The organism is Streptomyces sp. T028 (assembly GCF_048159505.1).
In the GTDB taxonomy this organism is placed as follows: domain Bacteria; phylum Actinomycetota; class Actinomycetes; order Streptomycetales; family Streptomycetaceae; genus Streptomyces.
On sequence record NZ_JBLRVZ010000006.1, the window covers coordinates 55860 to 171202 of the forward strand.

Sequence of the window (115343 nt, forward strand, 5' to 3'; positions counted from 1 at the left end):
GAGCCACTCCCTCGTGAGTGTGCCTCCGGCGTGACGCCGGGCCCCGCGTTGTGCGATCGGCGCCCAGTTGCCTGGGACTGGGCGCCGTCACGGCCCGGGACTCCTGTGTCAGACCTTGCAGAAGCCGCCGTCCTTCAGGGCTTGGTTGATCTGCTTGCCCTGGGCCTCGGTGGTCGTGACGTCCTTGTACGTGAAGCGGGTCGAGGCGAGCTGGTCGAGCTTCTGGGTGCCCTTGTTGATCGCCGAGCACTGGTTGCGGGCGGCGTCGATGGCCTTGCCCTCGTAGTGCGCGATGTCCGGGTTCACTCTGGCGAGGGCGCTGAGGAGGGCGGTGCGTTCGGCGCCGGTGGGCTCGGGCGGGATGCCGGCGGCCTTCATGGCCTCGCTGTAGCCAGGGTCGGACGTATGGCTCGCGGCGGTGGTGGTGCTGTCCGCGGTGTCGCTGCTGTCGCTGCCGTCGCTGCTGCTGCATGCGACGAGGGTGATGGTGAGCGTGGCGGTGATGGCGGCCGTTGCGGTGCGGATGCGCATGGTCCCCCCTGCGTCGGTGTGGGTGGGGGGCATCATGCGTCGTGCTGGGGGGTGCTTGGTGACGCTGTGGCCGTGTTGTGACGTCTGATGAGCGATCGTCTGCGCAGGGCGGCGACCACGTACGCGGGGATGGCGACGTGACGAGGAGCGGCCTCGTCGAGTTCGCGGCGGGGGTACGTTCTCCATGGGTCTGGCTCCTTGACCGGCAGGTTCTGGACCCCTGACCTTGGTTTTACGGACGTTGCGCTCAACAGGCGGATGCCATGGACGGCTCATAGGGTCGGAGCATGGATCTGCCGGTGATGCCGCCCGTGAAGCCGATGCTCGCCAAGTCGGTGGCGGCGATTCCGCCGGGAATGCAGTACGAGGCGAAGTGGGACGGGTTCCGGGCGATCGTGTTCCGCGACGGGGCCGAGGTCGAGCTGGGCAGCCGCACCGGGAAGCCGCTGACCAGGTACTTTCCCGAGCTGGTGGAGGCGCTGAAGGAGCGGGTGCCCGAGCGGTGCGTGCTGGACGGGGAGATCGTGATCGCGCGGGAGGGGCGGCTGGACTTCGACGCGCTCACCGAACGCATCCACCCGGCGAATTCCAGGGTGCGCACGCTGGCCGAGCGGACACCGGCGTCGTTCGTGGCGTTCGACCTGCTCGCGCTGGCGGACACCTCGCTGCTCGACGTGGAGCTGACCGACCGGCGGGAGCTGCTGACCAGGGCGCTGGCGGGGGTGACCCCGCCCGTGCATCTGGCGCCGGCGACGACGGACGTCGAGGTGGCCCGGCGGTGGTTCGAGCAGTACGAGGGCGCCGGCCTGGACGGGGTGATCGCCAAACCGCTCGGCCTGCACTACCGGCAGGACGAGCGGGCCATGTTCAAGGTGAAGCACGAGCGCACCGCGGACGTCGTGGTCGCCGGCTACCGCTTCCACAAGAGCGGGCCCGTGGTGGGCTCGCTGCTGCTGGGCCTGTACGACGACCGGGGCACCCTCCAGCACGTGGGCGTGTCGGCCGCGTTCGCCATGAAGCGGCGGGCCGAACTGGTCGAGGAGCTGGAGCCGTTGCGGATGGCGGACGCCACCGGGCATCCGTGGGCGGCCTGGACCGAGGAGGCGGCGCACGAGAGCGCCCGGCTGCCCGGGGCGCCGAGCCGCTGGTCGGGCAAGAAGGACCTGTCCTGGGTGCCGCTGCGGCCGGAGCGGGTCGCCGAGGTGGCGTACGACCACATGGAGAACGGGGCGCGGTTCCGGCACACCGCCCGCTTCCGCCGCTGGCGCCCGGACCGTACGCCGGAGAGCTGCACGTACACGCAACTGGAGGAGCCGGTGCGCTACGACCTCGCGGAGATCCTGGGGACGCCCCCGCCGGCACCGTGACCCACCCCAGCGACACCGTGACTCACCCAGCGACACGGTGACTCACGGCGTCATCAGGATCTTCACCGCGCCGTCCTGCTTGCGCTGGAACATCTCGTACGCGTGCGGCGCCTGAGACAGCGGCAGCCGGTGGGTGGCGAAGTCGTCGACGCCGAGGGGGTCCTCGTCGGTGAGGTACGGCAGGATCTCGTCGCTCCAGCGGCGCACGTTGGCCTGGCCGAGGCGGATCTGGAGCTGCTTGTCGAACAGGGTCAGCATGGGCAGCGGGTCGGCCGTGCCGCCGTAGACGCCGACCAGGGAGAGGGTGCCGCCGCGCCGCACCAGTTCGATCGCGGTGTGCAGGGCGGCGAGCCGGTCCACGCTGAAGCGTTCCGCGAGGGGGCCGCCGAGTGCGCGCGGCAGCAGCGCGGACGCGTTCTGGACCAGGCGGGCGGCCGCGCTGCCGTGTGCCTCGGTGCCGACCGCGTCGATCACGGCGTCCGGGCCGCGCCCGTCGGTCTCGTCGCGGAGGGCGACGACCAGTTCCTTCTCGCTGTCGAAGCCGCGCAGGTCGTACGCCTCGACGCCGTGCGCCCGGGCCCGGCGCAGCCTCTCGCCGACCAGGTCGACGCCGAACACCCGGCCGGCGCCGCGCACCTGGGCGACCCGGCAGGCCATGTCGCCGATGGGGCCGAGCCCGAGCACCGCGACGCTGCCGCCCTGGGGGACGTCGGCGTAGGCGACGGCCTGCCAGGCGGTGGGCAGGACGTCGGAGAGGTACACGAACCGGTCGTCGGGCGGACCCTCGGGCACCTTGATCGGGCCGTACTGGGCCTGCGGGACGCGCAGATACTCGGCCTGGGCGCCGGGCACCGCGCCGTACAGCCGGGAGTAGCCGAAGATGGCGGCGCCCATGCCCTCGCCGGTGACCTGGGTGGTCTCGCACTGTGTGGGCAGGGAGTTCAGGCACATCCAGCAGTTGCCGCAGGCGATCTGGAACGGCACCACGACCCGGTCGCCGGCCATGAGGTCGGGCACCCCGGCGCCGACCTCCTCGACGACGCCCATCGGCTCGTGGCCCAGGATGTCGCCCGGGGTCATGAACGGGGTCAGCACCTCGTACAGATGCAGGTCGGAGCCGCACAGTCCGGTGGACGTGACGCGGATGACGACGTCCGTGGGTTCCTCGATCCGCGGGTCGGGCACGGTCTCCACCCGGACGTCCCGCTTCCCCTGCCAGGTCACTGCCTTCATGGTGCCGCGCTCCTTCCGCCGGTCCGGTCCGTCCCGGCGAATCCGGGGACCGCGGTCCCGGCTCCGCCCCGGGTACCCGGACCGGCGGCTCTGTCACACCGGATCTCTGTCACACCGGATCCGTTCACGCGGAGGCGCAACCGAACAGACGAGCGCACAATCAAGACACGGAACGGGGTGGCCATGGTGGGTGCACAACGCGCGAGACGCTGCACGACGGCGGTCAGGGCAACGCGGGCCGCGGCACTGCTCGCCGCCGCACTGGCCCTCTCCCTCGCGGCAGGCTGTACGACGACCCGCTCCCCCGACGACGGACGCAGCACGTCAGGAAGACCGAGCGGCGTCAGCCCGCCCGCCACAGCGCTCGGCTCCGTACTCGCCGTGAAGATCGACAACGCGGGAGCGGCCCGCCCGCAGACCGGGGTGGACGCCGCGGACCTCGTGTACGTCGAGCAGGTCGAGGGCGGACTGAGCAGGCTGATGGCGGTGTACGCGAGCAGGCTGCCGCAGGCCGTGGGGCCGGTGCGCAGTGCCCGTGAGTCCGATCTGGAGCTGCTGGGCCAGTTCCGGCGGCCGGTGCTGGCCTTCTCCGGGGCGCAGAGCAAGCTGCTGCCGCTGATCGACCGGGCGCCGCTGGACGCCGTGACGCCGGGCGACGCGTCCGGCGCCTACTTCCGCGGGCCGGGCCGGGCCGCCCCGCACAACCTCTACCTCCGCCCGGACCGGCTGCTGCCCTCGGCGCCGGGCCCGACCGCGCTGACGACCGGCTTCCGCTACGGTCCCGCGCCCTCCGGCGGCAGGGCGCAGGCCTCGCACACCGTGCGCTACCCGGCGGCCCGCTTCACCTTCACCTGGTCGGCGGACCGGGCGCGCTGGCTGGTCTCCATGGACGGCACGCCGACGGTGACGGCCGACGGGCAGCGGGTGGCCCCGGCGACCGTGGTCGTGCAGCACGTGAAGGTGCGCCGGTCGGCGTTCGGCGACTTCCTCGGCAACAACACGCCGTACACCGAGACGGTGGGCTCGGGGACGGCGGAGGTGCTGCGCGACGGGCGGGTCTACGACGTGCGCTGGAAGCGGGCGACGGTGCGGGACGGCACGGACTTCACCACCGGCGACGGCAACCCGGTCGACTTCGCCCGGGGCCAGGTGTGGGTGGTCTTCGCGAAGGCGCCGTGATCGGCCAGGTCACGGTACGTGCCGTCTCATCCCTGCCCCACCAGCGGCTCCGCCGGATTGCGCAGCCCCTCCGCCGCGTCCGAGACCCGCCGGATCAGGTCGAAGAACTGGGCCTGCTCCTCGGCGGAGAGCGGCGCGAGGAACACCTGGTTCATCCGGGCCGTGCGCACGGTGAGCCTGCGGTGGGTGCGTTCCCCCTCCTCGGTGAGCCGCAGCAGGGAACGGCGGCCGTCCGCCGGGTCGCGGACCTTGTCCAGCAGCCCGCGCCGGCCCAGCCGGCTGATCACCTCGGCGATGGTGGAGCGGTCGAGCCCCACCCGCTCCCCCACGGTGCGCTGGTCGAGGCCCGGCTCGGCGACGAGCGCGTTGAGGACCGCGAACTGGGGGGAGGTGATCTCCTCGGAGACCATCGTGTTCCACAGCAGGTAGTGCGCCTGCTGCAGCCGCCGGGCGAGGTGCCCGGGGTGGCTCGAGAGGTCCACCGCGCCCATGTGCGCTCCTCTGCTTCAGATTCGATCGGTGCACTGAACAATACCGCCCGGCCGCCGCCCCCGTCTCGCCTCCAGAGGTCGCCCACACCTCCTCCTGCCTGGAGTCTTGACGGACCCGCCCCGCGATGGCAGCGTGTGGGCAACCTCGGAGAAATGCTCAGTGTCCTGATTAATTCAGGGAGCTGGTGACACTCGGAAGAGATGGGGCTCAACGGATGGACAAGGTGGTCGCCACGGCCCTGGAGGCGGTGGCCGACGTGCCGGACGGCGCGTCGCTGGCAGTGGGTGGCTTCGGACTGAGCGGCGTGCCGAACGTCCTCATCCAGGCCCTGTACGAGCGGGGCGTGACCGGTCTGTCGGTCGTCTCCAACAACTGCGGGGCGATGGAGTCGGGCCTCGCGGTCCTGCTCGCCGCCGGGCGGATCTCCCGGGTGACCGGTTCGTACATCGGCGCGAACAAGGAGTTCGCCCGCCAGTACCTGGCCGGGGAGCTCGAGGTCGAGATGATCCCGCAGGGCACCCTCGCCGAGCGGCTGCGGGCCGGCGGCGCCGGCATCCCCGCGTTCTACACCCCCGCCGGGGTGGGCACCCAGGTCGCCGAGGGCGGACTGCCGTGGCGCTACGACGGTGAGGGCGGCGTCGCGCTGGCGTCCCCGCCGAAGGAGGTGCGGGAGTTCGACGGCACCCAGTACGTGCTGGAGCGCGGGATCCGCACCGACTACGCGCTGGTCAGGGCCGCCAAGGGCGACCGCCACGGCAACCTCGTCTTCAACAAGTCCTCCCGCAACTTCAACCCGCTCTCCGCCATGGCCGGGAAGATCACGATCGCCGAGGTCGAGGAACTGGTCGAGCCCGGGGAGATCGACCCGGACGCGGTCCATCTGCCGGGCATCTTCGTGCAGCGCGTGATCGCGCTGACCCCGGAGCAGGCGGCCGACAAGAAGATCGAGCAGCGGACGGTGAGCAGCTGATGGCCTGGACACGTGAGGAGATGGCCGCCCGGGCCGCGCGCGAGCTTCAGGACGGCCAGTACGTCAACCTGGGCATCGGGCTGCCGACGCTGATCCCGAACTACCTGCCGGAGGGTGTGGAGGTGATCCTGGAGTCGGAGAACGGCATCCTGGGCACCGGCCCGTATCCGGCCGAGGACGCCGTGGACCCGGATCTGATCAACGCCGGGAAGGAGACGGTGACGGTCCTGCCGGGCGCCTCCTTCTTCGACTCGGCGCTGTCGTTCTCGATGATCCGCGGTGGACACATCGACGTCGCCGTACTGGGCGCCATGCAGGTGTCCGCGAAGGGCGACCTGGCCAACTGGGCGATCCCCGGAAAGCTGATCACCGGGATCGGCGGGGCGATGGACCTCGTCCACGGGGCCCGTACGGTCGTCGTGGTGATGACCCACACCGCCAAGGACGGCTCGGCGAAGATCCTCGACGAGTGCGCCCTGCCGCTCACCGGCAAGGCATGCGTGAACCGGGTCATCACCGATCTCGGCGTGCTCAACGTGACTCCGGACGGGCTCGTGCTGACCGAGGTCGCGCCCGGGGTGAGCGTCGAGGACGTCATCGCCAAGACCGACGCCAAGCTGACCGTCGCGGAGGACCTGCTGTGAACACGGTGTACATCGTCGACGCCGTCCGTACCCCGATCGGCCGCTACAACGGCGGGCTCGCGGGCGTGCGCCCGGACGACCTGGCCGCCCATGCCGTCCGTGAGCTCCTCGCCCGTACGCCCGCGCTGGACCCGGCGCGGATCGAGGACGTGTACCTCGGCAACGCCAACGGCGCCGGCGAGGAGAACCGCAACGTCGCCCGGATGGCCGCCCTTCTCGCCGGGCTGCCCACCAGCGTCCCCGGTGTCACCGTCAACCGGCTGTGCGCCTCCGGCCTGGAGGCGGTGATCCAGGCGGCCCGGGCCATCGCGGTCGGCGACGCCTCCATCGCCGTGGCGGGCGGTGTCGAGTCGATGACCCGGGCGCCGTACGTGCTGCCGAAGTCGGACCGGGCCTTCCCCGCCGGGCACGCCGAGCTGTACTCGACCACGCTCGGCTGGCGGATGGTCAACCCGAGGATGGACCCGCAGTGGACCGTCCCGCTGGGTGAGTCGGCGGAGCTGATCGCCGACAAGCACAAGATCAGCCGCGAGCAGCAGGACGAGTTCGCCCTCGCCTCCCACCAGAAGGCGGCGAAGGCGCAGGCCGAGGGCCTGTTCGACACCGAGCTCGCGCCGGTGGCGATCCCGCGGCGCAAGGGCGACCCGGTCGTCTTCGGTGCCGACGAATGCGTACGGCCCGATGCGTCCCTGGCGGCGATGGCGAAGCTGAGGCCGTCCTTCCGCCCCGACGGGGGGACCGTCACCGCGGGCAACGCCTCGCCGCTGAACGACGGTGCCGCGGCCCTGCTGCTGGTCGACGAGGAGGGGCTGAAGGCCACCGGCCGTGAGCCGCTCGCCCGGGTCTCGGCCACCGGCGTCCACGCCGTCGACCCGCACTACTTCGGACTCGCCCCCGTCGAAGCCGTCAACCGGGCGCTCGCCAAGGCGGGCAGGACCTTCGCCGACCTGTCCGTGCTCGAACTGAACGAGGCCTTCGCCGCCCAGGTGCTGGGCTGTGTCGCCGAGTGGCCCGAGTTCGACCCGGCGGTCCTCAACCCGCAGGGCGGCGCCATCGCCCTCGGCCACCCCCTCGGCGCCTCCGGCGCCCGGCTCGCCGGCACCGTCGCCCACCAGCTCGCCCGCAAGGGCAGCGGCACCGGTGTCGCCACCCTCTGCATCGGCGTGGGCCAGGGCCTCGCCCTCGTCCTCGAACGTTAGGCCTCCAGGAATCGCCATGACTCTCACGCAAGCCGACATCGACCAGGAGATCGCGGCCGAGCGCGCCGCGTACGAGAAGCGGGTCGCCGACGGCGCGCCCGTCGAGCACCAGCCGCGCCGCGACTACGCGCCGTACCGCTCCTCGGTCCTGCGCCATCCGAAGCAGCCGCCGATCACCATCGACGTCACGAAGGACCCGGAGCTGGTGGAGCTGCACTCCCCCGCCTTCGGCGAGCGTGACATCACCGAGATCGACAACGATCTGACCCGGCAGCACAACGGCGAGCCGATCGGCGAGCGCATCACCGTCTCCGGACGGCTGCTCGACCGCGACGGGCGTCCGGTCAGGGGCCAGCTGATCGAGATCTGGCAGGCCAACTCGGCGGGCCGGTACGCCCATCAGCGCGAGCAGCACGACGCCCCGCTGGACCCGAACTTCACCGGCGTCGGACGCACCCTGACCGACTCCGACGGCCAGTACCACTTCACCACCATCCAGCCGGGCCCCTACCCGTGGCGCCAGCACCTCAACGCCTGGCGGCCCGCCCACATCCACTTCTCGCTCTTCGGCACGGCGTTCACCCAGCGGCTCGTGACGCAGATGTACTTCCCGAGCGACCCGCTGTTCCCCTACGACCCGATCCTCCAGTCGGTGACGGACGACTCGGCGCGTCAGCGCCTCGTCGCGACGTACGACCACGACCTGTCGGTGCCGGAGTTCTCGATGGGCTACCACTGGGACATCGTGCTGGACGGGCCGCACGCCACCTGGATCGAAGAAGGACGCTGACCTGCCATGACGAAGATCGACACGAGCCGTCCGGAGACCGTGCTCCCGACCCCGTCGCACACGGTCGGACCCTTCTACGGCCATGCCCTGCCGTTCCCCGGCGGCGGCGACATCGCCCCCCTCGGCCACCCGGACACCATCGCCGTGCAGGGGTACGTGTACGACGGCGAGGGCAACCCGCTGCCGGACGCGTTCGTGGAGCTGTGGGGCGCCGACCCGGACGGCCGGGTGCCGCAGACCGACGGCTCGATGCGGCGCGACCCGTCCACCGGCGGCTTCCTGGGCCGCAACGGCGTGGAGTTCACCGGCTGGGGCCGCATCCAGACCGACACCAACGGGCACTGGTCGGCGCGCACGCTGCGGCCCGGCGCGCGCGGGAACAGCGCCCCCTACCTCAGCGTCTGTGTGTTCGCACGCGGCCTGCTGGTGCACCTGTTCACCAGGATCTACCTGCCGGGCGACGAGGCGGCCCTCGCCGCCGACCCGCTGCTGCAGCAGCTCGATCCGGCGCGCCGCGCCACGCTGATCGCCGCGGACGGCCCGCTGGGCACCTACCGTTTCGACATCCGCCTTCAGGGCGAAGGCGAGACGGTGTTCCTGGAGTTCCGGTGACCGATGCCCGGCCCGAGTCCGGTCTGCTCTCCCCCGGGTGGACCGGCTCCCCCGCCGCCTCCGCGACGAGTGACGCCTCCTACCTGCGGGCGCTGCTGGACGCGGAGGCCGCGCTGGCCCGTGCCCAGGAGAGGCTGGGCCTGGCCCCAGAGGGGGCCGGGGCGGCGGTCACCGCGGCCGCGGCCGGCGCGTTCGACGCGCACTCCCTCTCCGAACGCGCCCGCGCCGGCGGCAACCCGGTGATCCCGCTGGTCGGCGACCTCACCCGGGTGGTCGGCGGCACGTACGGTCCGTACGTCCACCGGGGCACGACCAGCCAGGACATCATGGACACGGCGACGATGCTGGTCGCGGTACGCACCCTCGACCCGGTGCTGGCCGATCTCGGCCGCGCTCAGGAGGCGCTGGCCGCGCTGGCCGCCGAGCACCGGGACACGGTGATGCCCGGACGGACGCTCACCCAGCACGCCGTACCGACGACGTTCGGGCTGAAGGCCGCCGGCTGGCGTTCCCTCGTGCTGGACGCGCGGGACCGGATCACCGCCGTACGGGAGTCGCTGCCCGCCCAACTCGGCGGCGCCGCCGGGACACTGGCGGCCTTCACGGCGTACGGCGCCCAGGACGCGACGGCGCTGCCGGGTGCGTACGCCCGTGAACTCGGGCTGGCGGAACCGCTGTTGCCGTGGCACACCCTGCGCACCCCGGTCGCCGACCTCGCCGCCTGTCTGGCCTTCGCGGCGGGCGCGTTGGGCAAGGTCGCGACGGACGTCCTCACCCTCGCCCGCACCGAGATCGCCGAGGTGGCGGAGGGCAGCGGGGGCGGCTCCTCGGCCATGCCGCACAAGGCGAACCCGGTGCGCTCGACGCTGATCGCGGCCGCCGCCCTGCGCGCACCCCAGCTCGCGGCCACTCTGTTCGGGTCGCTGACGGCTCCGGACGAGCGGCCGGCCGGGGCCTGGCACGCCGAGTGGGAGCCGCTCAGGGATCTGCTGCGGCTGGTCGGCGGGGCCGCCCGGGACGCGGCCGAGCTGACCGAGGGCCTGCGGGTCCACCCGGAGGCGATGCGCGCCGATCTCGAGCTCACCCACGGTCTCATCGTCTCCGAGCGGCTGTCCGCCGAACTGTCGGCGGTGCTGGGCCGGGCCCGCGCCAAGGAACTGCTCACCGCGCTCGCCCCGCGCACCTACGCCGAGGGCCGCCCTCTCGCCGAACTCCTCGCCGAGGAACCCGACTTGAAGGACATCGACCTCGGCGACCTCACCGACCCCGCCCGCTACACCGGCTCCGCCGGTGCCCTCACCGACCGTGCGCTGGAGCGACGTTGACCGAGAAGCTGCTCAACCACCGTGCCGAGGGCCCCGCTTCCGCGTCCGCGCTGCTGCTCGGGCCCTCGCTGGGCACCTCGTACGCCCTGTGGGACAAGGTCGCGCCCGAGCTGTCCGTCACCCACCGCGTGGTCCGCTACGACCTGCCGGGGCACGGCGGCTCGCCCGCCGACCTGATCGGGCCGGGCGCCACGGTCGGCGACCTGGCCGCGCTGGTGCTGGCGCTCGCCGACTCGCTCGGCCTGGAGCGGTTCGGCTACGCGGGGGTGTCGCTGGGCGGCGCGGTGGGCCTGCACCTGGCGCTGCACCACCCCGAGCGGATCACGAAGCTCGCGGTGATCTGCTCCTCGGCCCACTTCAACGGCAGCAGGCCGTGGGAGGAGCGGGCCGCGCAGGTGCGGAGCGAGGGGCTGGAGAAGCTCGCCGAGAGCGCCGACGCGCGCTGGTTCACCCCCGGCTTCACCGTGCCGGAGCTGGTCGCCGACCATCGGGCCGCCGACCCCGAGGGCTATGCCGCCTGCTGTGACGCGCTGGGCGCGTTCGATCTGCGGGAGCGGCTGGCGGAGATCTCCGTGCCGACCCTGCTGATCGCGGGGCGGCAGGATCCGGCCACCCCTCCCGCGCATCTGCGGGAGATCGCGGACGTGGTGCCGGACGCGGCGCTCGTGGAGATCCCGGGTGCCTCGCACCTGGCGCCCGCCGAACAGCCGGAGGCGGTGCTGACCGCGCTGCGCACCCACTTCGACGGCGGGGCCAAGCGGGGCATGGAGGTGCGGCGCCAGGTGCTGGGCGACGCCCACGTGGACCGGGCGCAGGCCCGCCAGTCCCCCTTCACCGCCCGCTACCAGGACTTCATCTCCCGCTACGCCTGGGGCGAGATCTGGACCGACCCCACACTCAGCCGCCGCGAGCGCAGCATGATCACGCTGACCGCGCTCATCGCGCACGGCCACTACGACGAGCTGGCCATGCACGTCCGCGCGGCCCGCCGCAACGGCCTCACCCCGGACGAAATCGGCGCGGTCCTCCTCCAGACGGCCGTCTACTGCGGGGTCCCGGCAGCGAACTCGGCGTTCGCGACGGCCCAGCGGGTGCTGGAGGAAGACCTGGCAGACTGACCTACGGTTGGGGAGCGCCCCGATAGGGGCGCGGGGCTGTGTCGATATGCGGCTCCGCCGCGTGGGCGCGACCAGCCACGATGCACCCGCACCCGAAAACTCACCCCGCCCCCAACGCCACCTCCGCCTGCTCCACCAACCCGTCCGCCCCACAGGTCCGCGCCAACGCCAACCCCCGGTTCAACTCAGCCGCCGACCGCGACAAAACGCCGTACTCAACCCGAGCGGCAGCGTGCTCGTACTGACTCGGCGAGGACTCCAGCAGGCTGACCGCCTGATGCGCGAGCCGCACCGCACGCTGCCCGGTCTCCAGCGCGGCAGCGCACCGCAGCGCCTCACCGATCGCCGTGTCGGTGCCGAACCGCTCGGCCCGGCTGCGGGCGTCGGCGGCGAGCTGTGCCGCACGGGCCGGGTCCGTGGTCGCGAGGGCCCGGGCGAGGTCGACCGCCCAGGGGACCATCACGGGGTTGAGGTGGCCGCGGACGGCCGCCGCCTTCTCCGCCTCCTCCAGCTCGTTGATCCCCTCGGCGGTGCGGCCCACGGCGAGCAACAGCCGACCGCGCACCGAGCGCGGGTCGGGCAGCACGATCGTGGACGGGTACGGCTGGGCGAAACCGCATTCCTCGGCGATCTCCCAGGCCTCGTCGGCATGGCCGCGGCACAGCAGCACGTCGACCAGGTTGCAGGTGGCCGACCAGTACAGGGGCAGTCCGCGGCCGACGCGCTCGGCGAGCTGGAGGGACTTCCTCAGGGATGCCTCCGCCTCGATCAGCCTGCCCCGGCGGCGCAGACCGAGCCCGAGGTAGGCGTGCGCGAGGGCGAGATGGCCGCCGCTCCAGCCGGCCGACTCGTAGGTGCGCAGGGCCTCGTTGAAGAAGGTGTCGGCGCGGTCGAGCCGGTCGGTGTAGGCGTAGGAGCTGGACAGCATCATCAGCAGTTCGATGCCCCAGACCTGGTCGGTCCAGCCGAGGCCCGGGGCGAGGCCGCCGTTGACCAGGGAGCGGTCGCAGAACTCGACGACGACCTCGGCGTTCTCCCCGCGGGTCACGGCGTCGAAGCCGCGCAGGATGAGCAGGGCGCGCTCGGCGCTGTCGCGGCCGGTGCAGGTCTCGGCGAGCGCGGCGAGCTGCTCGGAGCGGTTCGGTGAGATCGCCTCGCCCGCGTGCACGCACTCCCACATGAACTGCACGGCCCGCAGCCGCATCTTGGCCGGACCCGGGGCGAGCCGGTCGGCCTCCGCCTCGACCGTGCGGACGGCCTCCTCCATCTGGTCGTTGTGCAGGAGGGCCTGGGACAGGCGGTAGACGGCGTCGACCCGGTCGTCGCCCTCCAGACCGGGCATGGCGAGCGCGGTGCGCAGATGCTCGACGGTTCTGGCGGGCGCGGTGAGGAGGGTGGCGCAGCCGAGGTCGTAGAGCACACGCGCGTGGACGTCCGGGTCGGGCGGTTCCGCCAGGGCGCGCTCCAGACAGCGGCGGGCCGCGTCCGGGGCGCCGACCGCGAGGTGTTCGCCGGCCGCGCCACGCAGCTGTTCGACGAGTTCCTGGTCGCCCTCGGGGTGGACCTGGACGAGATGCCGGGAGGCGGCCGCGAGGCCCTTGCCCGCCTCGGTGACGATCTTGGCGGCGATGCCGTGCATCGCGGTGCGCAGGCTGGAGGGGATGCTGTCGTAGACGGCGCTGGCGATGAGCGGGTGGACGAACTCCAGGTCGCCCTCGGCGGCGGGGACGGCCGCCGGGTCGGGTTCGGTGAGGATGCGGGCGGTGCGCAGCAGTTCGGCGCAGCGCAGCGCGGTGTCGCGGCCCATGACGGCGAGCCGGGACGCCTCGTCGATGGAGATGCCGACGCCGCCGAGGATGGCGGCCGCCATGGCGAACCGGGTGGCCTCCACGCCCAGTTCCTCCAGGCGGTCGACGAGCCCGCCGCCGCGCGCCGCACGGTTCAGGGGCCGCAGTTCCGTGGCCGAGGACTCGGTCGGGTCGAGGCCCTTGTCCTTGACCTTGGCGAGGAGTTCGACGGTGTCGTAGGGGTTGCCGTCGGTGACGGCCCACACCTCGCGGCAGAACGCGGCGTCCGCGTGCTCTCCGAGGGTCGCGCGGGTCAGGCCGGCGACCGCGGTCGGGGTGAGGGTGTTGACGCTGGTGACGCGTGGGCCCGCGGCCTCGCCGATCGCGTCGAGGTAGCGGCCCCGGTCGCCGCCGACCGCCTCGGGCCTGCGTGCCACGACGACCAGGACGGAGAAGCGGTCGAGGCGTTCCGTGAAGGCCGCGAGCCAGCGCAGGGTCTCCTGGTCGGCCCAGTGCGCGTCGTCGACGAGCAGGACGAGCGGGTAGCAGCGCGAGGCCAGCCGGCTCACGGCGGCGACGAGGCCGTCGCACACGTGCTGCGGGTCGGCCGGGCCCTCGCCGGGGTCCGCGATGCCGAGCGCGGGGCCCGCGATGTCGTACCAGTCGCCGAGGTACTCGCGGGCCTCCTCCGGCAGCAGGGACAGCAGCGCGGGCTGCAGCAGCTGCCGTACGACGTTGAAGGGGACGGACCTGAGCGTCTCGCCGCCGCGGGCCGACCAGACCGTGCAGCCCCGGTCCTCTGCCATACGGCGGGTCTCGGCCAGCAACGCGGTCTTCCCGACGCCGGCCTCGCCCCGCAGCACCAGCAGGTGACCCGAGGAGGAGCGGTCGGCGCAGAGCGCGTCCACCGCCCGTGCGATGCCGGCGATCTCCCTTTCGCGCTCCCACAGGGGAGCCGGGGTGGCCCCCGCCGGCCGTGCCTCCGTCATCCCGCTACCTCCCCAAGTGCCGCCCGGACGACGTACAGAACTCGAGCGTAGCCGTCCGGGCGGCCAAGTGGAGGCAGTCCGCGCAGGTCCTGCCTCCACGGGTGACACGGTGTGCCCCGGCGCGGTCGGACGGACCGGCGTCTCGCTCCCCGGAACGTCAACTGCGGGCGACGCGCGCCGAATTGACGTTGAATTCGCGCCAGCCGGGCGGCTCCCCACGCGGCTGCCCACACAGTCCTGCGCGTGGCCCTCCGCGCGGTTCTCCGCAACGGAATGCCCTCCCTCTCATCCGCCTTTCACCGATGCCTCATACGGTTAGGGCATGACGCAGGTGACTCCTCCCGGGTGGTACCCCGACCCGGGGCAGACAAGTGACGGTCCCGCCACCGAGCGCTGGTGGGACGGCAAGGCATGGACGGACCAGACCCGCCCCGCGGGCTCGGCCGCCGCATGGGGTCCGCCGGCGCAGGCGCCGACCGACGGCGCGTATGCGGCGTACCCGACCTATCCGGCGTACCCGGCACCGCCGGAGGGGACGGGCCCGCGGCGCGGACTGCGCACGGGCATAGCCGTCGCGGCGGCGGTCGCGGTCCTCGCCAGTATCGGGGTGGGCGTGTACGCGCTGTCCAAGGACGACGGCGGCAGCGGTGGCGGCGGTACGGCGCAGGGGCCGGGCGGCCAGGGCGGACCGGGCGGCAACGGCGGTACGGGCGGCCAGGGCGGACCCGGTGGCTCTGGTGGCGGGCCCGGCGGCTCCGGCGGTTCCGGGGACTCGGGCGGTTCGGGCGGGGCCTCGCCGTCGCCCCAGGAGTCCGAGGCGCCGAGGATCGAGAGCGGGTCGGTGACCGACGTACTCAACGGGATCAGCATCCCGATCCCGGACGGCTGGTACGGGCAGGAGGGCAGCTCCGGCGCGGCGGTGACCTCCGAGTCCACCTACAAGTGCCCCGGCGACACCTCCAAGTCCTGCACCAAGGGCGGCGTGTACTCCTCGCCGGTCGAGCTGCTGGGCACCAAGGGGGACACCGCCGAGGAGGTCGCCAAGGCGGACATCGCCGAGAACGCGGAGCAGTCGTACGGCGGCGACACCTACGGCGCGATCACCTCGCACCAGGTGCTCGCGTCCAAGGCGGTGACCGTCGCCGGGCAGAAGGGCTATCTGGTGCGCTGGAAGGCGGTCACCAGCAAGGGCGCCGACGGGTACGTGGAGTCGCTGGCGTTCCCGGCGCCGGCGGACAGCAAGCGGCTGGTGGTGCTGCGGTTCGGCGTGGACGCCGACCAGAGCGTGACGGTCATCGACACGATCACGAAGGGCATCAAGGTCGCGTCCGGCGGGGGCAGCGGTACGAACGTGTGAGGCCCGTCGATCGGCCGGGTGGGGCGCCCCTCCGCTCAAGGGGAACCCCACCCGGCCGGGGGGTGCGCGCCGCCCCCGTCCCCACGGTGCGGCGCGTGCAGGTCACCGTCCGGTCATCCCGTGGACGGCGGCCTGAGTCCGTCCTGTTCTGCTGTTGAGTCCGGCTCTGCTGTCGAGTCCGGCTCTGCTGTCGAGTCCGGGCGGCACGGCGGCGCGGTGAGCCCGAGCGCCGGCAGTACGGCCGCCTGTACGAAGCGGACCAGGTAGTCCGGGCAGGCGAACTCGCCGTCGACGATGGGACGGGCCCGGACGACGCCGAACATCTGGGCGGGGATGTACTCCAGCGCCGGGTGGTCGGCGGGGATCTCCCCGCGCTCGACGCCCCGCCGCAGGATCTCCCGCAGGGCCTCGATCTCGGGGTCGATCAGCGCCTCGCGGAGGGCCCGCGCGAGCTCCTCGTCCCCGTGCACGGCGTGGCCGAGGGCCTGCAGCAGCTGGGTGTCGGCCGTCGACCAGCGGCCCGCCGCCCGGCCGGCCTCGCACAGGTCGTCGGCGAGGGATCCGGTGTCGATACCGGCGAGCCGTGCCGTGCGCCGTGAGCGCAGGGCGGCGACGACGAACTGGGGTTTGGTCTTCCACTGCCGGTAGAGCGTGGACTTGCTGCAGCGGGTGCTGGCGGCGACACCCTCCATGGTGACCGCTTCGTATCCGCAGGCGCGGATCTGTTCGAGGACGGCGTCGAAGAACTCCTGCTCGCGCTCGGGCGTGAGCTTGGAGCGGCGCGTGGCGGTGACCTGCTCCGGTCCGTCCGCGGCCTGCGACGTCATCTCTCTTCTCCCCGCTTCCGTCCGTCTGGCTGCCCGGCCCTGCGGCCTGCCTCCAGTGTGTCGTATCTCAATCGATACGCAAGTGTACCGGTACTCGCTCGTATCGGTACAGTAGCGTATCGGTACGATGTCGTATCGATCGATCAAACGCACCGATCGATGAAACGCACCGCAGTGCACCACCGTCCAGTGAAGGGGCCGGGGGATGAATGCCCGCACCGAGCCTGAAGAAGCGGAGCCGGTCTCGCCGGCACGGCCGCCCATAGTCAGGGAGCTCCTGCTCGTCGCAGGGCTCTTCCTCGTCTACAAGTTGGGGCGGCAACTGGCCACGGGCCACACCGCCGAGGCCTTCCGCAACGCCGGTGACGTGTGGCACGCCGAACGATGGCTGCGCCTTCCCGGCGAGGGCGCGGTGCAGTCCCTGCTGTTGCACGGGGACGTCCTGGTCCGGGGCGCGAACACCTACTACGCGACCGTGCACTTCCCGGCCACGCTGGCCTTCCTGGTCTGGCTGTATCTGCGGCGCCCCGCGCACTACGTGTGGGCCCGGCGGGTGCTCGCCGCCGTCACCGCGGCGGCCCTGGTGCTGCATCTGGCGTTCCCGCTCGCCCCGCCCCGGATGCTCGCGGCGGCGGGCCTGATGGACACCGCGCGGGTCTACGGGCCCTCGGTGTACGGGCCGCCGCAGACGGACCAGCTGTCGAACCAGTTCGCGGCGATGCCCTCGCTGCACTTCGGCTGGGCCCTGATGGTCGCGGTCGGGCTGATCGTGGCGACCCGCTCGCGGTGGCGCTGGCTGTGGCTGCTGCATCCGCTGGTGACGCTGCTGGTGATCGTGGGGACCGCGAACCACTACTGGCTCGACGCGGTCGTGGCGGGCGGCCTGCTGGGCCTGGTGCTCGCGGCGATCCAGGCGCCGGCGCGGACGACGACCACGGCCGGCCGCGGCGGTCTGCGGCCGGTCCGGGCGGGGGCCCGGGAGCACGTCCTGGTGGGGGCGGGCCGATGAACGCCACCCTCGTCGCCGTCGTCCTCTCCCTGTTCTCGGCCGTCGCCTACGCGGCCGCGGCCGTCGCCCAGGAGCGGCTGGCCTCCCGCTCCCCCGGCGCGGGCCTGGTGCGCATGCTGGGCCGGGGTGCCTGGTGGGCCTCGGTGGGGCTGAACGCGTCGGCCGCGCTGCTGCACGTGGTGGCGCTGAAGTACGGTCCGCTGACCGTGGTGCAGCCGCTGGGCGCGCTGACGCTGGTGGCCGCGGTGCCGATGGGCGCCCGGGTCGCGGGGCGGCAGGTCACCTCGGCGGAGTGGCGGGGCACGGCCTTCACCCTGGCGGGGCTGGCCGCGATCCTGGTCACGGCCTCGGGCCCGGCCCCCGAGACCGTGCTGAGCGGCTCGGAGGCGGTCGCGGTGGCAGGGGCCACGGCGGCGGTGATCGGGCTGCTGGCCCGGCCCGGCACCCGGCCGGGGCTGCGGCACGCGAGTGCCTCGGGCATCGCCTCCGGGGTGGCCTCGGCACTCACCCAGACGGTGACGGTGGCGGCCACGGACCGCTCGGGCTCGCTGCTGAGCGTGCAGGTGATCGGAGTGGCGCTGCTGGTCGCGGCGTTCGCGACGGGCGGGCTGCTGCTGTCGCAGACCGCCTACCGGGGCGGGCTCGGCGCCCCGCTGGCGATGGTGACGCTGGCCAACCCGGTGGCCGCCGCGACGATCGGGCTCGTTCTGCTCGGCGAACGGCTCCAGGGCGGACCGGCCGGTGTGCTGCTCGCGCTGGCGGGCGCGGGGCTCGCCGGGTGGGGTGTGGTGCTGCTGTCGCGGGCCACGCCGGAGCCCCTGCCGCTCCACGACGAGGAGCACCCCGTGGCCGCCGTACTCGCGCTGAGGCCGGAGACCGCCTCGGCCGAGCCGGCGCTGCTGCCCCGGCCCGCGACGGGACCGGAGCACCTCACGCCGCTGTGACCGGGCGTCAGCCGAGCCCGCGGGCGTCCTGCTTCAGCGCGGTGTCGACCGTCAGGGCGGTGGCGACGACCAGGCTCAGCAGCGGTTCGGGCAGCTGGTAGTGGATCTGCAGGACGTAGTTGTCGGCGGTGGTGAACATCGTCTTGGCGAGGCCCTCCCAGGTCTTGGTGATCCGGGCGACCTCGTTCTGCGCGTGGTCGACGATGGCGAAGTTCCACGCCCGCCAGTTCTCCGCCTTGATGGCGCCGACCTGCTGGCCGCCCGCGTTGATCGCAAAGTTGATCTTCCCGAAGACGTTCTGCTGGACGATCTCGCCGACCTGCTGCCCGTCCGGGCGGGTCACGATCACCCGGGACTTGAATATCTTCGCCGGACGGGTGAGCAGCAGCACCGGCTGCCCGTAGGCGTCGCGGATCTCCAGCTTCTGGGTGAGGTACTGGTCGATGCTGGCGACGAACCGCAGGATCTTGCGCAGGGCGCTCTGGCCGACCTGGACGACCGAGCCCAGCTGGTTGCCCTGCTGGTCCATGACCTTGTACTCGTTGGTCAGCTCGATGAGCTTCGCCTTCTGGTTCACCACCAGCACCGGCTCGCTGAACAGCGTGCCTCCGCCGGGGCCGCTCGGGGCGACCCCGGCCTGCTGCTGCACCTGGCGCTGGACGCGCGGGTCGGGTCCGGCCGCTTGCGCCGGGATGCCCGGCGTCGCCTGGCCCTGCTGGTCGGCGTGCGTGTGCTCGGTCCACTGGGTGCCGTCCCAGTAGCGCAGGGTCTGGGCCGCACCGTGCGGATCCGGGTACCAGCCTGCAGGTGTGTTCGAATGCGTGGTCACCGGGGCACACTACCCCGAGCCCACAGGGACCTGACCAGACCCTACGATGCGGTGTTCACCGCGCATTTACCCGCACGCCCGGACCGTTGCCCCCGGACCGTTGTCTCCCGGACCCCCGCAACGGACCCTTGCTACTCCGGGGGCCCTTGCTACTCCGTGGCGATCGCCGGGTCGCTGACGCCGGGGCGCCCGTTCTCGACGTGTCCGGCGAACCGCCGTACGAAGTCCGCGTCGCCGTCGGCCGTGACGGTGAGGTCGTACCAGCGCCGGCTCCTCGTCAGGTCGACCGAGTGGCGGACGACGGCGCCGCGGCGCACCCGTACGGTCGTGGTCCGGCCGCCGTAGCCGTCGGCGAGCTTGAACACGGCCGTGCCGGAGGTCCTGTTGGTGAAGGTGAGTTCGAGGCCGTCGCCGACGTGCCGCGCGATCGCCTCCAGCCCCGCCTCCTTGCCCTTGAAGGTGCGCAGGAACCCGTTGGGGCCGTGCACGGTCAGGTCGTACGAGCCACCGGAGCGGGCCGGGTTCCAGGTGTCGGAGACGGTCTTGCCCGAACCGGTGGTGTAACTCCACGGTCCGTCCGCGCGGTTGCCGGAGGTGACGAGGAAGGCGGCACCGGCCTTGGCGCCGGAGGCGAAGGTGAGCGTGATCTCCCCGGCCGCGCCGTTCGCCGAACCGTCCACGAACGGGGCGTACTTGAGCGGGCGGGTGGGGCGGTGGCCGCGCTCCTGCCTGGGCAGGACCGGGTGGGCGGGCGGGGTGGGGACGTAGTCGGGGTGGCGGTCCTTGTCCGGCGGCCGGTAACCGTCGGTGTCGGGCAGGGAGACCGGGCGGGTGTCCTTGCGGCCGAAGTCGAACGCGGCGGTCAGATCGCCGCAGACCGTGCGCCGCCAGGGCGAGATGTTGGGCTCGTGGACGCCGAAGCGGCGCTCCATGAACCGGATGACGGAGGTGTGGTCGAAGGTCTCGGAGCAGACGTAACCGCCCTTGCTCCAGGGGGAGACGACCAGCATCGGCACGCGCTGCCCGAGGCCGTAGGGGCCGGCGACATGGCCGCTGTCGCCCTGGAACACGTCCGGGCCGGTGTCGACCGTCGACCTGCCCTGCGCGGCGGAGGCGGGCGGGAACGCCGGGACCATGTGGTCGAAGAAGCCGTCGTTCTCGTCGTAGGTGATGAACAGCGCCGTCCTCGCCCACACCTGCGGGTCCGAGGTGAGCGCGTCGAGGACCTGCGCGATGTACCAGGCGCCGTAGTTGGCGGGCCAGTTGGGGTGCTCGGTGAAGGCCTCGGGGGCGACGATCCAGGAGATCTGCGGCAGCTTCCCGCCCTTGACGTCCGCCTTCAGCCGGTCGAAGAAGCCCTCGCCCTTGCGGGCGTCGGTGCCGGTGCGGGCCTTGTCGTAGAGCGGGTCGCCGGGCTGGGCGTTCTGGTACTGGGTGAAGTAGAGCAGGGAGTTGTCGCCGTAGTTGCCGCGGTAGGCGTCCTGGATCCAGCCCCAGCTGCCGGCCTTGTCGAGGCCGTCGCCGACGTCCTGGTAGATCTTCCAGGAGACGCCCGCCTTCTCCAGCCGCTCCGGGTACGTCGTCCAGTTGTAGCCGACCTCGTCGTTGCCTAGGACCGGGCCGCCGCCCTTGCCGTCGTTGCCGGTGTAGCCGGTCCACAGGTAGTAGCGGTTGGGGTCGGTCGAGCCGATGAAGGAGCAGTGGTAGGCGTCGCAGACGGTGAAGGCGTCGGCGAGCGCGTAGTGGAACGGGATGTCCGCGCGGTTGAGGTACGCCATCGTCGTCGCGGACTTGGCGGCGATCCAGCCGTCGTACTTGCCGCCGTCGAACGCGGCGTGGCCGTCGTTCCATCCGTGCGGGAGGTCCTGGAGGAACGCCATGCCCAGGTCGTCGGCGTCGGGGTGGAAGGGCAGGACGTCCTTGGTGCCGTCGGACTGGTGCCACACCGATTTTCCGTTGGCGAGCGACACCGGGCGCGGGTCGCCGAAGCCGCGGACGCCTCTCAGCGTGCCGAAGTAGTGGTCGAAGGAGCGGTTCTCCTGCATCAGGACGACGATGTGCTCGACGTCCTCGATCGACCCCGTGCGGTGGTGGGCGGGCAGCGCGGCGGCGCGCTCGATGCTGCCGGAGAGCGCGGTGAACGCGGTGGTGGCGCCCGCCAGTTGGAGGAAGCGGCGCCGGTTGACCTCGGACATGGGTGAGGGACCTCTCGTGCGGAAGGTGTGTCTCACGTGACGGGATGCGAGTGTTCCAAGGGCATCGAACGTCGGGGAAGGGTGCGATGGCGCCCGCGTGAAGGTCGCCGGTACGCGGGATGTGGAGTGGACCAAAGGTCGCCCAAAGGCACCCAAAGCCGCGGCTTACTCCTTGCGAGTGACCTATTTCCGGCCTGATCCGGACCAACCTCGCGGTATGGACCACTGGCAGTTCGGCCGGCGGTCTCCAGGGGTCCGCCCGTACGTCACCCGGGGCCACGACCAGCACATGAAGCGCTTGCGCCCGACCAGCCCCGCAGGCACCCCGGACCGAAATACACATGATTCGGTTGTCTGCTGAATCAATGGATCATGCGCGCTTTTCCGTCACGTTTCACGTCAAGATCACACAACCACCACAGAAACCTCACTATGTTGACGCGGCAGATGCGGAGACGACCGGCCTCGGAGGGGGAGCCGGCGTCTCGCAAAGGGGGTTGTGCCGGCTCCGGGGGAGCCGTGCTCGCCCCTGCCCGGGGGAGGGGACTTCACCGCATGAAGCGGACCACACGCACCACCGCGCTCACGGTGGGCGCGCTCATCACCGCCTTCGGCCTGCCGGCCGGAGCGGCCCACGCCGACGGCACCACGCCCAGAATCGACCTACGGGTCCTGGTCATCGGCGACGGCGGTCCGGCCACCGACGCCATCGCGGCGGAGCTGGACGCGGCCGGAACGCCGTACACGAAAATCGACCTCACCCAGTCCGGTCGGCAGGTGATCGACGCCGCGTTCCTGGCGGACACCGTCGACGGCCGGCCGCGCGCGAAGTTCCAGGCCGTGGTGCTGCCCAGCGACAACCCGTTCGCGGCGGGGTCGGCGGAGATGGCGGCGCTCTCGGAGTACGAGCAGACCTACGCGATTCCGCAGGTCGACGCCTACACCTACGCGCGTCCGGAAGCGGGCCTGCGGTATCCGGTCCACGGCGGCTACTCCGGCAGCCTGGACGGCGTACAGGCCTCGGTGACCACCGCCGGGAAGGCCGGGCCGTTCGGCTACCTCGACGGGGCGGTGCCCTTCGACGACAACGACCCCGCCATCGGCGAGAGTTACGCCTACCTGTCGACGCCCGCGCCGGGCGCGGACTTCACGTCCTACGTCGACGCGCCCATCCCCGGCCAGTCGACCCGGGGCTCGCTGGTGGGTGAGTACCGGCACGACGGGCGGCGCGAACTCGTCGTCACGTTCGTCTACAACCAGTACCAACAGCAGTTCCGGCTGCTGGTCCGCGGCATCGTGGAGTGGATGACCGCCGGGATCCACCTGGGCGCCTCCCGCAACTACTTCGCCGTGCACGTCGACGACGTCTTCGCCGCCGACGACCGCTGGAACTCCACTCTCAACTGCACCCCCGGCGATGTGGACTGCACCGACCCGAACGCCACTCCCGACCCGATCCGGATGACGGCCGCTGACGTCGACGTCGCCACCGCCTGGCAGACGGCCAAGAACTTCACCCTGGACCTCGCCTACAACGCGGCCGGCACCGTCGACACCCGCACCGCGAACAACGGCGCCGACCCGCTCGGCGACAAACTCCTCGCCGACAGGAACCAGTTCCGCTGGATCAACCACACCTACGCGCACCCCTTCCTCGGCTGTGTGCAGGACACCACGGTCGTGCCGTGGAAGTGCGCCACCGACGCCGACGGCTCAACCCAGTGGGTCGGCCGCACGGAGATCTCCGACCAAATCGCGAACAACCGCGTCTGGGGCCAGACCAACGGACTCCCCCTGGAGGCCGACGAGTTGGTGACCGGCGAGCACTCCGGCATGAAGGTGCTGCCGCAGCAGCCCGTGGACAACCCCAACCTGGCGCCCGCCCTCACCGACAACAGCATCGGCTCGCTCGGCTCGGACAACTCCCGTGAGGGGGGCCAGCGTCGGATCGGCTCGGCCACCACCGTCCCGCGCCACCCCATGAACGTCTTCTACAACGCGGGACGCGCGGCCGAGGAGGTCGACCAGTACAACTGGATCTACACCAGCCGCGCCCAGGGCGGCAGCGGCATCTGCGAGGACAACGCGGCCACCACCACCTGCCTCGCCGCACCGCTGGACCCGGCCACCGGCTACACCGACCACATCGTGCCGCTGGAGACCCGCAACGCCCTCGGGCACGTCCTCGCCAATGACCCGAAGCCGCACTACGTCCACCAGTCGAACCTGGCCGAGGACCGCCTCGTCTATCCCGTCCTCGACGGTGTCCTCGACGGCTACGACGCCCTGTTCGCGGACGACACCCCGGTGGTGAACCTGCGGATGAGGGACATCGGCACCGAGCTGCAGCGCCGGGCCGCCTGGAAGACCGCCGTGCACGACGACCAGGTGACCGCCTACCGCATCGGTGACACCGTCACCGTCGACGCACCGGACGGCATGGCCGTCACGGCGTCCCTGCCCACCGGCACCACCCTGAACGGCTCCGCCTTCGGAAGCGCGTACGCCGGCGGGGTGTCCGGCTGGACGCCCTCCGCCGGCACGCCCCTCGTCTTCGCCCTGCCGGCCTCCGCCGCGGCGCCCGCCGCCGACACCTCCGAGCCCCCCGCGGCCACGGAACCCGCACCGGACACCGCAGTCCCCGCGGGCGTCAGCGAGCAGGTGCCGTACACCCCGGACAACTGAACGGCGCACCGACCGACCCGACGCCCGACCGGTGAGCCCCGCTCAAGGGGGCTCACCGGGCACGAACCACCCCACACCTCGGCCGTGGAGCCCACCGATGCACGTTCCCCACGGCGCGCGCCGCTCCGGCGCGGCGCGCGTCACCCTGCTCACCGAAGGCACCTACCCGCACAGTCACGGCGGCGTCAGCGTCTGGTGCGACCAACTCGTCCAGGGCATGCCCGACATCGACTTCGACGTCATCGCCGTCACCGGCACCGGACACGAGACACCCGTCTGGGACCTGCCCGCCCATGTCGCGCACGTACGGTCCGTCCCGATGTGGGGCGACCCGCCCGCGGGCCGCGCACCCCGCGGCCGGGCCCGCGGCCACCTGGCCGCCGCCCACGAGGAGTTTCTCACCGCGCTGCTCGACCCGCGCGCCGAGGGCGGCTTCGCGCCCGCCCTGTACACGATGGCGCGGGCCGCGGCGGACGGGGCGCTCAGCCCGTTTTTGCGCGGCGACCGGGCGATCGCGATCCTCACCTCGGTGTGGAACCGGCCGGGCCTCGCCGTCCGTGAGGCCGGCCCCACCCTGCACGACGCGCTCACCGCGACCGCCCTCTTGGAGCACGCCCTGCGCCCGCTCGCCGCGCCCGCCCCCGAGACCGGCGTGGCGCACGCCGTCAGCGGAGGCGTCGCCGTCCTGCCGGGCCTCGCCGCACGCGAACAGCACGGCGTGCCCCTGCTGTTGACCGAGCACGGCGTGTATCTGCGCGAGCGCTACCTCGGTTACCGCACCGCGCCCTACCGCTGGCCGGTGAAGGCGGTCGTCCTCGGCTTCTTCCGGCTGCTGGCGCAGGAGAGCTACCGGCGGGCCGCGCTGATCACCCCGGGCAACCGCTACAACCGGCTGTGGGAGGAACAGGGCGGCGCCGCACCGCAGTCGATCCGCACCGTCTACAACGGCGTGGACCCGACCGCCTTCCCGCCCGCCGGCCCCGAGCCCGAGGCGCTCACGCTCAGCTGGGCCGGCCGGGTCGACCCGATCAAGGACCTGGAGACCCTGATCCGGGCGTTCGCCCTCGTACGGGCCGAACTCCCGGACATACGGCTGAGGTTGTTCGGCGGCACCCCGCGCGGCGGGGAGGCCTACCGGGAGCGGTGCGCGGCGCTCGCCGCCGAGCTGGGGCAGACGGACGCCGTCACCTTCGAGGGCCGGGTCGACGACATCAAGGACGCCTACGCGGCCGGCAACGTCGTGATGCTGTCCAGCATCAGCGAGGGCTTCCCCTTCACCCTGATCGAGGCCATGTCGTGCGGGCGGGCGACCGTCTCCACCGATGTGGGCGGGGTGCGGGAGGCGGTCGGCGACTCCGGGCTCGTGGTGCCGCCCCGCGACCCGGAGGCGATGGCCGCGGCGGCGCTGGCTCTGCTGGGCGACCCGGCGCGCCGGCGGAGCATGGGCGAGGCGGCACGGCTGCGGGTGATCGAGCAGTTCACCCTGCGCCAGACCATCGACACCTTCCGCTCCCTCTACCGCGAACTGCCCACACTGCAACGGGAGGAGCCGACGGCGATACCCGTCCTGCGGCGGCCGCTCGCCCCGGCCGGCACGGTCGCCGGATGAGCGGGCCGATCTCCCTGGAACCCGGCGGGTCCGAACCGGACACGCTGGCGCTGCGGCTCGCCGAGACCCGTCCGCCGCGCCGCCGGCCGCGCTGGGCCTCGGACGAGGCCACCCTCACCATCCGGCTGCCCCGGCAGGGCCCCGACGAGGAGGAGGTGAGCCGACTGGCCGCCGAGCTCGCCGACCGCGTCGGGCCCGCCGTCCATCCCTACGAGGTGGCCGCGCTGCTGGAGGCGGAGGGCCTGTCGGCCGCTCTGATCAGGGAGCGGTACGGCCATCCCAGTCTGTTCTCGCTGGCCGCAGCGCTGTACGAGCGGGTGCCCCGGACCTTCCCGGAGCCCGCCCCGGCGGCCGACGTCTGGCGCCCGGACACCGTGCGCTGTCTGCTGCGGGGTGTGCTGTTCGCCCTGCCAGGGCTCGCCTATCTGCTCACCCACCCGCTGTGGAACGCCGGCAGGCACGCCCCCGCGCTGATCGTCGCGGGCCTGATCTCCTGGGCCTGGGGGCAGGCGCTCGGCCACCGGGCCCATCTGCGGAGGGCGGCCGGGCCGCGTGAGGCGGGCCGTACGCTGCTCGGCGGCGCGCCCGTCGGGGCCGCCCTGGCCACGGCGGTCGCCGCGCCGCTCGCCGGGAGCGGACCGGTGGTCGTGGTCGCCACGGCGCAGTCGCTGTATCTGGCGGCGGCGGGCGCCCTGCTGGTGCTGGCGCGGGAGCGGCTGCTGCTGGCCGCGCTCTCCCCGCTGATCGCGGGTTCCGTCGTCCTGCCGTGGTGGGAGCCGGGCGCGCTGCTGCGGGCCGGGCTGCCGGCGCTGGCCCTGCTGGGCACGCTCGCCGTGACCGCCCTGGCGCTGCGCACGGCCCTCGCCGCGCCGGCCGCGGCCGGGGGGTCCCGGCCACGGTTCACCTGGTCCGTGCCGTATGGCCTGTTCGGGCTGGCGGCCGGGGTGCTGGTGCTGCTGGAGGGACGCGAGGAGCCGTACGCAGTGATCGCGCTGACCCTCAGCATGGGGCCCGCGGAGTGGCTGCTGTACCGCTACCGTGGGCTGTCGGTGGCGGCCCTGCGCGCCACCGCGACGCCCGCCGGGTTCCTGCTGCGCTCGGCCGGCATCCTCGCCGTCTGTCTGCTCGGCTATCTGCTGCCGCTGGTACCGGCGGCGCTGCTCACCGGTGCCGCGCCGGAGGGGCTGCTGCCCCTCGCGGCCGCGCTGTGGACCGCGCTGCTGCTGCAGGCGTTCGGCGCCGCCTGGCCGTCGGCCGTCATCTGTCTGACCGCCGCCGCCTGCGCCGGGACCGTCGCCCTCCTCGGCCTGCCGCCGGGCCCCGCCCCGGCGCTCTCCCTGGCCTGCGGCGCCGCCGCGCTCTGTCTGACGGCGTACGCGCTGTGGCAGCTGGGCCGCCCCGCGCCGCACGCCTGAGCGTCCCGGCCGTCCCGGTCACAGGACTTTCCCCACCCCCACGTTTCTCTCTCCCTCACGCTTCTCTCTCGCACACACCGAACCGATCGGAAGGAACACCGGAGTTGACCTCCACACCGCTCGCCGCCGTCACCGGAGCCGAGGGCTTCATCGGCTCGCATCTCACCGAGGCGCTGGTCGCCTCGGGGCACCGGGTGCGGGCCATGGCCCAGTACAACTCGTTCTCCTCGTACGGCTGGCTGGAGACCCTGCACCCGGACGTCCTCGACCAGGTGGAGATCGTCCTGGGCGACGTCCGGGACCCGGGCTCGGTGCGCGGCCTGCTCGAAGGGGCCGACACGGCCTACCATCTGGCCGCGCTGATCGCGATCCCGTACTCGTACCGGGCGCCGCACAGTTACGTGGACACCAATGTCACCGGCACGCTGAACGTGCTGGAGGCGGTGCGCGCGCTCGGCACGCCCCGGCTGGTGCACACCTCCACCAGTGAGACGTACGGCACCGCGCAGACCGTGCCGATCACCGAGGACCATCCGATCAACACCCAGTCCCCGTACGCCGCCTCGAAGGCGGGCGGGGACCGGCTCGCCGACAGCTACCACGCCAGCTTTGGCACGCCCGTGGTGACGCTGCGGCCGTTCAACACCTTCGGGCCGCGCCAGTCGATGCGCGCGGTCATCCCCACCGTGATCGGCCAGGTGGCCGCCGGGGAACGCGCCATCACCCTCGGCGACCTCAGGCCCACCCGGGACTTCACCTTCGTCAAGGACACCGCGCAGGCGTTCCTCGCCGTCGGCACCGCGGCCGCCGGGCAGGTCGTGGGCCGCACCTTCAACGCCGGCACCGGCGGGGAGATCTCCGTCGGCGACCTGGTCCAGCTGATCGGGAAGGTGATGGACACCGCGCTCGACGTCCGTGAGGACACCGCGCGCATCCGGCCCGCGAACTCCGAGGTGATGCGGCTGGTCGCGGACGCGAGCCGGCTCACCGCCGCCACCGGCTGGCAGCCCGCGCACACCCTGGAGGAAGGACTGGCGCACACCGTGGAGTTCTTCCGCGACCCGGCCAACCTGGCCCGCTACAAGACCGGCATCTACAACATCTGACCGTCCGTCACATCCATCACATCCGTCACATCCTCGTACCGAGAACACGAAAGAGAAATTCCATGCACGCAGTGATCCTGGCGGGAGGCAAGGGCGTCCGGCTGCGGCCCTACACCACCGCGCTGCCCAAGCCCCTGGTCCCCATCGGCGACCAGCACGCCATCCTGGAGATCGTGCTGCGCCAGCTGGCCATGTCCGGCTTCACCAGCTGCACCATCGCCATCGGCCATCTCGGCGAGATCATCCGCGCCTACGTCGGCGACGGCGCCGCCTGGGGCCTGAGGATCGACTACGCGACCGAGGAGAACCCGCTGGGCACCCTGGGCCCGCTGCTCACCCTGCGCGAGCAGCTGCCCGAGTCGTTCCTGGTGATGAACGGCGACGTCCTGACCGACCTCGACTACGCGGACGTCCTCCGTACGCACCGCGCCTCGGGGGCGCCGCTGACGATCGCGACGTACGCCCGCAAGGTGCACATCGACTTCGGGGTGCTGACCACCGACTCCTCGAAGGTGGTCGCCTTCACCGAGAAGCCCAGCATGGACTACCGCGTCTCGATGGGCGTCTACGGACTGTCCCGCTCGACACTGGAGGGCTACACGGCCGGACTCCCGCTCGGCTTCGACGAGTTGGTCCTCGATCTGATAAGCGCTCAGAACCAGCCGTACGCCTACGAGTTCGACGGCTACTGGCTGGACATCGGGCGCCCCGACGACTACGACCGCGCCAACGCGGAGTTCACCACCCGCAAGCCCCATCTCCTCAAGGGAGCCTGAGCCCCCCATGCGCATTCTCGTCCTGGGCTTCACCGGCTATCTCGGAGCCCATGTCGCCGAACGGCTGCGGGCCCTGCCCGGCGCGCTGGTCCTCGGCGCCGGCCGCTCCCCGGGCGCGGACCACGAGGTCGACCTCGCCTCGGTCCGTCCGGCGGAGCTGGCCAAGACCCTGGCCCTCGCAGCGCCCGACGCGGTGGTCAACTGCGCCGGCGCGACCGGCGGGGACACGGTGACCCTCGCCGAGGTCAACGCCCGCGGCCCGGCCGTGCTGTGCGCGGCGCTACGGGAGGCGGCCCCGGGGGCCCGGCTGGTGCATCTGGGCTCGGCCGCCGAGTACGGTCCGGGTGTCGCGGGCCGTCCGATGACCGAGTCCGACGCGACCTGCCCGGCCGGCCCGTACGGGGCGACCAAGCTGGCGGGCACCTCGGTGGTGTCCGCGTCCGGCCTGGACGCGGTGGTGCTGCGGGTGGGCAATCCGGTGGGGCCGGGGGCACCGCCCGCGGGGCTGCCGGGCCGGCTGGCCGCCCTCCTGCGGGAGGCGGGCCGGGACCCCGATGCGGTGCTGCGGCTCGGCGACCTGTCCGCGTACCGCGACTTCGTGGACGTACGCGACGTGGCACGGGCGGCCGAGCTCGCGGTCACCGCCCCGGGCCCGCTGCCGCGGATCCTGAACATCGGCGCGGGCCTCGCCGTGCCGGTGCGCGAGCTGGTGCTCGGGCTGGCCGCGCAGGCCGGCTTCCGGGGCCGGATCGAGGAGACCACGGGCGGCGGGCGCTCGCTCCGCTCGGGCGAGGTGTCCTGGCAGTGCTCCGACGTCACGGCCGCCGAGCAGGCCCTCGGCTGGCGGCCGGCGCACACCCTCGACGAGGCGCTGGCCGCGCTGTGGGAAGGCGACGGCACGCCGTGAACCTGCTGATTCCGCTGTACGTGCACCCCGCCGAGGATCCGGGCGCCTGGCACCGTCTGATCCAGGGCGCGGGGCGCACGTACGGCGTGATCCTCAACCCCGCCAACGGGCCGGGTGAGGGCCCCGACCCCGCGTTCGCCGCGGCGGCCGGGGCCCTGAGGGAGGCGGGCGCGCGGGTCCTCGGGTACGTCGACACCGACTACGGGGTGCGCGAGCCCGCCGACGTGGTGGCCGACGTGCGCCGGCACCGGGAGTGGTACGCGGCCGACGGCTGCTTCCTCGACCAGGTGACGGCGACCCCCGAGGCGCTGCCCGCCTGCCGTGAGCTGGTGCGGAGCGTGCGCAGATCGGGCGCCGGGACGGTGGTCCTCAACCCAGGGGTGCACCCGGCGCCCGGCTATGTCCGCCTCGCCGATCTGACGGTCACCTTCGAGGGCCACTGGTCCACGTACGTCTCGGCGTTCACCCGGCCGGCGTGGACCGCGCGGCACGGGCCCGAACGGCTCTGCCATCTGGTGTACGGCGTCCCGGAGGCGCTCGTGCCACTCGCGGTGCGTACCGCGGGCGAGCGGGGCGCGGCCGTGTACGGACCCGTCACCGGTGAACTTCCCAATCCCTGGGGTGAGTTGACCCCCGCACTGAGCGGAACGGAGCGATGAGGTACACGGTACGAGCGATCCTGCTGGCGGGCACGCTGGCACTTGCGGGCTGCTCCGGCACGGGTGACCGCGACGACGGGGGGCCGGCGTCCTCCGGTTCGTCCTCGGGCACGTCCTCGGGTGAGGCCGACGCCTCGACGCGGGCGTTGTGGAAGCCCCGCCCGGGGCTGGCCTGGCAGTGGCAGCTCAACAGCAGGGTCGACCCTTCGGTGGACGTGCCCGTCTACGACATCGACGGCTTCGAGAACACGGCCGCGGACGTGGCCCGGCTGCACCGGGACGGACGCAAGGTCATCTGTTACATCAACGTCGGAGCGTGGGAGAACTTCCGGCCCGACAAGGACGACTTCCCCTCGTCGGTGCTGGGCCGACAGAACGGCTGGGCCGGCGAACGCTGGCTGGACATCCGGAAGATCTCCGTGCTGCGGCCCCTCATGGAGCGGCGCTTCGACATGTGCCGCGACAAGGGCTTCGACGCGGTGGAGCCCGACCTGGTGGAGGGGTACGGCAACAGGACCGGTTTCCCGCTCACCGCACACGACCAGCTCCGCTACAACCGCATGATCGCGAAGCTGGCGCACGACCGGGGCATGTCGGTGGGCCTCAAGAACGACCTCCCCCAAATCCCGCAGCTCCTCGCCGACTTCGACTTCGCGGTCAACGAGGAGTGCGCCCAGTACGGCGAGTGCGCACGGCTCACCCCGTTCATCGAGGCCGGCAAGGCGGTCTTCCACGTGGAGTACGCCGAGCCCACGAGCGGCTTCTGCGCCGAGTCGCGGCGGCTGAGGCTGTCGTCGATGCGGAAGAAGCCGGAGCTGGGGGTGTGGCGCGAGCCCTGTACGTAGGCTGACCGGGCCCCGGGCCGCCTCGTACAGTGGTTCCCGCCGAGGCGGCCGGAAGGCGGGCTTGTTGAGCGGCCGTGTCCCGGGGATACTTCTACAGAACTGTAGACGGCCTGGGAGAGAGCAGACCCGTATGTTCGGCATGAGCGAGCTGGCCCTGATCCTGGTCGTCGTCATCGCGGTCCTCGCGATCAGGAAGCTGCCCGAGCTGACCCGCTCGGCGGGCAAGGCGACCCGCATCCTCAAGAGCGAGGCGAGGGCCCTCAAGGACGAGGACACCCCGGGCTCGACGCCCACCGCGCCCCGGGTCGTCCCCGGCACGGTCGTCGACCGGGACGACTCCCCCCACCGGTCCTGACCGCTCCAGGGGTCGTTCAGTCGTCCGAGTCGGGCTTGTCACCCGCCGCCGCGTAGGCCTGGGTGGGGGTCATGGGGACGCCGTTGAGGGCGACCGTCCTGTAGGGGCTGACCTCGGCACACTTCTCGGCCGCGTCGGCGGTCTGGGCGTGGGCGCCCGAGACGGCGGCCTTGGTGTCGGCGGGGGCGGGTGAGGAGGTGCCGCCGGGGTAGGTGGTGCCGCTCGGCCAGTCGCTGCCGATGACCAGGGTCAGGCCCGTTCCGCTGCCCTGTTTCAGGTGGGAGGACGGCAGGCCCAGGGTCTTGGCGGTCGTCTGGGCCTCGCCCTTGCGACCGGTGCCGTAGGTCAGGGTCGTGGTGGCCGCCGGGCTCGGCGCGTTGGCCGTGCTCGTACCGGAGCCGAAGCCCGCGTCGGTGAGGGCGCCGGCGACTTCGGAGGCGCGGCCGGTGATGCCGGTGCCGTTCTCGACGGTGACCGCGATCCGCGACGCGGGGACGGCCGAGGCGGTGGCCGTCGCCTTCGCCGTCGCGGAGGCCGCCGCCGACTTCTTGCCGGAACCCGTGGTGAGCGACTGGTCGCCCGCGATGGTGGCGAAGAGGGTCTTCGCACCGGCGCCCACCACGACGCGGTTCTCGTCCGCCGGGTCGGGGGCCGTCTGCATGGTGGTGAAGGTCATCCGCTTGGTGGGGACCTTGTTCAGATCGGCCGCCAGCCCGATCAGCTTCTTCACACTGCCGAGGCCGTCGTCCACGGTGAGCGCCTTGGTGGCGGCGTCGGCGAGGCCGTAGACCGCGGTGGGGTCGGTGAGCGTGCCCGCGCTCTTGAACTTGCGGATCACCGCGCTGAGGAAGATGTGCTGGGAGACGGTACGGCCGAGATCGCCGCCGTCGCCGAAGCCGTGCCGGGAGCGGACGAACTCCAGGGCCGCGACACCTTTGAGGGTGTGGGTGCCCTTGGACAGCTTCAGATGCGAGTAGGTGTCGTAGACGTTGGCGTTCACGCACACGGAGACACCGCCGACCGCGTCGGACATCTTGACCACGCCGGAGAAGTCGAGCTTGACGAAGTGATCGATGGGGATGCCGGTCAGCTGGTGGATGGTGGCCACCTGGCAGGCCGGGCCGTACCGGAGCGCGCTGTTGATCTGGCCGTAGTAGCCGGACGTGGACTCTCCGGTCCCACTGTCCTCGCAGGCCGGGACGTTCGTCATGGTGTCGCGCGGGATGCTCATGACGGTGGCGTTGGAGCGGTCGGCCGATATGTGGACCACCATCTGCACGTCCGCGTTGCCGTGCCCGGACTGCACCCCCGTCTGCGAGCAGCCGCCGCCCAGTTTGCAGTCCGCCTTGCTGGTGCGGCCGTCCGAACCCATGACCAGGATGTTGATCGGGGTGCGGCCGAATGCGTCGGCCTTCTCCTTGCCGCCCTTGCCGTCGATCGAGACGCTGTTGATGTTGCTGTTCAGGTGCTCGTAGAACCACCAGCCCGCACCGGCCGTGGCCAGCACCAGGACCGCCAGGCACAGCCCGGCGATCCGCAGCACCCGCCTGCCGCGCCGCACCGGCCGGCCGCGGCGTGCCCCACGGCCGCCGCGCCGGCGGGAGGTCGCCCGTGCCACGGCCCGCCCGCCCGTCGGAAGCGGTTCGTCGGGCCCGGCCATGCGCTGCCCGGGCACCCTGCCGGTGCCGCTGCGCGTGACCTGGCCGGCCGGACCGTCCCACGGGTCACTCATTCACCACTCCCACGAACGGTCGGACCCGACAGGCCGGGCCACCGGGGACGGCGACCGGGCTTGCGTGGCGGCGTACAGATGCACACCTGTAGAGGGGGGAATCACGATCGAGGTTGCTTGCGTGGTGGCGCAATCCGACAAAGCGCCGGCCAAGGTCACTCGCTCCCGGAGCGCCCCAGCAGCTCCCGCAGCAGCCGCTCGTCGTCCGGGCCGAGGCCGGTGACGAAGCTGGCCAGCACCGCCTCACGGTCGGTCTCCGCGTCCAGCACCCTGCGCATCCGATGCGCCGCGAGCCCCGCCTGGTCCGAGGCCGGCGTCCAGGCGAAGGACCGGCCCGCCCGCTCCCGGGTCACCACGCCTTTGGCCAGCAGCCGGGTCAGGATCGTGATCACCGTCGTATAGGCGAGGTCGCCGCCGAGCCGCTCCTGCACCCACCCCGCGCCCACCGGCTCCTCCGCCTCACCCAGCACCGACAGCACCAGCGCCTCGAGCTCGCCCTGTCGGCGTCGCCGCGGACTCTGCAGGTCGTCCACCACGCCCTTGCCTCCCTCCGCCGCCCGACGCGTTCCCGACCTGTCATCGTATCGACGCCCCCGCCCGGACGGGACCCACGCGGAGCGCTGGGCCGACTCCCCCGTCGCCCCCTCCGCCTCAGGAGCCCGCGCGTGATAACGCCCTTGAAAAACAAGGGTGTTGTTCGACCCTTCGCACACACAGACTCTTCACACAAGCAGCGACGGGAAAATATCTGAAAGTTAAAGCAGCAGGCGTAGGGTGACCGATCATGCAAGGCCCGAACGACTTCTCGCGTTCCCCCCGTCTCGCCGATCTGGCGACCCTCGTCCGCCTGCCCGCGGCGCTGAGCGTGCCCGGTGACGTGCTCGCCGGCGCGGTCGCGAGCACCGGGCGCGTCCGGCCCCGTACCGTCGCCACGATGGCCTCGTCCGTCGCCCTCTACTGGGCCGGAATGGCGCTCAACGACTACGCCGACGCGACCGTGGACGCGGTGGAACGCCCCGAACGCCCCATACCCTCCGGCCGAGTTGCCCGCCGTACCGCACTGACCACCGCGTGCGGGCTGACCGCCGCGGGCCTCGGACTCGCCGCGCTGGCCGGCGGACGCGCCGCGCTCGGTGTGGCCGTGCCCCTGACCGGACTGGTCTGGGCGTACGACCTGCGTCTGAAGTCCACCGCCGCCGGGCCCGCCGCGATGGCGGGGGCACGGACGCTGAACGTGCTGGCCGGGGCCGAACCCGGCCGCAGGACCGCGGCGCTTCCGGCCGCCCTGCTGGTCGGCGCGCACACCTACACCATCACAGCGCTGAGCCGCCACGAGGTGACGGGCGCTCCCCGCTCCGTACCGGCCGCGACGCTGGCCGGCAGCGCGGCCACCGCCGTCGCCGCCGGGGCGCTTCCCGCAACAGGGCTGATAAGGCTGATACGGCGCACAGGACGCGCGAGACCCGACGGGCGGGCGGCGCGGATCGGTGCCGCCGCCGGCGCACTCGCCTATCTGGCCACGTACGGCGGCGCGCAGGCGCGGGCGGCCAAGGACCCGTCCGCGGCGAACGTCCGGCAGGCAGTCGGCGCCGGGATCATGTCGCTGATGCCCCTGCAGGCGGCGCTCACCGCGAGCGGCGGCGCCCCGGGCCTGGCCGCGCTGCTGGCCGCGGCGCATCCGACGGCCCGCAGGCTGGCGCGGAAGGTGTCGCCCACATGAGCACCTCCCCTTCTCCTTCGCCTTCCTCGACGCCGCGACTGCGCTACGGCTTCGGGACCAACGGCTTCGCCCACCACCGTCTCGACGACGTCCTGACCGTCCTCGCCGACCTGGGCTACGACTCGGTCGGGCTCACCCTGGACCACGGCCATCTCGACCCCTTCGCCGCAGACCTGCCCCGTCGGGTCGCCCAACTGGCCAGCAGACTGGAGCAGTTGGGGCTCGCCGTGATGGTGGAGACCGGGGCTCCGTATCTGCTCGATCCCTGGCGGGGACACACCCCCACCCTCATGTGCGCGCCCGGCGCCGAGCGCCGTGTGGACCTTCTGGCACGCGCGGTGCGCGTCGCGGCCGACCTGGGCGCGCCCGCCGTCCAGTTGGCCAGCGGACCGGCACCGGAGGGCGTGCCGGAGGAGGAGGCCTGGAAGCGGCTGACCGCGGGCTGCGAGGAGGTCCTGGAGCTCGCCCGCGAGCACGGGGTGGCCCTGGGGTTCGAGCCCGAGCCGTACATGTTCGTCGACACCGTGCAGCGGGTGCTGGAACTGCGCCGCCGGCTCGGCGACCCCGACCTGTTCGGCGTCACGCTCGACATCGGCCACGCCCACTGCGTCGAGGACCCGCCCCTGCTCGACTGCGTCGAACGGGCGGCACCGCACCTGGTCAACGTGCAGGTCGAGGACATGGTGCGCGGGGTGCACCGGCACCTCGAACTCGGCACGGGCGAGATCGACTTCCCGCCCGTCCTGGCCGCCCTGAAGGTCTCCGGCTACCGCGGTCCGGTCTCGGTGGAGATCCAGGGGGCGTCCCTGAACGCCCCCGAAGTCGCCCGCCGTTCCCTGGAGTTCCTGAAGGCCGCCGAGAACGACGCCGAGAAGGCCGCCGAGCCGTTCTGAGGCCCGGCCCGCTCTCTGACCCACCATCACCCCCCACTCTCGGTGCGGCTGTCGCCGTACGCACATCCGACACAGGAGGCATGTGCCGTGGACCCACGCATCCCAGTCGCCCTCGACCGCCGGCTCACCGCGGACGCGCGGAGCTGGCTGGCCGACGCCGTCGCCCGGGTGGGCGAGGAGCCGACGGCGGTACGCGCCGTCTTCCCGGCCGTCGGCCGGCACTGCGGTCGCGGCCCGCTGATCGACGGCTGGACGGTGGCGGACGCCGCCCGCGCCCGGCTGCTCGCCGCGCTGCCGCTCGGCGGAGCGGCGCTCGCCGAGGAGATCACCACCCTCCACCGGTACGGCGACGCCGCCGAGCAGCGGGCGGTGCTGCGCTCGCTGGCCCTGCTGGAGGACACCGACGCGTCCTTCGCCGATCTGGGGCTGCCTCTGGTGCGCGCGGCGCTGCGGAGCAACGACACCGATCTGATCGAGTCGGCCCTCGGACCGTACGCCGCACGCCACCTGGACGCCGACAGCTACCGGCACGCCGTACTGAAGAGCGTGTTCTGCGGCATCCCGCTCGACAGGGTCGCCGGTCTCGAGGAGCGCGCGGACCGCGAACTCGCCCGCATGCTGGCCGACTTCGCCCATGAACGGGTCGCCGCGGGCCGTGAGGTGCCGGCTGACGTCTGGCCCGTCGTGCGCGCCCACCCCGGCACGCTGGAGGCCTCCGGGCTGCCCGCCGAGACCGAGTCGTCCTCGCCCGACCGCCGCGACGCGGCCGTACGGGCCCTGGCCGCCTTCTCCGCCACCGCACCCGCACCCGCACCCGCAGGAGCCGCATGATGCGCATCTTCGACCCCCACATCCACATGACCTCCCGCACCACCGACGACTACGAGGCCATGTACGCGGCCGGGGTGCGGGCGGTGGTGGAGCCGTCGTTCTGGCTCGGGCAGCCGCGCACCTCGGTGGACAGCTTCACCGACTACTTCGACGCGCTGCTCGGCTGGGAGCCGTACCGTGCCGCGCAGTTCGGCATCCACCACCACTGCACCATCGCCCTCAACCCGAAGGAGGCCAACGACCCCCGCTGCGCAGGGGTGTTGGACGTGCTGCCGCGCTACCTGGCCAAGGACCGGGTCGTGGCCGTCGGGGAGATCGGCTACGACTCCATGACCCCCGAGGAGGACGAGGCACTCGCCCGCCAGCTCGCCCTCGCCGTCGAGCACGGACTGCCCGTGCTGGTCCACACCCCGCACCGCGACAAGGCCGTCGGCACCCGCCGCACCCTCGACGTGGTCCGCGAGTCCGGCATCCCGCCCGAGCACGTCCTCGTGGACCACCTGAACGAACTCACCGTCGCCATGGTCGCCGACAGCGGCTGCTGGATGGGCTTCTCCATCTACCCGGACACCAAGATGAGCGAGGACCGCATGGTGCGGATCCTCCAGGAGCACGGCACCGCGCGGATGCTGGTCAACTCGGCCGCCGACTGGGGCCGCAGCGATCCCCTCAAGACCCGGAAGACCGCCGACGCGATGCTCGCCGCCGGCTTCGACGACGACACCGTCGACCAGGTGATGTGGCGCAACCCGGTGGCCTTCTACGGGCAGAGCGGCCGGCTCGACCTCGAGGACGTCAAGCCCGACGACACCGCCCTCTTCGAGGGCAACTCGATCAAGCGCGGCGGGGAGTGAGCCCGCGGTGCGCTTCCGGCACGGCGACGGCACGACCGTCCATCTCGCCTACTGCAGCAACGTCCACCAGGCCGAGGACCTGGACGGAGTGGTACGCCAGCTCGCCTCCCACGCCGAGCCGGTCCGGGAGGCCCTCGGCGCCGATCTGCTCGGCATCGGGCTGTGGCTGGCCCGGGACGTGGTCCGCGAACTGACCGCCCGGCCCGACGCCGTACGCCGGCTGCGCGCCGAACTGACCGCCCGCGGCCTGGAGACCGTCACCCTCAACGCCTTCCCCTACGAGGGCTTCCACCGCGAGGTGGTCAAGAAGGACGTCTACCTGCCGAACTGGACCGACCCGGCCCGGCTGGACTACACCGTCGACTGCGCCCGGGTCCTCGCCGGGCTGCTCCCCGACGACGCGCGGCGCGGCAGCGTCTCGACCCTGCCCCTGGCCTGGCGCACCCCCTGGCCGGCCGCGTCCCGCGACACCGCCCGCCGCGTCCTGGACCAACTTACCCTTCACCTCGCCGAGTTGGAGGGCGAGACGGGCCGGACGATCCGGGTCGGCTTCGAACCGGAGCCGGGCTGCGTGGTGGAGAACACCGTCCAGGCAGCCCGGGAACTCGGCGGACTGGACCCCGAACGGCTCGGCGTCTGCCTGGACACCTGCCATCTCGCCGTGCAGTTCGAGGACCCGGCGCAGGCGCTGCGGCGCCTCGCCGACGCCGGTCTCCCCATCGTCAAGGTGCAGGCGTCCAGCGCACTGCAGGCCGACGACCCCGCCTCCCCCGAGGCCCGCCGGGCCCTCGCCCGCTTCGCCGAACCCCGCTTCCTGCACCAGACGCGCACCGCGCCCGACGGCGCCGTCACCGGAGTGGACGACCTCCCGGACGCCCTGGCCGGCGCCCTGGACCCCGGCGCGCCCTGGCGGGTGCACTTCCACGCCCCGCTGCACGCCGCGCCCGAACCGCCCCTGAGCACCACGTCGGCCGAACTCACCAGTGCTCTGTGGGAGTTGCTCGGCGGCCCGCAGGCGCTGTGCGACCACGTCGAGGTCGAGACCTACACCTGGTCGGTCCTGCCCGAGCGGCTGCGGCCGCACGACCGCGAGGGCCTCGTCACGGGGATCGCCGCCGAACTCGGCTGGGCCCGCGACCGGTTCGAGGAACTCGGCCTCGTCGCGGCGACCGGCACCACCCGCCCCCGAAAGGAGCCCGTCCCGTGACAAGACTCGTCGTCCTCGACATCGTCGGCCTCACCCCCCGCCTGCTGCGCCACATGCCGGCCGTCTCGGCCGTCGCCCGAGAGGGCTTCCAGGCCCGGCTGGACACCGTCCTGCCCGCCGTGACCTGCTCCGTGCAGTCCACCCTCCTCACCGGCGCGCCGCCCTCCGAGCACGGGGTCGTCGGCAACGGCTGGTACTTCCGGGACCTGGGCGAGGTCCTGCTGTGGCGCCAGCACAACGCCCTGGTCGGCGGCGAGAAGCTGTGGCACACCGCCCGCCGCGCCCGGCCCGGCTACACGGTCGCCAACGTCTGCTGGTGGTACGCCATGGGCGCCGACGTGGACTTCACCGTCACCCCGCGCCCCGTCTACTACTCCGACGGCCGCAAGGAACCCGACTGCTACACCCGGCCGCCCGCCCTGCACGACGAACTCACCAGCAGGCTGGGCCCGTTCCCGCTGTTCACCTACTGGGGTCCCAACGCGGGCATGCCGTCCAGCCAGTGGATCCTCGCCGCCGCCCGCCAGATCTTCGACGAGCACCGCCCCGACCTGACGCTGGTCTACGTACCGCACCTCGACTACGAGCCCCAGCGCACCGGCCCCGGCTCGCCGCAGTCGGCGCGCGAGGCCCGCCGCCTCGACGACGCGCTGCGCCCCCTCCTCGAACACTTCCGCCGCGAGGACGCCACGGTCGTGATCCTGAGCGAGTACGGCATCGCGCCCGCGTCCCGGCCGGTCGACATCAACCGCGCGCTGCGCCGGGCGGGGCTGCTGGAGGTCCACACCCAGGACGGCATGGAGTACCTCGACCCGATGACGTCCCGCGCCTTCGCGGTCGCCGACCACCAGATCGCCCATGTCTACGTCCGTGACCCGGCCGACGTCGCCAAGACCGCCGAGATCGTCGCGGGCCTCGACGGGGTGGACGAGGTCCTCGACGAGCGGGGCAAGGCACGGCACGGGCTCGCGCACGAGCGCTCGGGCGAGCTGGTCGCCGTGGCGGACTCCGACGCCTGGTTCACGTACTACTACTGGCTGGACGACGACCGCGCCCCGGACTTCGCCCGCCAGGTCGAGATCCACCGCAAGCCCGGCTACGACCCCGCCGAGCTCCTGTACGACCCCACCGTGCCCGGCGTGAAGGCACGCGCCGTCGCCCAGGTCGCCCGCAAGAAGGCCGGTCTGCGGTACCGCATCCGGACCGTCCCGCTGGACCCCTCCGGCGTCCGCGGCAGCCACGGCCGGCTGCCGGAGGACCCCCAGGACAGCCCCGTCCTGCTGTGCTCGCGGCCCGGCCCCGCCCGCGACCGGATCGCCGCGGCCGAGGTCAAGGACCTGCTCCTCGGCCTGGCCGGCATCACCTCCTGAACACCCGACCAGCCGTCCGCCTTGCCGTCCACTTCGCCGTCCGCTTTGTCGTCCGCTTTGTCGTCCGATCCTCCGTCCGACCACCGGAAGAGCCCCCCACCATGCACTCGACGGACACCGCGCCGCCTCTGCCGCCCCTGCCCCACCGCCGCCCCCTCCTCGACCCCGCCGCCGAGTACGGGCGGTGGATCACCGAGCGGCCCCTGGCCAGGATCACCCTGTGGGGCGACACCCACCCCTGGCTCGTCACCCGGCACGAGGACGCCCGCGCCGTCCTCGGCGACCCGCGCTTCAGCGCGGAGAACGTCCGCCCGGGCTTCCCCGGACTCCAGCCGACGCCCCCGCCGCCCACCCCGGGCCAGCTCTTCGCCATGGACCCGCCGGACCACACCCGGCTGCGCCGCATGCTGATCCCCGAGTTCACCTTCCGCCGGGTCGAGCAACTGCGGCCGGCCGTCCGGCGGATCACCGGCGAACTCCTCGACGGCCTCGTCGAGAAGGGCCGACCCGCCGACCTCGTCGAGCACTTCACCCTCCCCCTCCCTCTCCTCGTCATCTGCGAACTGCTCGGAGTGCCGTACGCCGACCGGGACTTCATCCACCGGCACGCCGCCGCCTTCGCCACCGTCTCGGCCGGACCGGAGGCGATGCGGGCCGGCTGGGCGGCGCTCTTCGGCTATCTGCGGGAGCTGCTGGCGGCCAAGTCGCGCGAACCCGGCGACGACCTGATGAGCAAGCTGGCCGTCGAACGGGTCGCCACCGGAGAGGCCACGGAGGCGGAGGCGGCCGGACTGCTGGTCCAGCTCCTGATCGCCGGGCACGAGACGACCGCGAGCATGCTCTCGCTCGGCGTCGTCGCCCTGCTGCGCCATCCCGACCAGCTGGCCGCCCTGCGCGCCGACGACGACCTCGTCCCCGGCGCCGTCGAGGAACTCCTGCGCTACCTCACCGTCGTCCACATCGGGCTGCGCCGTATCGCCCTCGAGGACGTCGAGCTCGGCGGAGTGACCATCCGCGCCGGCGAGGGCGTGGTCGTCGCCCTGCAGTCGGCCAACCGTGACCCCGCGGTCTTCCCCGGCCCCGACACCCTCGACCTCACCCGGGACGCCGGCCGCCACCTGGCTTTCGGCCACGGCGCCCACCACTGCCTCGGCCAGTCACTCGCCCGCACCGAACTCCAGACCGCCCTCCCGATGCTCTTCGACCGCCTGCCCACCCTCCACCTCACGGGCCCGCCCGCGGAACGGCACGCGTTCGAGGGCCGGGCCGTCCACGGGGTGTCGGAGCTGCCCGTGGCCTGGTGACCCGACCCCGCGTCCGGGTGAGTGGCCGGCCCTGCTTCAGGAGCCGGTCGGTCCAGGTCGTACCAAGCCGCTCTGATAGGCGATGACCACGAGTTGCGCGCGGTCGCGGGCGCCGAGTTTGGTCAGGGACCGCTGGATGTGAGTCTTCACGGTGAGGACGCTCAGGACGAGTTCCTCCGCGATCTCGTGATTGGACATGCCTTGTGCGGCCAGGATGGTGACTTCCCGTTCGCGCGGAGTGAGGTCGCTCAGGCCCGCCACGTGCGCGGGCGAGGTTTCCGGCGGGGGGCCGGTGAGGAAGCGGGTGATCAGTGCCCGGGTGGCGCCGGGCGACAGCAGGGCCTCACCGGCGGCGATGGTGCGGATGCCCGCCAGCAGGGCGTCGGTGGTGACGTACTTGCCCAGGAAGCCGCTGGCGCCGACACGGAGGGCCTGGGCGACGTATTCCTCGGTCTCGAACGTGGTCAGGACGAGAATGCGGGTCCCGGCCAGTCCGGGGTCCTTGCAGATGGCCGCGGTCGCGGTCAGACCGTCCATACCGGGCATGCGGATGTCCATCACGACGACATCGGGATGACGGGTCCGGGTGAGATCCACCGCCTCCCGCCCGTCGGAGGCCTCGCCGACCACCTCCATGTCCTCGCAGGAGTCGATCAGCATCCGGAAGGTTCCGCGCAGCAGGGCCTGGTCGTCGGCGAGCAGGACTCGGATGGTCAACGGTTTTCCTCTTGTCGTTCGGCCAGGGCTTCGGTCCGGGTCAGCGGCTGGAGGGGCAGGGCGGCGGCGACTTCGAAGCCGCCGCCGGGGCGGGGTCCGGCGCGCAGGTCGCCTCCGACGGAGTGGGCGCGTTCGCGCATGCCCATCAGGCCGTATCCGCCGCCGGGAACCGCCGGAGTGGCGGCGGTGCCCTCGTTGGTCACGGTCATGAACAGACGAGAGTCCGCATAGACGAGCCGGACACGGGCCGCATGGTCGGACGCGTGCTTCGTGGCGTTGGTCAGGGCCTCCTGGATGATCCGGTACGCCGTCAGGTCCACCCCCGGGGACAGGGGCCGGACTCTGCCCTCGGTGGTGACGGTGACCGCGAGTCCGGCGGACCGGCAGGCGGCGACCAGCTCCGGCAGGCGCTCCAGACGCGGAGTCGGTTCCAGCGGGTCGGCCTCCGTGTCGCCGGTGTCACGCAGCACGCTCACCGTGGCCCTCAGTTCCAGCAGCGCGGAGGAGGTGGTGGTGACCAGTTGGGTGAGGATGTGCCGGGCTTGTTCCGGCTGGGTGGGCGCGAGGTGGGCGGCGGTGCCGGCCTGGGCGTTGGCGACGGCCATGTGGTGGGCGATGGCGTCATGGAGCTCGCGGGCGATGCGCATGCGTTCCTCGGCGACGCGGAGCCGCGCCTCCTCCTCGCGGGTGCGTTCGGCGTGTGCGGCGCGGGCCTGGGCGGACTCCAGGTAGGCGCGCCTGAAGCGGCTCATACCGCCCAGGGACAGGGCCAGCAGCAGCCACAGGACCGTGCCCGCGGACCGGAGCATGATGTTGTCCCCGAGGGGGGCGGCGGACAGCGAGGTGGCCACCAGCACGGCTATGGTCGGGTAGCCGTAGACGGCGGTGGTCCGGGAGTCGGTGAGGGCGGCGAGCCAGTAGAGGGCCACGATGACGGGTGCCAGCAGGAGCGGGCTGGGCAGGTAGTTCAGGCTGGTCATGACCGCGGTGGCCGTCGCGGTGACGACCAGTGCGGCGCGCGGGTTGCTGCGGCACTTCAGGACGGCGGCGCCGCAGACGAGGGCGAGGATCCGGGCCGGCCACGCGTTCTGCGGGGCTGCGGACTCGGGTGTGCTGACTTGTGCCCCGAAGACCGTGCAGGCGGCCAGCGCCACCGCCATCGCCACATCCGCGGCCCGGGCGTGGCGCTGCGCGTAGCGTTCGAGGTTGCTCGTCATCGTGTCTCTCCGGGTGGGCGTGCTGCACAGTCCATGGTCGTCCATGAACCAGGAGAACGGCCGTGTGGGCCGCCCGGGACGTGGTCTCGGGCGGCCCGGGTGACCGGCGGTGCGGGGTCAGACACCCGCTCCGACCGGGGCCGGGTCGGGATCCTGGTTCCCGGTCGGCCGGCGGCTGAGTGCCTCTCCTTCCACGTCGACCTTCGGCAGGATCCGGTTCAGCCACTTCGGCAGCCACCAGGCCCTGTCGCCGAGCAGGGCCAGGACGGCGGGCACGAGCGCCATGCGGACGACGAAGGCGTCGAAGAGGACGGCGATGGCCAGGCCGAACCCGATCATCTTGATCATGGAGCCGTCCTCGGCGATGAACCCGGAGAACACCGCCATCATGATGAGCGCGGCGGCCACCACCACGCGGGCGCTGTGGCGGAACCCGGACACGATGGCCGACTTGGCCGACTCGCCGTGGGTGTAGGACTCCCGCATCCGCGAGACCAGGAAGACCTCGTAGTCCATGGCCAGTCCGAAGACGATACCCACCAGGAAGATCGGCATCAGGCTCATGATCGGCCCGGTCTGCTCCACTCCGAACAGGCCGGCCATGTGGCCCTGCTGGAAGACCAGCACCACCACGCCGAGGGCCGCGAGGACGGAGAGCAGGAAGCCGAGCGCCGCCTTGAGGGGCACGAAGACGGAGCGGAAGACCAGCATCAGCAGGACGACGGCCAGACCGACGATCGTGAGCAGGTACGGGACCAGCGCCGACTGGGTCTTGGCCGCGACGTCGATGTTCAGCGCGGTGGTGCCGGTGACCTCGAAGGTCGCCTTCGTGTCCGACTCCAGGGCCGGACGTTCCGCGCGGATGGTCTTGACCAGGGTCTTGGTCCGGGCGTCGGTGGGGGCGGTGGACGGGGTGGCCTGGAAGATCGCCGTGTCACCGGCCTCGTTGAAGTTGGCCGACGAGACCGAGACGACGCCCTCCGTGTCGCCGATCTTCTCGCTGATCGTCTTCACGGCGGCCTTGGGGTCGCTCACTCCCTTGGCGTCCACGACGACGGTGAGGGGGCCGTTGAAGCCGGGGCCGAAGCCCTTGGCGAGGTCGTCGTAGGCGCGGCGCTCGGTGGTCGCGGTGGACTTGGCCTCGTCACCCGGCATGCCCAGCTGCAGGCTCGCCGCCGGCAGGGCGAGGGCACCGAGGCCCAGGACGCCGAGGATCAGGACGGGGACAGGACGGCGCAGGACGAAGCGGGCCCAGCGGGTACCGAGGTTCTCCTTGCCGCCCTTCTCGGCCTTCTCCGGCGCGAGCTCGGGCTCGACGCGCTCGCGGACCAGGACCTTCCGTCCGGACAGAAGCTTCCGGCCGGACGTGATGCGCTTGCGCGACCCGGCCTTCTCTCCGTTCTTGGATCCCTTGCGGCCCCGGCGCGCCAGCACCGCGTCCGGCCAGAACCCGAGGAACGCCGGGACGAACGTCAGCGCGACCAGTACGGCGATCGCCACCGCGCCCGCGGCAGCCAGGCCCATCTTCGTCAGCATCGGGATACCGACCACCGACAGACCGGCCAGCGCGATGATGACGGTGAGACCGGCGAAGACGACCGCCGAACCGGCGGTACCCACGGCCAGACCGGCCGACTCCTGCGCGCCGTACCCCTTGGCGCGCTCCTCGCGGTAGCGGGAGACGACGAACAGCGCGTAGTCGATACCGACCGCCAGGCCCAGCATCATCCCCAGGGTGCCGGTGTCCGAGGACAGACCGAGCGGGTGGGCCACCATCATGATCCCGAACAGGCTCACGGCGACACCGACGATCGCGGTCAGCAGCGGCAGCCCGGCCGCGGCCAGTGAACCGAAGGTGACCAGCAGCACGACGGCCGCCACCGAGAGGCCGACGATCTCGGCGACCCCGCTGACCCCGCCACCGGCCTCCATCGCGGAGCCGCCGGTCTCGACGGTCAGACCCGCCTCACGCGCCTGGTCGGCCGCCTTGTCCACCGCCGTACGGGCGGCGTCGGTGACCTTGTCCTTGACCACCTTGTAGGTGACCGTCGCGTACGCGACCGTGCCGTCCTCGCTGACCGCCCGCGACTCGAACGGGTCCGCGACACCGGCCACCTGCGGGCCGTCGGACAGCGCGTCCACCGTCGCCTCGATGGCCTTCTTGTTCTCGCTCGCGGTCACCTTCTGCCCGTCCGGGGCGACGAAGACGACCGTGGCTCCGGCGCCGTCGGCGGCGCTCATCTCGGGGAAGCGCTCCTGCATCAGGTCGTAGGCCTTCTGGGACTCGATCCCCGGCATCGAGGAGTCATCGCTGGTAGCTCCCGACGCCTGCATGCCCCCCAGACCCACGGCGGCCAGGACGGCCACCCACATCAGGGCGACACGACTTCGCCGCCGGAAGGCCGCACGGCCCAGTCGATAGAGAAAAGCTGCCATTTCAGGGCACTCCCGATCAGTTCTCGATTTCGCCCGCTCAGACTCGCCGGGGAGGGCCTGCCGTGTCGTCGTGCAGCTACTGGCATTGCGGTTACCGAAGCCACAGGACCGTGTACTCAAATCTCTGTAGGAACGGACGGCGCCGTCGGCCGCCAATGCTCTGACCAGCCACTTCCTGGAAGCCCTTCCGCCTGGCAGAAGCAGCCTTGCGCGGCGGTCGCACCCGTCACGAATCTGGGTCCAACCACGGCACGCGGGGCGCGGACGCCCCGCTCTCAGGGACGGGAACGCCATGCCTCACACCACCGCCTTCGCCAGAAACCAGTGGTACGTCGCCGCCTACAGCCACGAGGTCGGGCGCGAGGAACTGCTCGGCCGGACGATTCTCGGTGAACCGCTCGTCTTCTACCGGACGGAGGAGGAGGGGACCCCGGTCGCGCTGGCCGACCGCTGTGTGCACCGCCGGTTCCCGCTGCACGAGAAGCCGAGCCGGCTCGACGGCGACCGTGTGGTGTGCGGCTACCACGGCTTCACGTACGACACGAGCGGCACCTGTGTGTACGTGCCGGGTCAGAAGCGCATCCCGCGCACCGCCCGCGTGGCCGCCTACCCGGTCGTCGAGCAGGACTCCCTGGTGTGGGTGTGGATCGGCGACCCGGCGCTCGCCGACCCGCTGACGATCCCGCGCGCCCGCCACCTCGACACCCCCGGCTGGGTCACCGTCCGCGGCATGGAGCCCATCGACGCCGACTACGGCCTGCTCGTCGACAACCTCCTCGACCTCTCGCACGAGACGTATCTGCACGGCGGCTACATCGGCACCCCCGAGGTCGCGGAGACGCCGATCACCACCGAGGTCGACGAGGGCGCGGGCATCGTCCGGGTCAGCCGGCACATGGCCGACGCCGAGTGCCCGCCGTTCTACGCCCGTTCGACCGGCATCGAGGGCCGGATCACCCGCTGGCAGGACATCGAGTACCACGCCCCCTGCCTGTACCTGCTGCACAGCCGGATCGCGCCGGTGGGCGTGCTGCCGGAGGCCGACGGCAGCGACCCGAACGGCTTCCACACCGAGATCACGTACGCCATCACCCCGTCCGCCGACGGCAAGGTGTACGACTTCTGGATGGTCTCGCGGGACTGGGCGACGGACGACGACGAGGTCACCGAGTTCCTGCGCGGCAACAACCACACCGTGGTCATGCAGGACGTGGACGCGCTCAACCTCCTGCAGCGGACGCTGGGTTCGGAGCGGGCCGGCTACCAGGAGCTGAGCATCAACATCGACACGGGCGGCCTGGCCGCCCGCCGTATCCTCGCCCGGCTGGTCGAGGAGGGCGACAAGCCGGTGGAGCAGGTCCTGTGAGCAACAGCCCCACCGGTGAGATCTACCGCATCGACTGGCTGCCGGGCACCGACGTGCTGCACGGCACCTGTCACTGCGGCGCCGAGCACTCCGCCCAGGACCCAGTCCAGATGTGGGAGTGGATGCTCGGCCACCCCGAAGGACACGAGCCAAAAGGACACGAACCAAGAGGAAGCGCCTCATGACCGCCGCCTACGAAGCCGAACTCGTCGTCGAACGCCGCGAGTCGGCCGCCGACGGCGTGCTCGCCCTCACCCTGCGCCACCCGCTCGGCGAGCGGCTCCCCGCCTGGGAACCGGGCGCCCACGTCGATCTCGTCCTCGGTCCGGGGCTGGAGCGCCAGTACTCGCTGTGCGGCGATCCGGCGGACCTCACGTCCTGGCGGGTCGCGGTGCTGCGGGAGCCGGCCGGGCGGGGCGGTTCCGCCCATGTGCACGAGCAGGTGGGGCAGGGCGACAAGGTGCGGGTGCGCGGCCCGCGCAACCACTTCGCCCTGCGCCCGGCCCCCCGGTACCGCTTCGTCGCGGGCGGCATCGGCATCACGCCGGTCCTGCCGATGCTGGCGGCGGCCGAGGCGGCGGGCGCCGAGTGGACCCTGCTGTACGGCGGGCGCAGCCGTGCGTCGATGGCGTTCACCGGGGAGTTGGCGCGCTACGGCGACCGGGTGACCGTGGCCCCGCAGGACGAGACCGGGCTGCTCGACCTCGGCTCGGTGCTGGACGAACTGCCCGAGGGGACGTTGGTCTACTGCTGCGGTCCCGGGGCGCTGCTGGACGCGGTGGAGGAGCGCTGCCCGGCCGGGGCGCTGCACCTTGAGCGGTTCCAGCCCAAGGAGCAACAGGCGGGCGAGGACGGCGAGTTCGCGGTGGAGCTGGCGCAGAGCGGCCGTACGCTGACCGTCGCACCCGGCGTCTCCGTCCTGGACACCGTGCGCGCCGCCGGAGTCGAGGTGCTGTACTCCTGCGCCGAGGGCACCTGCGGCACCTGTGAGACGGACGTGCTCGACGGCACCCCGGACCACCGGGACTCCGTCCTCACGGCGGAGGAGCGGGAGGCCGGCGAGACGATGATGATCTGCGTGTCGCGGTGCAGGGGGAAGAAGCTCGTCCTGGATCTCTGAGAACCCTTCCCGGGGGCCACCCAAAACTGTCAACAATTTCGTCAGCCAAAAGCATTGACCCCGCCGGACAGCACGATCTACGTTCCCTGCACGCCAGTTGAGCACTACTGTGCGGTGCACGCACAGCCTGTCGGAACACCGTTGTCTCTGCACAGGGGGAGCCATGCGTCGTCTGTTCGCCGGTCTCGCGGCCGGTACCTTCCTGCTCGCCACGGCGGCCTGCGGCTCGTCCGACTCCGGGGCGTCCGGCGGGAGTTCGTCGTCCGGCGGGGTCACGACCGTCAAACTGGGCCTCATCCCGATCGTGGACGTGGCACCCGTCTACCTCGGTGTGAAGAAGGGTTTCTACGAGAAGCACGGGCTGAAGCTGTCGATCACCACCGCGCAGGGCGGCGCGGCGATCGTGCCCGGGGTCGTCAGCGGCCAGTTCCAGTTCGGCTTCAGCAACATGACGTCCCTGATGGTCGCCCAGTCCAACAACGTTCCCGTGAAGGCCGTTTCGAACGGCATCGCCTCAACAGGGGTCCAGGGCAAGGACTTCGGGGCGATCACCGTGAAGAAGGGCAGCCCGATCAAGTCCGCCAAGGACCTTCAGGGCAAGAAGGTCGCCATCAACACCCTGAAGAACATCAACGAGACCGCGGTGCGCGAGTCGGTGCGCAAGGCGGGTGGCGACCCGGACCAGGTGAACTTCGTCGAGCTCGCCTTCGACCAGATGCCGGCGGCCCTGGACGGCGGGCAGATCGACGCGGCCATGGTGGTCGAGCCGGCGCTCGCGACCGTCAAGAGCCAGGGCGGGGTGGAGATCGCCTCCCCGCTGGTGGACGTGGCGCCGAACCTCACCGTCGCCATGTACTTCACCTCCTCGCAGTACGAGCAGAAGAACCCCGAGGTGGTGAAGAAGTTCCAGGAGGCCACGGCGGAGTCCCTCGCTTACGCCGACGCGCACCCCGACGAGGTGCGGGAGATCGTCACCGCGTACACCAAGATCCCGGCGTCGGTGCTGGCGCAGGTCACGCTGCCGAAGTGGCCCGCCGAGGCCGACCGTGCCTCCATCGAGGCGCTGGAGAAGCTGGGCGAGCAGGACAAGCTGTTCAAGACGGCCCCGGACCTGGACAAGCTGCTGCCGTGAGGGGCCTGAACCTCGCACTCGGTGCGGCCGGGCTCGCGGCCTTCCTCGCCCTGGGCGAGGCGGTGCCGCGGCTCGGCCTGGTCAAGGAGGCCTACTTCCCGCCCACCAGCCGGATCGCCGGCGCCCTCGGCGGCGAACTCGCCGACTCCGCCTTCTGGACCGCGCTCGGCGACACCCTCACCGGCTGGGCGCTGGGCCTCGCGATCGCGGTCGGCGCGGGCATCGCGGCCGGCGTGCTGATCTCGGTCGTGCCGTATCTGCGGGAGGCGACGGCCTCCACGATCGAGTTCCTGCGGCCGATCCCGTCCGTCGCCCTGATCCCGCTGGCCGTCCTGCTGTACGGCACCGAACTGCGCTCGGTCCTCCTGCTCGTCGTCTACGCCGCGTTCTGGCAGGTCCTCATCCAGGTCCTGTACGGCATCCAGGACGTGGACCCGGTCGCCGAGGAGACAGCGCGGTCGTACGGCCTCGGCGCCTGGGCGCGGGTCCGGCATGTGCTGTGGCCCACCGCGCTGCCGTACGTCATGACCGGCGTCCGCCTCGCCGCGGCCGTCGCGCTGATCCTCGCCGTCACCGCCGAACTCGTCATCGGCGCACCGGGGTTGGGCGCCCGGATCGCGGTCGCGCAGACCTCGCAGGCGGTGCCCGAGATGTACGCGCTGATCGTCGTCACCGGTGTTCTCGGGCTGCTGATCAACGTGGGTGCCCGCACGGTGGAGCGGCGGGCGCTGGCCTGGCACCAGTCGGTGCGCGGGGAGGTGGCGGTGTGAGACGTGTGCTGCTGCGGCTGCTGTTCGCCCTCGCGCTGCCGGCCGTGCTGGTCACGGTGTGGTGGCTGGCGTCGTCCGGCAGCACGAACGTGTACTGGCCGCCGCTGCGCACGATCCTGGAGGCCTTCCCGGACGTGTGGACCGGCGAGCGGCTGCGCACGGACGTCCGGCCGAGCGTGCTGCGGCTGGCCGGCGGCTACGCGACGGCGGGCGTCGTCGGGGTCGCGCTGGGCACGGTCATCGGCTCGTACCGGCGGGTGCGGGCGGTGTGCGAACCGGTACTGGAGTTCCTGCGGGCCGTGCCGCCGCCGGTGCTGGTCCCGGTGATCATGCTGTTCGCGGGGATCGGCGACACGATGAAGGTGGTCGTCATCGCGAGCGGCTGTGTGTGGCCCGTCCTGCTCAACACCGTCGAGGGCGTACGGGCGGTGGACCCGGTGATGGCGGAGACGGCCCGGTCGTACGGCATCACGGGTGTCGCGCGCCTTCGCTCGGTGGTCCTGCGCTCGGCGAGTCCGCAGATCTTCGCGGGCCTGCGGCAGGCGCTGTCCATCGGGATCATCCTGATGGTGATCAGCGAGATGTTCGCCGCGAGCAACGGGCTCGGCTTCACCATCGTGCAGTTCCAACGGGGCTTCGCCATCCCCGACATGTGGACCGGCATCCTGCTGCTCGGCCTGCTCGGCTTCGTCCTGTCGGTCATCTTCCGGATCGTCGAGCGGCGGGTGCTCGGCTGGTACCACGGTCTGCGCGCGTCCACCCGGAGGTCCCCGTGACCCACGTGCCCCTCACGAAAGGGCGGTCCATGCACGGAACGCTTGTCGTATCCGGCCTGCGCAAGGTCTACGAGGGGGCCGGGCGCCGGGTCGAGGCGGTGCGCGACCTGACCTTCACGGTCGGGGCGGGTGAACTCGTCTGTCTCGTGGGCCCGTCGGGCTGCGGCAAGACGACCCTGCTGAAGTGCATGGGCGGACTGCTCGCCCCGACCTCCGGCGAAGTCCTGCTGGAGGGACGGAAGGTGACCGGTCCGCCGCCGGGGATGGCGTTCGTGTTCCAGGAGTACGGGCGCAGTCTCTTCCCGTGGATGCGGGTGGGAGCGAACGTCGAACTCCCCCTGAAACAGAAGGGGTTGCCCAAGCCGCGGCGGCGGGAGCTGGTGATCGACGCGCTGGCCTCGGTCGGCCTCGCGGACGCCGCGGGGGCGTACCCGTGGCAGCTGTCCGGTGGTATGCAGCAGCGGGTCGCGATCGCGCGGGCGCTCGCCTACGAGCCCCAGGTCCTGCTGATGGACGAGCCGTTCGCCGCCGTGGACGCCCAGACCCGCGCCGACCTGGAGGACCTCGTCAGGGGTCTGTGGCGGGAGCGGGGCATCACCATCCTGTTCGTCACCCACGACATCGACGAGGCGGTCTACCTGGGCGAGCGGGTGATAGTCCTGTCCGCCTCCCCCACCGTCGTCCAGGAGCAGCTCAAGGTCGATCTCCCCGCGGAACGCGACCAGTTGCACACCCGCGTCGCCCCGCGTTTCGCCGAACTGCGCACCCATGTGTACGAGCAGATCCAGGCGGCGAAACGCGGGACACCTCAGGACGCGGTCGGCAAGGAAGCCCGGGGGCGGCCATGGACATAGGTGAGGCGGGCGGGCCGCCGACCAGGCGCCGTCGGCGACCTGAACGCCGACGGTGCCCGGTCAGGCCCGGGGGGCGGGGACCACGCTGAGGTGGCTCGCGGTGCGCCGGGCGATGGTACGGCGGGCTCTGCGGGGCGCGGGTGCCGGGCGGGGCTCCTGGAGCACCATGGTCAGCCGCGTGTACCCCATGTCCCGCAGGGTCCGCGGTGTCTCGCCGACGATACGGCACCTGGTCTCGCCCCGGCGCGGGTCGGGGTGCCGCAGCAGGCGGACCGCGCCGTCGTGTTCGAGGGCGACCTCGCCGACCGCGCGGATCCAGTGCGGCAGCCCCTGCCGGTAGGCGGCCTCCATGATCGGGTCCTGGGCGATCTCCCGCCGGATCGCCTGCAGACCCGCGTCGTGGCCGTGCCGCTCCACGGCCGCGGCGAAGCAGGCCAGCATCGGCAGGCACCAGCCGGCCTCGTGGTCGCCGAGGACCGAGGCCGCGTCCGGGTGGAAGAGGACGAACCGGAGGAAGTTGTCGCCCGGCTGGGCCGTCGTGTGCGGGCCGACCTCACGGAAAAGTGTCTCGAAAGCGGCGTTGGCCAGGACCACGTCCCACCGGTGGTCGAGGACGACGGACGGGAAGGGGACTGCCTCCAGGTAGACGGCGTAGTCCTGCAGATACGCCTGGGCCTCGGGACTCTCGGGGACGGGCCGCGGTGCGGACCGCTGCCCTCCTGCCTGAAACGCCATCGGGAGGTCACCCCTCTTGCCGGTGCCGCCTTCACGCGGCGCCCCGATCCTGCTGCCCGGGTACGCGAGGTGTCAACTATCGTGGCATTCCCTACTCATTGACGGCTGAAATTGGCCACAGTTGTGGCGAGACCTGGATGTGAGTTCGAAAGACCGGCTAGTCTCCACGCAGTTCACGGCGATCGCCTCGTGCGGCGGGCCTGTGCCGGTGAGAGGGACGTGAGAGACGTAGGAGACCTGTCGGTGTCGGATGGCTTCGAGGTTCCGGGCGCCACGGGGACGATGCTGCTGTCGGCCGTCGTCGCCCGTGTCGCCGCACTCGCCGACCGGCTCGCCGTGCCGCACGCGGAGGTCTTCGACACCGGACGGCTGTCCGTCGCCTCCGGTGTCCCCGAGCCCGTGGTCAAGGCCCTGCTGGGCGGCCGCCCGGCGGGCGAGCCGGACGTCCAGGCCCGCTTTCTTCAGCGCCTGGACCTGCTGCGCCGCACCCGTCTCAAGCCGAACGGGCGCAGGCACACCCAGCAGGAGATCGCCGACGGCGCCGGCATGTCGCGGCAGCAGGCGGGCGCCCTCATCAACGGCGACCGGCGACCCACGATGGAGCACTGCGACGCGATCCAGCGGTTCTTCCGGGTGCACGCCGGTTTTCTGACGGCGGAGGACCCCGAGGCCCTCGCGGGCGCCCTGCAGCACACCGAGCAGGAGCTGCTGCAGAAGCTCGCCGCGCGGGAGGCGGCCGCGGACGCCGATGACGCGCTGGAGCGGCTGCTGCAGGACCACGGCGTGCGCGGGATCGCCTGGCGGGCGGCACAGCTGCCCACCGACCAGCACCGGGACAAGGTCGCGGAGTGGCTGGACATGCTCCTGGAGAGCGTGAGGCGGCCCGAGTCGTGATCCGGGGGAGAACAGTGGGCATCGCCAGGGAAATGCGCCGCCTGTGCGGCGGACTCGTCTCCGAACTGACCCTGCCGACGCCCGCCGCGCCGGCCGACCTGTACAGCGCGCTGTGCGACGGGATGAGCAGACGCCGGGGCCGGCCCGTCCACTTCCGCACCGCGGCCTTCCCCACCGACACGGCGAGCGGACTGTGGCTCGACATGGCCGACCAGGACCTCGTCGTCATCGAGGAACGCACCGCGCCCGACCACCAGTTGGTGATCCTCGGGCACGAGCTGTGGCACATGAACGCGGGCCACTGCGGCCATCACGTGGAGGGCGCCTCGGTGGCGGCCCGTTTACTCACCGACGGGGCCGACCTCCAGGCGACGGTCCGCAGGGTCGCCGCGCGCACCCGCTTCGACCAGTCCGACGAGAAGGACGCCGAGAGCTTCGGCCTGCTGCTCGCCAGCAAGTGCCGCACCTGGCTGGCCGGTTCGTCCCCGCGCGGCCGTGGCCGCGACGACCTGGCGGGCCGCATCGAGACCTCGCTTGGCTATCTGGGACCGAAGAACTGACCTCGCGGTGAAGAACTGACCTCTCGGTACGGCGATCAGGTCGCGCTGCGGCGGCTCGCCTCCCGCAGGTCCCGTACGGCCTCCTCGGACAGGCCCGGCCGGCCCTCCGGCCCGCCCTCGCACAGGAGGCGGCGCCAGTGGTCGCGGCTCCAGTCGGCCGGGGCCGTGGTGCGGGTGAACTCCTCGACCAGGGCGAGGAACCGGGCCGGGTCGGTGTGGAACGGGAAGTGGCCGGCGCCCTCGAAGATCTCCAGCCGGCTGCCCGGCATCGCCTCGTGCGCGCCGTGGGCGTGCCGGACCGGCACCACGCTGTCCCGGTCGCCCCACAGCAGCAGGGTGGGCATCCCGGCGGTCAGATAGCAGCGGTCGAGCATGGTCACCACCTGCCCGCGCCAGTCGACGACCGCGCGCAGGGTGCGGATGAACGCGTTGCGGGCGGTGTCGTCGGGCAGGGCGTCCACAAGGTGCAGCAAGTCGGGTGCGTCCTGGCCGAGATCGGTGTCGAGCAGCTTCATCAACCGTATGGCCATGCCGACTTGGAGACGCATTCCGGGCAACCGGAGGGCGGACAACGCGAGATGGGCGCCGGGCAGGGAGACGAGACGCAGGGCCGGGGTGACCTCGCGGCCGACTCCGCCGGCGCTGACGAGGACGAGACGTTCGGTGCGCTCGGGGAACTGGTAGGCGAACTGCATCGCCACTCCCCCGCCCAGCGAGTGCCCCACGAGGGTCGCCGACTCGATGCCGAGCGTGGTCAGCAGGTCGCGCAGCCCGTTGGCGTAGGCGGCGACCGAGTAGTCGGCGCGGGGCTTGTCGGAGGCGCCGTGGCCGAGGAGGTCGGGGGCGACGACGGTGTGGGTGCGGGCGAGGCCGGGGATCAGCTCGGCCCAGGTGGCCGAGGAGTCCCCGATGCCGTGGATGAGCACCAGGGCGGGGCCCTGCCCGGCCATGCGGAAGGCACGCCGGTAGCCGTGCACGACCCGGTACTGGAGGGCCGGCTCCGGACCCACCGGGCGCAGTCGCGCGGCGCGCGCAGGGCGCAGTACGGGGACGTCGAACACCCGTCCTCCTCCCTGACGTGTCCTTGAGTCCTGCGCGGTCGGCCGTGGCCGAAAGCGCTGCATTCCAGCGTAGGGAGCGTTTCCCCCAGGGGATTTCGGGGAGGTTTCGCCTCCGCTAAGCGGGCGAACCGGCGGGCGGAGCGACCGGATTGTCAGTGGTGGGCGGCAAGCTGGGGGGTGCGCCGTCGCAGAGCGGCGTACGCGCCGCACCCGGCGCGTGGAGACGACGCCGACACGGGGAGAGCCGACCGATGCCCACTGCCCTACTGACCGACCGCGAGCGCACCGCCGTCCAGGCCTATCTGCGGCTGCTGCACACCGTACGGGCCGCCTTCGGCGAGGACTTCGGCGACCGTCCGGGCGACGGGCGCGGTGGCGCCTCCCGTCCGGTGCCGGGCCGGCTGCCACCGGTGGTCCCGCCCGCCGTGCTGGCGGAGGCGGACCGGGCACTGGCGGAGGCGGGACTCGCGGGCAACGAGGAGGAGTTCTTCGGACTGCTGCAGGGCTGGTGCCCGGGGCCGTGACCGGGGCCGCCGAGACCGGGGCGCCGTGACCCGCCTCAGCGGTGGTGGACGGTGACCGCCGTGGCCACCAGGCCCCGGCGGACGGTCCAGGCCCCGTCGAAGTGTCCGAGGCGGTGGCCGCCGACCACCGGTCCGGGCACGAGGAGCCGGGCGCGGAAGGTGCCGCGCCCCTCCCCGTCCGGCCCGGCCGAGACGTCGATGTCGGCCTCGCTGAAGTCCAGCCACTTACGGGTGAGGGGGAACCACGCCTTGTAGACGGATTCCTTGGCGCTGAACAGCAGCCGGTCCCAGTGCACCTCTGGCCGCAGCGCGCTCAGCCGTTCGAGCCGCTCCTGCTCGCCGGGCAGGGCGACCGCCTCCAGGACACCCTGCGGGAGCGGTTCGTGGGGCTCGGCGTCCATGCCGAGGGAGGCCAGATCGGCGGCGCGGACCAGGGCGGCGGCACAGTAGCCCTCGCAGTGGGTCATGCTGCCCGTCAGGCCGTCCGGCCACTGCGGCGCGCCGCGCTCCCCGGGCAGCACCGGCTGCGCCGGCACGCCGAGCTTCTCCATCGCGCGCCGGGCGCAGGAGCGTACGACGGTGAACTCACGGCGCCGCTTGGCGACCGCACGCGCCACCAGCGCCTCCTCCTCGGGGTACAGCGGCGCGTCCCCGAACTCCCGGACGCCCTCTTCCCCGAAGGCCTCGACGGCCACCACGGATTCGGGCAGCAGTTCCTCGATCACCGGTCCTCGCCCTCCGCCCGCGACTCCCGCCGGGTCAGGATCGTGTCCTCGGAAGGCGCGGGCAGGATGCGGCGCAGCCGGCCCGGCGCCTGCGCGCGCTGTCGCCACTCGCGCGGGTAGCCCACCGACACCTCTTCGAAGCGGACGCCCTCGTGCCAGGTGGTGCGCGGGATGTGCAGATGTCCGAAGACCATGGTCGCGACCCGGAAACGGCGGTGCCAGTCGGCGGTCAGCTCCGTACCGCACCACATGGCGAACTCGGGATGCCACAGCACGTCCATCGGGTGACGGTGCAGCGGATAGTGGTTGACGGGGACGACCGGGAGATCGTCCGGGAGTTCGGCGAGTCTGCGTTCGGTCTCGGCGACCCGCGCCCGGCACCAGGCCTCGCGGGTCGGGTAGGGGTCGGGGTGCAGCAGGTACTCGTCGTTACACACGATGCCCGTCTCCTCGGCGTACGCGAGCCCCTCCGCCTTGGTCGTACAGCCGGCCGGCAGGAACGAGTAGTCGTACAAGAGGAACAGCGGCGCCACGACCACCGGGCCTCCCGGCCCCTCCCACACCGGGTAGGGGTCCTCGGGCGTGAGCACGCCCACGTCACGGCAGAGTTCGACCAGATGCTCGTAACGGGCGACGCCGCGCAGGGTGACGGGGTCGGAGGGGTGGGTCCACAGCTCGTGGTTGCCGGGTACCCAGACCACCTTGCGGAAGCGGCCGGCGAGGGTCTTCAGCGCCCAGCCGATGTCGGCCACGTTCTCCGAGACGTCCCCGGCCACCAGCAGCCAGTCGTCGTCCGTCTCCGGCGCCATCCGCTCGACCAGGGCACGGTTCTCGGGATAGCCGATGTGCAGATCGCTGATGGCCAGCAACCGCCCGGCGCCACCGGCGCTCGACGTCACCTCGCGTCCTTCCGTCCACCCACCCCACGAAGGTCACCACGACAGCACATTCGCGGGCGTGGAACAAGGCCACCCCCTTCGTGTCACGCGAGTGCACGCCACGGCTACCGAGCGGTCACTTCCTTACCGGACGGGACGGCATCGGTGAACAAGATCAGAAAATCCGTAACACGCGCGTTGCACGCGGCACGGCTGGGAAGCCGTATGATCGCCCCAACACCACCGCCATGGACGCCCCTTCAGCAGGGCGGTTTGGTGACCCTCCATTCCCCCTGCCCGGGCACGGGCTTGCTCTGCCGTGCCCGCGACCCCTGAAAGGCGGCCTCGCATGGTCTCTCGCGTACGCGTCTGGCTCAACCGCACGTACGCGGAGAACGTGTTCTTCATGGATCAGCTGCGGAGAAATCCGAGCGATCGCGCGGTCGAGATCCATGCGACGCACGGCGACGCGGACTCGCCCGTGCTGGCCGCCGCCGACACCGCCGACCTGGAGCCGGAGGGCCTGTCCCCCGCCGCCTACGTGGAGTACGCGCTGGACCAGTGCCAGCGCCGTGGCATCGATGTCTTCGTGCCCCGGCTGGAGCAGGCGGCGATCGTGGCGCACCGCGCCGACTTCGAGGCGATCGGCACGGCCCTGTTGGCGCCCACGCCCGAGGCCGTCGCCGTGTTCGAGGACAAGGTCGTCGCGTACGAGGCCGTGCAGGCGATCGGGGTGCCCGTGCCGCCGTGGTACCGGGCGCGTACCGCCGACGAACTCGTCGCCGCCGTGGAGGAGTTGGAGGAGGCGGGCCACCGGGCGTGCTTCAAGCCGGCGTCCGGCGCGGGCGGGGTGGGCTTCCGTGTGATCACGCGCGCCCCCTTCTCGCTCATGCACCTCAGCGGCTTCCCGACCCCGTACGTCCAGCTCGACATGGTCGTCGAGGCGCTGCGGCAGGCCGACGAGACCGTGGACTGGCTGGTGATGCCCCGCCTGGAGCAGCCGGAGGTGTCGGTGGACTGCCTCACCGGCCCCGACAACCGCCTGCGGATGGCCATCGGCCGCAGCAAGAACGGCCGCCGCCGCGGCTTCACCCTGCACGAGCAGTGGCTGGAGCCGGCCCGGCGCATCGCCGAGGGCTTCGGGCTGCACTACCTGTCCAACATCCAGTTCCGTATGTTCGGCGACCGGCCGGTCCTGATGGACGTCAACACGCGTCCGGCCGGCGGACTGCACCAGCTGTCGCTGTGCGGGGTCAACGCCCCCTGGGCCGCTGTGCAGTTGGCGCTCGGCGAGGACCCGGGTGACGTCGTGCCCCCGTTCCTCGGACAGGACTACACGGTGGTGTCGGGGCCGCGGCCACTCCGCTCGGTGTCGCTGCCCCACCAGCGGATCGAGGACACGAGCGAGCCGCTGCTGCCGGCCATGCCCGCGCCGGTCGAGTCCGTCGAGGTGACACCCGCCGGCGCGGCGGAGGTGCTGCCGCTCTAGGGTGATTCCCTCACCGGTATGGACCAATTCCGCCCGCTCATCTTGACAGGCGGATTGGTCCATACCAACTTTGTTGCGCACCCCCCTTTGCACCTCTGCACTCCCGAACACCCCCATACCTTCAGGGAGATCGCGTGCGCACGACACCCGACAGACGCCCCTGGCGTCGAGTTCTCGCCCTGATGGGCTCCGCGGCACTCGCGCTCGCCGGGGCCATCGCCCTTCCCGGCACCGCCCAGGCGGCGAACATCCTCACGAACCCCGGCCTCGAATCCGGCTCACTCTCCCCCTGGTCCTGCACCGGCGGCCTCGGCTCGGTCGTCTCCTCGCCCGTGCACGGCGGCTCCAAGGCCCTCGCGGGCGCGGTGAGTTCGAGTGACATCGCCAGGTGCAGCCAGACCGTCTCCGTCCAGCCGAACACGACGTACACGCTGAGCGGCTGGGTGCGGGGCAGTTACGTCTACCTCGGCGTCGACGGCGGTGCCTCGACCTGGACGACGTCGCCGTCGGCGTACAGCCAACTGTCGGTGTCCTTCACCACCGGCGCCTCGCAGACCAGCGCGACCGTCTATGTGCACGGCTGGTACGCCCAGGGCACCTACTACGCCGACGACATCGGTCTGGACGGGCCGGGCGGCGGGGGCGGCGGCTCGGACACCCAGGCGCCGAGTGCGCCGACCGGGCTGACCCCCACCGGCAAGACTTCCTCCAGCGTGTCCCTGTCCTGGGGCGCCTCCTCGGACAACGTCGGCGTCACGGCGTACGACGTCTACAGCGGCTCCTCGCAGGTGCTCAGTGTCTCCGGCACGTCCGCCACCGTGAGCGGGCTGTCGCCGAGTACCGCCTACACCTTCAGTGTGAAGGCGCGCGACGCGGCCGGGAACGTCTCCGGGTCCTCGGGCTCGGTGTCCGTCACGACGGACGCGGGCAGCGGCGGGACCTCCTTCAAGCAGGCGGCGCCCTATCTCTACGAGGGCTGGGGCGATCCGCCGAGCGTGTCCGCGGTGATGAGCGCGACCGGCATCAAGTGGTTCACGATGGCGTTCATGCTGGACGGGGGCGGCTGCAACCCGATGTGGGACAGCACCCGTCCGCTGACGGGCGGGGTCGACCAGAGTGTCATCAACCAGGTCCGTTCGGCGGGCGGTGACATCGTGCCGTCGTTCGGCGGCTGGCAGGGCAGCAAGCTCGGCGCCAACTGCTCCTCGGCGAGCGCGCTCGCGGCCGCCCTGCAGAAGGTGATCGACGCCTACTCGCTCAAAACGATCGACATGGACATCGAGAACACGGACGAGTTCGAGAACGAGGCCGTGCAGGCGCGGATCCTGACCGCGTTGAAGACCGTCAAGGCCAACAACCCCGGCCTGAAGACCATCGTCACCTTCGGGACCTCGACCACCGGGCCGACGTACTACGGCAACCGGCTCATCGAGCAGGCGAAGTCGATCGGCGCCGACATCGACGTCTTCACCATCATGCCGTTCGACTTCGGCGGCGGCTCGGACATGTACGGCAACACGGTGAACGCCACGGAGGGGCTGAAGGCCAAGCTCAAGTCCACCTTCGGCTGGGACGACGCCACCGCCTACGCCCACATCGGCATCTCCGGTATGAACGGCCTGTCCGACCAGCAGGAGAACACCACCCCGGCGATCTGGACGCAGATCCGCGACTGGGCCAACGCGCACCACATCGCCCGCCTCGCCTACTGGTCCGTCAACCGTGACCGGCCCTGCCCGGGCGGGGGCGTGGTGAGCAACTGCTCCGGCATCAGCCAGAGCACGTGGCAGTTCACGTCCATCACGGCGGGCTTCACCGGCTGAGCCGACGCCCCCTGCCGCCCGGCCCGTTCCCCGGATCCCCCTCCTGGAGGATCCGGGGAACTTTTTTCGCGCGGGGTGTATCACCGCGCGTGGTGCGGGTTCTAAAGGGTGTAACCGTGAAGGCCCACCGGGGACGACGGGGGAACGTGAGGGTCCCGGTGGGCCGGCGCGGGGGCACCGCCTTTCAGGGTTCACAGTTCGGGGTCGGTGCACGGGGAGTACGGGGAAGCACCAGCCCCCGGGAGTCATGGGGGATGCCCGGGGGCACGGGGGATCGGGGCGGGCGGCCGCTGTCACGGGGAGCGGCCGCCCGCTCCCGCCCTGTCCTCACCCGGTCGGGTAACCCCAGGCCCGGGCGATCTCGTGCAGGCGCGGCGGCAGGGCGAGGGCCGGGTCGGCGGCGCGGGCGGGCTGGATGCGGCCCGACTTGATGGTGCTGGACCAGTCGCCCAGCTGCGGCCGGAACGCGCCGTGGTCACCGCGGCCGTACTCCAGCATGGCGGGCTCCCACGGCACCCCGAGGTAGGCGCACAGGTCACGGGTGACGCGCTCCGGTTCGGCGGTGAGGTCCTCGTACCTGACCACGTGCGCGCCGGCGAGGCCCAGGCGGGCCTCCTCCAGCTTCTCGGCGTAGCCGAGCACCTCGGCACGGATGGCCTCGTGGTCCGGGTCCTTGCGGCGGTCGGTGAGGGAGGCGACGACCGCGCCGGGGTGGCGCAGCAGCAGGATGTGCCGGGCGTCCGGCCAACATCGGTGCAGCCGCTCCCAGATGAGGGTGTTGGCGGGCGTCTTGTCGACGACGAGGTCCTTGCCGCTGCGGGTGAGCTCCCGGTGCAGGACCCGGTCCCAGAGCATGTGCTCCAGTTCCGTGCGGTCGAGTTCGAGCGCCTTCATGGCCTCGGCGGTGAAGTCACGGCTGAGCTGCACGTGCAGGGTGCGCAGATGCATCTCGTGCGGGGCGCGGATCCGGCTGTGGCTGTTCAGGATCACCCGCAGCAGGGTGGACCCGGAACGCACCGAGGACAGCACGAAGACCGGGGACTCCACCAGACGGGGGCTCGGCGGCGCGGTGTACGAGGCCGTGGCGGGCGCGGGCTCCCTGCGCGGGGAGGGGACGGCGTCCAGCGTGCGCCGCGGCGGACTCACCGCCTCCCGCATGAGTCTCCCGCGGCGCTTCAGCCCCTTGCCTATCGCCGATATGCGCGGATCCCTCACGTCGACACCTCTCTCCTTGCACCTTGCGCCCGCATCCCAGGGGTACAAGACGACGTCCAGGTGTCGCGCAGATGAAGCGCAGTAGCCGCGGAACGCACCATTCCGCCCCTGACCTGGCCTCTTACCGCTTTCTTAATTCTTCATATGGCTTGCCTGGGTGTGTGCTGGGTGTGAGGGCGCACCGGGCCCTCAGAAGCGGCCCGAGCCCCGGTAGAGCTCCAGCTCACCGTCCAGCTCCACGGCCAGCACCGTGGCGTACGGGTCGAGGTCGGCCTCGGCCGGCGGGTCGATCCACAGCACGCCGACCGCCTCGTGCAGGCCGCCCACGACCCGGTGCCCGAGTTCGGTCCCGGTGCCGAGCACGGTGACCCTGCGGACCGGTGTCGCCAGCCCCCGTACGCCGATCTCCGCGCGCGGGACGTCGAACAGGGTGAGGTAGAGGGTGCGGCCGTCGGCGGAGAGGGTACTGGGACCGTAGTGGTGCCCGGCCGGGAGTCCGCGGACCGTCCCGTACACGGCGTCGGCGTGCCTGCGGATCCACTCCCCCAGCCCTTCCAGCCGCTCGACCTGCGGCTGCGGGACGGTGCCGTCCTCCATCGGGCCGACGTCGAGCAGCAGATTGCCGCCCCCACCGATGGTCTCCGTGAAGTAACGGACCAGCTGGGCAAGGGACTTGTGGTTGTGGTCGTGGTGCTGGTAGCCCCACGAGTCGTTGATCGTCAGGCACAGCTCCCAGGGGCCGTCCGGCGGCACGATGGGGGCGCCCTGCTCCGGGGTCGCGTAGTCGCCCTCGCTGAGCATCCGGGCGTTGAAGACGACGTCCGGGCTGTACGACCGGATGAGCGCCGCGAGTTCGGGGATGCGCCACTGCTCCTCGCTGCGGTCCCACTCCCCGTCGAACCACATCAGGTCGGGACGGTAGCGGGAGGCCAACTCCCGGATCTGGCCGTCCCGGTAGGCGATGAACCGCTCCCAGGCGTCCAGGTCCTCGTCCTGTGCCGAGCACTCGGAGTAGCGGTTGTCCTCCATCTCCGGCGGACGGCCCGGCTTGCGGGTGCTGGCGTAGTCGGGGTGGTTCCAGTCGGAGTGGGAGTAGTACAGGCCGACCTTGAGACCTCTCTCGCGCAGGGCGTCGGCGTAGCCGGTGAGGTAGTCGCGGCCGAGGTTGAGATCGCCGTACGCCGTGTCCCACAGCGCCACACCGTCATGGTGACGGCTCGTCAGCACCGCGTACCGGGCGCCCGCGCGGGCGAACAGGTCGGCCCAGGCCTTCGGGTCGTAGCGGGCGCCGGTGAAACGGCCGAGCTGGGACATGTACTGCTCGTGCGGCACGATGTCGTCGTAGAACGACCAGGACTCCTGCACGCCGTCGACGGCGTAGATGCCCCAGTGGACGAAGATCCCCAACTTGGCGTCGGTGAACCAGGGTTGCATGGGCACGGCTGAACTCCTCAGTGAAGAGGGGGACTTCGGGGAAGGGCGGGCACGGTGGTGCAGTACCGTGCCCGCCCGGCAGAGGTCCGGGCGTGCCCGCCCGGAAGGGAGCCGGCCCTACTCGCCGCGCCGCAGGCGGAGCGTCAGGACCTGGAAGGGACGCAGGGTCACCTCGACCGCGCCGTCGGCGGCCACGGCCGCCGCCGCGTCCTCCTCCCGCGGCCGCTCCAGCAGGTCGGTGACCTGGAAGCCGGCCAGCGGGAACCCGGTGCGCACGAGGCCCCGGGCGCGGCCGCCGCGCGACTCGTACAGGCGCACCACCACATCGCCCGAGCGGTCGTCGGCGAGCTTGACCGCCTCGACGGTCACGCCGTCACCCGCCACGCTCACGACCGGCTCCGCGGCGCCCGCCGACTCCGCGACGCGCAGCGGCAGGTTGAGCGCGTAGCCCTCGGCGACCGCGTCGCCGATCGTGGCGCCCGGCAGCAGGGAGTACGTGAAGCGGTGCCGGCCCTGGTCCGCCTCGGGGTCCGGGATACGCGGGGCGCGCACCAGGCTGAGGGCGACCGTGGTCGTCGTACCGCCGTCCTCGCGGACCGTGCGGGAGACGTCGTGGCCGTACGTCGAGTCGTTGAGGACCGCGACGCCGTAGCCGGGTTCGCCGATGTGCACCCAGCGGTGGCCGGAGACCTCGAAACGGGCCGACTCCCAGCTGGTGTTGGTGTGCGTGGGCCGCTGGACGTGACCGAACTGGATCTCGGCGGAGGAGTGCGCGGCCCGCACGTCGACCGGGAAGGCCGCCTTGATGATCTTCTCGGCCTCGTGCCAGTCGATGTCGGTCTCGATGTCGATGCGCGGGCTGCCGGCCCGGACGGTGATCGTCTGGGTGAGGGTCGAGCCCTTGCCGAAGGAGCGGGTGACGCGGATCGCTCCGAGCAGCGGGTCGTCCTCGACGACGGTGACCGAGTCGGGGTCCAGCAGGTCCGTGAACCGGTTCTTGTAGTGCTTGTCGATGTCCCAGGCGTCCCAGTAGTTGGGCAGGTCGGTGTGCAGCCGGAGCAGATTGCCCCGGCCGGCGAGGACCTCGCGGCCCGCCCGGATGTCGTATACGGAAGACAGTGTGCCGTCTTCCGCCACCTCCACCCGCACCAGCCCGTTGTCGAGGACCCGGCCGGAGACCGTCACCGGCTGCGGCGAACCGGTTGCGGCACCGTCGGCGGCGGCGAGCGGCGCGCTGCCGCTCCCGGGCACCTCGACGTACGCCGGCGCGCCCGCCGAGGTGCGGATCACCTCGGCGCGGTCGTACGGGCCGGCGTTGAAGACGCGGGTGCCGCCCGCGCCGAGCGCCGCGACCGCCTCCGCCGTCAGCGCCTCAAGCTCCCCGGCGACGCGCGCGTACTCGGCCTCGGCCTCGCGGTGCACCCAGGCGATCGACGAGCCCGGCAGGATGTCGTGGAACTGGTGCAGCAGCACCGTCTTCCACAGCCGGTCCAGCTTCTCGTACGGGTAGGTGTAGCCCGGCGCGTGCAGCGCGGCCGTCGTCGCCCACAACTCGGCCTCGCGCAGCCGGTGTTCGCTGCGCCGGTTGCCCTGCTTGGTGCGGGCCTGGGAGGTGTAGGTGGCGCGGTGCAGTTCCAGGTAGAGCTCGCCGACCCAGACGGGGGCGTCCGGGTACTCCTCGCGGGCCTTGGCGAAGAACTGGTCGGGGTGCTCGATGACGACCTTGGGCGAGCCCTCGAGGTCGGCGAGGCGGCGGGCGCGTTCCATGATCTCGCGAGTGGGACCGCCACCGCCGTCGCCCCAGCCGAACGGGGCGAGCGAGCGCGTACCGGCGCCCTTCTCGGAGTAGTTGCGGACCGCGCGGTCCATCTCCTCGCCGCTGAAGCGGGCGTTGTAGGTGTCGACCGGCGGGAAGTGGGTGAAGATCCGGGTGCCGTCGATGCCCTCCCACCAGAAAGTGTGGTGGGGGAACTTGTTGGTCTGGTTCCAGGAGATCTTCTGGGTGAGGAACCAGTCGTTGCCGGCGAGCTTGGCGAGCTGGGGGTAGGCGGCGGTGTAGCCGAAGGAGTCCGGCAGCCAGACGCCCTTGGTCTCGACGCCGAAGTGCTCGATGAAGAACCGCTTGCCGTGGACGAGCTGGCGGGCGATGGCCTCGCCGCCGGGCAGATTGCCGTCGGCCTCCACCCACATGCCGCCGACCGGCGCCCACTGGCCCTTCTTCACCGACTCCTGGATGCGGGCCCACACGTGCGGGTAGTTGTCGCGCACCCACTCGTACTGCTGGGCCTGCGAGCAGGCGAAGATGAAGTCCTCGTACTCGTCGGCCAGGGACGTGACGTTGGAGAAGGTGCGGGACGTCTTGCGCTTGGTCTCGCGGATCGGCCACAGCCAGGCCGAGTCGATGTGCGCGTGGCCGACGCCGGAGATGGTGTGGGCGCTGGCGTGCGCGGGGCGGGCCAGGACGGGTGCGAGGACCTCGCGGACGGCGGCGGCGCTGCCGGAGATGTCGTCCAGGTCGAGCGCGTCCATGGCGCGGTCGAGGGCGTGCATGATCTCGTGGCGGCGGGGCTCGTGCTCGCCGAGGTGGACCATCAGCTCGCGCAGCACCTGGAGGTCCAGGTCGAGGTGCCAGACCTGCTCGTCGAGGACGGCGAGGTCGGCGCGGCGGAATGTATACAGTGGACGGTCGCCCGCCGTCAGTACATCGCCGAGTGGTGTCGGCTCGGCGAAGTCGTTCGCCAGGATGTCGGGGTTGGAGGCCGCCTCGACCAGGTAGTCGATCCGCTCACCGCCGGCCGCCGGGTTGCCGACCGGGACGTACTGGTTGAGCGGGTTGACCGCCTTCAGCGGTGTCCCGTCGACGCGGTGGACCAGGGCCTCGGCCTGGTTGCCGGGCCAGTCGCCGACGAAGCCGAGGTCGATGACGGCCTCGACCCGCCGCCCCGCCCACTCCGCGGGCACCTGCCCGCTCATCCGGAACCAGGTCGTCCCCCACGGCGGGCCCCACGGGGTACCCATCGCGAACGGCTCGTAGGCGGCGCCCGCGGCCTCCTCGAACGGGACGGGCTCCCCCGGCGCCTGCCAGGCCTCGACCTCGAAGGGAACAGTGGCCGCGTAGATCGCGGGCTTGACGCGCTGGTTGTGGACGCGCTCGACGCGCTCCTCGATGCGGCGGCGTTCGTCGTGCATGGGATGTCTCCAGGAAACCGGGAAGTCGGGAAGCCGGGATGGGGGAACCGGATGGGGAGAGCCGTCGGGCTCGGAAAGCGCTTTCTCTCTAGGTCAGCGCCTAAGGTACGCGAGCCCCGGATGGACCTCGGTGTACCCCTCGACGAGCCGGCGGGCGACGTTCACGGAGTCGACCAGCGGATGCAGCGCGAACGCCTTCACGGCCGTCGCCCGCGACCCGGACTCGGCCGCCGCCAGCACCTCCCGCTCGACCGCCTTCACCGCGCACACCAGGCCGGTGGCGTGGCCGGGCAGCGGGTCGACGGCCACCGGGTGGGCGCCGTTGGCGTCGACGAGGCAGGGAACCTCGATGACGGCGTCGGCGTCGAGCACCGACAGGGTGCCCTGGTTGCGCACGTTGAGGATGAGCGTGGTGCGCTCGTCACGGGCGATGGCCCGCATCAGGGCGAGGGCCACCTTCTCGTAGCCGCCGGAGAGGTCGTCGGCGTCGCGCTCGCCGGCGCCCGCCGTCTCCCGGTTCTCCGACATGTAGGTGGCCTCGCGCTCGGCACGGGTGCGGTCCCAGGCCTCCAGGGCCGCCGCGCCGGGGTCGCGCATCTCCTCGTAGAAGCGGTCCTGCTGCTCGCGCAGGAAGGCGCCGCGGGTCTTCTCGGCCTGCTGGTAGGCGCGGACGGCCTCGCGGTTGAAGTAGTAGTAGTGCAGGTACTCGTTCGGGATCGCGCCGAGGGACCGCAGCCAGTCGACGCCGAACAGCTTGCCCTCCTCGAAGGAACCGAGCAGATCGGGGTCGGCGAGCAGGCGCGGCAGCTCGTCGCGGCCCGCGATACGCAGGCCGCGGACCCAGCCGAGGTGGTTGAGGCCGACGTAGTCGATCCACGCGTCCTGCGGGTTCGCGCCGAGCACCCGGGCGATCCGGCGGCCGAGGCCGACCGGCGAGTCGCAAATGCCGATGACGCGGTCGCCGAGGTGGCGGGACATGGCCTCGGTGACCAGGCCCGCCGGGTTGGTGAAGTTGATGAGCCAGGCGTCGGGGGCGAGCCGGGCGACGCGCCGGGCGATGTCGACGGCGACCGGGACCGTCCGCAGACCGTAGGCGATCCCGCCGGCGCCGACCGTCTCCTGGCCGAGGACGCCCTCGGCGAGGGCGACCCGCTCGTCGTCGGCGCGGCCCTGGAGGCCGCCGACCCGGATCGCGGAGAAGATGAAGTCGGCGCCGCGCAGGGCCTCGTCGAGGTCGGTGGTGGCCGTGACGGTGGGGGCGTCGGGGACGCCGGCGGATTGTTCCGCCAGTACACGGGCGACTGCATACAGTCGGCTGTCGTCGAGATCGTGCAGAACGACTTCGGTGACCCGCCCCTCCGCCCGGTCGCCGAGGAGCGCCCCGTACACGAGCGGCACCCGGAACCCTCCGCCGCCCAGAATCGTCAGCTTCACGCCTGCACCTTTCCTGCCACGACCACCTCGACGCCCGCCTCCTCGAAGGAGGTGCGGGTCACCGGGTCGACCGGCGCGTTCGTCACCAGCACATCCAGGTCCTCGGGACCGCAGACCCTCGCCATCCCCGTACCCGGGAACTTCGCCGCGTCGGCCAGCAGGACAACCTTGTCACCGGCCTTGATCATGGCGCGCTTGACCGGCACCTCGACGACGGTCGTGTCCATCACCTGCCCGCCCGGGCGCACTCCACTGGTGCCGAGGAAGAGCCAGTCCGCGTGGAGCTGGCGCAGGTTGTCCTCGGTGAGGAAGCCGACCAGGGAGCGGTACTCGCGGCGGACCATGCCACCGAGCAGCACCAGCTCGATGCCCTCGTCGTCGGCGAGCTCCTCGTAGACCACCAGGTTGCTGGTGATCACCGTGAGGCGGCGGCCGTGCAACTGGCGGGCGAGGCGGTAGGCGGTGGTGCCGATGTCGAGCAGGACCGACTGGCCGTCCTCGACCATGGCCGCCGCATGCGCGGCGATCGCGTCCTTCTCGGGCACGCGGACCTCGGCGACCTCGGCGAAGGGCTGGTCGCCCTCCTCGACGACGGCCCCGCCGTGGACCCGGGTGAGCAGGCCCTCCTCCTCGAGTTTGACCAGGTCACGCCGGATCGTGGCGGGGCTCACGCCGAGTTGTTCGGAGAGATCCGTCACTGCCGCGGGACCACCGGAGCGCAGGGCCCGCAGGATGAGTTGATGTCGTCGTTCTGCCAGCACGCCGCGAACACTACTCGTCATCTTCGATCATTTCTATGCTCAGTTCTGCTCGGCTATTGACCAGAGGCGGCTGGCGTCGCACGATTCCGGTCACGAATTGAAGAGTTTTGACGAACTCCCCGACCGCGACATCCTGCACCGACGAGAGGACGCCCCCGTGGACGACGACCGGCCCGACGTACTGCTGACCGGGCTGCTCTTCTACGACCTAGTCCTCACGGGCCTGGGCAAGCCTCCGACGCCGGGCGAGGAGATCTGGACCACCGGCATGGGCTGCGGACCCGGCGGCATCGCCAACCTCGCCGTCGCCGCCTCCCGCTTCGGTCTGCGCACCTCCTTGGCCACGGTCTTCGGCGACGACTTCTACGGCGTCCACTGCCAGGAGGTCATCGCCGGCCAGGAGGGCGTCGACCTCTCGCTCTCCCGGATCGCGAAGGACTGGCCCACCCCTGTCACCGTCGCCCTCGCGCAAGGCCACGACCGGGCGCTCGTCACCCACGGCCAGGAGCCGCCGTACACCCAGGACGTCCTGATGGGCGACCCGCCCGAGGCGCGCACCGCGCTCGTGCACATCGGGACCGAGCCGCAGGCCTGGCTCGCCAAGGCCGCGGCGAACGGCACACAGATCTACGCCGACGTCGGCTGGGACCCTACCCAGCAGTGGTCCGCTGAGTTGCTCGAGCAACTCACCCTGTGCCACGCCTTCCTCCCCAACGAGACCGAGGCGATGGCCTACACCCGCACCGACAGCGCGGTCGCCGCCCTCGGCACACTCGCGGAACTGGTCCCGGTCGCGGTGGTCACCCAGGGCGGCGAGGGCGCGATCGCGGTCGACCAGACGACCGGGGAGTACGCGGGGGTCCCGGCCCTTGACATCGATGTCGTGGACGCGACGGGCGCCGGTGACGTGTTCGGCGCCGGCTTCGTCGCCGCCTCGCTCGGCGGCTGGCCGCTGGAGGAACGGCTGCGGTTCGCCGTACTGGCCGCCGGACTGTCCGTGCGCCACCACGGCGGGGCGCTCGCCGCGCCCGGCTGGTACGGAGTCGACCGGTGGTGGCGGTCGCTGACCGACCCCGAGCTGAAGCGGGCCTACGGCTTCCTCGCCGACCGCATCCCGGCGGACGTCGGCCCGCCGGTGCGCCACGCCCCGGTCACCCCGCCCGCCCGGCCGGCCTGACCGGCTCCGGTCTCGAATCCCTGCCCGAAGCTTGCCCCTGTTTATGCATCCCGTCTGCGAAGACGCGAACAGATCCGAAAGGCGGTGGGAGCAGTTGCGGCTCTCACGTAGAGGCCTGCTGCGCGCCGGACTGGCCGGTACGGCCGCGACGGCGCTCGGCGGCCTGGCGTCCGGCTGTGCCGTTCCGACCGGTTCGACCGGCCGGAACATGGTCCTGTGGTACTGGGACGGCGGCCTGGGCGACACCGTCGTCGAGAAGGCCCGGGCCCGCTACGGCGGCACGGTCGACCTCAAGGCCATCAAGATCGGCGGCTACTACCGTTCCAAGCTGATCACCACCATGGCCGGCCGCGCCCACATCCCCGACGTCGCGGGTCTCAAGGGCGAGGACATGGCGTCCTATCTGCCCAACGCCGACCAGTTCGTGGACCTGCGCACGCTCGGCGCGGAGAAGTACCGGAGCCGGTACCTGGCGTGGAAGTGGGACCAGGGCATCGCCGACGACGGCTCGATGATCGGCTTCCCGATCGACTGCGGCCCGGTCGCGCACATCTACCAGTACGACGTCTTCCGCAGGGCCGGGCTGCCGTACGAGCCGGACGACGTGTCGAAGGAGCTGAACACCTGGGAGAAGTTCTTCGCGGCGGGCGAGCAGTTGGGGCGGCGGATCCCGGGCACGTATCTGCTCACCGACGTCAACTCCGTGTTCGAGAACGCGGTGCAGCAGGGCAGCGAGCGGTACGTCGACAAGGACCGCCACTTCATCGGCGACCAGGAGCATGTGCGCGCCGCCTGGGCGCTCGCCGTTCAGGCCAAGCGGCGCGGGATCGTCTCGGACCTGGTCAACGGCACCCCCGACCAGCTCTCCGCCCTCCAGGACGGCAAGCTGCCCAGCCAGCTCGGCGCCTCCTGGGCGACCAACGACATCAAGAACGGCGTCCCGAAGACCAAGGGGCGCTGGCGGGTGGCCGACATGCCGGTCAGGCCCTCCAACAACGGCGGGTCGTTCCTGGCGATCACCAAGGCCTGCCGTGAGCCCGAGCAGGCCTTCCGGATCATCACCTGGATGCTGGACGCGGCCAACCAGGCTCAGGGGTACGTCGACGCGGGTCTCTTCCCGTCCACGCCCGCCTCGTACGGCCTGAAGCAGCTGCGTGAGCCGGACGAGTTCTTCGGCGGGCAGGTCACGATGGATGTCTTCGGGCCCGCCGCGCAGAAGATCGCCGTCGCCTACAACAGCCCGTACGACGTGGCGCTCGGCCAGCCGATCAAGGACGAGATCAAGAACGTCGGCGTCCTCGGCAAGAACCCCGACCAGGCATGGAAGGACGCCATGAGCAAGTGCCGGCGGATCGCGGACCATCTGGGGGTGAGCCACTGATGGCCACCGCGCTGGAGAAGCCCACGGTCACCGCAGAGACCGCCCCGACTCCCCCGCCCCGCGGAGGGTTCCGCAAGCACTGGCATCTGTACGCGGCGATCTCGCCGTTCTATCTGCTGTTCGTCGGCTTCGGCCTGGTCCCCGTCGGCTTCTCTCTTTATCTGTCGTTCCACCGCTGGGACGGTCTCGGCCCGATGGAGTGGGCCGGGCTGTCGCAGTACCAGTACCTGCTGGGCGACAGCGACTTCTGGAGCTCCATCGGCAATACGATCGTCATCTGGGCGCTGGCCACCTTCCCCATGATCTTCCTGGCGATGGTGACGGCCGTGCTGCTGAACTCGGCGGTCCGGTTCAAGAACGCCTACCGGTTCGCGTACTTCCTGCCGAACGTGACCTCGGTCGTGGCGATCGCGATCATTTTCGGCTCGGTGTTCTCCACCAACTTCGGCCTGGTGAATGCCCTGCTGCAGGCCGTCGGACTGGACCAGGTGGCCTGGCTGAACACGCCCTGGGGCATCAAGGTCGCCATCGCCACGCTGATGACCTGGCAGTGGACGGGATACAACGCGATCATCTTTCTCGCCGGACTGCAGACAATCCCCGGTGAACTGTATGAGGCCGCCCGTATGGACGGGGCCGGTCCGGTGCAGACGTTCTTCCGGATCACGCTGCCGATGATGCGGCAGGTGCTGCTGTTCGTGCTCGTCATCTCCACGGTCACCGGTCTGCAGAGCTTCTCCGAGCCGCAGGTCCTGCTGCAGAACACCTCCAACGACTCGACGTTCTCGGGCGGTCCCGACCACGCCGGCCGGACGATGGTCCTCTACTTCTTCCAGCAGACCTTCGACAACAACGACTTCGGCTACGGCGCCGCCGTGGCATGGGGCATCTTCCTCGTCGTCGTCCTCTTCTCGATCATCAACTGGCGGCTGGTGCAGCGCCGGGGCGAAGACTAGGAGGCCCCACCCCCATGGCAACCATCAAGGGTTCCCGGCGCCGGGCCATCGCCCTGCACGCGACGCTGGTCGCCGGCGTGCTGCTGTCGGCCTTCCCGTTCTACTGGGCCGTGATCATGTCGACGCACACGTCGAGCGAGATCTTCTCCTACCCGCCGAAGCTGCTGCCCGGCACGCACTTCCTGGAGAACCTCCGCCATCTCCTCGACGGCATCGATTTCTTCGGCTCGATGGCCAACTCGCTGCTGGTGGCGGGTTCGGTGACGGTCCTGGTGCTGTTCTTCGACTCGCTGGCGGCGTTCGTCTTCGCCAAGTTCCAGTTCCCGGGCAAGCGCTTTCTGTTCGCCTCACTCATGATCATCTTCATGGTGCCGGCACAGCTGTCGGCCATCCCACAGTTCGTGATCATGGCCAAGCTCGGCTGGATCGGCTCGATGACCTCGCTGATCGTGCCGGCCGCCGCCAACGCCTTCGGCATCTTCTGGATGCGCCAGTACATGAAGAGCGCCATCCACGACGAACTCCTCGACGCCTCCCGCATCGACGGCGCGAACTTCCTCCGCCAGTACTGGCACGTGGCCCTGCCCGTGGTCCGCCCCGGCCTCGCCTTCCTCGGCATCTTCACCTTCATGGGCCAGTGGAACGACTACGCCTGGCCCCTCATCGCCCTCACCAACCCGGACAACGTCACCCTCCAGGTCGCGCTGTCCCAGCTCAACGGAACCCACGGAACGACGGACTACGGAATGGTCATGACCGGCGCACTGCTCGCGCTCATCCCCCTGCTCATCGTGTTCGCGGTCGGCGCCCGCCAGATCATCGGAGACCTCGCCAAGGGAGCGATCAAGTGACGGATCCCCTGCCGGCGCTGCGCCCCTGGTCCGCCCCCGAGATCACCTCCTGGGGGCGGCTGCCCATGAACGCCGTCGACCGGCGCGCCGGAGCACACTCCCTGGACGGCGACTGGCGCTTCCAGCTGCTGTCCGCTCCGGACGCGCCGGTCGGCGGTGCGTGGTCGACGACGGTCGTGCCGGGCGTATGGACCATGCAGGATACGGACGACCCACTGCGGTCGACGGTCGACCTTCCGCAGTATCTGAACATCCGTATGCCGTATACAGAGTTCCCTCCACTGTCGCCGGTCGACGACAACCCGACGGGTGTGTACGAGCGCGAGATCGACATCCCCGCCGACTGGACCGCCCGCCGCATCGTGCTCCAGGTCGGCGCCGCCGAGAGCGTCCTGCTGGTGCACGTGGACGGGCGGCCCGTCGGCATCTCCAAGGACTCCCATCTCGCCGCCGACTTCGACCTGTCCGACGCCGTACGCCCCGGTGGCCGGCACACGCTGCGACTGACCGTCGTCAAGTGGTCGGACGCCTCGCACATCGAGGACCAGGACCACTGGTGGCACGGCGGGATCACCCGTTCGGTGCTGCTGTACGCGACCGACCCGCTGCACCTGGCCGACGTCACCGTGCGCGCCTCCCGGGACGGGGCGCTGGTCGTCGACTGCCGGGTGCGGGACGCGGGCGGGGCGCTGCCCGAGGGGTGGTACGTCAGCGGGGAGCTGGACGGGCTCGCGCTCACGCAGGACACGGAGTTCGACCGGGCCAACGCCGAGGACGAGCGGGTCTCCGTCTTCCTCGGCGAGGCGCGGCTGCGGGCGCGCGTGCCCGAGGTGCGCGCCTGGACCGCCGAGACTCCCGAGCTGTACGGCCTGACGGTGCGGCTGCACCGCGCCGACGGCAGCGTCGCCGACACCTCCCGCCACCGCGTCGGCTTCCGGGACGTCGAGATCGTCGGCCGGGACCTGCTGGTCAACGGCGAGCGGATCTACATCCGGGGCGTGAACCGGCACGACTTCCATCCGCTGACCGGGCGGACGGTGTCGTACGACGACATGCGCGCGGACCTGGTCCTGCTGAAGCGTTTCGGCTTCAACGCGATCCGCACCGCGCACTACCCGGGCGACCCGACGCTGTACGACCTCGCCGACGAACTCGGCTTCTACGTGGTCGACGAGGCGGACATCGAGTCCCACGACCACGCCCACGAGATCGCCGACGACCCGCGCTATCTGAACGCCTTCGTGGACCGGGTGTCGCGGATGGTGCTGCGGGACAAGAACCACCCCTCGGTGATCATCTGGTCGCTGGGCAACGAGTCGGACTACGGCGCCAACCACGACGCGGCCGCCGGCTGGGTGCGCCGGCACGACGCGACGCGGCCGCTCCAGTACGAGGGGGCGGCCAAGCGCGGCTGGGCGGACCCGGACCTCGCCTCCGACATCGCCTGCCCGATGTACGCGCCGCTGGAGGACTGTGTGGCGCACGCGCTGTCCGGGGAGCAGACCAAGCCGCTGATCCAGTGCGAGTACTCGCACGCCATGGGCAACAGCAACGGCACGCTGGCCGACCACTGGGCTGCCATCGAGGCCACCCCGGGTCTTCAGGGCGGGTTCATCTGGGAGTTCTGGGACCACGGAATCCTTCAGTCCGTGAACGACGGACGACCGGTCGGGCGTGGCGGCGCCGGGCTCTACGACAACGGTGTCGCCGCTCCCGGCTACCGCTGGGCGTACGGCGGTGACTTCGGCGAGAAGGACCACGACGGCGCGTTCATCGCGGACGGCGTGGTCTTCCCCGACCGCACCCCGAAGCCCGTGATGTACGAGCACCGCGAACTCGCCGCGCCCGTACGGCTGGAGCTGTTCCGGCACGAAGGGCTGGTCGTCTCCAACCACCAGCACTTCCGTGGCCTGGAGTGGCTCGCGGGCGCGTGGGAGCTGGCGCTCGCGGACGGCCGTACGCTGACCGCTCCCGCCGAACTCCCCTCGCTCCTCCCCGGCGAGACGGCGATGGTCCCGCTGCCGCTGGCCCTGCCCGAGGACGGCGGCGAGGCGTGGCTGACCCTGCGCGTGACGATCGCCGAGGATCTGGCGTGGGCGCCGCGCGGCACGGAGGTGTGCGCGCCGCAGGTGCTGCTGCGGGAGGCCGAGGTGGCCGTGTCGGCCGTGTCGGCCGAGGAACCGCCGGTCTCCGGCGGCGGTGTCGAGGTCGACGAGGAAGGCCTGTTGGTCCATCCGCTGCTGACCGCCGCGCCCACGCTGTCGCTGTGGCGGGCGCCCACCGACAACGACGAGCTGGGCGGCATGGCGCTGCGCTGGCGGACGTGGGGGCTGGACTCCCTGGTGCGCAAGGTGGTGTCGGTGCGGCGCGACGGCGACTCGGTGACCGTGCTCGCACAGTACGCGGGTACCACTGGCGTCGTCCGGCACGAGCAGGTGTTCACCCCGGTCGAGGGCGGCGTCCGGATCGACGAACTCGCCGAGCTGCCCGAGGAGTTCGACGACGTGGCCCGGGTCGGGACGGTCTTCGAGACGGTCGCCGGGCTCGACCGCGTTCAGTGGTTCGGGCAGGGCCCCTGGGAGTCCTACCCGGACCGCAGCGGGGGTGCCCCGGTGGGCCATCACGCCCTCCCCGTCGACGAGTTGTTCACCCCCTATCTGCGTCCGCAGGAGAGCGGCGGCCGGCACGGCGTACGACGCTTCACTCTCTCCGGGCCGGGCACCACGGGTCTCACGGTCACCCCGGACGAGCCCCGGCAGGTATCCGTCACGCGCTACCGCGCCGAGGACCTGACGGCCTGCGCCCATCACGACGAACTGGTGCCGCGCGCGGGCTGCGTGGTGCATCTCGACGCGGCGCACCGGGGCCTCGGTACGGCCTCGTGCGGTCCCGACACCTTCCCCTCCTACCTCGTCGCGCCGGGCGTCCATCGCTGGAGCTGGAGCCTGCGCACCTTGTAACCCCCCATCCCCGTAAGGACTTTCCCCGGCTTCCCCTACGGAGCACACGTGTGTACTTCGCATGCCCATGAACCGTGCGAGGCCGCGCAGGCCGGCGCCGGACGACGCAGCTTCCTGCGGGCCACGGCGCTGCTCGGCGCCGCGGCCACGGCCTCGGTCGCACTGCCCACGGCCTCCGCCGAGGCGGCGGCGGAGGCGACTCGGGCCGTCTGGCGTCCGGACACCGACAGCCGCCGCTTCACGCTCGCCGTGATGCCCGACACCCAGTACCTCTTCGACGGTCCGAGCATCGACAAGGCGCCCGTCGAGGCGTCCCTGCGGTACCTCCTGGAGCATGGGGGCGAGAACGCCGAGAACATCGTGTTCCTGTCCCACCTCGGCGACCTCACGCAGAACGGCGCGGCGGCCGAATGCGCCGCGATCGGTGAGGCGTTCGAGCTGCTCGACCGGCGCGGGGTCGGCTACAGCGTCCTGGCCGGCAACCACGACGTGAGGTCGTCGACGACCGACCAGCGCGGGGCGACCCCGTACCTGGACACGTTCGGCCCGGACAGGTTCCGGGGGAAGCCGACCTTCGGCGGGGCCTCCCCCGACGGCTACAACACCTTCCACCTGTTCCGGGCGGCCGGCCGCGAGTGGATGGTGCTGGCGCTGGACTGGCGGCTGTCGGACCAGGGGTACGCCTGGGCGAAGGACGTCCTGGCCGCCCACCCGACGACGCCGGTCGTCCTCACCACGCACGAACTGGTCGTCGAGGACGACTCCCTGTCGGCGTACGGGCAGCAGCTGTGGGACCGGCTGATCGACGGCCACGACCAGATCTTCCTCACGCTCAACGGGCACTACTGGCCCGCCGGACGGGCAACGCGCAAGAACGCGGCGGGACATGACGTCCACCTGCACCTGACGAACTATCAGAATCGTTATTTCGGCGGCGCGGCGATGATCCGCCTGTACCGCTTCGACCTCGACCGGAACGTCATCGACGTGGAGACCGTCTCCCCGTGGATCCTCGGCCGGGCCGCGAAGGGGCTCAACGAGCTGGAACGGCAGGAGATCGAACTCAGCGGTGACGCCGACCGGTTCTCGGTCGGCATCGACTTCGCCGACCGCTTCTCCGGCTTCGCCCCGGTCCCGGCCCGCCCCGCCCGTCCGGCGTCGAAGGTCCTCGTGCGCGGCACGGTAGCCTACTGGCGCTTCGACGGCCACGACGACGGCACGACCGTCTCCGGCACCGTGCGCGACCTGTCCGGACGAGGCAACGACCTCACCGTCGTCACCGTCGGCGGCGGCACCCTGGGCTGGTCCTCGGACCACCACCCCGACCAACCCGGGCACGGCAGCCTGGAGTTCCGCGGCTTCAAGTCGCCGCTGCGGGGGGCGTACCTGCGCACGGTGGACGGCGCTCCCCTGAACTCGGCGACCTTCGACGGCGGTTACACCATCGAGGCGTTCTACCGCCTCCCGTCGGACTGGGATCCGTCGCACCACGCATGGTCGGGACTGGTCAGCCGTACGGGCACCGGGGGCGCCGCGGGCAGGAGCGGCGACGACCCCGACGAGCCGCTCGCCACGCTGTCGCTGTCCAACGACCGGGAGCCGCAGTGGGCGATGCGCCCGCTGAACCAGGAGGGCATCGCCACCAACTGGGGCCAGGAGACCCCCCTGGAGACCTGGTGGCACCTCGCGGTGGTCAACGACGGCGAGCACACCACGCTGTACGTCGAGGGCTGCCCGGTCGTGCGCAACCCGAAGGCGAAGGCCGTGGGCATCACCTCCGTCGGACTGCCGTGGCTGCTCGGCGGCTACGAGTACGGCGGGAGGATCGACCAGATCCTGCACGGCCGCCTCGGTGACGTCCGCATCGTCGCGCGGGCGCTGCCCGTCTCCTCCTTCATGAACCACTGACGCCCTGGAAGAGGACTCACACCACCATGACCGAGCAGCAACTGCCCGAGTGGGCCGACCCGTCCGTCTCCCCCGCACATCTCGACGCCCAGGGCGTCTCCCGCCGCGGACTCCTGCGCCGCGCGGGTCTGTTCGGCGCCGCGTTCGCCCTCGGCCCGGCCGTGACGCCCGCGTTCGCCGCTTCGGGCCGCGGCCTGGGCGGTGACGACCCGCGCCTCGCCTACCTCGTCGGCGACCACCACGTCCACTCCGTGTACAGCCACGACGCCAAGTACACGTTCTCCCAGCAGGCCAGGGCCGCCGCCGAGTACGGCCTGGACTGGATGGTGTTCAACGAGCACTCCAACTTCGGCCACGCCCACTACGGCGCCGCGCTGGAGCACCAGGAGATCCTCAAGGCCCGTGCGGAGAACCCGCGCCGGCTGATCTTCCAGGGCCTGGAGTGGTACATCCCGGCCGCCGAGCACTGCACCGTGTTCGCCGCGCCGGGCGCCCACGAGGTCGACCTGCTCACCCGGTTCGAGCTCGCCTACGACGGCAAACTCCTCGGCTACACCGAGGGTTCCGCCGGCGCCACGGACACCGCCCGTAACGAGGCGCACGCCGTCAAGGCGATCAAGTGGCTGGCCGAGCAGCGCCGTTCGGGCTACGTCGACGACGTCCTCGTCCTCGCCAACCACCCGCTGCGCCTCGGCATCGACTCCCCGCACGAGATGCGCAACTGGCGTGACGCGGCCCCCGAGATCATGATCGGCATGGAGGGCGCGCCCGGCGCCCAGGGCGCGGCCATCCCCGGCTGGCGCGGTTCCACGTCGATCCGCGGCGAGTACGAGAACAAGCCGTCGGCGCAGTCGTGGGCGGGCTATCCGGCGGACGCCTATCCGACGTACGGCGGCTTCGACTGGGCGACCGCGACCGTCGGCGGTCTGTGGGACGCGCTGCTGGCCGAGGGCCGGCTGTTCACGATCACCACGAACTCCGACAACCACCGGACCGTCTTCGACACCTGGAAGAACGGCGACTGGGCGGCCGGGCAGAACTTCGACAACACCGGCAGGCTGCCCGACCCGGTGAACACGGACACCCCGCAGCCCGGCAGCGACTTCTGGCCCGGCGAGTTCAGCCGCACCCACGTCGGCGTGACCCGCTACGGCTACCGCGCGGTGATGGAGGGTCTGCGCGCGGGACGCGTCTGGCTCGACCACGGCCATCTGCTGGACGGGCTCGACGTACGGGTGAAGCGGGACTGCGACGGCGGCCGGGGCGTCACCCTCGGTGGCCGGCTGCGGGTCCGCAAGGGCGAGAGGATCACGCTGTACGTCACCGTGACGACCGCCTCCCGGGCCAACCCCCGGGGAATCCTCCCCGAGTTGGCGCGCGTGGACGTGATCCGGGGCGCGGTGCGCGGCCCGGTGACCGACCGGGACGCCTGGAAGGCACCCGACACGAAGGTCGTCCACACGAAGGACGTGTCGGGCCGCAAGGGGACGTACACCCTGCGCGTCCCGCTGACCGTCGGCGACGAGTCCTTCTACGTCCGGCTGCGCGGCAGCGACGGCAACCGGCACGCGGCCGGCTACCTCGGCGCGTCGATCGACCCGCACGGCCCGATCCCCCACGAGCCGGGCAACGGCGACCCGTGGGCGGACACCTGGTTCTACTCCAACCCGGTCTTCGTGGACGTCGTGCACTAGGAGCGCCCCCAAAGGGGCGCGGGGCTGTATCGATGTGCGGCTCCGCCGCGTGGGCGCGACCAGCCACAACGGTCCGCAGCTCCCCACAGCCTCAGCGCCCCTACGGCTCCACCAGCGGAGCGCTACACATAGAACCGCGACAGACTCTGCAGCACCGCCGCCGGCTTCGCACCGCCCTCGATCTCGATCGCCCCGTCGACGGTGATCTGCACGCCGCCCGGCACGTCCTCGACCTCGGTCAGCTTCCCGACCAGTCGGATCCGCGAGCCGACCTTCACCGGCGAGGGGAAACGCACCTTGTTCAGGCCGTAGTTGACCTTCGTGGTGACGCCCTGGACGTCCAGCAGCTCGGTGAACAGCGGGATGAACAGGGAGAGGGTCAGATACCCGTGGGCGATGGGGGCGCCGAAGGGTCCTTCCGCGGCCTTCTCGGGGTCCACGTGGATCCACTGGTGGTCGCCGGTCGCGTCGGCGAACGTGTTGATCCGCTCCTGGGTGACCTCGATCCACTCGCTGGTGCCCAGGTCGCTGCCGGCCAGCTTCTTCAGCTCGTCGAGGCCGTTCACCGTGATGCTCATATGGCTGTCCTTAGCTAAGAGTTGGTGCCGAAGCGCTGGCGCACCCGGGCTTTGAGGAGCTTTCCGGAGGCGGTGCGCGGAAGCTCGTCCGCGACCACCACCGACTTGGGGATCTTGTACTTGGCGAGCCGGCCGGCCAGGGAGGCGAGCACCTCGTCGGGGTCCAGCGCGGCGCCCTCGCGGAGCACCACGACGGCGCGCGGCACCTCGCCCCACTTGTCGTCCCGCACACCGATGACGGCGGCCTCGACGATGTCGGGGTGCGCGAGGAGGAGGTCCTCGATCTCGGCGGGGTAGATGTTCTCCCCACCGGAGATGATCATGTCCTTTATACGGTCGACGATGTACACGTAACCGTCTTCGTCGACCTTCGCCGCGTCCCCGCTGCGGAACCAGCCGTCGGCGAAGCAGGCGGCGGTCTCCTCGGGCAGCCCCCAGTAGCCGGGCATGACGTGCGGTCCCCTGACGAGCACCTCGCCCGTCTCACCGGGTCCGACCGGGGTGAGGTCGGGGGCTAGGACGCGTACGTCGCTGAAGAAGTGCGGGACTCCGGCCGAGCCCGCCTTGCTGATGGCGTGCTCGGCGTCCAGGTACAGCGTTCCGGGCGACGCCTCGGTCATGCCGTACCCCTGGAGGAAGGTGAGACCGCGTTCCTGGTAGGCGGCGATCAGCGGGGTGGGGACCGGGGAGCCGCCGCAGGTCAGGATGCGCAGGCTGGACAGGTCCGCGTCGGCCCAGCGCGGATGCCGGGCCACCTGGTCGAACATCGTCGGCACCCCGAACATGAAGGTGATCCGGTGGCGTTCGATCAGGTCGAAGGTGGCCTCGGGGTCGAAGGCCTCGACCAGGACGCAGGTGCCGCCCTTGAGGAACACCGGGAGCGTCAGCATGTTCAGGCCCGCGGTGTGGAACAGCGGCGCGGAGACCAGGGCCCGTTCGTCGGCGATCAGGTCGGTGTCGACGAGGACGTTGACCGCGTTCCAGGTGAGGTTGCCGTGCGTGAGCATGGCGCCCTTGGGCCGGCCGGTCGTGCCCGAGGTGTACATGATGATGCAGGTGTCGTCGGCGCCGACGGGCTCGTCGATCGGCTCCTCGGAGGCCGAGGCCAGCACGTTCTCGTACTCGGCGCCGACCTCGACGTACGTCCGTACGTCCGTGCTGCCCGGCAGTCCCGCGACCAGGCCCGCGTGCGAGGCGCCGTAGACGAGGGCCTTGGCGCCGGAGTCGGAGAGCTGGTAGGCGATCTCGGGGCCCGCGAGGCGGGTGTTGAGCGGGACGAAGACCGCGCCGAGTGTGCCGGCCGCGAACAGGGTCTCCAGGTAGGAGGGGTGGTTCGGGCCGAGGTAGGCGATGCGGTCGCCGCGGCGCACGCCCCGGGAGCGGAGGGCGTGGGCCAGCCGCGTGACGCGTGTATGCAATGTGCGGTAGTCCGTCGACTGCTCACCGTGGACCAGTGCGGTGCGGTGCGGGGTCTTGCGGGCCCGGCGTGCGGGCCACGACCCCAGTCCCTCGTTGCGCATGCTCCACGCCCCTTACGCTGTGGTCAGCCCGAGCAGACGGGCGGCGTTCTCCTTGAGGATCTTCGGCTTCACCTCGTCCTTGATCGTCAGCTTGTCGAAGTCGGCGAGCCAGCGGTCGGGGGTGAGGACGGGGAAGTCGGAGCCGAAGAGGACCTTGTCCTTCAGCAGCGTGTTCGCGTACTGCACGAGCTGCGGCGGGAAGTACTTCGGCGACCAGCCGGACAGGTCGATGTGCACGCCCGGCTTGTGCGTGGCGACGGCGAGTGCCTCGTCCTGCCAGGGGAACGACGGATGCGCCAGGATGATCTTGAGGTGCGGGAAGTCGGCGGCGACGTCGTCGACGTGCAGGGGGTTGGAGTACTTGAGACGGATGCCGCCGCCTCCGGGGACTCCGGCGCCGATGCCCGTCTGGCCGGTGTGGAAGAGGGCGATGGTGCCGGTCTCCTCGATGACCTCGTACAGGTCGTACGCCACCGCGCGGTCGTTGGGGAAGAAGCCCTGGATGCTGGGGTGGAACTTGAAGCCCTTCACCCCGTACTCCTCGACCAGGCGGCGGGCCTGCCGCACGCCCGCCCTGCCGCGGAAGGGGTCGATGGAGGCGAAGGGGATGAGGACGTCCGCGTTGGCGGCGGCGGCCTCGGCGACCTCCTCGTTGGGAACGGGCGCCGTGCCGGTCGCGGACTCGGCGTCCACCGTGAAGATCACGGCGGCCATCCTCCGCTCCCGGTAGTAGGCGGCCGTCTCCTCCAGGGTGGGCTTGCGCTTGCCCTCCACCTTGAAGTAGGCGGAGGACGCGTCGTGCAGGTCGTCGTCGAGCGAGGAGTGGCCCTTGGAGGACACCTCCGCGTGGGTGTGGACGTCGATCGCGACGAGTTCCTCGACGTTGAGGGTCGCCATGGGTCTCAGGCCTCCGGGAACTTGGGCGCCGGGATGCCGACGGTCTGCAGTTCGGCGCCGACCGAGGTGGGGAAGGCGGCGGCCAGGCTCTCGGGGGTCCAGCCGCCGTCGGCGTAGGCCGCCTTGATCTCCTGCGGATGCGACCAGAGTGCCACCTTGTCGCCGCCGATGCCGATGGCCTGGCCGGTGATGGCCCGGGCGGCCTCGGAGGCGAGGAACGGCACGAGCGCGGCGCAGTCCTCGGGGGTGCCGAAACCCTCGCCCTTGCGCAGGAAGTCCGGCAGCGGCTCGCCGCCGCGCATGGCCTCGATGTACGGGGCGAAGGCGGGGATGGTCTCGGTCATGGCGGTCGCGGCGACCGGCACGATCGCGTTGACGGTGATCTTCGCGCGGCCCAGTTCCATGGCCCAGGTGCGGGCGAAGGCGGCGATGCCGGCCTTGGCGGCGGCGTAGTTCGTCTGCCCGAAGTTGCCGCGCTGGCCGGCCGGGGAGCCGACGAGGATCAGCGTGCCGCCCTCGCCCTGCTCGCGCATCCGTACGGCGGCGGCGCGGGCGCAGGTGAAGGTGCCCTTGAGGTGGGTGGTGATCACCGCGTCGAAGTCGTCGTCGGTCATCTTCCACAGCACCTTGTCGCGCAGGATGCCCGCGTTGGTGACCAGGACGTCCAGGCGTCCGAACTCCTCGACGGCGCGGTTCACCAGCCGCTCGGCGGCCTCGCTGGTGCCGACCGGGACGACCTCGGCGACGGCCGTGCCGCCGGCCTCCACGATGGACTTCACGGCCGCCCCGGCCACGGCCTCGTCGACGTCGTTGATCACCACGCGGGCGCCATGGGCGGCCAGGGCCTGGGCGTAGGCGAGCCCGAGGCCCCGGCCGCTACCGGTGACGACGGCGACCTTGCCGGTGAGATCGATGCTGGTCACGAGCGAGTCCCTTCAGAAAGAGCCACGACCACGAGGGGGTCACGTAGGGCGGCGGGAGGTGCGACTGCGAGATCGAAGCTAAGAGCAATAATTGTTGACGTCAATAGTTGTTGTCCACCTGTGGGTGAGTCATGCTGGAATCTGGACGACACACCGCCCCCGTCTCCCGTACGGGGCCGAGACCAGGGAGCCCGCCATCGCCCGCCAGGACAACGCACTGAACGCCGCCGCCCCGATCGACGGGAACGAGCCGTGGATGCGGGGACTGCACGCGGACACGGGCTATCTGCTCTACCGCCTGGGGCTGCGCTCGGGTCAACTCTTCAACTCCTTCCTTCAGGAGTCGGGGCTGCGCCTGCGCCACTACGCGGTGCTGCGCTTCCTCGCCACCGCCGAGGGCGCGCTCCAGCGCGAGCTCAGCGCACGGCTCGGCTACGACCCGAGTGCGATCGTCGGCCTGGTCGACGACCTGGAGAAGCTGGGCTTCGCCGAGCGCAGGCCCGCCCCGGACGACCGGCGCAGCCGGATCGTCGTCCTCACCGAGGACGGCCGCACCTTCCTGCGCGGCACGGACGAGGCGGGGCTGCGCGCGACGAACGAGCTGCTCGGCCCGCTCGACCCCGCCGAACGCGAGACACTGCACACGCTGCTGCTGAGGGTCGCCGAGGACGGGCTGAGCTGATGCCATGGGGACGAACAGAAGGAGCAGGACGAACGGAACGAGCGGGACGGCCGAAGGTGACCGGGGCCGCCCCAGCGTGCACTCCGACCCGGCCGTGACCTCGCGCTCCGCGCCCGACCGGCTGCTGGCCGTGCTCGCCGCGTTCGACCACAGCCATCCGGCGCTGTCGCTCAGCGACATCGGCCGGCGCGCCGGGCTGACGCTCACCACCGCCCACCGACTGGTGGGCGCGCTGACCGAGTGGGGCGCACTGGAGCGGGACGCGTCCGGCCTCTACCACGTGGGACTGCGCCTGTGGGAGGTCGCCGCGCTCGCGCCGCGCGGACTGGCGCTGCGCCAAGTGGCGCTGCCGTATCTGGAGGACCTGTACGAAGCCACGCACGAAAACGTGCAGTTGGCGGTGCGGGACGGGTCCGAGGTGGTCTACACCGAGTGGATCTCGGGGCGTTCGGCGGTCGGTGTGCACATCCGGGTGGGCGCCCGCTGGCCACTGCACGTCACCGGGGTCGGGCTCGTCCTGCTGGCCCACGGCGATGCGGCGTCCCAAGAGGCCTACTGTGGCGGGCCGTTGACATCCCTCACCGCCCACACCATCACTGATCCTGCCCAGTTGCGCCGCGTGCTGGCCGAAGTCCGGCGTACGGGTGTCGCGGTGAGCAGCCGTCAGGTCACCGACGACGCCCTGTCGGTAGCCGCGCCCGTGCGCGGGCCGGGCGGCGCGGTGGTCGCCGCCGTGTCGGTGGTCGTCCCCCACGCCGACGCCCAGGTGCCGGTCCTCGCCCCCGCCGTACGGGTCGCGGCGCGCGGGATCTCGCGGGCACTGGGGTGGCAGCCGGAGCGTGCGCAGGACTGAGCGCCGCCCACCACTCCCCCAGGGCCGGTCCGGCGGATCAGGTCTCCTGGAGGCGGGCGTTCAGGGAGTCCCGCGGACCGCGGACACCCCTGCCTTCCGACGCCCAGCCCCTCCTCACGGAAATCTCAGCCTGCGGCGTGGGCATTCAAAGGATCAACCAATGTGTGGAGCGCAGGATGCTGGCGCAAAGGTGGACAACTCAGGAAGGCGTGCCGTGGGCGTCTCGCACATATCGAACCGGTCCGAGCGACGGACGGCGGGGTGGTCCCGGCGCGGGATCCTGGCCGTCCTGGGGGTCGCGCCGGCCGCCGCGCTGACCGGCTGCAGCTCCGGGTCTGCGGACGCCTCGGAGGGCTCGGGCACCCAGGCGTCCGCCGCCGCGAAGGCCTCGGCCGCCGCCAAGAAGCCGGTGATCTCGGTCACCCCGGCCGACGGCACCAAGAAGGCGGCGTTCAGCAGCCCCGTCGAGGTGACCGTGACCGACGGCACGCTCGCCTCGGTGAAGGTGACGGGCAACGACGGCTCCACGCTCGAGGGCTCCCTGAACGACGCGAAGACCACGTGGACGTCGTCGAGGAACCCGTACTCGGGCACCAGGTACACGGTCACCGCGCAGGCCGAGGGCGCCGACGCCGAGACGACCACGTTCACGACCGGGTCGCCCGGCGAGACCTTCGTCGGTTACTTCACCCCCGAGGCGAACTCCACCTCCGGCGTCGGCATGCCCGTGTCGATCAACTTCACGAAGGCCGTGAAGGACCGGGCCGCCGTGCAGAAGGCGATCACGGTGACCGCCGAGCCGGCCGTGGAGATCGTGGGCCACTGGTTCAGCGACACCCGGCTGGACTTCCGGCCGGAGACGTACTGGGCGTCCGGGACCAAGATCACGCTCGGTCTGCGGTTGAAGGACGTCGAAGGACAGGATGGTGTCTACGGCATACAGTCGAAGGACGTCACCTTCCACATCGGCCGCGAACAGATCAGCACCGTCGACCTGTCGGCCAAGGAGATGGTGGTGAAGCGGGACGGCGCGACCCACGCCACCTACCCCGTCTCCGGCGGCGACGCCGAGCACACCACCTGGTCCGGGATCATGGTGATCAGTGAGCGCTTCAAGCAGACCCGGATGGAATCCTCCACGGTCGGCCTCGGCGACGAGTACGACATCTCCGACGTGCCGCACGCCCAGCGCCTGACCACCTCCGGCACCTTCGTGCACGGCAACTACTGGGCCGCCGCCTCCGTCTTCGGCAGCCAGAACACCAGCCACGGCTGCATCGGCCTGGACGACACCAAGGGGGCGAGCGACAGCTCGGTCGCGGGCTACAAGTTCTACGAGAGCTCCATGCTCGGCGACGTGGTGATCGTGAAGAACTCCGGCGAGAAGACCGTCGAGCCGTCCAACGGCCTCAACGGCTGGAACCTGTCATGGGCCGACTGGAAGGCCGGCAGCGCGGTTTAGACAGCGCGGTTTAGCCCGTTTGTACGCTTCACGCCCTGAACTTCCCTGCCGTGAAAGGACTTTCCTCGCTTTAAGTCTTGACGACTCTCGGGACGGAGAGCACATTGGGCGCACTTTGAGAGCGCTCTCAAAGCGTGCCCCACAGTGTCACCCGCACCCCACCCCTCCGTACCCGAGAGGTTCCCCCATGAGTGCTACCTCCGGCATGTCCAGACGGCGACGCGCTCTCGTCGCCGTCCTCGGCACCCTCGGCCTCGCGGCCGCGGCGGCGACGGCCGTCACCCTGCCCGCGAACGCCTCCGCGCCCACGCCCCCCTCGGGCTGGACGCAGGTCTTCGTCGACGACTTCAACGGCACCGCCGGCACCGGCGTCAACACCTCCAACTGGCAGTACAGCACCGGGACTTCGTACCCGGGCGGCCCCGCCAACTGGGGCACCGGCGAGGTCGAGACGATGACCAGCAGCACCAGCAACGTCTCCCTCGACGGCAACGGCAACCTGCGCATCACCCCGCTGCGCGACTCGGCGGGCAACTGGACCTCGGGCCGCATCGAGACCGTCCGCACCGACTTCCAGCCCCCGTCCGGCGGCAAACTCCGCGTGGAGGCCCGGCTGCAGATGCCGAACGTCACCGGCACCGCGGCCGAGGGCTACTGGCCGGCGTTCTGGATGCTGGGCGCCCCGTACCGGGGCAACTACCAGAACTGGCCCAGCGTGGGCGAGTTGGACATCATGGAGAACGTCCAGGGCCTGAACAAGGTCTGGGCGACGATGCACTGCGGCACCAACCCGGGCGGCCCGTGCAACGAGACCACCGGCATCGGCAACTCCACGGCCTGCCCCAACACCACCTGCCAATCCGGCTTCCACACCTACACGATGGAATGGGACCGCTCGGTCTCCCCCGAGGCGATCCGCTTCTACGTCGACGGCGTCAACTACCACACGGTGACGGCCAGTCAGGTCGACGCGACCACCTGGTCCAACGCCACCAACCACGGCTTCTTCGTCATCCTGAACGTCGCGATGGGCGGCGCCTTCCCCGACGCCCTCGGCGGCGGCCTGGACAGCGCCACCGAGTCGGGCCACCCGATGGTCGTCGACTATGTGCAGGTGCTCCAGGCCGCGGGCAGTGGGAGCGGTACCACCTCGCCCCCCTCCGGCAGCCGTGACGCCTACTCCACGATCCAGGCCGAGTCCTACGACAGCCAGTCCGGCATCTCGACCGAGACCACGACCGACACCGGCGGCGGCCAGAACATCGGCTACCTCGCCAACGGCGACTGGGCGCTGTACAGGGGCGTCAACTTCGGTTCCACGGCGGCGACTCAGTTCAGCGCCCGCGTCGCGAGCGGTGCGGCGTCCGGGATCAGCGGACTGGTCGAGGTACGCCTGGACAGCGCCACCGGCACGCCGATCGGCAGCTTCGCGGTCGCCAACACGGGCGGCTGGCAGACGTGGAAGACGGTTCCGGCCAACATCAGTTCCGTCACCGGCACACACGACGTGTATCTCACCTTCACCAGCGGCCAGTCGGCGGACTTCGTCAACGTCAACTGGTTCACGTTCGGCCACTGACCCCGGCCCGGGCCCGCGTCGGGCCCACCCGCCCCGCACGAACGGGGGCCCGGCGCCGTCCACTTGTCCTGTCCGCCGGGGCACGACATCTGCCCCGGCGGCTCTTTCCTCCCACGGCATCGGCGCGGTACGCAGGAAAGGACCGTCCCATCCGCCCGGAAGGCCCCTCGTGCGCACAGCGAAGCCCGGCAGAACTCCCGACGACTCGACCCACAAGGGCCCGGCGGCATCGGCGAGAACCAGTGGGCCGGACAACCGCCTTCTCGCCCTGCAGCGTACGGCCGGCAACGCGGCCGTCGTCCAACTGCTGCGCCGGGAAGGTCACTTCTCGGCTCCGGCACAGGAGGAGCACCGGCACGGCCCCGACTGCGGCCACCTGGACGCCGTACGGACCGCCGGTGCGGCCCCCGTCGTACAGCGGTCCGCGGTCCACGACGTGCTGCGCGGCGGCGGCCGGCCGCTCGACGACGCCACCCGTACGGACATGGAGTCCCGTCTCGGCGCCGACTTCTCCGACGTACGCGTCCACACCGGCTCCGCGGCCAGGGCGTCCGCGGCGGAGATCGGAGCCCGCGCCTACACGTCGGGCAACCACGTCGTCATCGGTGACGGCGGCGGTGACCGGCACACCCTCGCCCACGAGTTGACCCATGTGATCCAGCAGCGTCAGGGGCCGGTCGCGGGCACCGATCACGGCAACGGACTGCGGGTGTCGGACCCCTCGGACCGGTTCGAGCGGGAGGCGGAGGCCAACGCCGTCCGCGCCCTCGCGGGCCCGGCGCCGTCCACGGGACCCGCCTCGGCACACTCCACGGGCCAGGGCCACAGCGGCACCGGCGTGCTGCAGCGCCGCAAGGTCGAACTCAAGAAGGGCTCGCCCCAAGCGGCGGAGACCCAGGCCTTCGACGCCTTCTTCGCCGCCGTGGACAACGCGGTCGAGTGGGCCTACGACTACATCACCACCGCCCCGCAGCTCGGCCCCCTCGCCGACTACGACGGCCACACCAAGCGCTGGGTCGAGGTGTGGCAGGAATTCCACACCACGGGCAGAAGCGGCGGCATCTCCAAGGAGTTCGGCTACGCGGTCGAATCCATCGCCGAGGCCCGCCTGCAGGGCGCCGGAAACCCCGCGCTCCCCGCAGGCATGCACTACGCCACCCAGGTGACGTTCGGCACCACCAGGCCGGACTACGTCCTCTACTCGCAGGGAAACCCCGTCGGCGCCGTGGACATCACCGCCGCCGCCAGCACCGGCCACGTCCTCGACAAGACCGACTGGGACGGCCTGTTCGACCAGTTCGGCGAATCCGTCTACCCCTCGCTCAACCCCACGATCACGCACGGCATGCAGTTGGCCCACGGCAATGCCGCGCCACTCACCCGGCAGCAGGCCGACCAGCTCATGCAGCAGGCCGCGGCGAACCGCGCCGGCTGGGAGGAGAACTGGCGGCAGATGGCCCTCTCCTTCACGGTGGCCATGCAGCGCCTCGGCATCCTGAACGCCGAAGGCGGCGTCCAGAGCGGTGGCGATCCGATCGTCCGCGAACAACGGCGCCGGGGCGCGGTCTTCGACTGGATGACCAAGAACCTCGGCGTGACAGAGGCTGTCGCCGCACAGAACGCCACGGTGATGCTGCTCAAGTTCAACCCGAGCTGGCCCGCCTCCTTCTACTGCAACGACTCCACGGCGAGCGTGTCGCGCGGCGAGGCATTCCTGAGCTCGGTCTTCCCGGAGTGGCAGCAGCGCACGAGCACGAACAGAAACTGACGGGTGGCCCCGGATCAGCTGTGCCCCGCCTCGGGTACGGCGGTGAAGGCTCCGTCCGTGAGGACGGGCACGGTGGAACAGGCGTCCAGTTCGGCCGCGACCGTGACGTCCTCCGGGAAGCCGCCCCGGGCCAGCTCCCGCCCCGAGGCGCAGTCGGCCACGGCTTCCGCCACGTCCGGGGTCCCCACGAAGGCGGCCCGTGCGGCGGCGGCCTCGGGTGACAGCGGGCCGGCTCCCTGAGCGCGCAGTTCGGCGATGATCGCACCGGCCCCCAGCAGGTCCTCCGACGCGGGCCGCAGGCTGCCGTCGGGCCAGCGCTCACCGGCGGCGACGACAGCGACCGGGCGGTGCTCGGTCCCGTACCCCTGGGCGGCCAGGCGGCGCCCCACGGCCGTCGCGTTCCGCAGACAACCCGCGATCACGGTCGTACCGTCGGCCGCCGCGGCGATCGCCGAACCGTTGGGCGACGGCAGCACCAGCCGGGGCGTGAAGGGGGCTCGGCGGAGCGCGGCGGGCGAGAGCGACCAGGGCGCGTGCGGTGTCATCGCCCTTCGCCCGACGGCGAGTCGGGCCGCCCGCTCGTCGGCGAAGGTACGTGCGCCGGTATCCCGCCAGGGGTATGGGAAGACCTGGGTTCCGCGCTCGGCGGCGACGGTCACCGAGGTGGTGAAGGAAAGGACGTCGACCACGACGAGACAGGCGACGTCCGCGGCGAGCTGCCGGGCACCGACGGGACCCCACTCGAAACGTACGCCGTGCCCTTGCTGAAGGAACCAGTCAGTCATGGGAGGGGAGTCTCACCGCATACCGTCGACGGGATCAACCCCCACAGTCGGCAGGCGACGGTATGCGGGACGGCGCGCACCAGCGTGCGGCGGGAGTAGCCGAGGGCGTCGGCGTAGGCGCTGACGCTGTGCTGCGTGGCGAAGTCCCGTTCCACGGCGTCCCGGAAGAGGGTGAACGCGGACTCGGTCCGCCGCCCGGCCTCCGTGGAGCTGGTCGCGAGGTGGGCGAGGCGCAGCAGGAACGCGGTCAGGGAGTGCCGTAGCACCGACGTGTGCAGGGCGGGGGACAGGGTGGCCCTTCACCTCCGAGAAAGTCGCCGCCGCAGCCCGGGAATCCCTCGCTGCCGCGCGTGGTTGATCCGAACGCCAGAAAGAAGATGATCACAGTGACCGAAGCAACCGCGCCCACCGCGGAAGCCCTGAAGCGCCTCTCCGACGTGCGGGCCGCAGCCGATATTCTGCATTCCGTATACACCACATCGCATAGTGTCGACGGTCGCGTGTCGATCGAGATCGACCCCCGCCTCGCCCACGACACCGCGGCCACCGTCGCCGAGGCCAAGCAGCTCGCCTGGCTCGTCGACCGCCCCAAGGTGATGATCAAGATCCCGGCGACGAAGGCCGGCCTCCCGGCGATCACCGAGGCCATCGGCCCCGGCATCAGCGTCAACGCCATGCCGGAGGCCACCTGGCCGCCGGCGGCGCTCGGTGTCCCGTACGACGAGGTCGTCACCCGTCTGGAGGACGAGTGTGTCGCCAAGTTCGAGGCGGCGTGGGAGGACCTGCTGAGCACGGTCAGGAAGTCGCTGCAGAGCAAGGGAGCTGACGCGGAATGAGCACGACACCTGTGTGGGACAACCCCCTGCGGGATCCCCGTGACCGGCGTCTGCCCCGTATCGCGGGCCCGTCGGGCCTGGTGATCTTCGGGGTGACGGGCGACCTGTCCCGCAAGAAGCTGATGCCGGCCGTCTACGACCTCGCCAACCGCGGGCTGCTGCCGCCGGGCTTCTCACTGGTCGGGTTCGCCCGACGGGACTGGGAGGACCAGGACTTCGCGCAGGTCGTGCACGACGCGGTGCGGGAGCACGCGCGGACCCCGTTCCGCGAGGAGGTCTGGCAGCAGCTCGCCGAGGGCATGCGGTTCGTGCCGGGCGACTTCGACGACGACACCGCGTTCAAGCAGCTCAAGACGGCCGTCGAGGAGCTGGACACCTCGCGCGGCACGGGCGGCAACTTCGCCTTCTATCTCTCCGTGCCGCCGAGGTTCTTCCCGAAGGTCGTCGAGCAGCTGAAGAAGCACGGTCTGGCGAAGGCGCCGGAGGGGTCCTGGCGGCGGGCGGTCATCGAGAAGCCGTTCGGACACGATCTGGCGAGCGCCCGTGAGCTGAACGCGGTCGTGCACGACGTGTTCGAACCGGACCAGGTGTTCCGCATCGACCACTACCTGGGCAAGGAGACCGTCCAGAACATCCTGGCGCTGCGGTTCGCCAACACGATGTTCGAACCGATCTGGAACCGGTCGTTCGTCGACCATGTGCAGATCACCATGGCCGAGGACATCGGCATCGGCGGCCGCGCCGGCTACTACGACGGCATCGGCTCGGCCCGTGACGTCATCCAGAACCACCTCCTCCAGCTGATGGCACTGACCGCGATGGAGGAGCCCGCCTCCTTCGACGCGTCCTCGCTCCTCACCGAGAAGCTCAAGGTGCTCAAGGCGGTCAAGCTGCCCGAGGATCTCGGGAAACACACCGTGCGGGCGCAGTACGCGGGCGCCTGGCAGGGCGGCGAGAAGGTGCGCGGCTATCTGGAGGAGGAGGGCATCGACCCGGCGTCGACGACGGACACGTACGCCGCCGTGAAGCTGAACGTCGACAACCGTCGCTGGGCGGGCGTCCCCTTCTATCTGCGCACCGGCAAGCGGCTCGGCCGCAGGGTGACGGAGATCGCGGTCGTCTTCCAGTCGGCGCCCCACTCCCCCTTCGACTCCACCGCGACGGAGGAACTCGGCAAGAACGCGATCGTCATCCGCGTCCAGCCCGACGAGGGCATCACCGTCCGCTTCGGGTCCAAGGTGCCCGGCACCTCGATGGAGATCCGGGACGTCACGATGGACTTCGCGTACGGCGAGTCCTTCACGGAGTCCAGCCCGGAGGCGTACGAGCGCCTCATCCTGGACGTACTGCTCGGCGATGCCAACCTTTTCCCACGCCACCAGGAAGTGGAAGAGTCCTGGAAGATCCTCGACCCGATCGAGGAGTACTGGGCGGCCCACGGCAGGCCGGCGCAGTACCCCTCGGGCAGCTGGGGCCCCGAGGAAGCCGACGAGATGCTCGCACGAGACGGACGGAGCTGGCGCAGGCCATGAAGATCGACCTGACCGACACCACGGCAAGCAAGATCAACAAGGCGCTGGTGCAGGGTCGCCGCGCCATCGGCACACCCGCCGTGGGCATGGTCCTGACGATGGTGATCGTCACGGACGAGGAGAACGCCTACGACTCGATCAAGGCGGCCGAGGAGGCCTCGCACGAGCACCCCTCGCGCACCCTGGTCGTCATCAAGCGGCATGCCCGCACCCCGCGTGAGCGCACCCAATCGCGGCTGGACGCGGAGGTCCGCGTCGGCTCCGAGGCCGGCACCGGCGAGACGGTGATCCTCCGGACCTACGGCGAGGTGTCCGACCACGCCGACTCGGTGGTCCTGCCGCTGCTGCTGCCGGACGCGCCGGTCGTCGTGTGGTGGCCCGTCGACGCGCCCGAGTACCCGTCGAAGGATCCGCTGGGCGCGCTCGCGCAGCGTCGGATCACCGACCTGTACGCCGTCGAGAACCCGCTGCAGACGCTGGAGACCCGGATGCGCTCCTACGCGCCCGGCGACACCGATCTCGCGTGGACCCGGCTGACGCCGTGGCGTTCGATGCTGGCGGCGGCCCTGGACCAGGCCCGGGTGCCGATCGTGTCGGGGGCGGTGGAGGCCGAGGCGGAGAACCCGGCCGCCGAGCTGCTGGCCCGCTGGCTGGAGGCACGGCTCGCGGTCAGGATCGACCGTGTCGTCACCGCGGGCCCCGTCGTCACGGCCGTGCGGCTGGGCACCGCGAACGGCGAGATCGTCATCGACCGCCCCGAGGGCCCCCTCGCCACGCTCACCCTGCCGGGCCAGCCCTCGCGCACCCTCGCGCTGAAGGTCCGCACCACCTCCGAACTGATCGCCGAGGAGCTCAGGCGCCTCGACGCGGACGAGATGTACGCCGTCGCCCTCAGGGGCGAGGGCACCAAGGAGAACCCCTCTCATGTCTGACTCCCCCCGGCTCACGGTGCGGCCCGAGTGGGCCGCTCTGGCGGACCACCGCGCGCACTGGCACGCGCAGCTGCGTGAGCTGTTCGCTGCGGACCCCGGTCGCGCGGAGCGGTACGTGGTGCGCGTCGGCGACCTGCGCATCGACTACTCGAAGAACCTCGTCACCGACGAGACGCTGGCCCTGCTGACCGAACTGGCCACCGCCACCGACGTGTTCGGTCTGCGCGACGCCATGTTCCGCGGCAAGAAGATCAACATCACCGAGCGGCGCGCCGTCCTGCACACCGCGCTGCGCGCCCCCGCCGACACGGTCGTCGAGGTCGACGGCGAGAACGTCATACCCCAAGTGCACGCCGTACTCGCGAAGATGGGCGACTTCGCCGAGCGGGTCCGCTCCGGCGAATGGACCGGCCACACCGGCCGACGGATCAGTAACGTCGTCAACATCGGCATCGGCGGCTCGGACCTGGGCCCGGCGATGGCGTACGAGGCGCTACGGGCCTACACGGCACGGGACTTGACGTTCCGTTTCGTGTCGAACGTCGACGGCGCCGACCTGCACGAGGCCCTGCGGGACCTGGACCCGGCGGAGACGCTGTTCGTCGTCGCGTCCAAGACCTTCACCACGATCGAGACGATCACCAACGCCACCTCGGCCCGCTCCTGGCTCCTCGAGGGCCTCGGCGGCGACGTGAAGGCGGTCGCACGGCACTTCGTGGCTCTGTCGACGAACACCGAGAAGGTCACGGACTTCGGCATCGACACGGCCAACATGTTCGAGTTCTGGGACTGGGTCGGCGGCCGCTACTCCTACGACTCGGCGATCGGCCTCTCCCTGATGATCGCCATCGGAGCGGACCGCTTCCGCGAGATGCTCGACGGCTTCCACCTCGTCGACGAGCACTTCCGCACCGCCCCCGCCGAGGCCAACGCCCCGCTGATCCTGGGCCTGTTGGGCATCTGGTACGGCAACTTCCACGACGCCCAGTCGCACGCGGTCCTGCCGTACAGCCACTACCTGTCCAAGTTCACCGCCTACCTCCAGCAGCTCGACATGGAGTCCAACGGCAAGTCGGTGGACCGCGAGGGCCGGCCGGTCGACTGGCAGACCGGCCCGGTCGTCTGGGGCACGCCCGGCACCAACGGGCAGCACGCCTACTACCAGTTGATCCACCAGGGCACGAAGCTGATCCCGGCGGACTTCATCGGCTTCGCCCGCCCGGTCGACGAGCTGAGCGACGAACTCAAGGCGCAGCACGACCTGTTGATGGCCAACTTCTTCGCCCAGACCCAGGCGCTCGCCTTCGGCAAGACCGCCGACGAGGTCCAGTCCGAGGGCGTGCCCGAGGAGCAGGTCGCGCACCGCACCTTCCGGGGCAACCACCCCACCACCACGATCCTCGCGCCCGCACTGACACCGTCGGTCCTCGGCCAGCTCGTCGCGCTCTACGAGCACAAGGTGTTCGTGCAGGGCGCCGTGTGGAACATCGACTCCTTCGACCAGTGGGGCGTGGAGCTCGGCAAGGTCCTCGCCAAGCGCGTCGAACCCGCCCTCACCGAAGGCGCGGACGTCCCCGGCCTCGATCCCTCCACCGCCGCCCTCGTGGCCGCGTACCGCGAACTCAGGGAGTAGTGAACGGACATGCAGCTCGGTCTGATCGGTCTCGGCAAGATGGGCGGCAACATGCGCGAGCGCATCCGCCGCGCGGGCCACACCGTCGTCGGCTACGACCGCAACCCCGAACTGTCCGACGTCAAGGACCTCACGGAACTCGTCGAGCGGCTCGAAGCCCCGCGCACTGTCTGGGTGATGGTCCCGGCCGGCGCCCCCACCCAGTCCGTCGTCGACGAACTCGGCGGCCTCCTTCAGGCGGGCGACGTCGTCGTGGACGGCGGCAACTCCCGCTGGACGGACGACGAGAAGCACGCCGCCGAGCTCGGCGCCAAGGGCATCGGCTTCGTCGACGCCGGCGTCTCCGGCGGCGTCTGGGGCCTGGAGAACGGCTACGCGCTGATGGTCGGCGGCGACAAGGAGCACGTCGACCGGCTCCAGCCGATCTTCGACGCGCTCAAGCCCGAAGGCCCGTACGGCTATGTCCACGCGGGCAAGGTCGGCGCCGGGCACTTCTCGAAGATGGTCCACAACGGCATCGAGTACGCCATGATGCAGGCCTACGCCGAGGGCTGGGAGCTGCTGGAGAAGGTCGACTCCGTCACCGATGTGCGCGAGGTCTTCCGCTCCTGGCAGGAGGGCACCGTCATCCGGTCCTGGCTGCTCGACCTCGCGGTCAACGCCCTCGACGAGGACGAGCACCTCGACAAGCTGCGCGGCTGGGCGCAGGACTCCGGAGAGGGACGGTGGACGGTCGAGGCCGCCGTCGACCACGCCGTACCACTGCCCGCGATCACCGCGTCCCTCTTCGCGCGGTTCACGTCCCGTCAGGACGACTCCCCGCAGATGAAGATGATCGCGGCGCTGCGCAACCAGTTCGGCGGCCACGCCGTCGAGTCGGCGAAGGAGTAGACCGCCGTGGGGGATCTTCTCCTGGTCCGCCACGGCGAGACGGAGTGGAGCCGGTCGGGACAGCACACCAGCTGGACCGACCTGCCCCTCACCGACCTCGGTGAGAGACAGGCCAAGCAGCTCGCTCCCTTCTTCTCCGGGCGGCGCTTCTGCCTCGTCCTGGCCAGCCCGCTGCGGCGCGCGGTGCACACCGCCGAACTCGCCGGCATCGCCGGGGCCGTCGTCGAGTCCGACCTGCACGAGTGGGACTACGGGGCGTACGAAGGCATCACCACCGTCGAGATACACCGCACCCGCCCCACCTGGAACCTGTGGACCGACGGTGTACCGCCCGGCGCCGACGGTCACCCCGGCGAGTCGCCCGAGGAGGTCGGTCGGCGCGCCGACCGGGTGCTGTCCCGGGTCGACGCGGCACTCGCGGACTGCGGCGGAGACGCCGTACTCGTCGCCCACGGCCATTTCCTGCGGGTGCTGACGGCCCGTCGGCTCGGACTGCCGTCCGGACAGGGCCGGTTGTTCCAGCTGGCGACGGGGACGTACAGCAGGCTGTCCACGGAGCACGGCTGGCCCGTGATCGCGGAGTGGAACGTCAGGCCATAGCCGGTTGACACCGTCCGTAGGGCCCGCCAGAGTCGCCGCTGATGGAGATCGACGATCTGACACCGGCCGAACAACGCGTCTGGCGGGCCTTCGCCACGGGCGCGGAGGTGGACTTCCGCGACGGATCCGACGACTGGGGCCCCGAACGGACCGTACGAGCTCCGGTGTTGCGGAGGCTTCTCCTCAACGGCCCCCAGGAGCAGGGCGAGATAGCGGCCCTCAAGGTACGCGGCGCCCGCATCACCGGTGCGCTGGACCTGCGGTACGCGACGGTCGACAGCGTCGTCCATCTGACCCACTGCCGCTTCGAGGAGGCACCCGACCTCATCGGCGCCCATCTGCGCTATGTCAGCATGCGCGACTCGGAGATGCCCGGTCTGCAGGTGACCCGGGCCCGGATCGACGGCAGCCTGAGGCTGACGCGCTGCCGGTTCCGCGGGCCGGTCCGCGCGGACGGGGCACAGATCGCGGGCGCGCTGTTCCTGGAGGAGGCCGAGGCCACCGCCGCCGGCACGGACCGGCCCGCCCTCCACCTGCACCAGATCGGTGTCGACGACGACCTGTGCGCCCGCGGTCTGCGCGCCCGGGGCCTGATCCGGCTCGACGGGGCCACCGTCGCCGGGTCGCTCGACCTGGAGGACGCCGAGCTCAGCAACCCGGGTGCGAACGTGCTGGAGGCCGATGCGCTGGAGGTGGGCGCCAACCTGCTCGGCCGCCGACTCTGCGCGCAAGGGCGGATCGACCTGCGCGGCGCCCGGATACCGGGCCGGGTGGACCTGCTGCACGCGCGGCTGTCCAACCCCGGCGGCGCCGCCCTGCGGGTCAGCAGCTGTGTGATCGGCGAGCTCTGGCTGCGCCGGGGCCCCCGGGTGGAGGGCATGCTCAACCTGCGGCGGGCCGAGATCAACCAGCTCAGCCTGGAGCCGGAGATGCTCCCCGACCAGGTGCGCCTGCTCGACCTCACCTACGTCTTCCTCACTCCGCACGCCCCCGCCGAGGACCGGCTGCCGATGCTGGAGCGGGACGGTGTTCAGGGGTTCGACCCGCACGCATACGAACAACTGACGGCCGCATACCGCAGGACCGGCGACGACCAGGCCGCCCGGATCGTCCAGCTCGCCAAGCAGCGCCGCCGCCGGTCCACGCTCCCCTGGCCCGGGCGGCTGTGGGGGCACCTCCAGGACGCGGCCGTCGGCTACGGCTTTCGCCCGCTGCGCGCCGCCGTCTGGCTGCTGTCGCTGCTCGCCGTCGGCTCGGTCGCGTACTCCGGGCACCGTCCGCCGCCGCTCAAGGCGGACGAGGCACCCGACTTCGACCCCGTCTTCTACACCCTGGACCTGCTGCTGCCGGTGATCTCGTTCGGGCAGGAGAGCGCGTTCGCCCCGCGCGGCGGGTATCAGACGCTGTCGTACGTCCTCGTCGTCGCCGGCTGGATCCTGGCCACGACCGTCGCCGCCGGCGTGACCAGGACGATCAGCCGCCAGTAGGCCGGCCCCGTCAGCGTGCGGTGCGCTGGGCGGCGAGCCGCACCGGCGCGTTGGCGGCGCCGTAGCCCCGGTAGCCGCCGTCGCGCTGGACGAGTTCGAAGAACACGCGGCCGACGGTGCGGGTGTAGCAGTGCCGGAAGACACCGTGCGCGTCCCGGTCGTAGAGGATGCCGAGCTCCCGGTAGGTCTCCAGCTCGCCGTCGTCGAACTCGAAACGGGCCGCGAGGTCGTCGTAGTAGTTGGCGGGGATCGGCAGCAGGCTCCCGCCGGCCGCGGTGAGGCGGCGGGCGGCGGCGACCACGTCGGCGGTGGCCAGCGCGATGTGCCGGGCGTGCGCGGTGTCGTCGCCGGGGGCGGCGCCTACGGTCAGCGGGAAGCGGACGGCGCCGTCGGCGCTGGTCACGGCCCGGCTGCGGAGCAGTCCGTAGGGGTCGGCGACATCGACGCTCTCCTGCGGGTCGAGGCCGAGGACACCGCGGTGGAAGAGGACGGCCTCGTCGAACTGGTGCCAGGGCTGGGTGAGCGCCACATGGTCGACGCGCAGGTCGCCGGAGGGCGCCGGGGTGTGCGGGACGTCCTCGAAGTCGGCGCGCCAGTCGGGCAGCCCGGGGCGGTTCGTGGCGCAGAGGAAGAGTTCGGTGCCGTCGGGGGCGGCGACCGCGTCGAGGGGTGCGTCCTCGGCGGCGCGACGGCGGGGCAGGACGGGGGCGAGCAGGGCCTCGGCGCGGCGGGCGGCGGCGGCCGGGTCCGGGGACTCCAGGCCGATCGCGGCGAGGGTGGTGCCGTCGATGGGGGTCCCCCCGCGCGAGCGAAGCCGGGAGTGGGGGAGGGCGGCCGGTCCGGTGTTGACCAGGATCCGGGCCTCGCCCTGCTCCCACAGCTCGACGGGCTTGCCGCGGTGGCGGGCGGTGCGGGCGAAGCCGAGGGTGCCGAGGAGTGCGCCGACGGGTTCGGCGTCGGGGGTGACCAGCTCGGTGAAGGCGATCCCGGTGGGGGCGGCCGGGGCGGGGAGGGTGGCGATGCCGAGTTCCTCCTGGAGCATCAGCAGGGAGCGGCGGGCGTCGACGGCGGTGGGGCCGGCCTCGGCCTGCCGGAAGACGTCGTTGAAGACTTCCAGGGAGAGCGGTCCGTCATAGCCTGTATGCAGTACACGGCGTACAAGATCCACCACATTGAATCCACCCTGCCCGGGGAAGCAGCGGTGGTGGCGGCTCCACTGCAGGACGTCCATGCCGAGCAGCGGCGCGTCGGCCAGCTGCAGGAAGTAGATCTTCTCGCCGGGGATGTCCGCGATGCCTTTGAGGTCCCTGGGCTCGGAGCCCCGGGAGAGGATGTGGAAGCTGTCCAGGCAGGTGCCGAGCGCGGGGTGGCCGGCGGTGTCGACGATGCGCCAGGCGTGGTCGTACGTGCTGACGTGCCGTCCCCAGGCGAGCGCCTCGTAGGCGACACGGACGCCGAAGTCCTGCGCGAGGTCGGCGAGCCGGGAGAGCTGCTCGGCGGCGAGTGCGTCGTCGTCCACGGCGAGCGGGGAGACACTGGAGCAGACCAGGACGGTGTCCGTACCGAGCCTGCCCATCAGCTCGAACTTGTGGCGGGCGCGGCGCAGCGTGCGGGCGAACTCGGCCTCGGGCACGGCCTCGACGTCGCGCATCGGCTGGTAGAGGTCGACGGTGAGCCCCAGGTCCGCGCAGCGGGCACGGATGTCCTCGGGAGCGAGGGGGCTCGCGAGCAGGTCGTTCTCGAAGATCTCGACGCCGTCGAAGCCGGCACGGGCGGCGGCCGTCAGCTTCTCGGTGAGGGATCCGCTCAGGGAGACGGTGGCGATGGACGTACGCACCTGGGCACCTCGTGGTTCTGGTCGCTTCGGGGTGGCGACGGCGGGGCTGCTGGGGGGCGGAGAGGCCGGGGCTACTTGGGGGCGGGGACGGCGCCGGCCAGTTCGGCGATGTCGGCGAGCATGCGGGCGCTGTCGGGTTCCCGCCCGGTGAACAGGCGGAACGCGTCCACCGCCTGGAAGACGGCCATGCCGCCGCCGTCGAGCGTGGCGCAGCCCAACGCGCGGGCGGTGCGCAGCAGTTCGGTCTCCAGGGGGCGGTAGACGACCTCGGCGACCCACAGATCGGGCCGCAGCAGTCCCGCCGGGAAGGGCAGGCCGGGGTGGGCGGCCATGCCGGTGGGCGTGGCGTGGACGACGCCGTCGGCGTGGGCGAGCAGCTCGGGCAGCCGGTCGGGGCCCGACGCGGCCGCCCGCCCCTGGCCGAAGTGACGGTTCAGCACGGCGGCGAGCCGCGCGGCCCGCTCGGGCAGCGCGTCGACGACGGTCACCCGGCCGGCGCCGAGGGTCAGCGTGGCGTGCGCGACGGCCGCGCCCGCGCCGCCCGCGCCCAGTTGCACGACCCGCTCCAGCGGAACGTCGGGCAGACCCCGGGCGAACGACGCGGCGAACCCGGTGACGTCCGTGTTGTGGCCCACGGCCCGGCCGCCGCTCTCGAACACGACCGTGTTGACCGCGCCGAGCGCCTCGGCCTGCGGCGAGAGCGCGTCGAGGTGCTCGATCACCAGCTGTTTGCACGGATGGGTGATGTTCAGCCCGTCGAAGCCCAGGTCGCGGGCGGCCCGCACCAGGTCGCCGACCGCCTGCGGAGCGGCCCCGAGGACGTCGATGTCGATCAGCCGGTACAGATAGCGCAGCCCCTGCCGGTCGGCCTCTCTCTCGTGCAGCGCGGGGCTGAGCGACGGGCCGATGCCTGAACCGATCAGTCCGACGAGATACGAGTCCTTGGTCACGTCCTTGGTCACGGAGGACCTCCTGAGCGGCTGGCTAATGTACGAACTGGTGAGTTAGTCATAACATCCTGCCGGGCCACCGGGGAAGCCCCTCTCACGTCACGGGACGGGATCGGCTCCTAGAATCGCCGCACAGCAGCCACGCCGCCCGAAGGAACCCGATGACCAGCGTCGACGAACCGGCACGATCCAACGGGCGCACACGTGACGCCGCCCGGACCCAGGCCGAGATCCTGGACGTGGCGACCCGGGAGTTCGCCCGCGCCGGCTACGCCGGGGCCCGCGTCGACGACATCGCCGCCCGCACCAGCACCACCAAGCGGATGATCTACTACTACTTCGGCGGCAAGGAACAGCTCTTCACCGCCGTCCTGGAGCGCGCGTACGGCGTGATCCGCGAGGCCGAGCAGCGGCTCGACGTGGAACACCTGGACCCGGTGGCGGCGATCCGGCGCCTGGCCGAGCTGACCTTCGACCATCACGAAGCGCACCCGGACTTCATCCGCCTGGTCAGCATCGAGAACATCCACGAGGCCGAGCACATCGCCGCCTCCGAGGAACTCGGCAGGATCGGCTCCCCCGCACTCGACGTGATCCGCCGCATCCTCGCCGCCGGCCAGGAGTCCGGGCTGTTCACCGCCGAGGTGGACGCCGTCGACCTGCACGCGATGATCAGCTCGTTCTGCTTCTTCCGGGTGTCCAACCGGCACACCTTCGGCGTGCTGTTCGGGCGCGATCTGGTGGATCCGGCGCAGCGGGAGCACTACCGGACCATGCTCGGTGACATGGTGATCGCGTACTTGACGGCGGAGCGGGCGGGGGACTGACCGCGGACCGGTCGACGGCCGACCGCAGACCGCAGACCGCAGACCGCAGACCGTCCGCAGCGAACCGACGACCGTCGACCACACACAGCAGATTGCATACCGCCGACCCCAGATCCTTCCGGCGAGACCTATTGACAGCGGAGAAACATCGGCGCAACATCACTGGCCATCCGCCACTAACTACCCAGTGGGTTAATTAGCCGGGCAACCGACCCGGTGCAGCCGCCCCGCACCCCAGGGATCCGGCCCTTCTCCCCTTGTCTCACTCCCGCGTACGTTGGAGTTCCCCCGAAGGAGCACGCCGTGTCCGTCCCCGCCGCAGCACCCCCCGGCCAGCCGAAGAAAGCCGCCACGGCGGCATGGATCGGCAGCGCCCTGGAGTACTACGACTTCTTCATCTACGGCAGCGCGGCCGCGCTGATCTTCCCGAAGGTCTTCTTCGACGAGTCGGACCCGGCCACCGCGACCCTGCTGTCGCTGGCCACCTTCGGTGTCGCCTACGCGGCCCGGCCCGTCGGCGCGCTGTTCCTCGGGCACTTCGGTGACCGCGTGGGCCGTAAAAAGGTCATGGTGTTCACGCTGATCCTGATGGGCGTGTCGACGTTCCTGATCGGCTGTCTGCCCACCCGCGCCCAGGTCGGCGGGCTCGCGCCGGTCCTGCTGGTCCTGTGCCGCGTGCTGCAGGGCATCTCCGCCGCCGGCGAGCAGGCCAGCGCCAACTCGATGACGCTCGAACACGCGCCGCCGCACCGGCGCGGCTTCTTCACCAGCTTCACCCTGAGCGGCACCCAGGGCGGGCAGCTGCTGGCGACGCTGGTCTTCATCCCGGTCGCGGCGCTGCCCGAGGACCAGCTGCTGTCGTGGGGCTGGCGGGTGCCGTTCTGGATGAGCATCGCGGTCGCCGTGGTCGGCTATGTCATCCGGCGCAAGCTGGAGGAGACCCCCGCCTTCGAGGCGCAGCAGGCCACGGGTGAGGTCGTGAAGCTGCCGCTGGCGGTGCTGCTGCGCGAGCACTGGGCGGATGTGCTGCGGGTGATCGGGGGTGCGCTCATCGCCTCGGTCAGCACGATCTTCACGGTGTGGGCGCTGGCGTACGCGACGAGCGACGCGGTCGGCATGGACCGTTCCTCGATGCTGTGGGTCGGTGCGCTCGCCAACCTGGTCGCGCTGGGCGCCATCCCGGCGTGGGCCACGCTCTCCGACCGCATCGGCCGCCGCCCCGTGTACCTGATCGGCGCGGTGGGCAGCGCGGTGGCGATGTTCCTGTACCTGTGGGCGATCTCCACCGGCTCCTACCCGCTGACCCTGGTCCTGGGGATCGTCACCTTCGGTGTGGTGTACAGCGCCGCGAACGGCGTGTGGCCGTCCTTCTACGGCGAGATGTTCTCCACGCGGGTCCGGCTGTCGGGCATGGCGATCGGCACGCAGATCGGTTTCGCCGTGGCCGGTTTCGCGGTCACGTTCGCGGCGCAGATCGCCGGCCCGGACGGCGCCGACTGGTCGTCGGTGGCGCTGTTCACGGCGGCGCTGTGCCTCCCGCCGGTGATCGCGGCCCTGTCGGCCCGGGAGACCGCGAAGGTCCCGACCGAGCAGCTCGGCGTGCGGGGTGTCCCCGAGGTCTCCCGTCCGGAGACGGTCACCGCCTGACCCGGCGCCGCCCCGCCACCAGCGACCGAGCCCCCGGACGCCCCCCGCGGCTCCGGGGGCTCGGTCATGCGCCGCCCCCTCACCCCTGGCCGGCTCACCCCTGGTCGGCTCACCCCTGGTCGGCTCACCCCTGGTCGGCTCACCCCTGGTCGGCTCACCCCTGGCCGGCCGCCCGCGGAATCCCGTACGCCCGCTCCACCCGCAGCCGGGCGACCAGGCGGCGGTCGCGGACCATGGCGGCTCGGAAGTCGTCCCAGTCGGGGTGCTCGCCCACGACGTCGCGGTAGAGGCGGACGAGTTCCTCCACCGTGTCGTCGTAGGGGCCGGCGGCGACCGGGGTGAGGTCGGCGGCGGCCTCCACGACGGTGTAGGCGCGGCGGTCGGCGGTGGTGACGTGGTAGGAGGCGCGGGGGTCGCGGCGCAGGTTGCGGGTCTTGGCGCGGTCGTCGGTGACGGAGATCCGGATGACGCCCTCGTCGGGGTAGTAGTGGTGGCTGACGTTCGACAGCTGGGGGCGGCCGTCCCGCTTGAGTGTGACCAGTACTCCGCTGCGGCCCTCGGAGAGCAGGGCGAGCAGTGCGTGGCGCGTCGTGTCCTGAGTCATGCCCCGCACAACCGGCGCACACTGAGGCGCATTCCCCCACCGCACTCCCCCACTGCGCTCCGGTGAGCCGCCCGACCACGCGTAGACACTGTCTACCATCGAGTGGTAGACAGTGTCTATGAGCGAACCCGAGAAGCCGGACCCCGATCTGCGGACCCGTCTCGTCGACGTCGGCGTGGACCTGGTCGCCCTGGAGGGCGCCGGTGCGCTGACCCTGCGGGAGATCGCCCGCCGGGCCGGCGTGTCCCATGGCGCGCCCCGCCGCCACTTCCCCACCCATCTGGAGCTGCTGTCGGCCATCGCCCGCCGCGGCTTCACCCAACTGGGGATCCGGGTGACGACGACACTCGGCGGCAAGGGCACGGACCCGCGCGCACAGCTCACCGAACTGGGGCGCTCCTACCTGGAGTTCGCGCTGGGCAACCCCGGCATGTACGAGTTGATGTTCCGTCACGATCTGCTGGAGAGCGGGCACTTGCGGCTGCGGGACACCAGCCTGCCGTTGTTCGGTGTCCTGGTGGACCTGGTGGGCCGGGCCCGTCCGGACGCCGACGCGCGTGCGGTCGCGGGGGCGCTGTGGGCGAACCTGCACGGCATCGCCCAGCTGTGGGGCTGGGGCAGTCTCCAACTCGCCACGGGCGCCGAAGACTTCACTCCCCTGCTGCGGACGGCGCTCGATGCGCACCTCGGGCCGGAGGACGGCCGGTGAACCGTCCCCTGGCTCTGGCGAGCAGTGTGGCAGGGGCGGTGGTCGTCGCCCTGGACGGCACCGTGCTCACCGTCGCCCAGCCGACCCTGCGCCGCGACCTGCACGCCTCCCTCGCCCAGGTGCAGTGGACGAGCACCGGCTATCTCGTCGCCGTGGCGGGCCTGTTGGTGTTCTCGGGGCGGCTCGGCGACCTCTTCGGGCACCGCCGTACGTTCGCCGTCGGCATGCTCGGCTTCGGGGCCGCGTCGGCGGGCATCGCGGTGGCGCCGACCGTGGGCTGGGTGATCGGACTGCGTGTCGTACAAGGGGTGTTCGGGGCGCTGCTGCAGCCGGCCACGCTGGGCATGCTGCGGGCGTCGTTCCCGCCGGACCGGCTGCGCACGCCGATCGCCGTACGGACGGCGGCCATCGGGGTGGCGGCCGCGGCCGGGCCGGTGGTGGGCGGGGCGCTCGCCACGTCGTACGGCTGGCGGGCGGTGTTCCTGCTCAACATCGCGCCCGCACTGGTCTTCGGCGTGCTCGCTCTCGTCTCCCGCGAGGACAAACGGCCGCCCGCCGGCGTCCCGCTGGACATGCCCGGCGCCTGCCTGCTCGCCGCGGCGCTCGTCTGTCTGGTGCACGCGCTGGTCACGCTCCCGGCCGCGACCTGGTCCGCACCGGCGGCGCTCCTCGCGGCGGTCGCCTTCGTACGGCACGAGCTGCGGACGCCCGCGCCTCTGCTGCCGCCGGACATCGTCCTCTCCCCCGCGGTCGGCGGCGCCCTCGCCCTGCTGGTCACCGCGTCGGCGGCCCTCAACGGCGGGCTGTTCGCCTGTGTCTACGTCCTCCAGGACGGCCTCGGGCTCACCGCCCTGCACAGCGCGCTGCTCAGTCTGCCGCTGGCCGTGTTCCTGATCGCGGCGGCGCCCGTGTCAGCGGTGCTGCTGCGCCGGGCGGGCGCCCGGGCCGCGGTCACGGGGGCGACGGCCGTCCTCGGCGCCGGTCTGCTGGTGCTGGCCCTCGCCCCGGGCGAGGAGGCCTTCGCCGTCGGGTTCGCCCTGGTGGGCGCCGGGTTCGGGACCGTGATGGTGGCGGCGACCCATGTCGTCGTACGGCAGGCTCCCGCCGAGGCGGCCGGGGTGTCGGGCGGACTGCAGCAGACGGCGATGAACCTCGGACCGGTGCTGGGCGTCGCCGCGGCGACCGTGCTCACGGGCCTCGGCCCGGCCTGGACACCGATGGCCGTACTGGGCGTGGCGGCCCTCGCGGCGCTCCCGGTCTGCCGTGCGCTGCCGGGACGCCCCGCGCCCGCCGACGCCCCGGCGCACGCCCCCGCGCCCGCCCCCACACACGCTGACGCGCACGCCCCGGCCGGAGTCACCGCCGGCCGAAGCGACACACCCCACACCGCTCACGGCGTGGAAAGCAGTCCGCACGCCCGTTCCCTGGGCGACCATGAGCACTGAGGTCGGGAGGGACGCCCCGGACCGCACCTCGCAGATACGCACCGGAGGAGAACGATGGCACTGCTGCGACAAGAGGTCGACCCGAGCGAGGTCGGACTGGACGCGAAGGCGCTGGACCGCCTCGACCAGCACGTCGCCCACTACGTCGACGAGCGACGGCTGCCCGGTTTCCTCGTGGCGGTCTCCCGGGGCGGCCGGGTCGCGCACCTCACCACGCACGGCCGCCGCGACGTCGCCGCCGGACTGCCCGTCGAGGCCGACACCGTGTACCGGATCTACTCGATGACCAAGCCGGTCACCTCCGTCGCCGCCCTGATACTGATGGAGGAGGGCCGGCTGCGGCTCGACGACCCGGTCGCCGACCACCTCCCGGCTTTCGCAGGCCAGCGGGTGTACGCGGGCGGCTCCGGCAAGGACCTCACCACCCGCCCGGTGGAGCAGCCGCTGCTGGTCAGGCATCTGATGACCCACACCTCGGGCCTGACGTTCGCTTTCTACCACTGTCACCCCGTCGACGCCCTCTACCGCGAGGCCGGCCTGGAGTCGGCGGTGCTGCCCGGCTCGAATCTCGCGGAGACGGTCGAGGCGTACGCGCGGCTGCCGCTGCAGTTCGAGCCGGGCACGCAGTGGAACTACTCGGTGTCCACCAACGTCCTCGGCCGGATCATCGAGGTCGTCTCCGGGCAGCCCCTCGACGAGTTCCTCGCCGAACGGATCTTCCGTCCGCTGGGCATGCCGGACGCCGGCTTCCAGGTCACCGGCGAGCAGGCCGGCCGGCTCGCCGAGCTGTACGGCGACACCGAGGGCGGCGGCATCGAGCCGATCCCGGGTCTGCCGCTGTTCGGCCGCCCCCGGTTCCTGTCGGGAAGCGGCGGTATGGTGGCCACCGCATACGATATCCACCGCTTCAGTGAGCTGCTGCGCCGCCGTGGCGAACTCGACGGTGTCCGTCTGCTGGCCCCGGAGACGGTGGACCTCATGACCCGCAACCACCTCCCCGGCAACGCCGACCTGCGCGCCTTCGGCAGCCGCCCGGCGCACGACGAACCCGGCAACGACGGTGTCGGTTTCGGCCTGGGCCTGTCCGTGGTCGTCGACCCGGACCGCACCCAGGCCCCGGCCGGCCTCGGCACCTACGGCTGGAGCGGTGTCGCCACGACCACCTTCTGGGTCGACCCGCAGCACGACGTGAGCGTGCAGTTCCTGACGCAGGTGCGGCCGAGGAGGTCGCTGAAGCTGTACCCCGACCTCAAGCGACTGGTGCACGAGGCCGTACTCGACTGACCGTCAACCGTCCGGACCATCAGCCGTCCGGACCATCGGCCGTCCGGACCGTCAGCCGCCCCCGCGCAGGGTGAACTCCAGCCCCTCGTCGGCCAGTTCACCGAGCCACCGGGCCGACCGGGCCGCCGTCTCGGCCGCCCGGTTCAGGCCCGACGGGAGCGCGCCTGCCAGGATCTGCCGGACGCCGAGCGCGAGGGTGCGGGAGACGCACCGCGCCATCGCGCTCTCCTCCTCGTCGCCCACCAGGTCCAGCAGGTAACTCCCCGACCAGGACGTGCCGTTGCCCGGCGCCGCGTACGTCGTACCGGACTCCACCTCCAAAGAGACTTCGAGGACGACCCGGTCACGGTCGGTGTCCGTCGTCGGGTAGGTGTCGGCCAACTCCCGGGCCAGGCCAGCGATGCGGGTGTCGTCGCCCGCCTTCAGCTCCTCGAACACCGGCTCCCAGGCCTGCAGCCAGCCGTCCAGGCGCAGGGTGCCGCGCACGAAGTCGACCGGCTTCCAGGCGGGTGGCAGCCCGTACTGCTCGACGAACGGCACGCTGTCCCGGTTGGGGTACACCTCGAAGTGCTCCCCGTCGACGCCATGCCGGCGGGTCGCCTCCCAGGGCCGGGCGGCGACGGTCTCGGCGCCGTCCTCGAGGTAACGGGCGGGCGAGCGAAGGGCGTTGAGGACACCGAGAGGCGCCCAGCTGAAGCGGTAGCGGAAGTCGTTGGGGACGGCCGGAACGCCCCCGCAGTACGAGGTGAGGCGGTACGAGGCCGCCGTGTCCGCGCCGATCACCTCACGGGCGCGGGCGACCAGCGCGTGGGCGAAGAGATGGTCGATGCCCGGGTCGAGCCCGGCCTCCGTGAGGACGACCAGCCCCGTCTTCCCGGCCGCCGGAACCTGCTCCAGCACCGCGTCCGAGACATAGCTGGAGCAGGCGAAGTGGGCGCGCCGGGCGACGCAGGCGGCGAGCAGCGGGGCGTGGTCGGGGGCGGGCAGCATCGACACGACGACGTCACCGGGGGCGAGTTCGGCCGTGAGCGCGTCCAGGGTGTACGCGCGGGGTTCGGCGCGTCCCGTCAGCCCCAGCCGGTCGAGGGCCTCGGCCGCGCGGTCCGTCGTACGGTGCCACAGCCGGACGCCGTCGGTGCGCGCGCACAGGTCGGCGAGGCCGCTGCCCGTGGACAGGCCGGCACCGACCCAGTGGACGGTGCCGCTCGCCAAAACCACCTCAGTCATGTCCGAACTCCCCTTCCTCGGTGTTGACTTCGATGCCGAGTTCACGGCCGGCCTGCCGGAAGCGCTCCAGACAGCGCGTCCACGCGCCGCCCGTGGGGAACTCCAGCAACTGGGGCAGCAGGGCCGCCGAGAAGTCGGTGCTGGACTCGCGCGGCAGCAGTGACGGCAGGTTGTCGATGGCGATCAGATCCAGCGGGGGTTCCTTGCGCAGCGTGCGCACGGGGTCCGTCCACTCCGTGGTGCGGTCGTAGACCGGCAGGACGTTGAGGGGCGAGCCGACGTCGCAGGTGACGTCGGAGAGGGTGCGCAGCCGACGGGCCGGGTCGTCCAGGTCCTCCTCGCGGACGAACGGCGGCACCGGCGTGGTGGCCAACACGCAGTTGACGAGCAGGTCGTGGTCCAGGAGGGCGCGGCGGTCCAGGTCCCGGGTCTCGGCGAGATCCCAGCAGGTGGGGTCGGCGCCGGCCGTGGCGAGGGCGGCGCACGCGCCCCGCCCGCTGCGCCCCAGGGCGCCGACGACGAGGGCGGTGAACTCCTCGTCGCCCGGCCGCGGGCGCAGGGTCTCGTCCAGCTCGTCCTTGTCGGTGGGGCGCAGGGGCGCGGTCAGCCGGCCCCGGTGCCGGAGCACCGCGAGGGCGGCGCCGAGGTAGCCCGCCCAGAAGCCGAACGCGGCGAGCCTGCGGCCCTGTTCGTCGACCAGGTACTCCAGGTCCAGGAGCGCGCCTGACCCGGCGGCGAACCGGCGCAACAGGTCGGCCGCGCCGGGCTGCTGTTTGTAGGCGTGCCCGAAGAAGATATGACGGTGTGTCAACTCGACTGGCTGGTCCGGGAGTTCCTTCAGGCCGAGGACGACCGTCCCGGGCGGCGCCGACACCCAGGAGCCCGCGGGGGCGAGCTGGGCGCCCACCGCCTCGTACTCCTCCACGGGGAAGATCCGCTGCGGGGACTCCTCGACGGTCAGCCGCATCCCGGCCTCGACGAGGCGGCGGGCGTCGTCGGGGACGACCGGGGTGCGCCGTTCGGTGGTGCGGGCCTCGTGGCGCAGCCACAGGTGAGGTGCGGTCTTGCCCGTCATACGCAGTTGACCTCCGGACGCGGGGCGTCGGCCGCGAACCGGCCGGCGCTCAGGGGGGTGACGTCCACGAAGGGTACGCGGCCCAGGTAGAGGTCGCGGACGACCTCGCCGACGGCCGGTCCCTGGAGGAAGCCGTGCCCGGAGAAACCGGTCGCGTACAGAAAACGAGATATCGAATGCGCCTCGCCGATCAGCGCGTTGTGGTCCGGGGTGACCTCGTACAGGCCCGCCCAGCCACCCGTGCGGCGCAGCTCCAGGATGTCGGGGGCGCGGTGTTCCAGGGCGGCGGCGAGCCGGGGGATCCAGCGGTCGTGGGTGTCGGTGGCGAAGCCGGGGCGTTCGTCGGGGTCGGACATGCCGACGAGCAGACCGGGCCCCTCGGAGTGGAAGTAGAGGGTGGTGGTGAAGTCGATCGTCATCGGCAGGTCCGGCGCGAGCCCCGGCACCGCTTCCGTGACGGCGATCTGGCGGCGCAGCGGCTGCACCGGCAGGTCCACGCCCACCATCGCGCCGACCGACCGGGACCAGGCGCCGGCCGCGCAGATCACCGTGTCGGTGGCGATCGGCCCGAGGGTGGTGGTGACGCCGGTGATGGTGTCGCCGCGGGTCTCGATACCGGTGACCGCCGTACGGCGCAGGATGCGCGCACCGCAGCGGCGGGCGGCGGCCGCGTACCCCTGGACGACGGCCTCGGGGGTGCAGTGGCCGTCGTCGCGCGAGAACGCGGCGGCGCGTAAACCGTCGGTGGTGATCAGCGGGGAGAGCCGGCGGGCCTCGGCCGGGTCGATCATGCGGCTGGGCACGCCGAGCGCGTTCTGCAGCGCCACGCCCGCCTCGAAGGAGGCGACCTCCTCGGGGGTGGAGAGCAGGAAGAGGTAGCCGACCCGGTGCAGTCCGATGTCCTGCCCGAACTCCTCGCCGAACCGCCCGAACGCCTCCAGGCTGCGCGCCCCGAGCTGGATGTTCAGCTCGTCGGAGAACTGGGCGCGGACCCCTCCGGCGGCCTTCGAGGTCGAGCCGGCGGCGAGGTCGTCCCGCTCCACCAGCAGGACGTCCCGTACGCCCGCGGCGGCCAGATGGTAGGCGATGCTGGTCCCGATCACTCCACCGCCGATGACGACGACCGAGGCATGCGTGTTCACGCGAGCGGCTCCTTACTGTGCGGCGGCACTGTGCGGCGGCCCCGGCCCGAGTACCGAGGCCGGGGCTGTCACCTGCGGTGACCGTCGTGATCCCTACCCGCCGCACACCACGCGCGATCCCCGCACGCCGTCCCGGCCGGCGGGGCGACGGCCGAGGCGGGCTCAGGACCAGTGCGCCACCGCGTCCAGGTGCGGCAGCCGGTGGTCCATGCGCTCCCGCTTGGTGCGCAGGTAGGTGATGTTGTTCTCGCACGGCTCTATCAGCAGCGGCACCTCCTCGGCGACCTGGATGCCGTTGTCGACGAGCGCCTCGCGCTTGCGCGGATTGTTCGACATCAGCCGCACGGACCGTACGCCCAGATCGCGCAGGATGTCGGCGGCCACCTTGTAGTCGCGGGCGTCCACCGGGAAGCCGAGCGCCACGTTCGCCTCGACGGTGTCCAGGCCCTCCGCCTGCAGGGCCATCGCGCGCAGCTTGCCGAGCAGACCGATGCCGCGCCCCTCGTGACCGCGCAGATAGACGACGATCCCGCTGCCCTCGGCGACGACGGCCCGCAGCGCCGACTCCAACTGGTCGCCGCACTCGCAGTGCTGGGAGCCGAACGCGTCGCCGGTCAGGCACTCCGAGTGCAGCCGGGTCAGCACGTCCTCGCTGCCGATCTCGCCGTACACCAGGGCGACTTGTTCGTCACCGCGGTCGTGGTCGAGGTAGCCCACCGCCTGGAATTTCCCGTACACGGTGGGCAAGGGGGCATTCACCACGCGTTCCACGCCGGTGCGCTGCGCGGTCTTCTTGCCGAGTACGCCAATTTTCTCTGTCATGATCTGATTCCTAAGCGGAGACGAAAGGCCGGGAAAAGATGAGTGGTTCGGAGATAGGGGCGGCGGCGACGGCGGGGGCGGCGCAGGGCCTGGTGCCCGTGGACACCACCGAGGACGTCCGCTCCCGGGGCGCGGGCGTCGCGACGCAGGTCGCGGTCCTGCCGGTCGGCAGCTTCGAACAGCACGGTCCGTACCTGCCGCTGGCCACGGACACCCTGGTCGCCTGCGCCATCGCCCGCGAGATCGCCGGGGCGTACCCGGTGCACCTCCTTCCGCCGGTGACCATCGCCTGCTCGCACGAGCACGCGGCCTGGCCGGGGACCGTCAGCATCTCCTCCGTGACCCTTCACGCGGTGGTACGGGACATCGCGGCGTCGCTGCGCCGCTCGGGCGTCGAGGCCCTGGTGCTGGTCAACGGACACGGCGGGAACTACGTCCTGGGCAACGCGGTCCAGGAGTCCTCCGCCCGCGGTGAGCGGATGGCGCTCTTCCCGGCCCCGGAGGACTGGGAGGCGGCGCGGGAACGGTCCGGGGTGGTGACCTCGCTCCTCACCGACATGCACGCCGGGGAGATCGAGACGTCGATCCTGCTGCACGCCCATCCGGAACTCGTCCGGCCCGGTTACGAGTCCGCCGATTTCACCGCGGACGACCGTCGCCATCTGCTCACGCTGGGAATGTCCGCCTATACCGATTCGGGCGTCATCGGCCGTCCTTCCCTGGGGTCCGCGGAAAAGGGGAAGGAACTCCTGTCGAGCCTGGCGGATTCCTTCGGCGCGTATTTCTCGCTGCTGACTTCGGAGAGGGCCGGAGACCCGGAGAAATCGGGGAGTTCGGGGGACTCCGGGGCCGAGTAGGCCGCCGCGGGCCCGGGGCCGCGCACACCGGCCCCGGTCGCCACACCTACCGCACCGGCCCCGGTCGCCACACCAGCCGCACCGGCCCCGGTCGCCACACTCGCCGCACCGGCCCCGATCGTCCCGGCCGCCTCAGCCACTTCACCGACCTCGGCCGACCGAGTGCCCCCGGCCGCCGCGGCCGCCCCGGCAGTCCCGGTCTCCTCGCCCACCCCGGCCCCGGCCGTCTCGTCGGCCGGGGCCGCCTTCGTCCGGCCGGCGCGTACGGCGGCGTACCACCGTACGACGAGGACGACCGCCCCCGGCAGCGCCGCGACGAAGCTCAGCACGCCGTACACCACCGCCACCGACAGCCCGGTGCTCGCGCCGAGGCCGGCCGCGCCGAACGCCCAGGCGGTGACGCCCTCGCGGGGGCCCCAGCCGCCGACGTTGAGCGGCACGCCCATGGCGAGCAGGGCGAGCATCGCGATCGGCAGCAGGGTCAGGACGGAGACGGCGGAGCCGGCCACCCGGGCGGCCACGACGAACATCGCCACGTACCCGGCGAGCACGACCACCGACGACAGGGCGACCCCGGGCGCGTTGCGCCGGGACAGCAGCGTCTCGCGCACCTCGGCCAGCGTCCGGCCGAGGCGTCCGGCCGGGCGCGGCCGGGAGGAGTTCATGCGCAGGGCGAGGACGACGGCGAGCCCGCCCACCGCGGCCAGCAGCACCAGCGGGGCGAGGCCGCGCACCTCGGCCATGACCGGGGACGGCAGCACCAGCAGGACCGTTACGCCTGCGACGGCCAGCGCGAGCTGTCCCGCCGTGCGCTCCAGCACGACCGCCCGTACACCGCGCCCGACGTCACCGGCGCTCTGCCCGTGCCGCACGGCGCGGTGCACGTCGCCGAGGATCCCGCCGGGCAGGGCCGCGTTCAGGAACAGCGCCCGGTAGTAGTCGGCGACCGCCGCGCCGAGCGGCAGCCGGATCCGCAGCCCGCGGGCCACCAGCGCCCACCGCCAGGCGCTGAACACGGTGGTGACCGCGCCGATCCCGAGCGCGACGAGCAGCGTCGGCACGTCGATCCGGCGCAGCCCGTCCAGGAAGACGCCCGTCCCCATCCGCCACAGCAGCACCGCGAGGATGAGGACTCCGGCGACCGTCCCGAAGTGGGTGCGCAGGGCGCGGGAGGCCAGCAGCCTGCGCCATGGCGACGGCGTGCGGTGCGCCCTCGTCACGATGACGCCGATGCGGGCCGCGGACACGGCGGGCCCGGTGCGCGCCACCGACGGGGCGCGGGGCGGGCGCCGTACGGCCGGCGTGCCCTCGCCCCACACCAAGGGCACCACGGGCGCGGCCGTCCCGGCCCGCGCGCTCACCGTCTCGGCGCTCATCAGACGCGCCCCGTCGGACGGGCCAGGGCGAGCAGGTCGCTGTGGTGGACGGTGACCCGCAGCTCGCCCGCCTGGCAGGCCGCGAGACGGGCCGCCAGGTACGTCTCGGCGCGTTCGGCGAGTGCGGGGCGCTGTTCGACGGCCGCGCCGACCCAGCCGCGCAGCCACTGGGCGGTCAGCGCGGCGTGCTCGGGGCCGAGGCGCCAGGGGCTCGGGTGGACCTTGACGGTGGCGCCGTGGTCGGCGAACGCCTCGCAGGCGACGCCCACCGCGTCCGGGCCGAGCAGTCCGCCGCGCCGCTGGTGGTCGTTGAACGCGGCGGCGAGTTCCTCGTCCAGCGGGTCCGGCGCGGAGAACTCGACCCGTCCGGCGACGGACAGCGTCAGCAGTGCCGGGCAGCCGGCGCCCGCGCAGGCCGCGGCGAGCGTCTCGACCTCCTCGCGGGTGAGGACGTCGAGGAGGGCGGAGGCGGTGACGAGGGAGGCGCCGGTCAGGGCGTCCGGGGTGAGCCGGGCGACGTCGCCGCGCCGGGTCTCCACGGTGACCCGGCTGCCGTCGGCGGCCGCGCGCGGGGAGGCGACGGCCGCGAAGTGCAGCAGGTAGGGGTCGCGGTCGTGCAGGATCCAGTGCTGGCCGCCGTCGATGCGGGGTGCGAGCCAGCGGCCCATCGAGCCGGTGCCGCAGCCGAGGTCGTGCACGGCGAGGCCGCCGCTTCGCCCGTTCGGCAGGTTCGCGAGCCGGATCCGCAGCGGGTCCAGCAGGTCCACGGCCCGCGCCGCCGCGTCCGCGGGCTCGCGCAGCTGCAGCCACTCGGGCGCGTACCGGGGCTGGTCCTCGGGACCGGCCTCCCGCAGCCGTACGGTGGGCCGCTCACCGGGGCG

Annotated in this window: 97 protein-coding genes and 4 pseudogenes (1 of these 101 only partly in view); 65 read left to right on the forward strand and 36 right to left on the reverse strand. The window is 71.8% G+C overall.

The features are described from left to right. Positions 1–108: 108 nt before the first annotated feature. Entirely contained in the window at positions 109–531 is a 423-nt protein-coding gene (locus tag ACLZN2_RS05975; RefSeq protein ID WP_416977309.1) for a hypothetical protein, read from the reverse strand. A gap of 287 nt (positions 532–818) precedes the next feature. On the opposite strand from ACLZN2_RS05975, the gene ACLZN2_RS05980 reads away from it, so the two are divergent. Then, complete coding sequence (locus tag ACLZN2_RS05980) at positions 819–1898, forward strand: ATP-dependent DNA ligase (protein ID WP_416977310.1); 1080 nt, start codon at positions 819–821, stop codon at positions 1896–1898. Positions 1899–1940: 42 nt separating this feature from the next. On the opposite strand, the gene ACLZN2_RS05985 is transcribed toward ACLZN2_RS05980, so the two are convergent. Continuing rightward, the gene (locus tag ACLZN2_RS05985) at positions 1941–3131 is read right to left on the reverse strand and encodes a zinc-dependent alcohol dehydrogenase (protein ID WP_416977311.1); all 1191 of its coding nucleotides are present in this window, start codon (positions 3129–3131) and stop codon (positions 1941–1943) included. 183 nt (positions 3132–3314) lie between these two features. Between ACLZN2_RS05985 and ACLZN2_RS05990 the strand changes: the two genes are divergently transcribed. Further along, a complete protein-coding gene (locus ACLZN2_RS05990) occupies positions 3315–4310 on the forward strand; it encodes a DUF3048 domain-containing protein (protein ID WP_416977312.1) in 996 nt (331 codons plus the stop codon). 26 nt (positions 4311–4336) lie between these two features. Here ACLZN2_RS05990 and ACLZN2_RS05995 read toward each other — a convergent pair whose 3' ends face one another. Beyond that, positions 4337–4801 carry a MarR family winged helix-turn-helix transcriptional regulator gene (locus tag ACLZN2_RS05995; RefSeq protein WP_416977313.1) on the reverse strand — a complete coding sequence of 155 codons (465 nt, stop codon included), beginning with the start codon at positions 4799–4801 and terminating at the stop codon, positions 4337–4339. Between the two features lie 215 nt (positions 4802–5016). Here ACLZN2_RS05995 and ACLZN2_RS06000 point away from each other — a divergent pair, with 215 nt between their 5' ends. Genes ACLZN2_RS06000 through pcaD form a run of 7 tightly spaced genes read left to right on the forward strand, consistent with a single transcriptional unit; the run spans position 5017 to position 11460 of the window. After that, a complete protein-coding gene (locus ACLZN2_RS06000) occupies positions 5017–5772 on the forward strand; it encodes a CoA transferase subunit A (protein WP_416977314.1) in 756 nt (251 codons plus the stop codon). After that, a complete protein-coding gene (locus ACLZN2_RS06005) occupies positions 5772–6416 on the forward strand; it encodes a CoA transferase subunit B (RefSeq protein ID WP_416977315.1) in 645 nt (214 codons plus the stop codon). Before ACLZN2_RS06000 ends, ACLZN2_RS06005 begins: the two co-directional genes overlap by 1 nt. Next, positions 6413–7615: a thiolase family protein gene (locus ACLZN2_RS06010; protein WP_416977316.1), complete on the forward strand. Its 1203-nt coding sequence runs from the start codon at positions 6413–6415 to the stop codon at positions 7613–7615. Before ACLZN2_RS06005 ends, ACLZN2_RS06010 begins: the two co-directional genes overlap by 4 nt. A 16-nt stretch (positions 7616–7631) precedes the next feature. Next, positions 7632–8405 (forward strand): protocatechuate 3,4-dioxygenase subunit beta, encoded by a 774-nt coding sequence (gene pcaH, locus ACLZN2_RS06015; protein ID WP_416977317.1) that lies wholly within the window; start codon positions 7632–7634, stop codon positions 8403–8405. A 6-nt stretch (positions 8406–8411) separates the two neighbouring features. Further along, positions 8412–9017: a protocatechuate 3,4-dioxygenase subunit alpha gene (gene pcaG, locus ACLZN2_RS06020; RefSeq protein ID WP_416977318.1), complete on the forward strand. Its 606-nt coding sequence runs from the start codon at positions 8412–8414 to the stop codon at positions 9015–9017. Then, positions 9014–10342, forward strand: coding sequence for a 3-carboxy-cis,cis-muconate cycloisomerase (gene pcaB / locus ACLZN2_RS06025; protein WP_416977319.1), 1329 nt, complete (start codon positions 9014–9016; stop codon positions 10340–10342). Before pcaG ends, pcaB begins: the two co-directional genes overlap by 4 nt. Continuing rightward, entirely contained in the window at positions 10339–11460 is a 1122-nt protein-coding gene (gene pcaD, locus ACLZN2_RS06030; RefSeq protein WP_416977320.1) for a 3-oxoadipate enol-lactonase, read from the forward strand. The genes pcaB and pcaD overlap by 4 nt, the downstream gene beginning before the upstream one ends. Positions 11461–11560: 100 nt before the next feature. On the opposite strand, the gene ACLZN2_RS06035 is transcribed toward pcaD, so the two are convergent. After that, positions 11561–14236: an ATP-binding protein gene (locus tag ACLZN2_RS06035; RefSeq protein ID WP_416977321.1), complete on the reverse strand. Its 2676-nt coding sequence runs from the start codon at positions 14234–14236 to the stop codon at positions 11561–11563. 322 nt (positions 14237–14558) lie between these two features. Between ACLZN2_RS06035 and ACLZN2_RS06040 the strand changes: the two genes are divergently transcribed. Further along, positions 14559–15593 (forward strand): DUF2510 domain-containing protein, encoded by a 1035-nt coding sequence (locus ACLZN2_RS06040; protein ID WP_416977322.1) that lies wholly within the window; start codon positions 14559–14561, stop codon positions 15591–15593. A 215-nt stretch (positions 15594–15808) separates the two neighbouring features. Here ACLZN2_RS06040 and ACLZN2_RS06045 read toward each other — a convergent pair. Further along, positions 15809–16420, reverse strand: a pseudogene (locus ACLZN2_RS06045) (TetR/AcrR family transcriptional regulator C-terminal ligand-binding domain-containing protein); the annotation flags it as partial. Between the two features lie 205 nt (positions 16421–16625). On the opposite strand from ACLZN2_RS06045, the gene ACLZN2_RS06050 reads away from it, so the two are divergent. Together ACLZN2_RS06050 and ACLZN2_RS06055 are read left to right on the forward strand one after the other, a co-directional pair. Beyond that, a complete protein-coding gene (locus ACLZN2_RS06050) occupies positions 16626–17429 on the forward strand; it encodes a phosphatase PAP2 family protein (RefSeq protein ID WP_416977323.1) in 804 nt (267 codons plus the stop codon). Next, entirely contained in the window at positions 17426–18373 is a 948-nt protein-coding gene (locus ACLZN2_RS06055; RefSeq protein ID WP_416977324.1) for a hypothetical protein, read from the forward strand. Before ACLZN2_RS06050 ends, ACLZN2_RS06055 begins: the two co-directional genes overlap by 4 nt. Before the next feature lie 7 nt (positions 18374–18380). Here ACLZN2_RS06055 and ACLZN2_RS06060 read toward each other — a convergent pair whose 3' ends face one another. Beyond that, a complete protein-coding gene (locus tag ACLZN2_RS06060; RefSeq protein ID WP_416977325.1) occupies positions 18381–19202 on the reverse strand; it encodes a phospholipid scramblase-related protein in 822 nt (273 codons plus the stop codon). Positions 19203–19351: 149 nt separating this feature from the next. Further along, positions 19352–21397 (reverse strand): phosphocholine-specific phospholipase C, encoded by a 2046-nt coding sequence (locus tag ACLZN2_RS06065; RefSeq protein ID WP_416977326.1) that lies wholly within the window; start codon positions 21395–21397, stop codon positions 19352–19354. A 555-nt stretch (positions 21398–21952) separates the two neighbouring features. On the opposite strand from ACLZN2_RS06065, the gene ACLZN2_RS06070 reads away from it, so the two are divergent. The 9 genes from ACLZN2_RS06070 to ACLZN2_RS06110 all read left to right on the forward strand — a co-directional run bounded on the left by ACLZN2_RS06070 (position 21953) and on the right by ACLZN2_RS06110 (position 31754). Next, the gene (locus ACLZN2_RS06070; protein WP_416977327.1) at positions 21953–24082 is read left to right on the forward strand and encodes a hypothetical protein; all 2130 of its coding nucleotides are present in this window, start codon (positions 21953–21955) and stop codon (positions 24080–24082) included. 97 nt (positions 24083–24179) lie between these two features. Next, entirely contained in the window at positions 24180–25691 is a 1512-nt protein-coding gene (pelF, locus tag ACLZN2_RS06075; protein WP_416977328.1) for a GT4 family glycosyltransferase PelF, read from the forward strand. Then, positions 25688–27106 carry a hypothetical protein gene (locus tag ACLZN2_RS06080; RefSeq protein WP_416977329.1) on the forward strand — a complete coding sequence of 473 codons (1419 nt, stop codon included), beginning with the start codon at positions 25688–25690 and terminating at the stop codon, positions 27104–27106. Before pelF ends, ACLZN2_RS06080 begins: the two co-directional genes overlap by 4 nt. A gap of 104 nt (positions 27107–27210) precedes the next feature. Next, on the forward strand, positions 27211–28212 hold the full coding sequence (locus ACLZN2_RS06085) for a GDP-mannose 4,6-dehydratase (protein ID WP_416977330.1): 1002 nt from the start codon (positions 27211–27213) through the stop codon (positions 28210–28212). 62 nt (positions 28213–28274) lie between these two features. After that, entirely contained in the window at positions 28275–28988 is a 714-nt protein-coding gene (locus ACLZN2_RS06090; RefSeq protein WP_416977331.1) for a nucleotidyltransferase family protein, read from the forward strand. 7 nt (positions 28989–28995) lie between these two features. Further along, positions 28996–29895, forward strand: a complete 900-nt coding sequence (locus ACLZN2_RS06095; protein WP_416977332.1) for an NAD-dependent epimerase/dehydratase family protein — start codon at positions 28996–28998, stop codon at positions 29893–29895. After that, positions 29892–30554, forward strand: coding sequence for a spherulation-specific family 4 protein (locus ACLZN2_RS06100; RefSeq protein WP_416977333.1), 663 nt, complete (start codon positions 29892–29894; stop codon positions 30552–30554). Before ACLZN2_RS06095 ends, ACLZN2_RS06100 begins: the two co-directional genes overlap by 4 nt. Further along, positions 30551–31399 (forward strand): endo alpha-1,4 polygalactosaminidase, encoded by an 849-nt coding sequence (locus ACLZN2_RS06105; protein WP_416977334.1) that lies wholly within the window; start codon positions 30551–30553, stop codon positions 31397–31399. The genes ACLZN2_RS06100 and ACLZN2_RS06105 overlap by 4 nt, the downstream gene beginning before the upstream one ends. A 139-nt stretch (positions 31400–31538) precedes the next feature. Beyond that, positions 31539–31754, forward strand: coding sequence for a twin-arginine translocase TatA/TatE family subunit (locus ACLZN2_RS06110; RefSeq protein WP_416977335.1), 216 nt, complete (start codon positions 31539–31541; stop codon positions 31752–31754). A gap of 16 nt (positions 31755–31770) precedes the next feature. On the opposite strand, the gene ACLZN2_RS06115 is transcribed toward ACLZN2_RS06110, so the two are convergent. Together ACLZN2_RS06115 and ACLZN2_RS06120 are read right to left on the reverse strand one after the other, a co-directional pair. Continuing rightward, on the reverse strand, positions 31771–33486 hold the full coding sequence (locus tag ACLZN2_RS06115; RefSeq protein ID WP_416977336.1) for an LCP family protein: 1716 nt from the start codon (positions 33484–33486) through the stop codon (positions 31771–31773). Between the two features lie 155 nt (positions 33487–33641). Then, complete coding sequence (locus tag ACLZN2_RS06120) at positions 33642–34019, reverse strand: BlaI/MecI/CopY family transcriptional regulator (RefSeq protein WP_416977550.1); 378 nt, start codon at positions 34017–34019, stop codon at positions 33642–33644. A gap of 251 nt (positions 34020–34270) precedes the next feature. Here ACLZN2_RS06120 and ACLZN2_RS06125 point away from each other — a divergent pair, with 251 nt between their 5' ends. From ACLZN2_RS06125 to ACLZN2_RS06155, 7 genes are all read left to right on the forward strand, one after another. Next, positions 34271–35206 (forward strand): SCO3242 family prenyltransferase, encoded by a 936-nt coding sequence (locus ACLZN2_RS06125; RefSeq protein WP_416977337.1) that lies wholly within the window; start codon positions 34271–34273, stop codon positions 35204–35206. Next, on the forward strand, positions 35203–36099 hold the full coding sequence (locus ACLZN2_RS06130; protein WP_416977338.1) for a sugar phosphate isomerase/epimerase family protein: 897 nt from the start codon (positions 35203–35205) through the stop codon (positions 36097–36099). The genes ACLZN2_RS06125 and ACLZN2_RS06130 overlap by 4 nt, the downstream gene beginning before the upstream one ends. Positions 36100–36186: 87 nt before the next feature. Next, positions 36187–36930 carry an EboA domain-containing protein gene (locus ACLZN2_RS06135; RefSeq protein ID WP_416977339.1) on the forward strand — a complete coding sequence of 248 codons (744 nt, stop codon included), beginning with the start codon at positions 36187–36189 and terminating at the stop codon, positions 36928–36930. Then, positions 36930–37784: a TatD family hydrolase gene (locus ACLZN2_RS06140; protein ID WP_416977551.1), complete on the forward strand. Its 855-nt coding sequence runs from the start codon at positions 36930–36932 to the stop codon at positions 37782–37784. The genes ACLZN2_RS06135 and ACLZN2_RS06140 overlap by 1 nt, the downstream gene beginning before the upstream one ends. 7 nt (positions 37785–37791) lie before the next feature. Continuing rightward, complete coding sequence (eboE, locus tag ACLZN2_RS06145; protein WP_416977340.1) at positions 37792–38991, forward strand: metabolite traffic protein EboE; 1200 nt, start codon at positions 37792–37794, stop codon at positions 38989–38991. A 53-nt stretch (positions 38992–39044) separates the two neighbouring features. Then, on the forward strand, positions 39045–40361 hold the full coding sequence (locus ACLZN2_RS06150; RefSeq protein ID WP_416977552.1) for an alkaline phosphatase family protein: 1317 nt from the start codon (positions 39045–39047) through the stop codon (positions 40359–40361). Positions 40362–40462: 101 nt separating this feature from the next. Beyond that, positions 40463–41665, forward strand: coding sequence for a cytochrome P450 (locus ACLZN2_RS06155; RefSeq protein WP_416977341.1), 1203 nt, complete (start codon positions 40463–40465; stop codon positions 41663–41665). A gap of 36 nt (positions 41666–41701) precedes the next feature. Here the strand turns inward: ACLZN2_RS06155 and ACLZN2_RS06160 are convergent, their stop codons facing one another. The 3 genes from ACLZN2_RS06160 to ACLZN2_RS06170 all read right to left on the reverse strand — a co-directional run bounded on the left by ACLZN2_RS06160 (position 41702) and on the right by ACLZN2_RS06170 (position 46035). Then, complete coding sequence (locus tag ACLZN2_RS06160; RefSeq protein WP_416977342.1) at positions 41702–42382, reverse strand: response regulator; 681 nt, start codon at positions 42380–42382, stop codon at positions 41702–41704. Next, positions 42379–43599: a sensor histidine kinase gene (locus ACLZN2_RS06165; RefSeq protein ID WP_416977343.1), complete on the reverse strand. Its 1221-nt coding sequence runs from the start codon at positions 43597–43599 to the stop codon at positions 42379–42381. Before ACLZN2_RS06165 ends, ACLZN2_RS06160 begins: the two co-directional genes overlap by 4 nt. A 117-nt stretch (positions 43600–43716) precedes the next feature. Next, positions 43717–46035: an MMPL family transporter gene (locus ACLZN2_RS06170; RefSeq protein WP_416977344.1), complete on the reverse strand. Its 2319-nt coding sequence runs from the start codon at positions 46033–46035 to the stop codon at positions 43717–43719. A 292-nt stretch (positions 46036–46327) separates the two neighbouring features. Here ACLZN2_RS06170 and ACLZN2_RS06175 point away from each other — a divergent pair, with 292 nt between their 5' ends. The 7 genes from ACLZN2_RS06175 to ACLZN2_RS06205 all read left to right on the forward strand — a co-directional run bounded on the left by ACLZN2_RS06175 (position 46328) and on the right by ACLZN2_RS06205 (position 52053). Continuing rightward, entirely contained in the window at positions 46328–47401 is a 1074-nt protein-coding gene (locus ACLZN2_RS06175) for a Rieske 2Fe-2S domain-containing protein (RefSeq protein WP_416977345.1), read from the forward strand. After that, entirely contained in the window at positions 47398–47586 is a 189-nt protein-coding gene (locus ACLZN2_RS06180) for a hypothetical protein (RefSeq protein ID WP_416977346.1), read from the forward strand. Before ACLZN2_RS06175 ends, ACLZN2_RS06180 begins: the two co-directional genes overlap by 4 nt. Further along, positions 47583–48521, forward strand: a complete 939-nt coding sequence (locus ACLZN2_RS06185) for a PDR/VanB family oxidoreductase (protein ID WP_416977347.1) — start codon at positions 47583–47585, stop codon at positions 48519–48521. The genes ACLZN2_RS06180 and ACLZN2_RS06185 overlap by 4 nt, the downstream gene beginning before the upstream one ends. A 163-nt stretch (positions 48522–48684) precedes the next feature. Continuing rightward, positions 48685–49653 (forward strand): ABC transporter substrate-binding protein, encoded by a 969-nt coding sequence (locus tag ACLZN2_RS06190; protein WP_416977348.1) that lies wholly within the window; start codon positions 48685–48687, stop codon positions 49651–49653. After that, positions 49650–50423 (forward strand): ABC transporter permease, encoded by a 774-nt coding sequence (locus ACLZN2_RS06195; RefSeq protein ID WP_416977349.1) that lies wholly within the window; start codon positions 49650–49652, stop codon positions 50421–50423. Before ACLZN2_RS06190 ends, ACLZN2_RS06195 begins: the two co-directional genes overlap by 4 nt. After that, the gene (locus ACLZN2_RS06200) at positions 50420–51199 is read left to right on the forward strand and encodes an ABC transporter permease (RefSeq protein ID WP_416977350.1); all 780 of its coding nucleotides are present in this window, start codon (positions 50420–50422) and stop codon (positions 51197–51199) included. The genes ACLZN2_RS06195 and ACLZN2_RS06200 overlap by 4 nt, the downstream gene beginning before the upstream one ends. Positions 51200–51228: 29 nt before the next feature. Then, positions 51229–52053: an ABC transporter ATP-binding protein gene (locus ACLZN2_RS06205; protein WP_416977351.1), complete on the forward strand. Its 825-nt coding sequence runs from the start codon at positions 51229–51231 to the stop codon at positions 52051–52053. 60 nt (positions 52054–52113) lie between these two features. Here the strand turns inward: ACLZN2_RS06205 and ACLZN2_RS06210 are convergent, their stop codons facing one another. After that, the gene (locus ACLZN2_RS06210; protein ID WP_416977352.1) at positions 52114–52788 is read right to left on the reverse strand and encodes a hypothetical protein; all 675 of its coding nucleotides are present in this window, start codon (positions 52786–52788) and stop codon (positions 52114–52116) included. Positions 52789–53031: 243 nt separating this feature from the next. Between ACLZN2_RS06210 and ACLZN2_RS06215 the strand changes: the two genes are divergently transcribed. Together ACLZN2_RS06215 and ACLZN2_RS06220 are read left to right on the forward strand one after the other, a co-directional pair. Then, the gene (locus ACLZN2_RS06215; protein WP_416977553.1) at positions 53032–53682 is read left to right on the forward strand and encodes a helix-turn-helix domain-containing protein; all 651 of its coding nucleotides are present in this window, start codon (positions 53032–53034) and stop codon (positions 53680–53682) included. Between the two features lie 32 nt (positions 53683–53714). Beyond that, complete coding sequence (locus ACLZN2_RS06220) at positions 53715–54242, forward strand: toxin-antitoxin system, toxin component (protein ID WP_416977554.1); 528 nt, start codon at positions 53715–53717, stop codon at positions 54240–54242. Between the two features lie 35 nt (positions 54243–54277). Here the strand turns inward: ACLZN2_RS06220 and ACLZN2_RS06225 are convergent, their stop codons facing one another. Further along, positions 54278–55303, reverse strand: coding sequence for an alpha/beta fold hydrolase (locus tag ACLZN2_RS06225; RefSeq protein ID WP_416977353.1), 1026 nt, complete (start codon positions 55301–55303; stop codon positions 54278–54280). 251 nt (positions 55304–55554) lie between these two features. Between ACLZN2_RS06225 and ACLZN2_RS06230 the strand changes: the two genes are divergently transcribed. After that, a complete protein-coding gene (locus ACLZN2_RS06230) occupies positions 55555–55827 on the forward strand; it encodes a hypothetical protein (protein ID WP_416977354.1) in 273 nt (90 codons plus the stop codon). A gap of 35 nt (positions 55828–55862) precedes the next feature. Here ACLZN2_RS06230 and ACLZN2_RS06235 read toward each other — a convergent pair whose 3' ends face one another. Continuing rightward, positions 55863–56552, reverse strand: a complete 690-nt coding sequence (locus ACLZN2_RS06235) for a 4'-phosphopantetheinyl transferase family protein (RefSeq protein ID WP_416977355.1) — start codon at positions 56550–56552, stop codon at positions 55863–55865. Next, on the reverse strand, positions 56549–57451 hold the full coding sequence (locus ACLZN2_RS06240) for a metallophosphoesterase family protein (RefSeq protein WP_416977356.1): 903 nt from the start codon (positions 57449–57451) through the stop codon (positions 56549–56551). The genes ACLZN2_RS06235 and ACLZN2_RS06240 overlap by 4 nt, the downstream gene beginning before the upstream one ends. A gap of 328 nt (positions 57452–57779) precedes the next feature. Between ACLZN2_RS06240 and ACLZN2_RS06245 the strand changes: the two genes are divergently transcribed. Together ACLZN2_RS06245 and ACLZN2_RS06250 are read left to right on the forward strand one after the other, a co-directional pair. Beyond that, on the forward strand, positions 57780–58919 hold the full coding sequence (locus ACLZN2_RS06245) for an ATP-grasp domain-containing protein (RefSeq protein WP_416977357.1): 1140 nt from the start codon (positions 57780–57782) through the stop codon (positions 58917–58919). Positions 58920–59101: 182 nt separating this feature from the next. After that, the gene (locus tag ACLZN2_RS06250) at positions 59102–60742 is read left to right on the forward strand and encodes a carbohydrate binding domain-containing protein (protein ID WP_416977555.1); all 1641 of its coding nucleotides are present in this window, start codon (positions 59102–59104) and stop codon (positions 60740–60742) included. A gap of 327 nt (positions 60743–61069) precedes the next feature. Here the strand turns inward: ACLZN2_RS06250 and ACLZN2_RS06255 are convergent, their stop codons facing one another. The 5 genes from ACLZN2_RS06255 to ACLZN2_RS06275 form a co-directional block, all read right to left on the reverse strand. Then, the gene (locus ACLZN2_RS06255; RefSeq protein WP_416977358.1) at positions 61070–61957 is read right to left on the reverse strand and encodes a sulfotransferase family protein; all 888 of its coding nucleotides are present in this window, start codon (positions 61955–61957) and stop codon (positions 61070–61072) included. 189 nt (positions 61958–62146) lie between these two features. Then, positions 62147–63397 (reverse strand): alpha-L-fucosidase, encoded by a 1251-nt coding sequence (locus tag ACLZN2_RS06260; RefSeq protein WP_416977359.1) that lies wholly within the window; start codon positions 63395–63397, stop codon positions 62147–62149. 111 nt (positions 63398–63508) lie between these two features. After that, on the reverse strand, positions 63509–66580 hold the full coding sequence (locus ACLZN2_RS06265) for an alpha-mannosidase (RefSeq protein ID WP_416977360.1): 3072 nt from the start codon (positions 66578–66580) through the stop codon (positions 63509–63511). A gap of 93 nt (positions 66581–66673) precedes the next feature. Next, entirely contained in the window at positions 66674–68014 is a 1341-nt protein-coding gene (locus tag ACLZN2_RS06270) for a 6-phospho-beta-glucosidase (protein ID WP_416977361.1), read from the reverse strand. Continuing rightward, positions 68011–68775, reverse strand: coding sequence for a DeoR/GlpR family DNA-binding transcription regulator (locus ACLZN2_RS06275; protein ID WP_416977556.1), 765 nt, complete (start codon positions 68773–68775; stop codon positions 68011–68013). Before ACLZN2_RS06275 ends, ACLZN2_RS06270 begins: the two co-directional genes overlap by 4 nt. Positions 68776–68932: 157 nt before the next feature. Between ACLZN2_RS06275 and ACLZN2_RS06280 the strand changes: the two genes are divergently transcribed. The 7 genes from ACLZN2_RS06280 to ACLZN2_RS06310 all read left to right on the forward strand — a co-directional run bounded on the left by ACLZN2_RS06280 (position 68933) and on the right by ACLZN2_RS06310 (position 79702). Next, positions 68933–69952, forward strand: coding sequence for a carbohydrate kinase family protein (locus tag ACLZN2_RS06280; protein WP_416977557.1), 1020 nt, complete (start codon positions 68933–68935; stop codon positions 69950–69952). 94 nt (positions 69953–70046) lie between these two features. Then, the gene (locus ACLZN2_RS06285; protein ID WP_416977362.1) at positions 70047–71333 is read left to right on the forward strand and encodes an extracellular solute-binding protein; all 1287 of its coding nucleotides are present in this window, start codon (positions 70047–70049) and stop codon (positions 71331–71333) included. Further along, the gene (locus tag ACLZN2_RS06290; protein ID WP_416977363.1) at positions 71333–72289 is read left to right on the forward strand and encodes a carbohydrate ABC transporter permease; all 957 of its coding nucleotides are present in this window, start codon (positions 71333–71335) and stop codon (positions 72287–72289) included. Before ACLZN2_RS06285 ends, ACLZN2_RS06290 begins: the two co-directional genes overlap by 1 nt. A 14-nt stretch (positions 72290–72303) precedes the next feature. Further along, a complete protein-coding gene (locus ACLZN2_RS06295) occupies positions 72304–73140 on the forward strand; it encodes a carbohydrate ABC transporter permease (protein WP_416977364.1) in 837 nt (278 codons plus the stop codon). Then, positions 73137–76100: a glycoside hydrolase family 2 TIM barrel-domain containing protein gene (locus ACLZN2_RS06300; RefSeq protein WP_416977365.1), complete on the forward strand. Its 2964-nt coding sequence runs from the start codon at positions 73137–73139 to the stop codon at positions 76098–76100. Before ACLZN2_RS06295 ends, ACLZN2_RS06300 begins: the two co-directional genes overlap by 4 nt. A gap of 48 nt (positions 76101–76148) precedes the next feature. Continuing rightward, the gene (locus ACLZN2_RS06305; protein ID WP_416977366.1) at positions 76149–78008 is read left to right on the forward strand and encodes a LamG-like jellyroll fold domain-containing protein; all 1860 of its coding nucleotides are present in this window, start codon (positions 76149–76151) and stop codon (positions 78006–78008) included. Positions 78009–78034: 26 nt separating this feature from the next. Continuing rightward, complete coding sequence (locus ACLZN2_RS06310; RefSeq protein WP_416977367.1) at positions 78035–79702, forward strand: histidinol-phosphatase; 1668 nt, start codon at positions 78035–78037, stop codon at positions 79700–79702. Between the two features lie 122 nt (positions 79703–79824). Here the strand turns inward: ACLZN2_RS06310 and ACLZN2_RS06315 are convergent, their stop codons facing one another. The 4 genes from ACLZN2_RS06315 to ACLZN2_RS06330 are packed head-to-tail and all read right to left on the reverse strand — an operon-like array spanning position 79825 to position 83620. Then, on the reverse strand, positions 79825–80280 hold the full coding sequence (locus ACLZN2_RS06315) for a MaoC family dehydratase (RefSeq protein ID WP_416977368.1): 456 nt from the start codon (positions 80278–80280) through the stop codon (positions 79825–79827). 14 nt (positions 80281–80294) lie between these two features. Next, a complete protein-coding gene (locus ACLZN2_RS06320) occupies positions 80295–81800 on the reverse strand; it encodes an acyl-CoA synthetase (protein WP_416977369.1) in 1506 nt (501 codons plus the stop codon). Positions 81801–81812: 12 nt separating this feature from the next. Continuing rightward, positions 81813–82697, reverse strand: a complete 885-nt coding sequence (locus ACLZN2_RS06325) for an amidohydrolase family protein (RefSeq protein ID WP_416977370.1) — start codon at positions 82695–82697, stop codon at positions 81813–81815. 5 nt (positions 82698–82702) lie between these two features. After that, the gene (locus ACLZN2_RS06330) at positions 82703–83620 is read right to left on the reverse strand and encodes an SDR family NAD(P)-dependent oxidoreductase (RefSeq protein WP_416977371.1); all 918 of its coding nucleotides are present in this window, start codon (positions 83618–83620) and stop codon (positions 82703–82705) included. Between the two features lie 256 nt (positions 83621–83876). Here ACLZN2_RS06330 and ACLZN2_RS06335 point away from each other — a divergent pair, with 256 nt between their 5' ends. The 5 genes from ACLZN2_RS06335 (at position 83877) to ACLZN2_RS06355 (ending at position 89964) form a co-directional block, all read left to right on the forward strand. Beyond that, positions 83877–84302: a MarR family winged helix-turn-helix transcriptional regulator gene (locus ACLZN2_RS06335; RefSeq protein ID WP_416977558.1), complete on the forward strand. Its 426-nt coding sequence runs from the start codon at positions 83877–83879 to the stop codon at positions 84300–84302. A 94-nt stretch (positions 84303–84396) separates the two neighbouring features. Then, the gene (locus ACLZN2_RS06340; protein ID WP_416977372.1) at positions 84397–85155 is read left to right on the forward strand and encodes an IclR family transcriptional regulator; all 759 of its coding nucleotides are present in this window, start codon (positions 84397–84399) and stop codon (positions 85153–85155) included. Between the two features lie 214 nt (positions 85156–85369). Beyond that, complete coding sequence (locus tag ACLZN2_RS06345; protein ID WP_416977373.1) at positions 85370–86617, forward strand: L,D-transpeptidase; 1248 nt, start codon at positions 85370–85372, stop codon at positions 86615–86617. Positions 86618–86804: 187 nt separating this feature from the next. Then, positions 86805–88196, forward strand: coding sequence for a glycoside hydrolase family 16 protein (locus ACLZN2_RS06350; RefSeq protein ID WP_416977374.1), 1392 nt, complete (start codon positions 86805–86807; stop codon positions 88194–88196). Positions 88197–88365: 169 nt separating this feature from the next. Further along, positions 88366–89964 (forward strand): DUF4157 domain-containing protein, encoded by a 1599-nt coding sequence (locus ACLZN2_RS06355; RefSeq protein WP_416977375.1) that lies wholly within the window; start codon positions 88366–88368, stop codon positions 89962–89964. A 14-nt stretch (positions 89965–89978) separates the two neighbouring features. Here ACLZN2_RS06355 and ACLZN2_RS06360 read toward each other — a convergent pair whose 3' ends face one another. Together ACLZN2_RS06360 and ACLZN2_RS06365 are read right to left on the reverse strand one after the other, a co-directional pair. Continuing rightward, positions 89979–90749 (reverse strand): 2-phosphosulfolactate phosphatase, encoded by a 771-nt coding sequence (locus ACLZN2_RS06360; RefSeq protein ID WP_416977376.1) that lies wholly within the window; start codon positions 90747–90749, stop codon positions 89979–89981. 68 nt (positions 90750–90817) lie between these two features. Next, a pseudogene (locus tag ACLZN2_RS06365) lies at positions 90818–91045 on the reverse strand (AraC family transcriptional regulator); the annotation flags it as partial. A gap of 135 nt (positions 91046–91180) precedes the next feature. On the opposite strand from ACLZN2_RS06365, the pseudogene ACLZN2_RS06370 reads away from it, so the two are divergent. The 7 genes and pseudogenes from ACLZN2_RS06370 to ACLZN2_RS06400 form a co-directional block, all read left to right on the forward strand. Further along, a pseudogene (locus ACLZN2_RS06370) lies at positions 91181–91420 on the forward strand (transaldolase family protein); the annotation flags it as partial. A 161-nt stretch (positions 91421–91581) separates the two neighbouring features. Further along, the gene (gene zwf, locus ACLZN2_RS06375; protein WP_416977377.1) at positions 91582–93117 is read left to right on the forward strand and encodes a glucose-6-phosphate dehydrogenase; all 1536 of its coding nucleotides are present in this window, start codon (positions 91582–91584) and stop codon (positions 93115–93117) included. Beyond that, positions 93114–94049 (forward strand): glucose-6-phosphate dehydrogenase assembly protein OpcA, encoded by a 936-nt coding sequence (gene opcA, locus ACLZN2_RS06380; protein WP_416977378.1) that lies wholly within the window; start codon positions 93114–93116, stop codon positions 94047–94049. The genes zwf and opcA overlap by 4 nt, the downstream gene beginning before the upstream one ends. Further along, a complete protein-coding gene (gene pgi, locus ACLZN2_RS06385; protein WP_416977379.1) occupies positions 94042–95682 on the forward strand; it encodes a glucose-6-phosphate isomerase in 1641 nt (546 codons plus the stop codon). The genes opcA and pgi overlap by 8 nt, the downstream gene beginning before the upstream one ends. Before the next feature lie 9 nt (positions 95683–95691). Continuing rightward, positions 95692–96573 (forward strand): phosphogluconate dehydrogenase (NAD(+)-dependent, decarboxylating), encoded by an 882-nt coding sequence (gene gnd / locus ACLZN2_RS06390; RefSeq protein WP_416977380.1) that lies wholly within the window; start codon positions 95692–95694, stop codon positions 96571–96573. 6 nt (positions 96574–96579) lie between these two features. Continuing rightward, a complete protein-coding gene (locus ACLZN2_RS06395; protein WP_416977381.1) occupies positions 96580–97173 on the forward strand; it encodes a histidine phosphatase family protein in 594 nt (197 codons plus the stop codon). A gap of 41 nt (positions 97174–97214) precedes the next feature. Next, positions 97215–98660: a membrane-associated oxidoreductase gene (locus ACLZN2_RS06400; RefSeq protein ID WP_416977382.1), complete on the forward strand. Its 1446-nt coding sequence runs from the start codon at positions 97215–97217 to the stop codon at positions 98658–98660. Between the two features lie 10 nt (positions 98661–98670). On the opposite strand, the gene ACLZN2_RS06405 is transcribed toward ACLZN2_RS06400, so the two are convergent. Next, complete coding sequence (locus tag ACLZN2_RS06405) at positions 98671–100497, reverse strand: bifunctional sugar phosphate isomerase/epimerase/4-hydroxyphenylpyruvate dioxygenase family protein (protein ID WP_416977383.1); 1827 nt, start codon at positions 100495–100497, stop codon at positions 98671–98673. Between the two features lie 71 nt (positions 100498–100568). Further along, on the reverse strand, positions 100569–101447 hold the full coding sequence (locus ACLZN2_RS06410) for a shikimate dehydrogenase (RefSeq protein WP_416977559.1): 879 nt from the start codon (positions 101445–101447) through the stop codon (positions 100569–100571). A gap of 161 nt (positions 101448–101608) precedes the next feature. Here ACLZN2_RS06410 and ACLZN2_RS06415 point away from each other — a divergent pair, with 161 nt between their 5' ends. Further along, entirely contained in the window at positions 101609–102274 is a 666-nt protein-coding gene (locus ACLZN2_RS06415; protein ID WP_416977384.1) for a TetR/AcrR family transcriptional regulator, read from the forward strand. A 303-nt stretch (positions 102275–102577) separates the two neighbouring features. Further along, positions 102578–103921 (forward strand): MFS transporter, encoded by a 1344-nt coding sequence (locus ACLZN2_RS06420; protein WP_416977385.1) that lies wholly within the window; start codon positions 102578–102580, stop codon positions 103919–103921. 154 nt (positions 103922–104075) lie between these two features. Here ACLZN2_RS06420 and ACLZN2_RS06425 read toward each other — a convergent pair whose 3' ends face one another. Further along, entirely contained in the window at positions 104076–104525 is a 450-nt protein-coding gene (locus ACLZN2_RS06425; protein WP_416977386.1) for a PPOX class F420-dependent oxidoreductase, read from the reverse strand. 118 nt (positions 104526–104643) lie between these two features. Here ACLZN2_RS06425 and ACLZN2_RS06430 point away from each other — a divergent pair, with 118 nt between their 5' ends. The 3 genes from ACLZN2_RS06430 to ACLZN2_RS06440 are packed head-to-tail and all read left to right on the forward strand — an operon-like array spanning position 104644 to position 107963. After that, positions 104644–105234, forward strand: a complete 591-nt coding sequence (locus ACLZN2_RS06430; protein WP_416977387.1) for a TetR/AcrR family transcriptional regulator — start codon at positions 104644–104646, stop codon at positions 105232–105234. Beyond that, positions 105231–106679 (forward strand): MFS transporter, encoded by a 1449-nt coding sequence (locus ACLZN2_RS06435; RefSeq protein ID WP_416977388.1) that lies wholly within the window; start codon positions 105231–105233, stop codon positions 106677–106679. Before ACLZN2_RS06430 ends, ACLZN2_RS06435 begins: the two co-directional genes overlap by 4 nt. Positions 106680–106733: 54 nt before the next feature. Next, positions 106734–107963 carry a serine hydrolase domain-containing protein gene (locus ACLZN2_RS06440; RefSeq protein ID WP_416977389.1) on the forward strand — a complete coding sequence of 410 codons (1230 nt, stop codon included), beginning with the start codon at positions 106734–106736 and terminating at the stop codon, positions 107961–107963. A 51-nt stretch (positions 107964–108014) separates the two neighbouring features. On the opposite strand, the gene ACLZN2_RS06445 is transcribed toward ACLZN2_RS06440, so the two are convergent. From ACLZN2_RS06445 to ribA, 4 genes are all read right to left on the reverse strand, one after another. Continuing rightward, complete coding sequence (locus tag ACLZN2_RS06445) at positions 108015–109190, reverse strand: saccharopine dehydrogenase family protein (protein ID WP_416977390.1); 1176 nt, start codon at positions 109188–109190, stop codon at positions 108015–108017. Then, complete coding sequence (locus ACLZN2_RS06450) at positions 109183–110265, reverse strand: saccharopine dehydrogenase (RefSeq protein ID WP_416977391.1); 1083 nt, start codon at positions 110263–110265, stop codon at positions 109183–109185. Before ACLZN2_RS06450 ends, ACLZN2_RS06445 begins: the two co-directional genes overlap by 8 nt. Continuing rightward, positions 110262–111407 (reverse strand): NAD(P)/FAD-dependent oxidoreductase, encoded by a 1146-nt coding sequence (locus ACLZN2_RS06455; protein ID WP_416977392.1) that lies wholly within the window; start codon positions 111405–111407, stop codon positions 110262–110264. The genes ACLZN2_RS06450 and ACLZN2_RS06455 overlap by 4 nt, the downstream gene beginning before the upstream one ends. Positions 111408–111569: 162 nt before the next feature. Next, positions 111570–112229: a GTP cyclohydrolase II gene (gene ribA, locus ACLZN2_RS06460; RefSeq protein ID WP_416977393.1), complete on the reverse strand. Its 660-nt coding sequence runs from the start codon at positions 112227–112229 to the stop codon at positions 111570–111572. A gap of 38 nt (positions 112230–112267) precedes the next feature. On the opposite strand from ribA, the gene ACLZN2_RS06465 reads away from it, so the two are divergent. Continuing rightward, positions 112268–113086, forward strand: a complete 819-nt coding sequence (locus ACLZN2_RS06465; RefSeq protein ID WP_416977394.1) for a creatininase family protein — start codon at positions 112268–112270, stop codon at positions 113084–113086. Between the two features lie 359 nt (positions 113087–113445). Here ACLZN2_RS06465 and ACLZN2_RS06470 read toward each other — a convergent pair. Both ACLZN2_RS06470 and ACLZN2_RS06475 read right to left on the reverse strand, forming a co-directional pair. Continuing rightward, positions 113446–114462, reverse strand: a pseudogene (locus ACLZN2_RS06470) (lysylphosphatidylglycerol synthase transmembrane domain-containing protein); the annotation flags it as partial. Beyond that, positions 114462–115343, reverse strand: the 3' portion of a protein-coding gene (locus ACLZN2_RS06475; protein WP_416977395.1) for a trans-aconitate methyltransferase. The gene runs 225 nt beyond the window's last position; 882 of the gene's 1107 nt are visible here — the last part of the coding sequence; its start codon lies off the right edge, out of view; the stop codon is at positions 114462–114464. The pseudogene ACLZN2_RS06470 and the gene ACLZN2_RS06475, both read right to left, overlap by 1 nt.

Coding starts and splice junctions, on each gene's coding strand:
- ACLZN2_RS06110 (WP_416977335.1), top strand. CDS start 31,539: ATGAGCGAGCTGGCCCTGATCCTGGTCGTCGTCATCGCGGTCCTCGCG.
- ACLZN2_RS06425 (WP_416977386.1), bottom strand. CDS start 104,525: ATGACTCAGGACACGACGCGCCACGCACTGCTCGCCCTGCTCTCCGAG.
- ACLZN2_RS06415 (WP_416977384.1), top strand. CDS start 101,609: ATGACCAGCGTCGACGAACCGGCACGATCCAACGGGCGCACACGTGAC.
- ACLZN2_RS06130 (WP_416977338.1), top strand. CDS start 35,203: ATGAGCACCTCCCCTTCTCCTTCGCCTTCCTCGACGCCGCGACTGCGC.
- ACLZN2_RS06065 (WP_416977326.1), bottom strand. CDS start 21,397: ATGTCCGAGGTCAACCGGCGCCGCTTCCTCCAACTGGCGGGCGCCACC.
- ACLZN2_RS06095 (WP_416977332.1), top strand. CDS start 28,996: ATGCGCATTCTCGTCCTGGGCTTCACCGGCTATCTCGGAGCCCATGTC.
- ACLZN2_RS06220 (WP_416977554.1), top strand. CDS start 53,715: ATGCGCCGCCTGTGCGGCGGACTCGTCTCCGAACTGACCCTGCCGACG.
- ACLZN2_RS05975 (WP_416977309.1), bottom strand. CDS start 531: ATGCGCATCCGCACCGCAACGGCCGCCATCACCGCCACGCTCACCATC.
- ACLZN2_RS06125 (WP_416977337.1), top strand. CDS start 34,271: ATGCAAGGCCCGAACGACTTCTCGCGTTCCCCCCGTCTCGCCGATCTG.
- ACLZN2_RS06070 (WP_416977327.1), top strand. CDS start 21,953: ATGAAGCGGACCACACGCACCACCGCGCTCACGGTGGGCGCGCTCATC.
- ACLZN2_RS06245 (WP_416977357.1), top strand. CDS start 57,780: ATGGTCTCTCGCGTACGCGTCTGGCTCAACCGCACGTACGCGGAGAAC.
- ACLZN2_RS06450 (WP_416977391.1), bottom strand. CDS start 110,265: ATGACGGGCAAGACCGCACCTCACCTGTGGCTGCGCCACGAGGCCCGC.
- ACLZN2_RS05990 (WP_416977312.1), top strand. CDS start 3,315: ATGGTGGGTGCACAACGCGCGAGACGCTGCACGACGGCGGTCAGGGCA.
- ACLZN2_RS06400 (WP_416977382.1), top strand. CDS start 97,215: ATGGAGATCGACGATCTGACACCGGCCGAACAACGCGTCTGGCGGGCC.
- ACLZN2_RS06170 (WP_416977344.1), bottom strand. CDS start 46,035: ATGGCAGCTTTTCTCTATCGACTGGGCCGTGCGGCCTTCCGGCGGCGA.
- ACLZN2_RS06090 (WP_416977331.1), top strand. CDS start 28,275: ATGCACGCAGTGATCCTGGCGGGAGGCAAGGGCGTCCGGCTGCGGCCC.
- ACLZN2_RS06440 (WP_416977389.1), top strand. CDS start 106,734: ATGGCACTGCTGCGACAAGAGGTCGACCCGAGCGAGGTCGGACTGGAC.
- ACLZN2_RS05985 (WP_416977311.1), bottom strand. CDS start 3,131: ATGAAGGCAGTGACCTGGCAGGGGAAGCGGGACGTCCGGGTGGAGACC.
- ACLZN2_RS06335 (WP_416977558.1), top strand. CDS start 83,877: ATGCGGGGACTGCACGCGGACACGGGCTATCTGCTCTACCGCCTGGGG.
- ACLZN2_RS06175 (WP_416977345.1), top strand. CDS start 46,328: ATGCCTCACACCACCGCCTTCGCCAGAAACCAGTGGTACGTCGCCGCC.
- ACLZN2_RS06250 (WP_416977555.1), top strand. CDS start 59,102: ATGGGCTCCGCGGCACTCGCGCTCGCCGGGGCCATCGCCCTTCCCGGC.
- ACLZN2_RS06150 (WP_416977552.1), top strand. CDS start 39,045: ATGCCGGCCGTCTCGGCCGTCGCCCGAGAGGGCTTCCAGGCCCGGCTG.
- zwf (WP_416977377.1), top strand. CDS start 91,582: ATGAGCACGACACCTGTGTGGGACAACCCCCTGCGGGATCCCCGTGAC.
- ACLZN2_RS06360 (WP_416977376.1), bottom strand. CDS start 90,749: ATGACTGACTGGTTCCTTCAGCAAGGGCACGGCGTACGTTTCGAGTGG.
- ACLZN2_RS06140 (WP_416977551.1), top strand. CDS start 36,930: ATGCGCATCTTCGACCCCCACATCCACATGACCTCCCGCACCACCGAC.
- ACLZN2_RS06105 (WP_416977334.1), top strand. CDS start 30,551: ATGAGGTACACGGTACGAGCGATCCTGCTGGCGGGCACGCTGGCACTT.
- ACLZN2_RS06115 (WP_416977336.1), bottom strand. CDS start 33,486: ATGAGTGACCCGTGGGACGGTCCGGCCGGCCAGGTCACGCGCAGCGGC.
- ACLZN2_RS06165 (WP_416977343.1), bottom strand. CDS start 43,599: ATGACGAGCAACCTCGAACGCTACGCGCAGCGCCACGCCCGGGCCGCG.
- ribA (WP_416977393.1), bottom strand. CDS start 112,229: ATGACAGAGAAAATTGGCGTACTCGGCAAGAAGACCGCGCAGCGCACC.
- ACLZN2_RS05980 (WP_416977310.1), top strand. CDS start 819: ATGGATCTGCCGGTGATGCCGCCCGTGAAGCCGATGCTCGCCAAGTCG.
- ACLZN2_RS06310 (WP_416977367.1), top strand. CDS start 78,035: ATGACCGAGCAGCAACTGCCCGAGTGGGCCGACCCGTCCGTCTCCCCC.
- ACLZN2_RS06000 (WP_416977314.1), top strand. CDS start 5,017: ATGGACAAGGTGGTCGCCACGGCCCTGGAGGCGGTGGCCGACGTGCCG.
- ACLZN2_RS06350 (WP_416977374.1), top strand. CDS start 86,805: ATGAGTGCTACCTCCGGCATGTCCAGACGGCGACGCGCTCTCGTCGCC.
- ACLZN2_RS06295 (WP_416977364.1), top strand. CDS start 72,304: ATGGCAACCATCAAGGGTTCCCGGCGCCGGGCCATCGCCCTGCACGCG.
- ACLZN2_RS06205 (WP_416977351.1), top strand. CDS start 51,229: ATGCACGGAACGCTTGTCGTATCCGGCCTGCGCAAGGTCTACGAGGGG.
- ACLZN2_RS06040 (WP_416977322.1), top strand. CDS start 14,559: ATGACGCAGGTGACTCCTCCCGGGTGGTACCCCGACCCGGGGCAGACA.
- ACLZN2_RS06315 (WP_416977368.1), bottom strand. CDS start 80,280: ATGAGCATCACGGTGAACGGCCTCGACGAGCTGAAGAAGCTGGCCGGC.
- ACLZN2_RS06230 (WP_416977354.1), top strand. CDS start 55,555: ATGCCCACTGCCCTACTGACCGACCGCGAGCGCACCGCCGTCCAGGCC.
- ACLZN2_RS06080 (WP_416977329.1), top strand. CDS start 25,688: ATGAGCGGGCCGATCTCCCTGGAACCCGGCGGGTCCGAACCGGACACG.
- ACLZN2_RS05995 (WP_416977313.1), bottom strand. CDS start 4,801: ATGGGCGCGGTGGACCTCTCGAGCCACCCCGGGCACCTCGCCCGGCGG.
- ACLZN2_RS06465 (WP_416977394.1), top strand. CDS start 112,268: ATGAGTGGTTCGGAGATAGGGGCGGCGGCGACGGCGGGGGCGGCGCAG.
- opcA (WP_416977378.1), top strand. CDS start 93,114: ATGAAGATCGACCTGACCGACACCACGGCAAGCAAGATCAACAAGGCG.
- pgi (WP_416977379.1), top strand. CDS start 94,042: ATGTCTGACTCCCCCCGGCTCACGGTGCGGCCCGAGTGGGCCGCTCTG.
- pcaH (WP_416977317.1), top strand. CDS start 7,632: ATGACTCTCACGCAAGCCGACATCGACCAGGAGATCGCGGCCGAGCGC.
- ACLZN2_RS06320 (WP_416977369.1), bottom strand. CDS start 81,800: ATGCGCAACGAGGGACTGGGGTCGTGGCCCGCACGCCGGGCCCGCAAG.
- ACLZN2_RS06210 (WP_416977352.1), bottom strand. CDS start 52,788: ATGGCGTTTCAGGCAGGAGGGCAGCGGTCCGCACCGCGGCCCGTCCCC.
- ACLZN2_RS06155 (WP_416977341.1), top strand. CDS start 40,463: ATGCACTCGACGGACACCGCGCCGCCTCTGCCGCCCCTGCCCCACCGC.
- ACLZN2_RS06290 (WP_416977363.1), top strand. CDS start 71,333: ATGGCCACCGCGCTGGAGAAGCCCACGGTCACCGCAGAGACCGCCCCG.
- ACLZN2_RS06035 (WP_416977321.1), bottom strand. CDS start 14,236: ATGACGGAGGCACGGCCGGCGGGGGCCACCCCGGCTCCCCTGTGGGAG.
- ACLZN2_RS06430 (WP_416977387.1), top strand. CDS start 104,644: ATGAGCGAACCCGAGAAGCCGGACCCCGATCTGCGGACCCGTCTCGTC.
- ACLZN2_RS06055 (WP_416977324.1), top strand. CDS start 17,426: ATGAACGCCACCCTCGTCGCCGTCGTCCTCTCCCTGTTCTCGGCCGTC.
- ACLZN2_RS06005 (WP_416977315.1), top strand. CDS start 5,772: ATGGCCTGGACACGTGAGGAGATGGCCGCCCGGGCCGCGCGCGAGCTT.
- ACLZN2_RS06325 (WP_416977370.1), bottom strand. CDS start 82,697: ATGGCGACCCTCAACGTCGAGGAACTCGTCGCGATCGACGTCCACACC.
- gnd (WP_416977380.1), top strand. CDS start 95,692: ATGCAGCTCGGTCTGATCGGTCTCGGCAAGATGGGCGGCAACATGCGC.
- ACLZN2_RS06185 (WP_416977347.1), top strand. CDS start 47,583: ATGACCGCCGCCTACGAAGCCGAACTCGTCGTCGAACGCCGCGAGTCG.
- ACLZN2_RS06190 (WP_416977348.1), top strand. CDS start 48,685: ATGCGTCGTCTGTTCGCCGGTCTCGCGGCCGGTACCTTCCTGCTCGCC.
- pcaG (WP_416977318.1), top strand. CDS start 8,412: ATGACGAAGATCGACACGAGCCGTCCGGAGACCGTGCTCCCGACCCCG.
- ACLZN2_RS06265 (WP_416977360.1), bottom strand. CDS start 66,580: ATGCACGACGAACGCCGCCGCATCGAGGAGCGCGTCGAGCGCGTCCAC.
- pelF (WP_416977328.1), top strand. CDS start 24,180: ATGCACGTTCCCCACGGCGCGCGCCGCTCCGGCGCGGCGCGCGTCACC.
- ACLZN2_RS06050 (WP_416977323.1), top strand. CDS start 16,626: ATGAATGCCCGCACCGAGCCTGAAGAAGCGGAGCCGGTCTCGCCGGCA.
- ACLZN2_RS06445 (WP_416977390.1), bottom strand. CDS start 109,190: ATGACTGAGGTGGTTTTGGCGAGCGGCACCGTCCACTGGGTCGGTGCC.